Source organism: Streptomyces lasiicapitis (assembly GCF_014646335.1).
In the GTDB taxonomy this organism is placed as follows: domain Bacteria; phylum Actinomycetota; class Actinomycetes; order Streptomycetales; family Streptomycetaceae; genus Streptomyces; species Streptomyces lasiicapitis.
Genome location: NZ_BMNG01000002.1, coordinates 343,976 through 459,318, shown reverse-complemented (window position 1 = coordinate 459,318; position 115,343 = coordinate 343,976). Strand labels below are relative to the sequence as shown.

General features: G+C 71.8%; 95 protein-coding genes, 1 tRNA gene and 1 pseudogene (1 of these 97 cut by a window edge). 28 read left to right on the top strand and 69 right to left on the bottom strand.

The annotated features are described in order from the left end of the window. The first annotated feature begins 92 nt into the window (after positions 1-92). Positions 93-1,670 carry an amidohydrolase family protein gene (locus tag IEY91_RS05375; RefSeq protein ID WP_229696716.1) on the top strand — a complete coding sequence of 526 codons (1,578 nt, stop codon included), beginning with the start codon at positions 93-95 and terminating at the stop codon, positions 1,668-1,670. A 99-nt stretch (positions 1,671-1,769) separates the two neighbouring features. Here IEY91_RS05375 and IEY91_RS05370 read toward each other — a convergent pair whose 3' ends face one another. The 5 genes from IEY91_RS05370 to IEY91_RS05350 form a co-directional block, all read right to left on the bottom strand. After that, complete coding sequence (locus IEY91_RS05370; protein WP_189173053.1) at positions 1,770-2,573, bottom strand: ABC transporter permease; 804 nt, start codon at positions 2,571-2,573, stop codon at positions 1,770-1,772. Then, on the bottom strand, positions 2,570-3,568 hold the full coding sequence (locus IEY91_RS05365) for an ATP-binding cassette domain-containing protein (protein WP_189173052.1): 999 nt from the start codon (positions 3,566-3,568) through the stop codon (positions 2,570-2,572). The genes IEY91_RS05370 and IEY91_RS05365 overlap by 4 nt, the downstream gene beginning before the upstream one ends. 94 nt (positions 3,569-3,662) lie before the next feature. Further along, the gene (locus tag IEY91_RS05360) at positions 3,663-4,511 is read right to left on the bottom strand and encodes a DUF4097 family beta strand repeat-containing protein (protein WP_189173051.1); all 849 of its coding nucleotides are present in this window, start codon (positions 4,509-4,511) and stop codon (positions 3,663-3,665) included. Positions 4,512-4,608: 97 nt separating this feature from the next. Continuing rightward, positions 4,609-5,019, bottom strand: a complete 411-nt coding sequence (locus IEY91_RS05355; RefSeq protein WP_189173050.1) for a hypothetical protein — start codon at positions 5,017-5,019, stop codon at positions 4,609-4,611. Between the two features lie 494 nt (positions 5,020-5,513). Next, positions 5,514-7,772: an MMPL family transporter gene (locus tag IEY91_RS05350; RefSeq protein WP_189173049.1), complete on the bottom strand. Its 2,259-nt coding sequence runs from the start codon at positions 7,770-7,772 to the stop codon at positions 5,514-5,516. Between the two features lie 680 nt (positions 7,773-8,452). Here IEY91_RS05350 and IEY91_RS05345 point away from each other — a divergent pair. Continuing rightward, positions 8,453-8,779: pseudogene (locus tag IEY91_RS05345) on the top strand (hypothetical protein); the annotation flags it as partial. A 438-nt stretch (positions 8,780-9,217) separates the two neighbouring features. Here the strand turns inward: IEY91_RS05345 and IEY91_RS42295 are convergent. From IEY91_RS42295 to argJ, 6 genes are all read right to left on the bottom strand, one after another. Beyond that, complete coding sequence (locus IEY91_RS42295) at positions 9,218-10,507, bottom strand: cytochrome P450 (protein WP_189173048.1); 1,290 nt, start codon at positions 10,505-10,507, stop codon at positions 9,218-9,220. A 300-nt stretch (positions 10,508-10,807) separates the two neighbouring features. Further along, positions 10,808-11,647, bottom strand: a complete 840-nt coding sequence (locus IEY91_RS05335) for a DUF4097 family beta strand repeat-containing protein (RefSeq protein WP_164318213.1) — start codon at positions 11,645-11,647, stop codon at positions 10,808-10,810. Positions 11,648-11,730: 83 nt separating this feature from the next. Then, positions 11,731-12,300, bottom strand: coding sequence for a toxin-antitoxin system HicB family antitoxin (locus IEY91_RS05330; RefSeq protein WP_189173047.1), 570 nt, complete (start codon positions 12,298-12,300; stop codon positions 11,731-11,733). 346 nt (positions 12,301-12,646) lie between these two features. Further along, a complete protein-coding gene (locus IEY91_RS05325; protein ID WP_189173046.1) occupies positions 12,647-13,912 on the bottom strand; it encodes an acetylornithine transaminase in 1,266 nt (421 codons plus the stop codon). 54 nt (positions 13,913-13,966) lie between these two features. Then, positions 13,967-14,878, bottom strand: a complete 912-nt coding sequence (gene argB, locus IEY91_RS05320; protein ID WP_189173045.1) for an acetylglutamate kinase — start codon at positions 14,876-14,878, stop codon at positions 13,967-13,969. Continuing rightward, positions 14,875-16,029, bottom strand: a complete 1,155-nt coding sequence (argJ, locus tag IEY91_RS05315) for a bifunctional glutamate N-acetyltransferase/amino-acid acetyltransferase ArgJ (RefSeq protein WP_189173044.1) — start codon at positions 16,027-16,029, stop codon at positions 14,875-14,877. The genes argB and argJ overlap by 4 nt, the downstream gene beginning before the upstream one ends. A gap of 506 nt (positions 16,030-16,535) precedes the next feature. On the opposite strand from argJ, the gene IEY91_RS05310 reads away from it, so the two are divergent. Then, positions 16,536-16,760 carry an MbtH family protein gene (locus tag IEY91_RS05310; protein ID WP_164318223.1) on the top strand — a complete coding sequence of 75 codons (225 nt, stop codon included), beginning with the start codon at positions 16,536-16,538 and terminating at the stop codon, positions 16,758-16,760. 187 nt (positions 16,761-16,947) lie between these two features. On the opposite strand, the gene IEY91_RS05305 is transcribed toward IEY91_RS05310, so the two are convergent. Then, positions 16,948-18,258, bottom strand: a complete 1,311-nt coding sequence (locus IEY91_RS05305; protein ID WP_189173043.1) for a lysine N(6)-hydroxylase/L-ornithine N(5)-oxygenase family protein — start codon at positions 18,256-18,258, stop codon at positions 16,948-16,950. Positions 18,259-18,651: 393 nt separating this feature from the next. On the opposite strand from IEY91_RS05305, the gene IEY91_RS05300 reads away from it, so the two are divergent. Further along, positions 18,652-19,296: an FMN-binding negative transcriptional regulator gene (locus tag IEY91_RS05300; protein ID WP_164318227.1), complete on the top strand. Its 645-nt coding sequence runs from the start codon at positions 18,652-18,654 to the stop codon at positions 19,294-19,296. Between the two features lie 318 nt (positions 19,297-19,614). Here the strand turns inward: IEY91_RS05300 and IEY91_RS05295 are convergent, their stop codons facing one another. Then, positions 19,615-20,316, bottom strand: coding sequence for an LmbU family transcriptional regulator (locus IEY91_RS05295; RefSeq protein WP_164318229.1), 702 nt, complete (start codon positions 20,314-20,316; stop codon positions 19,615-19,617). 1,321 nt (positions 20,317-21,637) lie between these two features. On the opposite strand from IEY91_RS05295, the gene IEY91_RS05290 reads away from it, so the two are divergent. Then, a complete protein-coding gene (locus IEY91_RS05290) occupies positions 21,638-22,873 on the top strand; it encodes an IS701 family transposase (RefSeq protein WP_444545464.1) in 1,236 nt (411 codons plus the stop codon). Positions 22,874-23,251: 378 nt separating this feature from the next. On the opposite strand, the gene IEY91_RS05285 is transcribed toward IEY91_RS05290, so the two are convergent. Both IEY91_RS05285 and IEY91_RS05280 read right to left on the bottom strand, forming a co-directional pair. After that, entirely contained in the window at positions 23,252-24,091 is an 840-nt protein-coding gene (locus IEY91_RS05285; protein WP_189173041.1) for a DUF4097 family beta strand repeat-containing protein, read from the bottom strand. Positions 24,092-24,210: 119 nt separating this feature from the next. Further along, positions 24,211-24,774, bottom strand: coding sequence for a hypothetical protein (locus IEY91_RS05280; RefSeq protein WP_164318235.1), 564 nt, complete (start codon positions 24,772-24,774; stop codon positions 24,211-24,213). 295 nt (positions 24,775-25,069) lie between these two features. Here IEY91_RS05280 and IEY91_RS05275 point away from each other — a divergent pair, with 295 nt between their 5' ends. The 6 genes from IEY91_RS05275 to IEY91_RS05250 all read left to right on the top strand — a co-directional run bounded on the left by IEY91_RS05275 (position 25,070) and on the right by IEY91_RS05250 (position 34,815). Then, positions 25,070-27,499 (top strand): PQQ-dependent sugar dehydrogenase, encoded by a 2,430-nt coding sequence (locus IEY91_RS05275; RefSeq protein WP_189173040.1) that lies wholly within the window; start codon positions 25,070-25,072, stop codon positions 27,497-27,499. A gap of 1 nt (position 27,500) precedes the next feature. Further along, positions 27,501-28,682 carry a glycoside hydrolase family 99 protein gene (locus IEY91_RS05270; RefSeq protein ID WP_229696714.1) on the top strand — a complete coding sequence of 394 codons (1,182 nt, stop codon included), beginning with the start codon at positions 27,501-27,503 and terminating at the stop codon, positions 28,680-28,682. Continuing rightward, on the top strand, positions 28,679-30,586 hold the full coding sequence (locus tag IEY91_RS05265) for a glycosyl hydrolase family 28-related protein (RefSeq protein ID WP_189173038.1): 1,908 nt from the start codon (positions 28,679-28,681) through the stop codon (positions 30,584-30,586). Before IEY91_RS05270 ends, IEY91_RS05265 begins: the two co-directional genes overlap by 4 nt. Before the next feature lie 104 nt (positions 30,587-30,690). Then, positions 30,691-31,116, top strand: coding sequence for a nuclear transport factor 2 family protein (locus IEY91_RS05260; RefSeq protein WP_164318243.1), 426 nt, complete (start codon positions 30,691-30,693; stop codon positions 31,114-31,116). A gap of 3 nt (positions 31,117-31,119) precedes the next feature. Then, complete coding sequence (locus IEY91_RS05255) at positions 31,120-31,443, top strand: nuclear transport factor 2 family protein (protein WP_189173037.1); 324 nt, start codon at positions 31,120-31,122, stop codon at positions 31,441-31,443. A 78-nt stretch (positions 31,444-31,521) separates the two neighbouring features. Next, positions 31,522-34,815 (top strand): AfsR/SARP family transcriptional regulator, encoded by a 3,294-nt coding sequence (locus tag IEY91_RS05250; protein WP_189173036.1) that lies wholly within the window; start codon positions 31,522-31,524, stop codon positions 34,813-34,815. On the opposite strand, the gene IEY91_RS05245 is transcribed toward IEY91_RS05250, so the two are convergent. From IEY91_RS05245 to IEY91_RS05205, 9 genes are all read right to left on the bottom strand, one after another. Beyond that, positions 34,787-35,104 carry an AzlD domain-containing protein gene (locus tag IEY91_RS05245; protein WP_189173035.1) on the bottom strand — a complete coding sequence of 106 codons (318 nt, stop codon included), beginning with the start codon at positions 35,102-35,104 and terminating at the stop codon, positions 34,787-34,789. The genes IEY91_RS05250 and IEY91_RS05245 overlap by 29 nt on opposite strands. Next, a complete protein-coding gene (locus IEY91_RS05240) occupies positions 35,094-35,834 on the bottom strand; it encodes an AzlC family ABC transporter permease (RefSeq protein WP_164318248.1) in 741 nt (246 codons plus the stop codon). The genes IEY91_RS05245 and IEY91_RS05240 overlap by 11 nt, the downstream gene beginning before the upstream one ends. Further along, complete coding sequence (locus tag IEY91_RS05235; protein ID WP_189173034.1) at positions 35,831-36,772, bottom strand: branched-chain amino acid transaminase; 942 nt, start codon at positions 36,770-36,772, stop codon at positions 35,831-35,833. The genes IEY91_RS05240 and IEY91_RS05235 overlap by 4 nt, the downstream gene beginning before the upstream one ends. Then, positions 36,769-37,203, bottom strand: a complete 435-nt coding sequence (locus tag IEY91_RS05230; RefSeq protein ID WP_189173033.1) for a nuclear transport factor 2 family protein — start codon at positions 37,201-37,203, stop codon at positions 36,769-36,771. The genes IEY91_RS05235 and IEY91_RS05230 overlap by 4 nt, the downstream gene beginning before the upstream one ends. A gap of 51 nt (positions 37,204-37,254) precedes the next feature. Further along, on the bottom strand, positions 37,255-38,529 hold the full coding sequence (locus IEY91_RS05225; RefSeq protein ID WP_189173032.1) for a DUF6421 family protein: 1,275 nt from the start codon (positions 38,527-38,529) through the stop codon (positions 37,255-37,257). Continuing rightward, on the bottom strand, positions 38,526-39,113 hold the full coding sequence (locus IEY91_RS05220; protein ID WP_229696713.1) for a type 2 periplasmic-binding domain-containing protein: 588 nt from the start codon (positions 39,111-39,113) through the stop codon (positions 38,526-38,528). The genes IEY91_RS05225 and IEY91_RS05220 overlap by 4 nt, the downstream gene beginning before the upstream one ends. Positions 39,114-39,402: 289 nt before the next feature. Beyond that, on the bottom strand, positions 39,403-40,734 hold the full coding sequence (locus IEY91_RS05215; protein ID WP_164318258.1) for a M1 family metallopeptidase: 1,332 nt from the start codon (positions 40,732-40,734) through the stop codon (positions 39,403-39,405). 71 nt (positions 40,735-40,805) lie between these two features. After that, the gene (locus tag IEY91_RS05210) at positions 40,806-44,693 is read right to left on the bottom strand and encodes a Pls/PosA family non-ribosomal peptide synthetase (protein WP_189173031.1); all 3,888 of its coding nucleotides are present in this window, start codon (positions 44,691-44,693) and stop codon (positions 40,806-40,808) included. 217 nt (positions 44,694-44,910) lie between these two features. After that, positions 44,911-44,984 (bottom strand) — tRNA-Pro (locus IEY91_RS05205). Positions 44,985-45,111: 127 nt separating this feature from the next. Here IEY91_RS05205 and IEY91_RS05200 point away from each other — a divergent pair. Both IEY91_RS05200 and IEY91_RS05195 read left to right on the top strand, forming a co-directional pair. Further along, entirely contained in the window at positions 45,112-45,807 is a 696-nt protein-coding gene (locus tag IEY91_RS05200) for a thiamine pyrophosphate-binding protein (RefSeq protein WP_189173030.1), read from the top strand. Between the two features lie 63 nt (positions 45,808-45,870). Beyond that, a complete protein-coding gene (locus tag IEY91_RS05195) occupies positions 45,871-46,791 on the top strand; it encodes a transketolase family protein (protein ID WP_189173029.1) in 921 nt (306 codons plus the stop codon). 11 nt (positions 46,792-46,802) lie between these two features. On the opposite strand, the gene IEY91_RS05190 is transcribed toward IEY91_RS05195, so the two are convergent. The 3 genes from IEY91_RS05190 to IEY91_RS05180 all read right to left on the bottom strand — a co-directional run bounded on the left by IEY91_RS05190 (position 46,803) and on the right by IEY91_RS05180 (position 49,731). Further along, on the bottom strand, positions 46,803-48,125 hold the full coding sequence (locus IEY91_RS05190; protein WP_189173028.1) for an MFS transporter: 1,323 nt from the start codon (positions 48,123-48,125) through the stop codon (positions 46,803-46,805). Between the two features lie 184 nt (positions 48,126-48,309). After that, on the bottom strand, positions 48,310-48,666 hold the full coding sequence (locus IEY91_RS05185; protein WP_189173027.1) for an MmcQ/YjbR family DNA-binding protein: 357 nt from the start codon (positions 48,664-48,666) through the stop codon (positions 48,310-48,312). 69 nt (positions 48,667-48,735) lie between these two features. After that, complete coding sequence (locus tag IEY91_RS05180) at positions 48,736-49,731, bottom strand: alpha/beta fold hydrolase (protein ID WP_189173026.1); 996 nt, start codon at positions 49,729-49,731, stop codon at positions 48,736-48,738. Positions 49,732-49,985: 254 nt separating this feature from the next. On the opposite strand from IEY91_RS05180, the gene IEY91_RS05175 reads away from it, so the two are divergent. Together IEY91_RS05175 and IEY91_RS05170 are read left to right on the top strand one after the other, a co-directional pair. Beyond that, entirely contained in the window at positions 49,986-53,450 is a 3,465-nt protein-coding gene (locus tag IEY91_RS05175) for a ThuA domain-containing protein (protein ID WP_189173025.1), read from the top strand. 10 nt (positions 53,451-53,460) lie between these two features. Beyond that, positions 53,461-54,342 (top strand): sugar phosphate isomerase/epimerase family protein, encoded by an 882-nt coding sequence (locus IEY91_RS05170; RefSeq protein ID WP_189173140.1) that lies wholly within the window; start codon positions 53,461-53,463, stop codon positions 54,340-54,342. A gap of 41 nt (positions 54,343-54,383) precedes the next feature. On the opposite strand, the gene IEY91_RS05165 is transcribed toward IEY91_RS05170, so the two are convergent. The 7 genes from IEY91_RS05165 to IEY91_RS05135 all read right to left on the bottom strand — a co-directional run bounded on the left by IEY91_RS05165 (position 54,384) and on the right by IEY91_RS05135 (position 62,281). Beyond that, complete coding sequence (locus tag IEY91_RS05165; RefSeq protein WP_189173024.1) at positions 54,384-55,247, bottom strand: ABC transporter ATP-binding protein; 864 nt, start codon at positions 55,245-55,247, stop codon at positions 54,384-54,386. Further along, positions 55,244-56,281: an ABC transporter substrate-binding protein gene (locus tag IEY91_RS05160; RefSeq protein ID WP_189173023.1), complete on the bottom strand. Its 1,038-nt coding sequence runs from the start codon at positions 56,279-56,281 to the stop codon at positions 55,244-55,246. Before IEY91_RS05160 ends, IEY91_RS05165 begins: the two co-directional genes overlap by 4 nt. Positions 56,282-56,347: 66 nt before the next feature. Then, the gene (locus tag IEY91_RS05155; protein ID WP_229696712.1) at positions 56,348-57,214 is read right to left on the bottom strand and encodes an ABC transporter permease; all 867 of its coding nucleotides are present in this window, start codon (positions 57,212-57,214) and stop codon (positions 56,348-56,350) included. 212 nt (positions 57,215-57,426) lie between these two features. Then, positions 57,427-58,326: a LysR family transcriptional regulator gene (locus tag IEY91_RS05150; RefSeq protein ID WP_189173022.1), complete on the bottom strand. Its 900-nt coding sequence runs from the start codon at positions 58,324-58,326 to the stop codon at positions 57,427-57,429. Between the two features lie 241 nt (positions 58,327-58,567). Next, on the bottom strand, positions 58,568-59,764 hold the full coding sequence (locus IEY91_RS05145; protein WP_189173021.1) for a glycine C-acetyltransferase: 1,197 nt from the start codon (positions 59,762-59,764) through the stop codon (positions 58,568-58,570). Between the two features lie 75 nt (positions 59,765-59,839). Beyond that, positions 59,840-60,868: an L-threonine 3-dehydrogenase gene (tdh, locus tag IEY91_RS05140; protein ID WP_164318275.1), complete on the bottom strand. Its 1,029-nt coding sequence runs from the start codon at positions 60,866-60,868 to the stop codon at positions 59,840-59,842. Between the two features lie 165 nt (positions 60,869-61,033). Beyond that, entirely contained in the window at positions 61,034-62,281 is a 1,248-nt protein-coding gene (locus tag IEY91_RS05135; RefSeq protein ID WP_229696711.1) for a Gfo/Idh/MocA family protein, read from the bottom strand. A gap of 69 nt (positions 62,282-62,350) precedes the next feature. On the opposite strand from IEY91_RS05135, the gene IEY91_RS05130 reads away from it, so the two are divergent. Beyond that, positions 62,351-64,273 carry a DUF2264 domain-containing protein gene (locus tag IEY91_RS05130; protein ID WP_189173020.1) on the top strand — a complete coding sequence of 641 codons (1,923 nt, stop codon included), beginning with the start codon at positions 62,351-62,353 and terminating at the stop codon, positions 64,271-64,273. A 13-nt stretch (positions 64,274-64,286) separates the two neighbouring features. On the opposite strand, the gene IEY91_RS05125 is transcribed toward IEY91_RS05130, so the two are convergent. From IEY91_RS05125 to IEY91_RS05100, 6 genes are all read right to left on the bottom strand, one after another. Continuing rightward, positions 64,287-64,868 (bottom strand): GAF domain-containing protein, encoded by a 582-nt coding sequence (locus tag IEY91_RS05125; protein ID WP_189173019.1) that lies wholly within the window; start codon positions 64,866-64,868, stop codon positions 64,287-64,289. Between the two features lie 33 nt (positions 64,869-64,901). Next, complete coding sequence (locus IEY91_RS05120) at positions 64,902-65,501, bottom strand: GTP-binding protein (protein ID WP_189173018.1); 600 nt, start codon at positions 65,499-65,501, stop codon at positions 64,902-64,904. Further along, positions 65,479-65,850, bottom strand: coding sequence for a DUF742 domain-containing protein (locus IEY91_RS05115; RefSeq protein WP_164318285.1), 372 nt, complete (start codon positions 65,848-65,850; stop codon positions 65,479-65,481). The genes IEY91_RS05120 and IEY91_RS05115 overlap by 23 nt, the downstream gene beginning before the upstream one ends. 2 nt (positions 65,851-65,852) lie before the next feature. After that, positions 65,853-66,287, bottom strand: coding sequence for a roadblock/LC7 domain-containing protein (locus IEY91_RS05110; RefSeq protein WP_189173017.1), 435 nt, complete (start codon positions 66,285-66,287; stop codon positions 65,853-65,855). Between the two features lie 68 nt (positions 66,288-66,355). After that, positions 66,356-68,320 carry a sensor histidine kinase gene (locus IEY91_RS05105; RefSeq protein ID WP_229696710.1) on the bottom strand — a complete coding sequence of 655 codons (1,965 nt, stop codon included), beginning with the start codon at positions 68,318-68,320 and terminating at the stop codon, positions 66,356-66,358. 321 nt (positions 68,321-68,641) lie between these two features. Further along, on the bottom strand, positions 68,642-69,832 hold the full coding sequence (locus IEY91_RS05100) for an MBL fold metallo-hydrolase (RefSeq protein ID WP_189173016.1): 1,191 nt from the start codon (positions 69,830-69,832) through the stop codon (positions 68,642-68,644). Positions 69,833-70,007: 175 nt separating this feature from the next. Between IEY91_RS05100 and IEY91_RS05095 the strand changes: the two genes are divergently transcribed. Further along, positions 70,008-71,267, top strand: coding sequence for a Glu/Leu/Phe/Val dehydrogenase dimerization domain-containing protein (locus IEY91_RS05095; protein ID WP_189173015.1), 1,260 nt, complete (start codon positions 70,008-70,010; stop codon positions 71,265-71,267). A 54-nt stretch (positions 71,268-71,321) separates the two neighbouring features. After that, positions 71,322-71,933 carry a TetR/AcrR family transcriptional regulator gene (locus IEY91_RS05090; protein WP_189173014.1) on the top strand — a complete coding sequence of 204 codons (612 nt, stop codon included), beginning with the start codon at positions 71,322-71,324 and terminating at the stop codon, positions 71,931-71,933. 270 nt (positions 71,934-72,203) lie between these two features. Here the strand turns inward: IEY91_RS05090 and IEY91_RS41585 are convergent, their stop codons facing one another. The 3 genes from IEY91_RS41585 to IEY91_RS05075 form a co-directional block, all read right to left on the bottom strand. Continuing rightward, positions 72,204-73,169, bottom strand: coding sequence for an SIMPL domain-containing protein (locus IEY91_RS41585; protein ID WP_229696709.1), 966 nt, complete (start codon positions 73,167-73,169; stop codon positions 72,204-72,206). Positions 73,170-73,324: 155 nt separating this feature from the next. Then, positions 73,325-74,131 carry an SGNH/GDSL hydrolase family protein gene (locus IEY91_RS05080; RefSeq protein ID WP_189173013.1) on the bottom strand — a complete coding sequence of 269 codons (807 nt, stop codon included), beginning with the start codon at positions 74,129-74,131 and terminating at the stop codon, positions 73,325-73,327. Positions 74,132-74,207: 76 nt separating this feature from the next. Further along, positions 74,208-76,349: an alpha-galactosidase gene (locus tag IEY91_RS05075; protein WP_189173012.1), complete on the bottom strand. Its 2,142-nt coding sequence runs from the start codon at positions 76,347-76,349 to the stop codon at positions 74,208-74,210. Between the two features lie 267 nt (positions 76,350-76,616). On the opposite strand from IEY91_RS05075, the gene IEY91_RS05070 reads away from it, so the two are divergent. Beyond that, positions 76,617-77,414, top strand: coding sequence for a tyrosine-protein phosphatase (locus IEY91_RS05070; protein ID WP_189173011.1), 798 nt, complete (start codon positions 76,617-76,619; stop codon positions 77,412-77,414). A gap of 6 nt (positions 77,415-77,420) precedes the next feature. Here IEY91_RS05070 and IEY91_RS05065 read toward each other — a convergent pair whose 3' ends face one another. The 19 genes from IEY91_RS05065 to IEY91_RS04975 form a co-directional block, all read right to left on the bottom strand. Beyond that, positions 77,421-77,537, bottom strand: a complete 117-nt coding sequence (locus IEY91_RS05065; RefSeq protein WP_164328012.1) for a DUF6126 family protein — start codon at positions 77,535-77,537, stop codon at positions 77,421-77,423. 55 nt (positions 77,538-77,592) lie between these two features. Continuing rightward, positions 77,593-78,225, bottom strand: a complete 633-nt coding sequence (locus IEY91_RS05060) for a helix-turn-helix domain-containing protein (RefSeq protein WP_189173010.1) — start codon at positions 78,223-78,225, stop codon at positions 77,593-77,595. A 59-nt stretch (positions 78,226-78,284) separates the two neighbouring features. Continuing rightward, on the bottom strand, positions 78,285-79,670 hold the full coding sequence (locus IEY91_RS05055; RefSeq protein ID WP_506005008.1) for an aspartate aminotransferase family protein: 1,386 nt from the start codon (positions 79,668-79,670) through the stop codon (positions 78,285-78,287). A 5-nt stretch (positions 79,671-79,675) separates the two neighbouring features. Next, complete coding sequence (dxs, locus tag IEY91_RS05050; protein ID WP_189173008.1) at positions 79,676-81,646, bottom strand: 1-deoxy-D-xylulose-5-phosphate synthase; 1,971 nt, start codon at positions 81,644-81,646, stop codon at positions 79,676-79,678. A 24-nt stretch (positions 81,647-81,670) separates the two neighbouring features. Beyond that, the gene (gene ispG, locus IEY91_RS05045) at positions 81,671-82,837 is read right to left on the bottom strand and encodes a flavodoxin-dependent (E)-4-hydroxy-3-methylbut-2-enyl-diphosphate synthase (protein WP_189173007.1); all 1,167 of its coding nucleotides are present in this window, start codon (positions 82,835-82,837) and stop codon (positions 81,671-81,673) included. Positions 82,838-82,841: 4 nt separating this feature from the next. Beyond that, entirely contained in the window at positions 82,842-83,861 is a 1,020-nt protein-coding gene (hpnH, locus tag IEY91_RS05040) for an adenosyl-hopene transferase HpnH (protein WP_164318305.1), read from the bottom strand. A gap of 5 nt (positions 83,862-83,866) precedes the next feature. Further along, positions 83,867-84,517, bottom strand: coding sequence for a phosphorylase family protein (locus IEY91_RS05035; protein ID WP_189173006.1), 651 nt, complete (start codon positions 84,515-84,517; stop codon positions 83,867-83,869). Then, positions 84,514-86,511: a squalene--hopene cyclase gene (gene shc, locus IEY91_RS05030; RefSeq protein WP_189173005.1), complete on the bottom strand. Its 1,998-nt coding sequence runs from the start codon at positions 86,509-86,511 to the stop codon at positions 84,514-84,516. Before shc ends, IEY91_RS05035 begins: the two co-directional genes overlap by 4 nt. A gap of 105 nt (positions 86,512-86,616) precedes the next feature. Beyond that, entirely contained in the window at positions 86,617-87,741 is a 1,125-nt protein-coding gene (locus tag IEY91_RS05025; RefSeq protein ID WP_164318311.1) for a polyprenyl synthetase family protein, read from the bottom strand. Beyond that, complete coding sequence (hpnE, locus tag IEY91_RS05020) at positions 87,738-89,144, bottom strand: hydroxysqualene dehydroxylase HpnE (protein WP_164318313.1); 1,407 nt, start codon at positions 89,142-89,144, stop codon at positions 87,738-87,740. Before hpnE ends, IEY91_RS05025 begins: the two co-directional genes overlap by 4 nt. Positions 89,145-89,253: 109 nt before the next feature. Continuing rightward, positions 89,254-90,204 carry a presqualene diphosphate synthase HpnD gene (hpnD, locus tag IEY91_RS05015; RefSeq protein ID WP_164318315.1) on the bottom strand — a complete coding sequence of 317 codons (951 nt, stop codon included), beginning with the start codon at positions 90,202-90,204 and terminating at the stop codon, positions 89,254-89,256. Next, complete coding sequence (gene hpnC, locus IEY91_RS05010) at positions 90,201-91,103, bottom strand: squalene synthase HpnC (RefSeq protein WP_189173004.1); 903 nt, start codon at positions 91,101-91,103, stop codon at positions 90,201-90,203. Before hpnC ends, hpnD begins: the two co-directional genes overlap by 4 nt. A gap of 335 nt (positions 91,104-91,438) precedes the next feature. Further along, complete coding sequence (locus IEY91_RS05005; protein ID WP_189173139.1) at positions 91,439-92,215, bottom strand: ABC transporter ATP-binding protein; 777 nt, start codon at positions 92,213-92,215, stop codon at positions 91,439-91,441. A 16-nt stretch (positions 92,216-92,231) separates the two neighbouring features. Continuing rightward, a complete protein-coding gene (locus IEY91_RS05000) occupies positions 92,232-93,161 on the bottom strand; it encodes an ABC transporter permease (protein ID WP_164318319.1) in 930 nt (309 codons plus the stop codon). Between the two features lie 98 nt (positions 93,162-93,259). Beyond that, a complete protein-coding gene (locus tag IEY91_RS04995; protein WP_164328014.1) occupies positions 93,260-94,132 on the bottom strand; it encodes a glycosyltransferase family 2 protein in 873 nt (290 codons plus the stop codon). Positions 94,133-94,167: 35 nt separating this feature from the next. Beyond that, positions 94,168-94,947 carry a CDP-alcohol phosphatidyltransferase family protein gene (locus IEY91_RS04990; protein ID WP_189173003.1) on the bottom strand — a complete coding sequence of 260 codons (780 nt, stop codon included), beginning with the start codon at positions 94,945-94,947 and terminating at the stop codon, positions 94,168-94,170. Further along, complete coding sequence (locus IEY91_RS04985; RefSeq protein ID WP_164318323.1) at positions 94,925-95,989, bottom strand: iron-containing alcohol dehydrogenase family protein; 1,065 nt, start codon at positions 95,987-95,989, stop codon at positions 94,925-94,927. The genes IEY91_RS04990 and IEY91_RS04985 overlap by 23 nt, the downstream gene beginning before the upstream one ends. After that, complete coding sequence (locus IEY91_RS04980; protein WP_164318325.1) at positions 95,977-96,729, bottom strand: phosphocholine cytidylyltransferase family protein; 753 nt, start codon at positions 96,727-96,729, stop codon at positions 95,977-95,979. Before IEY91_RS04980 ends, IEY91_RS04985 begins: the two co-directional genes overlap by 13 nt. Next, the gene (locus IEY91_RS04975) at positions 96,726-98,597 is read right to left on the bottom strand and encodes a DUF5941 domain-containing protein (RefSeq protein WP_189173138.1); all 1,872 of its coding nucleotides are present in this window, start codon (positions 98,595-98,597) and stop codon (positions 96,726-96,728) included. Before IEY91_RS04975 ends, IEY91_RS04980 begins: the two co-directional genes overlap by 4 nt. Before the next feature lie 264 nt (positions 98,598-98,861). On the opposite strand from IEY91_RS04975, the gene galE reads away from it, so the two are divergent. The 4 genes from galE to idi all read left to right on the top strand — a co-directional run bounded on the left by galE (position 98,862) and on the right by idi (position 103,146). Then, on the top strand, positions 98,862-99,842 hold the full coding sequence (gene galE, locus IEY91_RS04970; RefSeq protein ID WP_189173002.1) for a UDP-glucose 4-epimerase GalE: 981 nt from the start codon (positions 98,862-98,864) through the stop codon (positions 99,840-99,842). A 196-nt stretch (positions 99,843-100,038) separates the two neighbouring features. Next, positions 100,039-100,971, top strand: coding sequence for a cation diffusion facilitator family transporter (locus IEY91_RS04965; protein WP_189173001.1), 933 nt, complete (start codon positions 100,039-100,041; stop codon positions 100,969-100,971). A 161-nt stretch (positions 100,972-101,132) separates the two neighbouring features. Next, on the top strand, positions 101,133-102,428 hold the full coding sequence (locus IEY91_RS04960; RefSeq protein ID WP_189173000.1) for a bifunctional class I SAM-dependent methyltransferase/N-acetyltransferase: 1,296 nt from the start codon (positions 101,133-101,135) through the stop codon (positions 102,426-102,428). A gap of 124 nt (positions 102,429-102,552) precedes the next feature. Next, positions 102,553-103,146 carry an isopentenyl-diphosphate Delta-isomerase gene (idi, locus tag IEY91_RS04955; RefSeq protein WP_164318333.1) on the top strand — a complete coding sequence of 198 codons (594 nt, stop codon included), beginning with the start codon at positions 102,553-102,555 and terminating at the stop codon, positions 103,144-103,146. 42 nt (positions 103,147-103,188) lie between these two features. Here the strand turns inward: idi and IEY91_RS04950 are convergent, their stop codons facing one another. Both IEY91_RS04950 and IEY91_RS04945 read right to left on the bottom strand, forming a co-directional pair. Beyond that, entirely contained in the window at positions 103,189-103,707 is a 519-nt protein-coding gene (locus IEY91_RS04950; protein WP_373287888.1) for an ATP-binding protein, read from the bottom strand. 93 nt (positions 103,708-103,800) lie between these two features. After that, the gene (locus IEY91_RS04945; protein ID WP_373287892.1) at positions 103,801-104,529 is read right to left on the bottom strand and encodes an HdeD family acid-resistance protein; all 729 of its coding nucleotides are present in this window, start codon (positions 104,527-104,529) and stop codon (positions 103,801-103,803) included. Positions 104,530-104,613: 84 nt separating this feature from the next. On the opposite strand from IEY91_RS04945, the gene IEY91_RS04940 reads away from it, so the two are divergent. After that, positions 104,614-105,366 carry an enoyl-CoA hydratase/isomerase family protein gene (locus IEY91_RS04940; RefSeq protein WP_189172999.1) on the top strand — a complete coding sequence of 251 codons (753 nt, stop codon included), beginning with the start codon at positions 104,614-104,616 and terminating at the stop codon, positions 105,364-105,366. 11 nt (positions 105,367-105,377) lie between these two features. Here the strand turns inward: IEY91_RS04940 and IEY91_RS04935 are convergent, their stop codons facing one another. Then, the gene (locus IEY91_RS04935; RefSeq protein ID WP_189172998.1) at positions 105,378-106,034 is read right to left on the bottom strand and encodes a DJ-1/PfpI family protein; all 657 of its coding nucleotides are present in this window, start codon (positions 106,032-106,034) and stop codon (positions 105,378-105,380) included. Between the two features lie 84 nt (positions 106,035-106,118). Next, the gene (locus tag IEY91_RS04930) at positions 106,119-107,114 is read right to left on the bottom strand and encodes a GlxA family transcriptional regulator (RefSeq protein WP_189172997.1); all 996 of its coding nucleotides are present in this window, start codon (positions 107,112-107,114) and stop codon (positions 106,119-106,121) included. Between the two features lie 135 nt (positions 107,115-107,249). Between IEY91_RS04930 and IEY91_RS04925 the strand changes: the two genes are divergently transcribed. From IEY91_RS04925 to IEY91_RS04915, 3 genes are all read left to right on the top strand, one after another. Then, entirely contained in the window at positions 107,250-108,149 is a 900-nt protein-coding gene (locus IEY91_RS04925) for an SCO6745 family protein (protein ID WP_189172996.1), read from the top strand. A 120-nt stretch (positions 108,150-108,269) separates the two neighbouring features. Further along, complete coding sequence (locus IEY91_RS04920) at positions 108,270-108,413, top strand: LPFR motif small protein (protein WP_189172995.1); 144 nt, start codon at positions 108,270-108,272, stop codon at positions 108,411-108,413. A gap of 132 nt (positions 108,414-108,545) precedes the next feature. Further along, complete coding sequence (locus IEY91_RS04915; RefSeq protein WP_229696707.1) at positions 108,546-111,044, top strand: Tex family protein; 2,499 nt, start codon at positions 108,546-108,548, stop codon at positions 111,042-111,044. A 166-nt stretch (positions 111,045-111,210) separates the two neighbouring features. On the opposite strand, the gene IEY91_RS04910 is transcribed toward IEY91_RS04915, so the two are convergent. Both IEY91_RS04910 and IEY91_RS04905 read right to left on the bottom strand, forming a co-directional pair. Continuing rightward, positions 111,211-112,854 carry an ABC-F family ATP-binding cassette domain-containing protein gene (locus IEY91_RS04910; RefSeq protein WP_189172993.1) on the bottom strand — a complete coding sequence of 548 codons (1,644 nt, stop codon included), beginning with the start codon at positions 112,852-112,854 and terminating at the stop codon, positions 111,211-111,213. Positions 112,855-112,920: 66 nt separating this feature from the next. Continuing rightward, on the bottom strand, positions 112,921-113,946 hold the full coding sequence (locus tag IEY91_RS04905) for an oxidoreductase (RefSeq protein ID WP_164318347.1): 1,026 nt from the start codon (positions 113,944-113,946) through the stop codon (positions 112,921-112,923). A 66-nt stretch (positions 113,947-114,012) separates the two neighbouring features. Between IEY91_RS04905 and IEY91_RS04900 the strand changes: the two genes are divergently transcribed. Then, a complete protein-coding gene (locus tag IEY91_RS04900) occupies positions 114,013-114,981 on the top strand; it encodes an FAD-dependent oxidoreductase (protein ID WP_189172992.1) in 969 nt (322 codons plus the stop codon). A gap of 94 nt (positions 114,982-115,075) precedes the next feature. On the opposite strand, the gene IEY91_RS04895 is transcribed toward IEY91_RS04900, so the two are convergent. Beyond that, positions 115,076-115,343 carry the final stretch of a BCCT family transporter gene (locus IEY91_RS04895; protein ID WP_373287887.1) on the bottom strand. The gene runs 1,472 nt beyond the window's last position, so the window shows 268 of its 1,740 coding nt (coding positions 1,473-1,740); the start codon falls outside the window, past its right edge; it ends in the stop codon at positions 115,076-115,078.

Here is a 115,343-nt window from a genome sequence, read left to right as displayed (position 1 = left end):
CTTACGACCGGCTGACGCCATGTCGCCGTCATCTGACGGTACATCACGCCGGTTTGCGTCCCATTCACCCCGATGGCGCCTAGCGTGGCCGGGTGACTTCCTACGCCGCGCCACCCGATGACATGCACGACCTGGTACTGCGCGGAGGCCGGGTGCTCGATCCGGAGACCGGGCTCGACGCGCTCGCGGACGTGGCGGTGACGTCCGGCACGATCACCGCTGTCTCCCTCGCCCCAGGAGCCTCTCCGGCCACGGCCCGCTCCCCGGCGGCCACGGCCTCGCCGACGCCCGAGACCTGCACCGATTCCTCACGTCCGCTCACCGGCCACCGGACCCTCGACGTCACGGGTCTGGTCGTCGCCCCGGGCTTCATCGACCTGCACAGCCACTCCCACACCGTGGCCGGGCACCGCCTCCAGGCCCTGGACGGAGTGACCACGGCCCTCGAACTCGAACTGGGCCTCTCCCCCGTGGGCGAGGCCTACCGGCAGGCCGGCGCCGAGGGCCGCCCGCTCAACTACGGCTTCTCCGCGTCCTGGGCGCAGGCCCGCATGGCCGCCGTCGGCGCGCTGCCGCACGGCGGTGGCGCCTCGGCCGCCCTGGCGCACCTGGGCGACCCGGCCTGGCAGCGGGAGGCCGGCCGGCCCCAGGAGCGGGCCCTGCTCGAACTGCTGCGCCGCGACCTCGCCGACGGCGCGCTCGGCGTCGGCCTGATCGTCGGCTACGCCCCGCGGATCCGGCCCGAGGAGTATCTGGCCGTGGCCCGTCTCGCCGCCCTGGCGAGGCTGCCGACCTTCACCCACGCCCGCAGCCTCGTCGAACAGGTCCCCGACATCCCCGTCGACGGCGCGGAGGAGATCGCGCGGGCGGCGGGCGAGACCGGCGTGCACGCCCACTACTGCCATGTGACGTCGACCTCGCGCCGCCACACCGACCGGGTCCTCGCCGTCCTGGACCGGGCCAGGGCCGAGGGCGGACGCGTCTCCACGGAGGCCTATCCCTACGGCGCGGGCATGACCGCGGTGGGCGCCACGTTCCTCGCGCCGGAGTACCTGCCCGCGTCCGGACTCGACGTGGGCGACATCGTCCTCGCGGCCACCGGCGAGCGGGTCCGCGACCACGCGCGCCTGCGCGAACTGCGCGCCACCGACCCCGGCGCGCTCGCCGTCCTGCACTTCCTCGACGAGACCGACGCCGCGGACCAGGCGTTCATCGACCGGGCGCTGCTGCACCCCGCCACGGTGGTCGGCTCCGACGCGATGCCGCTGACCTGGACGGGACCGGCGCCGGACCCCCTCGCCTGGCCGCTGCCGCCGGGCGCCGCGGTCACCCACCCGCGCACCGCGGGCACGTTCTCCAGGATGCTGCGCCGGTACGTACGCGAACTCGGCGCCCTCAGCCTGCTGGAGGCCGTGGGCCGGGCCACCCATCTGCCCGCGCGCGTGCTTGAGTCCGGGGTGCCCGCGCTGCGCCGCAAGGGGCGCGTGCAGGCCGGCTGCGACGCCGACCTCGTCGTCTTCGACCCGGCGGTGGTCGGCGACCGGGCGACGTACGCCGACAGCACCCGGCCGTCGGTGGGGTACGCCCATGTGTTCGTGGGCGGGACGCCGGTGGTGGCGCACGGGGAGCTGGTGCCGGACGCGTTGCCGGGGCGGGCGGTGCGGCGCTGAACCCGCCCTCCGGAGGCGCCGGGTGCCTGTCCCCGCACAAGGGCGAGGGCCTCGGAGTCCGCCGACTCCGAGGCCCTCAGTACTGGGGGTGTGCCCGGTTTACCGCTTGGCGTCCTTGTTGAAGGAGGCCTTGGCCCACAGGTAGCCCAGGACCGACAGGCCGGCCAGCCAGGCCAGGGCGATCCAGGCGTCGTTGCCGATCTCGGTACCCAGCATCAGACCGCGCAGGGTCTCGTTCATCGGGGTGAAGGGCTGATACTCCGCGAACCAGCGGATACCCGCGGGCATCGAGTCCGGCGTGACGACCGCCGAGCCCAGGAAGGGCAGGAACGTCAGCGGCATCGGCGCGTTGGAGGCCGTCTCCACACTGTCGGAACCCAGACCGATCGCCGCCGAGATCCAGGCGAGCGCGAAGGCAAGGAAGACCAGCAGACCGATCGCGGCCAGCCACTCGATCACGCCGGCGTTGGGCCGGAAGCCCACCGCCAGCGCCACACCCACGACCAGGACCAGGCTGATGATGGTCTGCACGACGTTGCCGATCACGTGGCCGACCAGGACCGAGGCCCGCGAGATCGCCATCGTGCGGAAGCGGTTGATGATGCCCTCGGTCATGTCCGAGCACACCGACACCGCCGTGGACACCGCACCCGAGGTGATCGCCATCAACAGGATGCCGGGGGTGACGTAGTTGGTGTAGTCACCGCGGTCACCGCCACCGCCCACCCCGGGAATGCTGATGCCGCCGCCCAGGGCGCCGCCGAAGACGTACACGAACAGCAGCAGCATCAGGATCGGCATCGCGACGACCGAGATCGTCATCGACGGATAACGCTGCGCGTGCTTCAGATTGCGCCGCAGCATCGTCATCGAGTCGCGCACGGCGTACGAGTTGGTGCTCATCGCTGAGTCTCCTTCACAGCGGTCGCGCTGTCCGTAGTAGCGGTCTTGCGGCCCTGACCGGTGAGGGCGAGGAACACGTCATCCAGGTCGGGGGTGTGCACGGTGAGCGCCTCGGCGTGGATGCCGGAGCGCTCCAGGCCGTCCAGGACCTGGCGCAGGGCCGGGATGCTGCCGTCGCTGGGGATCTGCAGCGTGAGGTCCTCGTCGTTGCGCGTGGCCTGGCTGAGGGTGTGCGCGGCCGCGTCGAGGTGGCGGGCGTCGTCGAAGCGCAGCTTGATGTAGCCGCCGGGGATGCGGCGCTTGAGCTCGTCCGCGGTGCCCTCGGCCACGATCTTGCCGCCGTCCAGGACCGCGATGCGGTCGGCCAGCTGGTCGGCCTCCTCCAGATACTGCGTGGTCAGGAAGATCGTGGTGCCGCCCGCGACCAGGTCGCGGATCATCTGCCACATCGTGCGGCGGCTGCGCGGGTCGAGGCCCGTCGTCGGCTCGTCCAGGAAGATGATGCTGGGCTTGCCCACCAGGGTCATCGCCAGGTCGAGCTTGCGGCGCATGCCGCCGGAGAAGTTGGACGCGCTCTTCTGGGCGACGTCCGTGAGCTCGAAGCGCTCCAGGAGCTCGGCCGCGCGGCGCTTGCCCTCGGCCTTGTCGAGGTGCAGCAGGTCGGCTATCAGCTCGAGGTTCTCCTCGGCGGTCAGCAGGCCGTCCACCGCCGCGAACTGCCCGGTGACGCCGATCTCGGAACGCACCGCGTCCGGGTCCTGCTCGAGCGAGTGCCCCGCGACCGTGGCCTGACCCTCGTCCGCGCTGATCAGCGTGGAGAGGATCTGCACCGAGGTGGTCTTGCCGGCGCCGTTCGGGCCGAGCAGCGCGAAGATCGTGCCGGGAGCGACCTGCAGATCGACGCCGTCGAGTACGACCTTCTCGCCGTACGACTTGCGCAGTCCAAGGGCGTTGATCCCCTTGGATGCCCCGGCCGGTTGGGTGGTGGCGGTCATCGTGCCCCTTCTCATTTCCGTTGTGGTGTCAAGGTCGTTCTCTGGTGCTGCGCAGGTCGTTGTCCGTACGCGTACGCGGGTGCCGCGCCCGGTGCTACACGGGCTGAGCGCGGCGGATCACGATGTCGCCGACGCCGGTGCGGGCGCGGACCTGGACGGTCTGCGCCCCCTTGCCGGGGCCGTCGGAGGCGCCGAGAGAGTTGTGGATGGTGCCCGCCTGGGAGTTGACGTCGAGCCAGGCCGCCGTGCCCAGGTGGATGCCGACCTCCAGGTTTCCCGTCTGGGTCTGCAGGTCGACGCGGCCGCCCGCGACCTCCTCGATACGGGTGTCGCCGTTGGCGGACTTGGAGGCGACGCCCGCGTGTGCCCGGCCCACGGAGATGTTCCCGTTGGCCACCTTCAACTGCAGTTCACCGGTGATCCGGTCGACCCAGGTGTTGCCGTTGGAGTTCTTGATCAGGGCAGCGCCGTCGATCTCGCGGATCCGCAACCGGCCGCAGCCGGTGGTGATCTCGGCGAGGCCGTCGATGTACGCCACGGTGACGTCGCCGCGCTCCGTGCGCAGCCGCGCCGGGCCCGTGCGGTCCAGGCGGATGTCGCCGTCCAGGGTCTTGAGCATGCACTCGCCGAGCGTGCCCTCGCCGGTGAAGTCGCCGGTCGCCGCGGAGCCGTTGACACGCGAGCCGCTCGGCAGCCGGATCTCGACGGCCACCGAACCGGAGTCGCTGCGCCGGGCGGAGACCTTGGGCGTGCGGACGGTCAGCCGGCCGGCCGCGAAGTCGACCCTCGTCTCCCGCGCCGCGCGCAGGTCGGCGTCGTTGTCCTCGGAGCGCGGGTGCACCTCGACGACGGTGATGCCGCTGTCGCCCGCGCTGATGTGGGCGACGCCGAGCTCGACACGGATCGTGGCGGTGATCGGTTCGGGGGTGTCAAAAGTAGGCAAGGGGTGTCCCATCCTCATGACTCTGCAGGGCGTCCCCACGGGCGGGACGGCTGATGTCGGCGTCGGGCGGCGGTCGGCCGGTAGCGGTCCGTGGGCGCTAGGTGAACGCCACCGATCCGCGGTTCCCGTCCGGCTCCAGGGCGTCCGAAACCGCCCTCACCAGCCAGGAGTTGAGCGAGACCCCGGCCACCGCGGTGGCCCGCTCGGCCGTGGGCTTGAGCGCGGCCGGGAGCCGGACGTTGATCCGCGAGGTCCTGTGGTCCTCCGGCGCCTCCGTGGCCGCCACCGGCGCCGGGCGCGGCACGGGCACGGCCGTGAGCTCCCCGGGCGCGAGATCCCGGGTGATCTCCCGCGTGGCGTCCGACAACGCGTTCAGCAGGGCGAGCCGGGTCGCCGTCTCCAGCGTCGCGGCCAGGCGCTCGGCGAGCGCCCGTGCCTCCTCGTCGCCCGCCTCGGTGGCGACCGCGAGTTCGTGCCGGAGATTGGCCACGTACGGCGTCAGGTCCATGCTGCCATCATGGCACACACGTGGCGCCACAGCGAGCCACAGTGGCACCACACCCCTTTCCGGGCTCCCCTTGCCTTCCCCCAACGCCCGTCCACGGCGCGTTTTCCCTCTTCAGGCCGACGGTAGTGCGGCGGCACGGTCCGCGACAGGTTTTGGCCCGCAGAGGCAGACCGGGGGCGCGCGGAGCCATTTCGGGGGCGTGTGCGGCCACCGCGGGGGGGCGCCGCCGCATCCGCCCGACCGGTTTCGTCCCGGCGACCAGGACACGCCCCCGGGGAATTTTCCGCCCCGCCCGCACGCTGAAAGCGGGCTCCACCGGCCGGACGATCCGGTGGAGCCCGCTTCAACACCCGCTGGCAGGGCGTACGTTGACGCCTCGCCCGACGGCACGCCACAGGCGGGCCGGCAGCGGCCTCCACGGCCGTGCCGACCCGCCTCGGGTCAGGTTTTCCGCACCAGGTCTGGCGGTGCGCCCCTTCTGGCGCTAGGGCATGTCAGCCGCGGTACTGCGGCTGCGGGTGGCGCTGCTGCGGCGGCACCTGCTCCTTGGCGGCCAGGCGCCGGGACAGCTTCTCGCCCTCGACGTCCATGTTCGGCAGCAGCCAGTCCAGCCACTTCGGCAGCCACCAGGCCGCCTTGCCGAGCAGGGCGAACAGCGCGGGCACGATCGTCATGCGGACGATGAAGGCGTCGAAGAGCACGGCGACGGCGAGACCGAAGCCGATCATCTTCACCAGGTCGTTCTCCTCCATGATGAAGCCGGAGAAGACGCTGATCATGATGATCGCGGCCGCCGTGACCACCCGGCCGCCGTACCGGAAGCCGGTCACGACCGACTCGCGCGGCTCGACACCGTGCACGAACGCCTCGCGCATCCGCGTCACCAGGAACACCTCGTAGTCCATCGCGAGGCCGAACACCACACCGATCATGAAGATCGGCATCGTGCTCATGATCGGGCTCGGCTGATCGACGCCGAAGATGTCCGCGAGCCAGCCCCACTGGAAGACCGCGACGACCGCGCCGAGCGCGGCGGCCACCGAGAGCAGGAAACCGAGCGCGGCCTTCAGCGGCACCAGGATCGAGCGGAAGACCAGCATCAGGAGCAGGAACGCCAGGCCGACGACCGTGCCCAGGTAGGGCAGGAGGGCGTCGTCGAGGGTCTTGGAGAAGTCGATGAACATGGCCGTCTGGCCGGTCAGCAGGATCTCCGGGCCGCTGTCGGCCTTGATGTCCTTCGCCGTCCCCCGCAGGCTCTTGACCAGGTCCTTGGTGGCGTCCTCCGCCGGGCCCGCCTTGGGCACGACGTTCACGATGGCGGTGTCGCCGGCCTTGTTGAGCGTGGCCGGGCCGACCGACTCGACGCCGGCCGTGCGCTCGAACCGCTTGCGGACGTCCTCGGCCTCGGTCTTGGCGTTCTTGTCCTCGATCGTCACCATCAGCGGACCGTTGAAGCCCTTGCCGAAGGACTGCGACATCATGTCGTAGGCCTTGCGCTGGGTGGTGTCGGGCGCCATGGTGCCCTCGCTCGGCAGGCCGAGCTTCATGCTCGCCGCGGGTACGGCGACGGCGCCGAGCCCCACGACCGCGAGGAGCAGCACGGCGACCGGGTGGCGCAGGATGAAGCGCGCCCAGCGGGCACCGAGGTTCGGCTGCTGCTGCTTGAGTGCCCGCGCCTCGGCCTTGCGCTGCTTCTTCTCCGAGAGCGGCTTGCCCTTGTACCGGGCGCGGTCCTTGCGGGCGAGCACCTTGATGGGCGCGAAGCCGAGGAGCGCGGGGACCAGCGTGATGGCGATGAACACGGCGATGGCGACGGTGCCCGCGGCGGCCATGCCCATCTTGGTGAGCATCGGGATGTTCACGACGGCCAGGCCGACGAGGGCGATGATGACGGTGAGTCCGGCGAAGACCACGGCCGTTCCCGCGGTGCCCACGGCCCGTCCCGCGGCGTCGTGGCGCTCTCGGCCCTCGGCGATCTCGGATCGGTAGCGGGAGACGATGAACAGGGCGTAGTCGATGCCGACCGCGAGGCCGATCATCATGGCCAGCGTCGTGGTCGTGGACGAGAGCCCGACGGTGGAGCCGATCGCGGTGATGCCGGAGATGCCGACGCCGACACCGACGAGCGCGGTGAGCAGCGGCATGCCCGCGGCGATCATCGAGCCGAAGGTGAGGATGAGGACGACCGCGGAGACGGCGATGCCGATGGCTTCGGAGGAACCGCCCACGGACTGCTCGATCTTGACGGCGTCACCGCCGGCCTCGGCCTTGAGCCCGCTCTTGCGCGCGTTCTCCAGCGTCTTGTCCAGGGCGTCGTGCGCCTTGTCGTTCACCTTGGTCTGGACGACCTTGTAGGTGGCGGACACATAGACGGTGGACTGGTCCTTGCTGACGGCGGCGCCGCCCCCGGCGTAGGGGTCACCGACGCTCGCGACCTGCGGCGACTTGCGCAGCTCGGCGACGACCTTGTTGACCTTGGCCTTCTCGCCGGCGTCGGTGATGTTCCCGCCGCCCGGTACGCGCAGGACCACACGGGCCGTGGCGCCGTCGGCGCTCGCGTCCGGGAACTTGTCCTCGAGGAGGTCGTACGCCTTCTGCGACTCCGTACCCGGCATCGAGAACGTGTCGGCGGGGGGTGTCGGCGCGGACGAGGCAGCGAAACCCACCCCGCCGAAGATCAGCACCCACAGCAGTGCCATCAAACCGCGTCGCCGGAAGGCGAAACGGCCCAGTTTGTACAGGATGGTAGCCACGGCGAAGGGGACTCCCGTCGGGTAGTCAGGAACAGGGGGACAGTGCGAGAGCCGCCGCGGCGGCTTCGGTGCGCGTCACCGCGGGTCTCGGCGGCCGAGTCGCGGCGACGGCGTGCGGCAGACAGGCGGACAGCAGGCCCGGCCCGGCCCGGGGAGGCCGAGCTCGGCGGGGAGCGAGTGCCGGATGCTCATAGCGCTACGATGGCACCATGATGGCGCCATTGCAAGCCATCGTGGCACACAAGCGGTGCCACATCCTCCTTGCCTCGCATCGCCACAGGTCCCAGCGGTGGCGGCGGGGGCGGTCGGGGGCGCGATCGGATGCCCGTTCGGGCACGCCCGGCGCCAAGGGATGGCACCACGCGCCGGGGCCTCACACCCCCGGAATCGATGCTTCACCAGGTCATCGCGGTCCGTCCGCAGCGCCACCACATTCAAGGCCGGGATGAATTGCAGTCGCTGATCTCGGCGCAAGTTCCGGCCAATGCCCGTTGCAGTCCTTCACTTCCGGAGAAACAGTCCCTTCGCATCGGCGAAGGTGCCTCAGGTGGCAGCCCTTGCGCACAGCGAAGTTCCGGCGTGTGCGAACAGGCGGGTCCCGAGGCGCAGGGATTCGGTCAGCCAGCAGGTCCGAAAGAAGTGGCGCTTGAATGGCGCCATATTTGTGCCATCATGGCGTCATGGACCTCACGCCGTACGTCGACGATTTCCGGCACGAGCTCGCAGTCGCCGCTGACACGGGCGGAGAAGAAGCGCGAGCCCTGGCCCAACGACTCACCGCCCCCCTCGAAACAGCCGCCCGGCTCACGCTGCTCAACGCGCTGTCCGCCGCCATGGGCGAGGTCACCCGCGACCTCGCGCCGGGCTGCTCGGTGGCCGTGCAACTGCGGGGCCTCGACCCCGAGTTCGTCGTGACGTCATCCCCTGCCGCGCGGCCGCGCGAGGCCGCCGAACAACACCGGGCGGAGCGGCCAGGACCGGCGTCCATGGCACCGGTGACCCCGCTGTTCGACGTCGGCCTCCCCAGCGGCCACATCCGCCTCCAGTTCGACGGCGTGAGCGGCCTCGAAGCGGCCACCGCGCTCTTCGACTGCGCGACGCCGGACCACGAGACGCTCGCCCTGCACCTGCCGAGCGACGGCAGCGTGCACGCGCTGCGCGCCGTGCTCGACGCCCTGGACGACGCGGACATCGAGGCCACCGCGCTGACCGTGCACACCTCCGGTCTCGACGACGTCTTCCACTCCCTGATCGGCGTGCCGCAGCCGGACGAGGGCCTCGCCGCCCGCAAGTCGCCGAGGCCGCGCGGACCGCGCAAGTCCCCCAAGACCCCCAGGCCCCCCAAGTCCCGCAAGGGCGACGCCGGGTGAACACCGGGCCGCACGACCGGACGGTCGCACGGCCCGCGCCCACTGTGCGCCGCGCCGGTCAGACCCAGGCGCCGATCACGCCGCCATCCCCGGCCGCCCCGCCGTGAGCAGCGGCAGCGTACGCGGCCCCGTCAGCTCCGGGTTCGCCATCAGGACGGGCGGGTTGTCCGGGTCGGTCCGCAGCTCCGGGTGGCGCTCCAGGAGGATGCCGAGCGCGATGCGCCCTTCGAGCCGCGCCAGCGGCGCCCCCAGGCAGAAGTGGATGCCCCGGCCGAACGCGATATGCGGGTTGGGATCGCGCCCCGGAACGAAGTCGTGCGGTCCGGCGAAGACCCGCTCGTCCCGGTTGGCCGCGCCGGTCCACAGCGCGAGCACCTGCCCCGCCGGCACCCGCTGCCCGCCGAGCTCCACGTCCCTGGTCGTGGCCCGGTAGAAGACCTCGAAGGGCGTCAGCAGGCGCAGCGACTCCTCGATCACGGCGGGCAGCGCCGCCGGGTCCCGCCGCAGCTCCGCCCGCCGCTCCGGGTGGGCGTCCAGGCAGAGCACCGTGTTGCCGAGCAGCATCGTGGTCGTGATGTGCCCGGCGACGAGCAGCAGTTGGGCGAAGTTGCCGAGCGCCGCCTCGCTCAGCCGCTCACCGTCGACCTCGGCCTGCACGAGCCGGGTGAGCAGGTCCTCCCGCGGCTGCCGCCTGCGGTCGTCGGCGTGCACGGCGAAGTACTCGTTCATGCGGCGGACGAGGTCGAACGCGGCGGCGATCTCGTCCCCACCGCCGTCGGTGCCACTCGCGCCCCCACTGCCACCGTCGCCGTCGGCCGTGCCCGCCGAGCCGCCCCGCGCGGTCACCTTCTCGCGCGGAAAGATCTCCTCGCTCCACTGCCGGAACAGCGGCCGGTCGCTCGCGGGGACGCCGAGGAGTTCGGCGATGACGGTCACCGGCAGCGGGTGGGCGAGGTCGTCGACGAGCTCCAGCGTGCCGCGCCCGTCCGCCTGGTCGAGCAGTTCATGGGTGAGGGCGCAGATCCGCGGCGCGAGGCCCGCCACCAGTCTGGGGGTGAAGGCCCGCCCGGCGAGCTGCCGCAGTTGCCGGTGGGCGGGCGGGTCCATCTGCGTGAGCAGACCGCTCTTCTCGTACTCGGGGGCGTCGGGGGCGATGTACGGCACTGTGTCGGACGTGTAGGCGGCGGGGTCGGAGAAGACCTCGACGGCCTCGGGGTAGCCGTAGACGTTCCAGAGTCCGGCCTGCTCGTCGAAGGCGACCGGCCGCTCCGGAGCGATGCCGCGGAGCCAGAAGTGCGCTTCGGGGGCGCCCCATTGGTCGGCGAGGACGGAGAGGGGCACAGGGCGCAGCGACTGGTAAGTCATGATATTTCACCTGTCTCAGGGCGTGCTAGGGCGCACGCGCCGCGGGTCGACGACCGCGCGGTACGAGGAAGTGCGAGGAGGTTGGGGGCGTACGCCTGGATGTGCGGAGGCGTTCAGAGGCGCACGAGGACGTACGGATCCGAGGTGCGCAAAGGCGTACGGAAGGGCGTCGGGCCCACCATCCGGCGGGCCCGCGCGGTCAGCGCGCGGGGGCGTGTGGCCGCCTGATCACGCGCCGGGGACGCGGCGAGGGCGCGGTGTCGGACACCGCGCCCTCGTTGCTCGCTTCAGGCGCCGTGATCAGGCGCGGCGTATGACGACATCGCCGCGGCTGGTGACGGCGTGGATCTCCACGGCCTCTTCGGGCAGCTCGGGGGCGTCGGAGGCGCCGAGGGAGTTGCGTACGTAGCCGACCTTGGTGTGCACGTCGAGCCAGGCGGCGGATCCTTTCCGCACGCCGATCTCGAGTTCGCCGGCGGCGGCGCGCAGTTCTACGCGGCCGCGGGTCACCTCGCCGACGCGGATGTCACCCGTGACGGCGCGCGCGGTGACGTCGTCGTGCACACGGCCGATGCTGATGTCGCCGCGGTTGACGGTGGCGCGCAGCCGGCCGGTGACTTCTTCGATGTCGGAGTCGCCGCTGGAGTTCTTCAGGGTCAGGGCGCCGTCGATCCGGCCGATGCGGATGTCTCCGGAGGCGACGCGGATGTCGGCCTCGCCGACGGCGCTGCCGACGGTGACGTCACCGAACCCGCTGTTGAGCTGGAGTCGTCCGGCTCGCTCCAGGTGGATCCTGCCGTGCCCGGTCTTGAACTCGCACTCCCCCAGCTCGCCCTCGCCGTACATGTCGGCCATGACGGCGTCGCCCGTGAGGCTCGACCCCGCGGGCAGTTCGACCGAGACGTCGACGGAGCCGCCGGAGCCGAAGAGGCTGCGCCTGCGCGGGGCCCTGATGAGCAGCCTGCCCTGGCCGTACTCGACGCGGGTCTGCTCGGCGGCGGAGCGGTCGTTCTGGCTCAGCCCGTTGCTCGGGGTCACCTCGACGACGGTTTCGGTGCCCGTGCCCGCGGTCAGGCGCAGGACGCCAGCGGAGAGCTGCAGGGAGACAGCGATGGGTGCGGGGGTGTCGAAGGTTGGCATGGCTGCCCCGTCCTCGTGGATCTGTCGGGCGTCCCCGCTGGTGGGACGGCGTTGGGAGGGTGACTCATCTGTGCGGGCGGCCGTCAGCCGACCCAGCCGGTGTAGCTCTGGCCCCGGCTGGCGGCGGCCGGGGCGCCGGGCGCCGGAGCGACGGCGTACTCCTCGGGCTCCAGCGCGGCCGATATCGCCCGCACGAGCCAGGCGTTGAGCGAGAGCCCCTCCTGTGCCGCCGCGTGCTCGGCCCGCGTCTTCAGGCCGGAGGGCAGGCGGAGGTTGATCCTGACGGTGGCGCGGTGGTCCTCGCCGGGCGGCGGGGCCGGGGGCGGCACCCGGACCGCGAACGGCTCCGGCGTGTGCCGCCCGGGTCCCGGGCGGCCAGAGCTGCCAGAGCTGCCGGACCAGTCGGCGACCGGGGCCGGCGTCACCACGAACTCGGGGTCGCGGCCGCGCAGCCGTACGTCGACGGAGCCCGGCGCCAGTTCGCCGGTGATCTCGCCCGCCGCGTCCGACAGCGCGCGCAGCAGCGTGAGCCGGGTCGCCGACTCGAGCTGCGCGGTGAGGCGCTCGGCCGTCGCCTGCGCGTCCGCGCCGTCCGCCTGGGCTGCCACGGACAGCTCCCGGCGGAGGTGGTCGACGTACGGCGTGAGATCCATGACGCCACTATGGCATCACGATGGCGCCATTGCAAGCCGAGCTGGCTCAGGGGTGGCGCAGTCCGGCGGGCCGGGCGGCGCCAGTGGATCCCTCCGGAGGGGGTGGGTCAGCCATTCGGCGGCGAGAACCGGCCACGGGTCGACTGTGACGCCCGGCGTGTCGCTGCCCGAGGGAGACCCGAACAGCCCTGCGCAGTCGGGGAGTTCAGAGGCTGCGCCACTCCTCCCCCACGAACACAGACGGCCCGTCCCGCTGCTCGTGCGAAGCGAAGCAGCGGGACGGGCCACAACCGGAAGGCCGCCCACCGGTTGGTGGACGGCCCGTTCGGTCATCGCGCGGTCGGGGTCAGGCGTCGACCTCCTGCCGCACCCGGTCGAGGACACCGGGCAGCGCGCGCAGGAACGCGGCCACCTCGTCCTCGCCGAGGATCAGCGGCGGCGCGAGCCGGATCGTGTCCGGCAGGGCCGCGTTCACCAGGAGGCCCGCGTCCTGGGCCGCCTGCTGCACGCGCGCGGCACACGGCTCGGTGAGCACGATGCCGAGGAGCAGCCCGGCGCCACGGACCCGGTCGACCAGCGGGTGCGCGAGCGCCTCGACGCCCTGCCGCAGCGCCTCGCCCTGCCGCTTGACGTGGTCGAGGAGACCGTCGCCGTGGATCGTGTCCAGCACGGCGAGCGCCGCGGCGCAGGAGACCGGGTTGCCGCCGAAGGTGGTGCCGTGCGCGCCGGGCGACATCAGCTCGGCGGCCGGGCCGAAGGCCAGGGTCGCGCCGATGGGCATGCCGCCGCCGAGGCCCTTGGCGAGGGTGAGGACGTCCGGCTCGATGCCGTGCGCCTGGTGCTCGAACCAGTGGCCGGTGCGGCCGATGCCGGTCTGCACCTCGTCCAGGACGAGCAGCGCGCCGACGGCGCGGGTGATCTCGCGGGCCGCGGCCAGATAGCCGGGGGGCGGTACGACGACGCCGTTCTCGCCCTGGATCGGCTCGATGACGACGATCGCGGTGTCGGTGTCGACGGCCGCGTGCAGCGCCTTGGCGTCGCCGAACGGGACGTGCGTGACGTCACCGGGCAGCGGCTCGAACGCGGCGCGCTTGGCGGGCTGGCCGGTCAGCGCGAGGGAGCCCATGGTGCGGCCGTGGAAGCCGCCCTGGGTGGCGACCATGCGGCGGCGGCCGGTCAGCCGGCCGATCTTGAAGGCCGCCTCGTTGGCCTCCGCCCCGGAGTTGGAGAAGAAGACCCGGCCCGGACGCCCGGTAAGGCGCAGCAGGCGCTCGGCGAGCCGCACCGGCGGCTCGGCGATGAACAGGTTCGACACATGGCCGAGCTGCCCGATCTGCTCGCTGACGGCGCGTACGACGGCGGGGTGCGCGGTGCCCAGCGAGTTGACGGCGATGCCCCCGAGGAAGTCGAGGTACTTCTTGCCGTCCGCGTCCCAGAACGCGGCGCCCTCACCGCGTACCAGCGGCACCCGCGGCGTGCCGTAGTTGTCCATCAAGGACGCCTGCCAGCGCTCGGTGAGCTTGGTGTTCCCGCGCTCCCCCACGGCGTCGTCCGCGTCCCCCGCGGAGCCCGCTGTGTCTGTGGCGCCCGTGGCGTCCGTGTGCTCGCTCATCGCATCCCCTCCCTGGCGGCCGCGCTCATCGCAACCCCTCTTCCACGTCCCCGTTCATCGCAGATCATCCTCGATGTCCGGCATGACCAGCGTGCCGATCTCCTCGCGCGTGAACATCTCGAGCAGCACCGAGTGCTGGACCCGTCCGTCGATGACGCGCGCGCTGCCCACGCCGTTGCGGACCGCGTACAGGCAGCCCGCCATCTTGGGGACCATGCCGTCGGCCAGCTCCGGAAGGATCTTCTCCAGTTCGCTGGCGCTGAGCCTGCTGATGACCTCGTCGCTGTGCGGCCAGTCCGCGTACAGGCCCTCGACGTCGGTGAGGAAGACCAGCGTGTGCGCGTTCAGGGCGCCTGCGATGGCGGCGGCCGCGGTGTCGGCGTTCACGTTGTAGACGTGGTCGTCGTCGACGCTGCGGGCCACCGGCGAGATGACCGGGATACGGCCGTCCGCGAGCAGCGCCTCGACGGCGCCGGGGTTCACCCCGGCGATCTCGCCGACCCGGCCGATGTCGACCTTCTCGCCCTCCTCGTCCTCGGGCCAGTGCTTGGTCGCGGTGATGGTGTCCGCGTCCTCACCGGTGAGGCCGACGGCGAGCGGTCCGTGCTGGTTGATGAGGCCGACGAGCTCGCGCTGCACCTGTCCTGCGAGCACCATCCGGACCACGTTCATGGCCTCGGGCGAGGTGACCCTGAGGCCCGCCTTGAACTCGCTGTCGATGCCGTGCAGTTGGAGGGCGGCGCTGATCTGCGGGCCGCCGCCGTGCACCACGACGGGCTTGAGGCCCGCGTGCCGCAGAAAGACGATGTCGTGGGCGAAGGCCGCCTTCAACTCGTCGTCGATCATGGCGTTGCCGCCGAACTTGATGACGCAGATCTTGCCCTGGTGGCGGTTGAGCCACGGCAGCGCGTCCATCACGGACTGCGCCTTGACCAGTGCGGGATGCTCCTGCGTGCTGATCCTCATGACGAGTACGCGCTGTTCTCGTGGACGTACTCGGACGTCAGGTCGTTGGCCCACAGCGTGGCCGCCTGGCCGCCGGCCGCCAGGTCCGCGGTGATGACGACCTCGCGGCCGCGCATGTCGACCGACTGCCGGTCCGCGCCGATCGCGCCGTCCTTGCAGACCCAGACGCCGTTGATGGCGACGTTCACGCGGTCCGGCTCGAAGGCGGCGGAGGTGGTGCCGATGGCGGAGAGCACCCGGCCCCAGTTGGGGTCCTCGCCGTGGATGGCGCACTTCAGGAGGTTGTTGCGGGCGATGGAGCGCCCGGCCTCCACGGCGTCGTCCTCGGAGGCTGCGTTCACGACGTCGATGCGGATGTCTTTCGAGGCGCCCTCCGCGTCACCGATGAGCTGGCGCGCGAGGTCCTCGCACACGGCGCGGACGGCGTCGGCGAACTCGGCGTACTCCGGGGTCGTGCCGGAGGCGCCGGAGGAGAGCAGCAGCACCGTGTCGTTGGTGGACATGCAGCCGTCGGAGTCGACGCGGTCGAAGGTCACGCGGGTCGCCGCGCGCAGCGCCTTGTCCAGGTCGCCGGCGGGCAGGTCGGCGTCCGTGGTGAGGACGACCAGCATCGTGGCGAGGCCGGGGGCGAGCATGCCCGCGCCCTTGGCCATGCCGCCGACCGTCCAGCCCGCGCCCTCGACGACCGACGTCTTGTGCACGCTGTCCGTCGTCTTGATGGCGATGGCCGCCTTCTCGCCGCCGTCCGTGGAGAGTTCGGCCACGGCGGCCTCGACTCCGGGAAGCAGCTTGTCCATCGGCAGGCGCGTGCCGATCAGGCCCGTGGAGGCCACGGCGACCTCGCCGGAGCGGTGCCCCTCCAGGCTCGCGGCCACCTTCTCGGCGGTGGCCCGGGTGTCCTGGAAGCCCTCCGGTCCCGTGCAGGCGTTGGCGCCGCCGGAGTTGAGGACGACGGCGCTCACCGCGCCCACCCTCAGGACCTGTTCACTCCAGACCACGGGAGCTGCCTTCACTCGATTCGAGGTGAAGACGCCCGCCGCACACCGGCGCGGGCCGTTGTTCACGACCAGTGCCACGTCCGGATTTCCATTGCTCTTTATTCCGGCCGCGACGCCTGCGGCCGAAAAACCTTGTGCTGCCGTGACGCTCATGGCGCTACTACTCCTATAGTGGAAGTTCCCAGTTGCCCGGGAAGGCCGAGGGGGACCACCGACAATGACATGGCCCGAGCCGCCCCATTCCTCGATTCTGACGACAGAGTGCGTCAAGTCGAAAGCCCTCTGCCAGCCCTTTCCTGTTGAACGCCCACATCGCTGATTTGGCAGCTCACCGATGTGCCGCCGGGACCGCCCGATGTGACGGCCCGACAACCCGCAACAAACTACAGGCGATTCGGGCTTTCGGCACCGGGCTGTCCTGTCCACGGGACAGACGGCCACTGTGACCGACTGTTCCGCGGACCTAATGCATGACCGCGGAACGGGAAGCCGGAACCCAACACCCGGAAATCTTCACGGGATTTTGTTGTTCCTGACCAATTGCCGAAGCGTGGCCGGGCCTGGACGCCGGGCCCGAAGTCGGCCGACAATGACCAGGCTGGCGCACCTGTGCCATGCTCGACCGGGCCGCCGGCCGGATTCTTGAAATGGAGTGGACGATGAGCAGCAACCCGTTCGACGACGCGGATGGCCAGTTCTACGTTGTGGTGAACGACGAGGAGCAGCACTCCCTGTGGCCTTCGTTCACCGAGGTCCCCGCCGGCTGGCGGGTGGCGTTCGGCGAGGCCTCCCGCCAGGACTGCCTGGAGTACGTGGAGCAGAACTGGACCGACCTGCGGCCCAAGAGCCTGCGCGACGCGATGGCCGCGGACCAGGCCGCGTGACGCGGGCGCGCCCCTGAGCGCGCCGAAAGGGTGGGCCCCGGTGCTGGAAAGCACCGGGGCCCACCCTTGTTTCCGCCGCGTCCGCCGCGTCCACTGCTGACGCTGCCGCCGCACGCGCGATGCGTACGCGCACAGGCGAACGGCCCGTCAGCGGGGGCTTGACGGGCCGTTCGGTACGGGGGGTGGCTCAGACCTTCTCGCCGGCGCCGCGTCGCTCGACGATCGAGTCGACGATCTCGCCGCTGCGTACGGCGATGTTCGACAGCAGCGACGAGGTCAGGCCGTGCGTGTGCTCGGTGCCGCCCTGGAGGTAGATGCCGCAGGACAGCTCGCCGGAGGTGACGACGCGGTAGTCGCGCTCCACACGGTGGCGGCCCTCCTCGTCTCGCTGGCAGAACTTGTCCAGGTCGCCGAGGAGCGAGGTGGCGTCCAGGGTGCTGTAGCCGGTCGCGAAGACGAGCGCGTCGACGTCCATCTCCTGCTCGCTCTCGCCGTCCAGGAGCGAGTGCAGGACGACACGGGTGTCGCTGCCGGACCGCTTCACTTCCTTGACGCGGGTCAGGTTCAGGAAGTGCAGGCGCTGCTCGCCCGCGACCTCTTCCTCGTAGCTGCGGCGGAACAGCTCACGGATCACGTCGTCGTCGACGACGGAGTAGTTCGTGTTCTTGTGGTAGCGCCAGAAGGCGTCCCGCGTCTTCTCGGTGCCGAAGTAGTAGTGGTCGACCGCGTCGGCGTCGAACACCTGGTTGGCGAAGGGCGTGTCGTCCGCGACGGAGTATCCGTACGAGGGCAGGATCGCGGAGACCTGGGCCTGCGGGAGCATGTCGTGCAGGTACTTGGTGATCTCGGCGGCGCTCTGCCCTGCACCGACGACCGCCACGTTCTTCAGGTCCTCGGGGTTCATCTGGCCGTACTTCGCCAGGAACTCCGAGCTGTGCCAGACGCGCTCGTCGCGCTCCATGCCGTCGGGCATGCGCGGCACGAGGCCGGTGGAGACGGTGATGTTGCGCGCCTTCACCTCGCGGGCGGCGCCGCTGACGGTGTCCTTGACCACGATCACCAGGTGCTGCTCGACGCCGTCGGCGGCCTCGACGAGGCGGACTTCGGTGACCTCCGAGTTGTACGTGACGCGGTCCCTGACACCCGCCTCCGCCCACTCCAGGTACTGGTGGAACTCCTGGCGGGTCGGGAAGAAGTCCTGGTTGTTCACGAACTGCGCGAGGCGGTTCGACTCGTGCAGGTACGAGACGAAGCTGAACCGGGACAGCGGATTGCGGAAGGTGGCGAGGTCCTTCAGGAACGAGATCTGCATCGTCGCCTGCGGCAGCAGCATGTTGCGGTGCCACCCGAACCGCGGCTGTCGCTCGAAGAACGCGGCCCGGACGGGCCGTTCCGAGGTATTGGCCTCGTGTTCCTCCAGAGCGATGGCGAGTGACAGGTTGGACGGGCCGAACCCGATGCCAACGATGTCGTATATCTCGTGTTCACGCGTACCCATAGATAATCTCCCGCTGGTGTAGCTTCGACAGGGACTTCCGCATCCTCGACGAGGTAATTGCGGTTACCCAAGAGGACCTTGGTCGGAAATGCTGCGGTCGGAAATGCTGCCAACTCTGGTCTGACGTGCGGCTGATGGTCTCGAACATCTCGACCGGTGGTCCGGGAGACACGCATTAAGTATTGCGCTGGAGAACACCGCCACGCCAACTTAGAGGGGCCGGACGGACCTTTCAAGAGGACCCGACCGCACGACCTGCCGGGCACCGCTGTCCTGCCGACAGGACAGCCATGCCGCTCGTCCGCATTTTCTGGTTGTGCCTCGCAAAGCGCTGGTAGCGTCGGCGACTTGGCACCATACCGTGAGTGAGATTAACGAAAGGGTGAACTCCGGATGTTCGTTCCGAGCCAGTACCGTCAGCCGGACAGTTCGTGGATGCTGGACCTGATCCACGGCAATCCGTTGGCGCTGTTTGTGAGCAACGGAAGTACCGAAGCGGGGCCGTTCGCCACGCATCTGCCGGTGATTCAGGATCCGGACTGGACCGGTGAATGGTCCGACGACCTCTCCGGCGGCCGGCTGCTCGGTCATATGAACCGGGCGAACCCGCATTGGAAGGCCCTCGAATCGGGCACCATGAATCTCCTGACGTTCACGGGCCCGCACGGTTATGTGTCACCGACGGTGTATCAGACCACGCCGGCCGCGCCGACGTGGAACTTCACCTCGGTGCATGTGCACGGAGTCGTGGAGAAGATCGAGGGGATAGAGAACACGCTGGAGGTCGTGAAGGCCACCGTGCGTGCCTACGAGGGTGCCTTCGGCGCGGGCTGGGACATGTCGGAGTCGCTCGACTACTTCCGCAAGATCGTGCCCGCCGTCGGCGCCTTCCACTTCCGGGTGACCGGCGCCGAGGGCATGTTCAAGCTCAGCCAAGAGCAGCCGGACGAGGTCCAGGAGCGCGTGCAGGAGTCCTTCGGCGGCCGTGAGTGCACGCGGTACCAGGCCGCGGCGCAGCTCATGAGCAAGCTTCCCTGACCCTGCTCGGTACTGACCTCCCCGGTCGGCACCGCACAGTTCCAGCTCCATCAGCATCGCAACGGCCGGTCCGCCGGCCGCCCGACGGACCCTCAACACCCTTCTCGCTCACGGGATTTCGAGGGTCCGGCGGGCGGCCGGCGGCCGCTGCTCGATGTGCGCGCAGGCACGCGCCCACGTGCCGACGCGCAGAACCCGCACCCTTGTGTCCGGATGCGGGCCCTGTGCGTCGAATGTCCGTCCGCCGAGGTCAACTGCCCTGACCTCGGCGGACGTTGTGCATCGAGTGGAACTTTCCGGCGGACCGCTCCGCCAGGATCAGGCGCTGATGCCCGCCTGTTCGCGCTCTGCTTCCTCGTCCTCGACGAGCGCACGCTCGGCAGCGTTGTCGAGGGTCGCGAGCACCCACTGCTCGAAGTCGATGCCGGACTGCTCGGCGGCCTTGTGCCACCACTGGAGCCTGCTGCCGGGGACGGCGAGCCGTCGCATCGTCTCGGGCGTCTGTGTTCCGTCGCGCGCCTCGTCCTCACGGGCGACGCGGATGGCGCTGCGCAGCTGCTTGGTGGTCCACTGCATCTGCTCGGCCCGGTCGAGCCAGAGCTCCTGCTCGTCGATGGGCAGCGAGGCCAGCTCGGCGTGGTGCTGGAAGCTCAGCGCCGCGCGTCGTCGGGTGAAGTCGAACCGCCGGGAGACCCAGGCGTAGTTCCGCAGGGTCTGGTACTGCAGCCCGGCCGCGCGAATCCCGCGCTGATAGCGGTCGGTGTAGTGGTCCTTTCCGTATACCAGCCAGTCCCCGAGCCACCAGGAAGAGGAGTTGACGATTCCGGAAAGCTGGCGTCCAGCCCGCTCCCAGTCCTCGAAGGTGAGACCGGCCGGCATCTGCAGGCCCACCTTCGTCGTCAGCACCTGGCCACGACGCTCGTCCACTCCGGTCCTGCGCTGCCGCGGAACCGCGCTCGCGTTTCTACGGAAGAGCACAACCTTCGAGTCCTCGAGGTCGCTGACCTGGTTCGTCATCATGCCTCCATGTGAATGAACATCGAACGGACGCGGACGCAACGGTCCGCATCCGAACGGGAAAATGCCATGCGGGTATGGCAGCCGTGTCCTGATCCATCACGGATCGGTCGCCTTCGCGCAGCGCGAGGCACAGGCTGTCAATCAATCACAGCCGATCGGCCGGATGAGGGCTCAACCGAGCCACTCGCCGAATCGGGTCGTCAGAGTTCCGTCAACTCACAGCTGGATCCGACGGCGTGGCCACACGCGGGTACGCCGTCGGGCCGCCCTCACCGCTCGAGGGGGCCGCCGGCACAGAGCACAGGCAGGTCCGGCCGTTCGGCGCGGTCCTCAGGACCACGCGGAAGGCATTCAGTCGGCATGTGTGCGGATACGTACATCAACTACTCGCCCCGTTCAACTACTCGCCCCGTTCGCCTCGACCACGACCCCCGCGTCATCGGGACGGCCGACGTGTCCCCCATCGGTACCGATGACCCGGTTTCGCAGTGGTCTCTTCCAAAGGCCTACCCGAGTAGAACCCGGAGCCTGTTGGAGATTCAAGGAAGAGGCCGTCGCTCGTCGCGACTTTTCGAAGTTCGAACAAGATAGCCCAGCATCGCTATCCGTGTCCTGGTGTGACGCAGCTCTCTCCAGGACCGGTTCGGCGGGGGCTTTACCGATCAACTTCCGCCAGCACGGGCAGGAATTGAGCCAACTGTACCGCGAAGCGAAACAGTTGCAGACGAGAAGGGGACGTAGAGAAGACGGGGGGCCTTCGTTGAGCTTGCGGGGCGGCGTTCCGCGGTGAATGGTGATGGTCCGTCACCATTGGCACCTATTAGCCGAATCGCCGGGCCGCTAGGCAACACTAGCATTTTCCATACGGACTTTTAACGCCAATACGAGCCATGATTCCCGCGATGTGGCCGAAGGGCACCCCTGGACAAGTCCCCGGACCTCTATACGGAGTTCGGGTCGAGCCGAGGAGCAGGAGGTGCGGGCGGGGACGAGGGCGGTACCGGAGGGGCGCGAGGGCATCCGTGACGCCCGGGAGGAACCTGCCGGACGCGGGGCCGGAGCGGCTCCGGACGGAGCGATTCCGTGGACAGCTACCCGGAATCTGGAATTCCCGATCCTCCTCGCGGAAGTTTTCCGGCAGTTGGCCGGGTTCCGGAGACACCCGTTCCGGGTCCCACGCCCCGATCCGGCGCGCAATCCCGGTTTGCTGCCGTGGTTGCCACATCAGTCACGCCCGCAGCAAGATGGTGCGACGCGCTCTCGGATCCTAGACTCAACGCTCGGCAACCGCCGCTCAGGGACGTCCGGGAGGGATCGCAGCATGGTTGTGCCCTGCGCATTGCCAACATCGACTCCGGTCAGCGAGGTGCCCGAAACCCATCTCGCGTCGCCTTTCGGTGACTTCACCGACCAGGTCTTCCAGAATCTGCGCCGGGCGGACCAGCGCAGATGGGCGGGGGCCTATCTGGCGGGGCTGCTCATCACTCCCGGCAAGAAGTCCGTGCGCCGCCTCGCCGGCGCCGTGTCGGCGTCGCCCACCGCGGTGCAGTCCCTGCGCCAGTTCGTGAGCCTGAGCCCTTGGGACTGGGACCCCGTCATGCGCGAGCTCACCCGCTGGGCGCAGGGCCACGGCCGGGTCTCGACCTGGGCGATCGGCCGCGCGGTGCTGCCCAAGCGCGGCGACCGGTCCGTGGGCGTGCACCGATACTTCGATCCCTCCTCCGGCCGCACCCTCAACTGCCAGCTGGGCCTGGGCGCGTTCCTGGGCATCGGCGCCCTCCAGGTCCCGGTCGACTGGCGGCTGCTGCTCCCGGCCCCCTGGACCGAGGACACCCAGCTCCGCCGCCGCGCCCGCATACCCGACGAGATCGACCACCGGCCGCTGTGGGCCCAGGCCCTGGACCTGGTCGACACCCTGGAGGCCCGCACCGCGCCCACCTCCGCGCCCGTCGTCGCCGACATGAGCGACGACCCGGACGTGGCCCTCTTCCTGCGCGGACTCAGCCAGCGTGCGCGGGACTTCGTGGTCGCCGTCCCCCAGCATCTGAAGGTGCTGCCCGTCGGCGAGCGCACGCCGGGCGCCCCCGAGCCGGTCAGCGCGCGGACCCACATCTCCTCGGGCAACATCGACTCCGTCCTCGTCACCGCGCCGGACGGGCGCCAGCAGCACACCCAGGTGCGGTCCGTCCTGGTCCGGCTCCCCGGAGCCCGGCCGGGAGCGACGCCCGAATATCCCTACCGTGTATTCACCGAGGTACTGCCGGAAGGCCGCCCGGGAGCGATGTGGCTCACGAGCCTCACTCATCAGCGACTCGACAACGTTGCCTCACTGGCCACCCACCGCACCGGGACCACCACCGCGGTCGCGGGCATGGAACGCCACTTCGGTCTCCTGGACTTCGAGGGCCGTTCTTTTCCCGGCTGGTATCACCACATGACACTCGTTTCCGCGGCGTACACCTATCAGCGGCTCACCCACCGACCTGTTCCCCGGCATATGCCATGCTGCCCGGCACCCTTTCCCCGGAATAGTCAGGGACAACTGCACCTGGTCTGAAGAAATTCTATTGGCCACTACACCCAAAGTAGAGCCGGGACGTGATTCCCGCGCGCGGCGGCTGAATCGAAGATATTGACCAGAAGTCAGGCCGGGCTCCGGCCCGGACTTCAACCCGGGCTCCGCCCCGGGCGCCAACTCGACGCCGTACGGCATCAACTCGGCACCACACAACGGGAGTTGCCAGATGACTTCCGCATCGGCAAAACTGCATTCCTCCGGGTGTCGCCCGCTTGGAATTGCGACGCCGGAAGGGTGCGACCCTGGAGACCGCCGGGGGAGGTCGGTCTCCAGGGCCGCGGGATCGGTACCGATGCGCGGCAGCACATCGGCCCGAAGCTCAGGCCGCCGGGCGCGCGGGGCGCGTCCGGCGGGCGGTCAGGCCCGGTGAACGGCGACGTCGCCGACCGAGGTGCCGGCCCGCACCTCGACCGTCTCGTCGAGGGGCCCGGGTCCTTCGGCCGCCGTCATCAAGTTGTGTACGTTGCCCGCGTGCGACCACACGTCGAGCAGTGCGGCGGTGCCCGCGCCGATGCCGACGTCGAGCCGTCCTGCCGAGGTGCCGAGCACGACCGAGCCGCGCACCACCTCGCCGATCCGGATGTCGCCGTTGGCCGTCCTCGCCGCGACCGCCGTGTGCGCCTTCTCCACGGAGATCGCTCCGTTGGCCGCGTTCAGCCGCAGCTCGCCGGTCACCTCACCGACCCAGCTGTCGCCGTTCAGGTTCCTGATGACGGCGGGGCCCGTCACCTCGCGGATCCGCACCGAGCCCGTCCCGGTCGTGAGGTCGGCCGAGCCCTCGACGCGATCCACGGCGATGTCCCCCACCGCACTGGCCAGGACGAGCGAGCCGGTCCGCGCGAGCCGGATGTCCCCGGCCGACGTCTTGAACCGGCACGCGCCGAGCCGCCCGGTGACCCGGAGCGCCATGATGTCCGCGCTGCCCCGAAGGGTCGAGCCGGACGGCAGTCCGATCGTGACGGTCACGGATCCCACCCGGCCGAAGGGGGCGCGGTGCCGCGGCGCCTTCACCAGGAGCCGGCCGTCCGCGCACTCGACGCGGGTCCGCTCGGCCGCCCTGACGTCCGCGTCCTGCCCCGGATCGCTCGGGCTCACCTCGACGACGGTGTCGGTGCGGGCACCCGCTTCGATACGGGCGTCGCCGATCACGAGGTCGATCGTGACCGAGATCGGTTGTGGTGTCTCAAAAACGGGCATGGCTGACCTCCCTCTGGACCGGCTGGGCGTACCGCTGCGTGCTCATTGTTCCGCTGTCACTTCACCTTGTTCTGCTGTCAGTTCACCCTGTTCTGCTGTCACTTCACCCTGTTCCGCTGTCAGTTCACCCAGCCCGTGTAGCGCTGGGCACCGCCGGGAGCTCCGCGCGGGGTGCGCCGATCCGTGCGGCGGCCGCGGTCGTCGAACTCGAGCATCGCGGAGACGGCGCGGACCAGCCAGGCGTTGACCGAGAGCCGCTCCCGGCCCGCGGCCTCCTCTATGCGGGTCTTGAGATGCTCCGGCGGCCGGAAGTTGATGCGGGATGTCGCACCCTCCTCCCCGTTCACCGTCACTGGCGCCAGTGACACCAGTGATGGCGCCACTCCGTTGTGCCCGTGGTCGAAGTCGTGGTCCACGACGTCGTCGAACGGCTGCTCCGGCGGGGGCAGCGTCACGACGAACGTGGGGTCGAGGCCGCGCAGCCTTATCTCCACCGAGCCCGGGGCCAGGTCGCGGGTGATCTCGTCCGCGGCGGCCGACAGTGCGTCGAGGAGGGTGAGCCGGACGGCGGAAGCGAGCGGCGTGACGAGGCGTTCGGCGAGTTCACGGGTCTCCTCGTCCCCCGACTCCACTGCGACCGACAGCTCCTGGCGCAGGTTGTCGACGTACCGCGTGAGTTCCATGGCGCCATAGTCGCACCACTCTGGCGCCACGCGCAAGCTTTCGAGTGCCACTCTCTCGGGCGGTGGTGCCAGATGCCGCCACCAGAGGGCCGTCGACTGGATCCGGCCACCGCCGCGCCCACCGGGCCCGGAAGTTTCGTTCAGAGCCTTGACGAACTACCGGGGCCCTCGCAGCATGCAAATCAACTCTCCAACCACGCAAGAAACCCACGCATCTTCGCAATATTCAGATCATCGCGCGTCCGGCGCGCGCCTTGCCTGACACACCCCACGCACGTCAGGAAGGAAGAGCCCCATGCCAAGACGCCCCCGTCCAGGGAACAGAGCCCTGCTGGCGCCGGCCCTCGCCGTGGCCGCGGCAGGCCTCGCCCTGCCCGCCCGCGGCGCCCCGCAGGACATACCTCCCGCCGACTACCAGCAGGTCCAACTCGCCCAGGGTCCGGCCGAGTTGGGCGAGGCCATGTCGCTCGCCGTGCTGCCCGACCGGTCCGTCCTGCACACCGCGCGGGACGGCACGATCCGGCTGACCGACAGCGCCGGCAACACCAGGACCGCAGGGAAACTCGACGTCTACACCCACGACGAGGAGGGGCTCCAGGGCATCGCCGCGGACCCGTCCTTCGCCACCAACCGCTACGTGTACGTCTACTACTCACCGAAGCTCGACACCCCGCCGGGCGACGCGCCGGTCAACGGCTCCCCCGCCGACTTCGAGCGCTTCAAGGGCCACCTGAACCTCTCCCGGTTCGTCCTCAAGGCCGACGGCACGCTCGACGCGGCCGGCGAGAAGGTCGTCCTCGAAGTCCCCAACGACCGCGGCCAGTGCTGCCACGTCGGCGGCGACATCGACTTCGACAGCAAGGGCAATCTGCTCCTGACCACCGGCGACGACACCAACCCCTTCGAGTCCCAGGGCTACGCGCCGCTCGACGAACGCGCCGACCGCAATCCCCAGTTCGACGCCCAGCGCACCTCGGCCAACACCGCCGACCTGCGCGGCAAGCTGCTGCGCATCAAGCCGACAGCGGCCGGCGGCTACACCGTCCCCGACGGCAACCTCTTCGCCCCCGGCACGGCCCGCACCCGGCCCGAGATCTACGCCATGGGCTTCCGCAACCCGTTCCGCATGCAGGTCGACCGGGCCACCGACATCGTCTACGTCGGCGACTACGGCCCCGACGCGGGCGCGTCCGCCGCCGACCGCGGCCCGAGCGGCCAGGTCGAGTTCGACCGCGTCACGGGCCCCGGCAACTACGGCTGGCCGTACTGCACGGGCACCAACACCGACGCGGAGACCTACCGCGCGTACACCTTCCCCGGCGGCCCCTCCGGCGACCGCTACGACTGCGCGGGCGGGCCGGTCAACGACTCCCCGCGCAACACCGGCCTCGCCAAGTTGCCCGCGGCGAAGCCGAGTTGGATCCGCTACGGCGGGGACGCGGGCTCGCCGCCCGAGTTCGGGGGCGGCTCCGAGTCGCCGATGGGCGGGCCCGTCTACCGCTTCGACGCCGCGCTCGACTCGAAGGTGAAGTTCCCGAAGTCGCTCGACGGGCGGTTCTTCGCGGGCGAGTACGGCCGCAAGTGGATCAAGGCGATCGAGGTCAAGGGCGACGGCTCCCCCGGCGTCATCGAGAGCTTCCCCTGGACCGGCACCCAGGTCATGGACTCCGCGTTCGGCCCGGACGGCGCGCTGTACGTCCTCGACTACGGCACGGGCAGCGGCAACCAGGCCCTGTACCGCGTCGAGTACCTGGCAGGCAGCAACCGCAGCCCCGTCGCGAAGGCCGCCGCCGACCGCACCTCCGGCCAGACCCCGCTGACCGTCGCCTTCTCCTCCGCGGGCAGCGCCGACCCCGAGGGCGGCGCCCTCACCTACGCCTGGGACTTCGGCGACGGCGCCACCTCCACCTCGGCGAACCCCACGCACACGTACACGGCGAAGGGCACCTTCACGCCGACGCTCAAGGTGACCGACCCCGAAGGCCTGACCGCGACCGCGAGCCTGGTGGTCACCGCGGGCAACACCGCGCCGACCGTGACCCTCGAACAGCCCCAGCACGGCGCCCTGTTCGGCTTCGGCGACAAGGTTCCCTTCGCCGTCAAGGTCAGCGACCCCGAGGACGGCTCCGTCGACTGCTCCAAGGTGAAGGTCACGTACGCGCTCGGGCACGACAGCCACCAGCACGCGATCACGTCGCGGTACGGCTGCACCGGCACCATCGACGTGCCCACCGACGGCGAGCACGACGCCGCCGCCAATCTGTACGGCGTGTTCGACGCCGAGTACACCGACAAGGGCGGCCTGACCACGCACAGCACCCGGACCCTGCAGCCGCGTCACCGCCAGGCCGAGCACTTCGGGGCACAGTCCGGCATCCAGATCGCGGGCCACGGCAACGCCGAGGGCGGCAACACCGTCGGCTTCACCGACGACGGCGACTGGGTCTCCTTCGAGCCGTACGCGCTCGGCAACGCCAAGACCTTCACGGCGCGCGTCGCGTCGGGCGGGGCGGGCGGCACCCTCGAGGTCCGCGCGGGCTCGGCCACCGGCACCCGGCTCGCCGCGCTCACCGTGCCGGTCACGGGCGGCTGGGAGAACTACCAGGACGTGACGGGCACGCTCGGCGGCGCCCCGGCGGGCACCACCACGCTCTTCCTGGTCTTCAAGGGCCCTTCGGGGCAGGGCAACCTCTTCGATGTCGACTCCTTCACGATCGGAACCTGACATGAGCCGACGACACCACTCCGTACGACGGCCGCTGCGGCTGCCCTTGCGTCTGCGGGTCGCGCTCCCCGGCATCACGGCGGCCCTGACCGCGCTCGCCCTCGGCGGCGCACTCACCGTCCCGACGGCACAGGCCGACGCGGCACCCGGGGCGGCACCGCCCCGGGCCGCCGCCCCTTCGGAGAGCGTGCACCTCTTCTACTACCCCTGGTACGGAACGCCCGCCACCAGCGGCGACTGGCGGCACTGGCAGCAGGGCGGGCACACCCCGCCCGAGGACATCGGCGCCGACTTCTACCCCTCGCTCGGCCCCTACGACTCCGGCGACTTCGCGTCGACCGTGGACCAGCACATGCGGTGGATCCAGCGGTCGGGGGCGGGCGTCATCGTCTTCAGCTGGTGGGGCCGGGGCGGCCAGGAGGACCGGCTCGCGCGGGGCGTCCTGGACGCGGCGGCCCGCGCGGGCATCGAGGTCGCCTGGCACATCGAGCCCTACCAGGGCCGCACCCCGGCGTCGGTCGCCGCCGACGTCGCGTACCTCAACTCCCAGTACGGGGCCCATCCGGCGTTCCACCGCTCCTCGGAGCACGGCGGCAAGCCCGCGTTCTACGTCTTCGAGAGCCTGCGCTCCACCGACTGGTCGGCCCTCGACGCGGTGACCGGCGACAACATAGTCCTCGCCCAGACCACCGACACCACCAAGATCGCGCACTTCTCGGGGATGTACACGTACGACGGCATCGCGGGCGCCACCGCCCCCGGCTGGAAGCAGGCCGGGGACTACGCCAAGGCGCACGGTCTGATCTGGTCGCCTTCGGTGGCGCCGGGCTACATCGACGACCGCGCGGTGCCCGGCAACACCACGCCGACGCTCGGCAGGGCGGGCGGGGCCACGTACGACAAGGAGTGGTCGAACGCCCTGGATCCGGCCATCGGGGGCTCGCCGACCTGGGTCTCGGTGACGTCGTTCAACGAGTGGCACGAGGGCAGCACCGTCGAACCGGCCGACGCGAGCCCGCCGCCGGGGCACGGCTACCAGACGTACGAAGGCGCGTACGGAACCTCGGGAGCCGCCTCGGAGACGGCGTATCTCGACCGGACCGCGTACTGGGCCGAGCGCTTCGAGAAGGCCCGTGCCAGGCCCAACAACAGCCCCGACGGCGCAGGAAGGCACACACGATGATCCACAAGCATCTGCGGCGCGCGCTGTTCACCGGCGTCCCCGTCGCCGCGCTGCTCGCCGCGGGCCTGCTGCCCGCCACCGCGACGGCCGCCGACCGGCCCCCGCCCGGTGAGCGGGCGCCGTCGTCCGTGCAGGACGCGAAGGAGGGCCGGGGCGCGGCGCTCCCGTACGTCGAGTACGAGGCGGAGTCCGGGACGTACAAGGGCACTCTCCTGGAGGCCGACGCCAAGCGGACGTTCGGGCACACGAACTTCGGGAGCGAGTCGTCCGGGCGGAAGTCGGTGCGGCTCGACGCGACCGGTGACCATGTGGAGTTCACGTCGACCGCGTCCACGAACTCGATCGTGGTCCGCAACTCCATCCCGGACGCGCCCGGCGGGGGCGGCATCGACGCGACCCTGAGCCTGTACGCCGACGGGAAGTTCGTCCAGAAGCTGGACCTGTCCTCCAGGCACAGCTGGCTGTACGGGAACACCGACGACCCCGAGGGCCTCACCAACACGCCGCGCGGTGACGCGCGGAGGCTGTTCGACGAGTCGCACGCGCTGCTGGCGTCGAGCTATCCGAAGGGCACCAAGTTCCGGCTCCAGCGCGACGGCGGCGACTCCGCGTCGTTCTACGTCGTCGACCTGATCGACCTGGAGCAGGTCGCGCCACCGGCGCAGAAACCGGCCGAATGCACCTCGATCACCGAGTACGGGGCGGTGCCCGACGACGGCAAGGACGACACGAAGGCGCTCCAGGACGCCGTCACCGCCGACCAGAACGGCACCATCGCGTGCGTGTGGATCCCGGCGGGCCGCTGGCGCCAGGAGCAGAAGATCCTCACCGACGACCCGCTGGACCGCGGCCAGTACAACCAGGTCGGCATCCGTGACGTGACCGTCCGCGGCGCCGGGATGTGGCACTCACAGCTCTACACCACGACCGAGCCGCAGCACGCGGGCGGCATCAACCATCCGCACGAGGGCAACTTCGGCTTCGACGTCGACCACAACGTCAAGATCTCCGACATCGCGATCCTCGGCTCGGGCCGCATCCGCGGCGGGGACGGCGGCGCCGAGGGCGGCGTGGGCCTCAACGGCCGGTTCGGCAAGGGCACCGAGATCTCCCGGGTGTGGATCGAGCACGCCAACGTCGGCGTCTGGGTCGGCCGCGACTACGACAACATCCCCGCGCTGTGGGGACCCGGCGACGGCGTCAGGTTCAGCGGCATGCGGGTGCGCGACACGTACGCCGACGGCATCAACTTCACCAACGGGACCCGCAATTCGACGGTCACCGACTCGTCGTTCCGCACCACGGGCGACGACGCGCTCGCCGTGTGGGCCAACCGCTACGTCAAGGACCCGGCCCAGGACATCGGCCACGACAACGCGTTCGTGAACAACACGATCCAGCTGCCGTGGCGGGCCAACGGCATCGCCGTGTACGGCGGTTACGGCAACCGGATCGAGAACAACGCGATCGCCGACACGGCGAACTACCCCGGCATCATGCTGGCCACCGACCACGATCCGCTGCCGTTCTCCGGCCGGACCCTCATCAGCGGCAACGAACTGTTCCGCTGCGGCGGCGCGTTCTGGGGCGAGGCGCAGGAGTTCGGCGCCATCACGCTGTTCGCGGCGGGCCGGGACATCCCCGGTGTCACCATCCAGGACACCGACATCCACGACTCGACGTACGACGGCATCCAGTTCAAGTCGGGCGGCGGCGCCGTACCGGACGTGGCGATCACGGACGTCACGATCGACAGGTCCAACAACGGCTCCGGCATCCTCGCCCACGGCGGGGCGCGGGGCAGCGCGACGCTCTCGCGCGTGACCATCACCGGATCGGCGGAGGGCGACGTCGTGGTCGAGCCGGGATCACAGTTCAGGATCACGGGTGGCCCGGCGGGCTGAGGCCAACTCGTGGCGGGAATGAGCCGACTCGCTTACGCTCGCCGCAACAGGCGCACCACACTGGAACTCCACGACCAAGGGTCGAGCGACGAGGAGTTGGTGAGATGTCCACGCAGTCCCCCGCGGGATCCGCCGAGGCCACCCGGGGTGTGATCGACGCCTATCTGGCCCGGCTCGACGAGCGGGATCTGGACGGGGCGGTGCGGCTGTTCTCGGACGACGCGGAGTGGGTGGCTCCCGGCTCCCCGGCCGTACCGTGGTCGGGGAACCGGACCGGGCAGGCGGGGGTCAAGGAGTTCTTCACCCTGCTCCACGAGTATCTGCGGCCCGAGGAGTTCACCGTCACGCACATCGTCGTCGACGGCGAGCAGGGGGTGATCATCGGGCACCTGAGGGACACCGTGAAGGCCAACGGCAAGCCGCTGACCACGCCCTTCGCCGCGCACCTCACGGTCGTCGGCGGCCAGGTCAAGCGCTACCACCTCTTCGAGGACACCTATGCCCTGCACCGCGCCGCGACCGGCGGCTGACCGATGACGCCCCCCGACGGCATCCCGTCCCACCCGGCGGTACACGCCTTCGTCGAGGCCGTCAACGCCCATGACCCGCAAGCCCTTTGGGCCGTCCTCGCCAAGGACGCCACCGTGATCGACGTGGGAACCGAGCGCGACCTCCACGCGTGGGTGGAAAGGGAACTCCTCACGTCGAACGCGCGCATGGAGGTGGTGCGGGAGTCGTCCGACGGCCTGTCGGTCGGGGCCCGCTTCCACAACGACATCTGGGGCGACATCGACACCGCGTGGGAGTTCTCCGTGTCCGACGGCGTCATCCGCCGCTTCGTCACCGGCCCGGGCTGAGCGTCGGCCGGCCGCCGGAAGGGGAAGAAGGAAGGGCACGGAAGAAGGACACCCAGAGAGGCGGAGAGAGGGAGTGGTGTGAGCCGCACGCCGGGGCCCGAGGTGGAGCAGGCGCCGAAGGAGTCGGTGCGGGTCCGTCTGCTCGGCCCGGTGAGCGTGGAGGTCCGGGGCGCGCACGTCGGCCTCGGGCCGCAGCAGCGCGCCCTCCTCGCCGCCCTGGCGCTGGCCCGCGGCCACCCGGTCAGCACCTCCCGGCTCGCGGAACTCCTGTGGGAGGGCGACGCGCCGGACGGTGCGATCAGCGCGCTGCGTACGCACGTCCTGCATCTGCGCCGCATCCTGGAGCCGGGCCGGCGGGCCACGTCCGGCTTCGAGGTCCTGCTGAGCGCGGGCGCCCGCAGCAACACCAGCTACACCCTGGACGTCACCGGCGAGCAGATCGACGCGCTGCGCTTCGTCCACCTCACCGACCGGGCCCGCAAGGCCGCCGCGGACGGCGCGGCGGCCGCCGTGGTGGCGCTGCTCGACGAGGCCCTCGCCCTGTGGACGGGACCCGCCCTCGAAGGCGTCAGCGACCGCAGCTTCGCCCTGGCCGAGGCCGAGCGCCTCGAAGAGCTGCGTCTCGTGGCCAGGGAGGACCGCCTCGACGCGCTCGTCGAGCTCGGCCGCTACGAGGATTCGGTGGCCGAACTGACCACGCTCGTCAGCGAGTTCCCGCTGCGGGAGCGGCTGCGCGGCCAGCTCATGGTGGCGTTGCACCGCTCGGGCCGTCCCGCGGACGCGCTCGCCGCGTACCGCGACTTCTACCAGCTCCTCGACGACCAGGTCGGCATCGAACCCGGCCGCCGGCTCAAGGAACTCCACCAGAGCCTCCTCGCGGGCGACCCCGGTCTCGTCTCCGGACCCGCCCCCGCGCCCGCTCCCCCGCCCCCTGTCGCCCGCCCTGTACCCCGTCAACTCCCGCCCGACGTCGCCAGTTTCACCGGCCGCGCGGACTATCTGCGCCAGCTCGACACGCTGCTCGCGCAGGCCGAGGCGGGCCCGGGGCAGACGCTGGTGATCTCCTCCGTCTCCGGCATGGCGGGCGTCGGCAAGACCGCGCTCGCCGTGCACTGGATGCACCGGGTCGCCGACCGCTTCCCCGACGGCCAGTTGTACGCCAATCTGCGCGGCCACGACCCGGCGCCGCCGACCACGGCCGACGAGGCCCTCGGGCAGCTCCTGCGGGCCCTCGGCGTCGGCACCGGCCACCTGCCGGAGAGCACGGACGAGAAGGCCGCGCTCTACCGCTCGCTGCTCGCGGGCAAGCGCATGCTGATCCTCCTCGACGACGCGGCGGGCCTTGAACAGGTGCGCCCGCTCCTGCCCGGCTCGCCGACCTGCTTCGTCGTCGTCACCAGCCGCCACGACCTGCGCGGCCTGACCGCGTTCCACGACGCGCATCGGGTGAGTCTGGCCGTCTTCGGCGAGGAGGAGGCCCTCTCCTTGCTCGCCCGCGTCATCGGCGCCGACCGGGTGCGGCACGAGCCGGAGGCCGCCGCCGAGGCGGTCCGGCTGTGCGGGCTGCTGCCGCTGGCCGTGCGGATCGTCGCGGCCCATCTCATCGGCGACCGGCATCCGCCGATCGCGGAGGTGGTGCGCCGGCTGAGCGAGGGCGACCGTCTGCGCGAGCTGGCGCTCGACCAGGAGCAGCACACGGGTGTACGGGGCGTGCTCGCCCTGTCCTACGGCTCCCTGCCCGCCCCGGAGCGGGAACTCCTGCGGCTGCTCGCGCTGGCTCCGGGGCCCGAGCTGTCCGCCCCCGCGGCCGCCGCGCTCGCCGGGGCCGAACTGCCCGCGACAGCCCGGGTCTTGGACCAGTTGGTGGCCCGCAGCCTCCTGGAGACCCACCGGCCCGGACGCTTCCAACTGCACGCCCTGGTGCGCCTGTTCGCGCGCGAGCGGGCCGAGGCGGAGAGCACCGCCGACGACCGCGAGCGCGCCGTGGGCCGCCTGCTCGCCTGGTACCTGACGACCGCCGAGCAGGCCGCCCACCTTCTGTACGGCACCTTCTACTCGTGGTACGCGGCCCTGCCGCCGGAGCCGGACGGCTCCCCCACCTCGCCTCTGGTGTTCGGCGGCACCGTCGACGCGCTGGCCTGGCTGGAGGACGAGCGGCCCGCGCTCCTGGACTGCGCGCGGCACGCCGTGCGGCACGGGCCGCGTCCGTTCGCGTGGAAGTCCGCGCTCGCGCTCCACGGCCACCTGATGGAGCACGGCGGGCGCGCCGACTGGCTGCGGTCCGCGCGGGCCGGGCTGCAGGCGGCCGAAGCCGAACAGGACGGCCACGCGCGGGCGGTGATGCACTGGAGCATGTGCTACGCGCTGTGGGAGCTGGCCCGGCACGACGAGGCGCTGGAGCACAGCGCGCACGCCGAGGTGCTGTTCGCGCGGACGGGGGTGCCCGTGGAGACGGCCGGGGCGGTGCTCGGGCTCGCCGCGTCGCGCCGTGAGCAGGGCGCCCTCGACCAGGCGGCGCGCGACGCCGAACGGGCCCTGGCGCTCTATGTCGAGGGCGGTGAGCCCGCCGGGGAGGCGTGGGCGCTGGCGCTGCTCGGCTTCGCCCGGTTCGACCAGGGCCGCCTGGACACCGCGCACCGGCACTTCACCGACGCCCGGTCCCGCGCCGAGGCCTCGGCCGACCAGCACACCGTCATGCTGTCGCTGTGGGGTCTCGGCACCGTCCAGCACGCCCTCGGCGCGCCGGACGAGGCGCAGCGGCTGCTCTCGCAGGCACTCGCGGCGGACGGCCGCCTGCTGTCGACGTACGCGGCGGAAGGCGCCCTCAACGCCCTCGCGGTGGTGTGCCGGGACGGCGGCGACCCGCGGCTCGCGCTCAAGCACGCCGTCGACGCGCTCGGCGTCACCCATCGCACGCACCGCCGCCTCGTGGAGCCCGACGCCCTCAACACGATCGGCACGGTCCTGCTGGGCCTGGACGACGTGCCCGGCGCCCTCGACCACCACGAACGCGCCCTGGACGTGGCCCGCGCGGCAGGCTGCCGCCGCGCCGAGGCCGAGGCCTGCGTGGGGCTCGCCGCCGCCCACCGGCACCTGGGCGAACACCGCGAGGCCCTGGCCTGCACCCGACGGGCCCTGGCCATCGCCGGCCAGTCCGGCCTCCGCCTGGCCGAGGGCACGGCACGGACCGAGCTGGCCCGGGTACACCTGGCCCTCGGCCAGCACGGCAAGGCGCAGCGGGCCGTCGAGCGAGCGATCCGACTCCTGCGAGCCTGCGGCCACCACCCGGGACTGGACCACGCCTTGGAGGTCGCCGAAGCCGTACGGGACGCGAACGCGGACGTCAGCCCAGCGCCCGTACCCCCGCCGTGACCGCCGCCGCCACCAGGATCACCAGCGGTACGGGCGCCTTCAGCCGCCAGGCGACGAGCGCGCCGGCGAAACCCGCGAGGCGGGCGTCGAACGTCATGCCGTGGGCGCCGGCCGAGCCGACGAGCTGGGTGACGACGAGGACGGCGAGGAGTGCGGGGGTCAGGTACTCCACGAACCGGGGGAACCAGGCGGGGAGTTCACGGTCGCCCATCACCAGGGAACCCGCTCCCTTGATGAGGAAGGTGGTCACCACCAGGGCGCCGACGACGATCCACGGGTCACGGCTCAACGGGCCCTCCGCGTCCGGTGGTGGGCGAGCGGGATCGCCACGTCCAGAGGACGGCGACGACGCAGGCGACGGCGATGGCCGCGTCGGGCACCGCGACGGCGGTGAGGACCGCGGCGCACGCCGCCGCGGTGGCTGCCGCCGTCCGCTTGGGCGCGGTGCCCAGGTGGGGCGCGAGCAGCAGGAAGAACAGCACGGGTGAGACGGCGTCGAGTCCGTACGTGAGGATGTCCACGGCCTTGAACGGGCCGATCGCGCCCAGCAGGGTGCCGAGGACCCAGCCGAGCCACAGCACCACTCCGGAGGACAGCAGCCGCACCCGGTCGAAGCGGCCGTCCGCGTCGCTCGCGATGGCCCAGGACTCCTCGATGACCAGCTGCGACTCGACCGCACGGCGGGCCCGGCCGCCGCGCAGGGCGGGCAGGATGGCGAAGCCCATCACCAGGTAGCGCAGGTTCAGCAGGGTTCCCGCGACGGCCGCCGCGGCCCAGCCGCCGCCGTTGACGATCACCGAGACGGCGGCGAACTGCGACGAGCCGACGAACACCAGGCCGGACATGGAGGTCGCGGCGAGCGCCCCGAACCCCGCACCCTTCGCGAGCACCCCGAAGGAGATGCCGAACGCGAAGATGGCGACGGTGAACGGCACGGCGGCCCTGGCCCCGACGACCCAGGCGTCACGCGGCCCGCCGGGGGGTGCCGGGCGCGCGGGCCCGGAGCCGCGATCGGTCATCCGGGGTCGCCCGCGACCGCCGCTCCGGCCGGGCGCGCCTCCCCGCCCGCCCCGGCCCCGCGCACCGCCTCCGCATACGCCTCCGCCAGCGCCGCGCCCACCTCACCCAGCGGGTACCGCCGGTCGTCCACGGCGGTCACCGGCTGGACCTCGTACGCCGTGCCGGTGAGGAACACCTCGGTGGCGCGGTCGAGTTCGGCGGGGGCGAGGTGGCGTTCGACGACCGTGAGGCCCAGGTCGTGGGCGAGGGCGATGACGGTGCGGCGGGTGATGCCGTCGAGGACGCACTCCGGGGGCGGGGTGTGGAGTGCGCCGTCGAGGACGAGGAAGAGGTTGGCGCCGGTGGCCTCGGCGAGGCGGCCCCGGTGGTCGAGGAGCAGCGCGTCGTCGCAGCCCGCTTCCTCGGCCTCCTGTCCGGCGAGGGACCCGAGGGCGTACCCGGCCGCGGTCTTGGCGGTGACCGGGGCGGTGTCGGGGGCGGGGCGCCGCCAGCGTGAGGTGCGCAGGGTGATGCCGCGCGGCCCGTCGGTGAAGATCCGCGGCCAGGGCCAGGCGGCGACGGCCACGTGCACGGTGTTGTCCGGGGCGACCAGGCGCAGGGTGTCGCTGCCGCGCCAGGCGACGGGCCGGACGTAGCCGTCGGTGAGGCCGGCGCGGGCGACGGTCTCGCAGGTGGCGGCGTCCAACTCGGCGGCCGTCCAGGGGAGTTCGAAGCCCATGCGGCGGGCCGAGGCGACGAGCCGGTCGCTGTGCTCGCGCAGCTTGAAGACGCGGCCGCCGTAGGCCCGTTCGCCCTCGAAGACGCTGCCGCCGTAGTGCAACCCATGGCTGAGGACGTGCAGTTGGGCGGCTCGCCAGGGCACGAAATCGCCGTCGAGCCAGATGACGCCGTCCCGGTCGTCGAGGGGTGCGGCGGGCGCCCGGACCGCACTGGTCATGTGGCGAACCCCCGCTCGGCGTAGGGGTAGCCCTCCAGTTCGTTGGCGTCGACGCTGTCGTCGCGGCGGGACGCGTAGTAGATGCGGACCTCGTCGATCAGTCCTGTGTCGTCGAAGCGGTAGACCTCCGCGCCGCGCAGCACCTTGCCCAGGCGCGGCTTGAAGGCGGTCCACTCGCAGACGGCGGTGCGGGTGTGCTCGTCGGCGTAGACGGCGTCCACCGCCCAGTGCGAGTCGTTGGCCCGTACGTCGGCGCCCCAGCGCTCGACGATGGGGTCGATGCCGTGCACGGGCCCGGACATGCCGTGGGCGAGGTAGTGCACGACCTCCTCGGAGAGGCACCGGGCGAACAGGTCGCGGTCGACTTTGTTGCACGCCTCGAAGTACTGCCGCACCGCGGCGTCCATCGTGGCCCGGTCAAGGCTTCCCATGGCTGCTCGTCCCCTAGTCCGTCAGTCCGTATACGTCTGCATCGCTTCCGGTCACATCTCCGCGGGAGCAAACCGCAGCGGCGGCAAGGAGGCGAGCCGCTCCCGTGCCCCGACGAGCCGCCGCTGGTCGTCGGTGAAGGCGTAGCGATCACCCTCCGCGCCTTCGGGCAGTTGGCCACGTACCAGTTCCTTGGCCGCCGCGCGGTACTCCGCGGACGTGCCGACGGCCGCTTCCATACCCTCGATCGTGGCGATCAACTCCCGCAGCGCGTCGACGACCCGCTCGTGGTCCAGGCGCAGCCCGCCGCCGCGCCCGTCGACGATCGCGCGGCGCGCGCGCAGCCAGGAGTAGAGGAAGACACCGGTGCCCGCGTCGAAGTTGCGTACGGCGTGGGCGTCGAGCGGATACCGGAACATGCGCTCCAGCAGAATCATGGCGATCTGCTCCCCCGCGTACGGCACGACGCGGTCGTCGTGGCAGGCGAGCACGGTCTTGGCGTCGACCTTCAACTCCTCAAGGAGGCCGATGAACCAGTTCATCTTGAGCTTGACGTGCCGGTCGAGCGGCCACTGCCCCTGGTGGTGGAAGTAGTCGTGCAGATATCCCCAGACGGATCGTGCCTGGTAGCACACCTCGGGGTCGAGTCCTGCGGACCCGCGGGGCACGGTGTCGGCGGTGAGCACGGAGCGCGCGGAGGGCAGGGCGTACGTCTCGTGGATGCGGCGGAACTTGCTGAAGAAGAAGATCGCGTAGCCCTGTTCGACCACCTTGTCGTGGGCCGCGACGTTCTCCGGGAAGAAGACGATGCAGTTGCCGCTCGTCAGTCCCGCGCTGCCGGCGAGCAGCACGGTGGCCTGGCAGTTGTTCTTGGGGTGCGGGTAGTGGACGGCGAGGTCGGGCAGCGCGTCGGGTTCCTTGCGGCGTACGAGGAAGAACTCCAGTCGGCGGCCGACCGGCGGGACGCTGTTGGTGGTCTGCACGGGGGCGAGGAACGCGGCCCAGTCGCCGTCGGCGGGCGCGGTGAGGGCGTCGCGGCTGCGGGCGAAGTGCGGCGGGGTTTCGAGTCCGGCGGCGAGCCAGTCGTCGATGTCGGCGGTGAGGGCGTCGGCCTGCGCGGTCCTGCCGTGCCCGGTGAACCACCGGGCGGCCTCGTCCTTGATGGCCAGCAGGGCGCGGTGGTCGTCGGCGCCGGGGGCGGGCACCGTGCCGTCGTCGAGCTGGCGGGTGCGGAAGGCGTCGATCCGCGGCAGCAGACCGCGGCCGAGCCGCGCGGCCTCGTCGAGCAGGTCGTCCTTGAGGCGGTACGGGGCGTGCGCGTCGCTCATGGGCGGGGCTCCCGCACCTGGTGGACGGTGAAGACCATCGGCACCTCGCCGAAGCTGCGGACGACCCGCAGGCCGTGGGCGCGCGCGGCGACGACGGTGGTGACGCACCCGTCGGCGCGGCCGTCCGCGCAGTCGATGGCGGCCTGCGCGTTGCTGGTCACCAACTGCCGTGCGCTCGTGGTCGGTACGAGTCCGGCCGGGGCCGGGTGGGTGGCCACGGTGCGCGGCTCGGCGCGGGCGTCCGGCGGGACGGCGAGCACCATTTCGTGGGTGGGCCACAGGAAGCAGTCCACCATGCGGCAGGTGTGGAGGTTGCCGAAGACGAGGGTGTGCAGCTCGGGGTAGACGGCACAGGCGAGCAGCGCGTGTTCGCCGGTTCTCGGCACGCTCTCCATGGCGCTCTCGAGGGACGTGTGCAGGACGACGTGCCCGTCGTCGGCGCGCCCGCGCCGCCGGAACCACAGGTGGGCCGCGGACTCCAGGTTGGTGCCGGTGGGGCCGAGGGTGTGCAGGTACCGGATCTCGTCGACCGTCGAAGACGGTTCCAGCTCATCGGCCACGTGCGAGAGCGATACGACACTCACTTGTTCCCCCGTCATCATTTCCACTCCCCTTTGAATTTCCCCCGAAATTCTCCGGTTGTGATGGGACGACGCCCGGGCCCGCGCGCCGCTGGTGCAGGTTCGCGTCGGCGATCCTAGGCGGCCGTGCCCCGCCGCGACCAGGGCTTCATTGGCCCTTCGGGCGGATTCCCGCACTCTGGCCAATTCGGCCCGCCCGGTTTTCCGAAATCCCGGCGACAAACCGCATCGGGCCGGGTGAAATTTACGTCGCTTTCATCGACGCGTCCGTGATGCCGCCGTCCGCTTCGCGTCACGCGACGGCGGTGGGCAGCTCCGGCAGCCGCGTCCCGTACAGCCAGGCCTGGAACAGCTCGTCCACCGGGCCGCGGGCGTACCGCTCGACGTGGGCGGTGAACGTCTGCGTGCTGACCACGCCGTGCCGGTGGACCGTGGCCCACTCGCGCAGCATCCGGAAGAACGCGTCGTCGCCGAGTGCGCAGCGCACGGCGTGCACGGCGAGGCCACCGCGTTCGTAGAGCCGGTCGTCGAACATCAGCTTGCGGCCGGGGTCGGCCAGTTTGAGGTCCTGGGGCTGCGTGGCGAGCAATCGGTGGGCGACGGCGGCGAGTTCCTGGGCGGCGCGTCCGCCCGAGCGCTCCGACCAGAGCCACTCCGCGTACTTGGCGAGGCCCTCGTTGAGCCAGATGTGCCGCCAGTCGGCGATGGTGACGCTGTTGCCGAACCACTGGTGGGCGAGTTCGTGCGCCACCAGGCGCTCCGCGCCCCGGGCGCCGTCCACGTGGTTGACGCCGAACAGCGAGAGGCCCTGCGCCTCGACGGGCACGTCGAGTTCCTCGTCGGCGACGACGACGACGTACTCGGCGAAGGGGTAGGGCCCGAAGAGTTCCTCGAAGAGCGCCATCATCTGCGGCTGGCGCGCGAAGTCCCGGGAGAACTCGGCGAGCAGGTGCGCCGGGAAGTGCCCGGTCTGCGGCACCCCGCTGAGCCCCGGGTCGCCGAGGAACGCCGTCTGGTACTTGCCGACGGACAGGCCGACCAGATAGCTGGGGGTGGGCGCGGGCTGTTCGTAGAGCCAGGTGGTGGTGGAGGCCTTGGTGGTGCGGGTGAGCAGCCGGCCGCCGATCACCACCTGGTACGCCGAGGGGGTCGTGATCGAGATCTGGTACGCGGCCTTGTCGGCGGGCCGGTCGTTGCACGGGTACCAGGACGGCGCCCCGACGGGCTGGCTCGCGACCAGCGCGCCGTCGGTGAGCTCCTCCCAGCCGAGCCCGCCCCAGGGGCTGTTGACCGGCCTGGGGTTGCCCGCGTAGTGCACGTCGACGGTGAACGCGGACCCGGCGGGCAGCGCCTTCGCCGGGCGCACCCGCAGCTTGCCGCCGCGGTGCGTGTAGTGCGCGGCGCGGCCGTCGACGCGGACGCGGCCGATGCGGAAGTCGCCGAGGTTCAGCTGGAACTCGGTCAGCGCCGCCCGGCCCGCTATGGCGCTGAGCCGGGCCGCGCCCGCGAGCCGGTTCGGTGCGGGCCGGTAGTCGAGCTCCAGCTCGTAGCGGTGCACCCGGTAGCGGGAGTCACCGTTGCCCGGGAAGTAGGGGTCCGGTGCCGTCTTCTGCTGCCCGCTCAACGCTGGTCCGCTCCCTGCCCTGTGCTCGTACGACGTGACGCGCGCGGCGTCCCGCGACGCGGCCCGCCGCCTCAGGGGCGCCAGGCCTCGATCGGGTTGCCCAGCCAGCGGGTGTCCGCCGGTACCGACTCCCCGGCCATCACGAGGGACGCGGGGCCCAGGGTCGAGCGGGCTCCGATCTCGCTGCCGGGCAGCACGATCCCGCCCGGACCCAGGGTGGCGCCCGCACGGAGGACCACAGTATCCGTCCGCAGGATCCGATCATGGAAGAGGTGCGTCTGCAGGACACTGCCCCGGTTCACGCTGGTCGCGGACTCGAGGGTCACGAGATCGGTCTCCGGCAGCCAGTAGCTCTCGCACCACACGCCCCGGCCGACGCGCGCGCCGAGGCCGCGCAGCCACAGGTTCATGACCGGGGTGCCGGGGACGGCACCACCGAGCCAGGGCACGGCGACCATCTCGACGAAGGTGTCCGCGAGCTCGTTGCGCCACACGAAGCCGCACCACAGCGGGTGCTCGCCGGTGCGGTGGCGGCCGACGAGCAGCCACTTGGCCACGATCGAGACGAGGCAGCCGAGCGCCCCGGCGGCGAGCAGGACCGCCCCGGAAAGGAGCGCGGCGAGCCACAGGCCGTGGTCGGCGGCCGCGGCGAGCAGCGCGACCACGAAGATCACCAGGGCCGTCGAGCAGAACACCGGGACGATCCGGCACGCCTCGACAAGGGCGCGGGCCAGCTTGAGGCGGGCGGGCGGCGCGTAGGTGCGGCTGTCGTCGGACCCTGCCGCCGCGCGCGGCAGCTTGACCGGCGGCAGGCCCAGGTAGGAGCTGCCCTTCTTGGCCTTCTTGGGGGTGGCCGACAACACGCCGACCAGGCCGTCGTCGGGCACGGAACGGCCGGGCGCGGTCATGCCGGAGTTGCCGAGGAAGGCGCGGCGGCCGATCTCGGCGCGGCCGATGCGCACCCAGCCGCCACCGAGTTCGTACGGGGCGGTCAGGGTGTCGTCGGCGAGGAACGCGCCCTCGCCGACCGTGGTCAGGCTGGGCAGCGCGAGCACGGTGGACACCTCGGCGCCGCGTCCGATGCGCATGCCGAGCAGCCGCATCCAGACGGGGGTGACGAGCCCGGCGTACAGCGGGAAGAGCGTCTGCCGTGACAGGTCCATGAGCTGGGTGACGGTCCACGCCTGCCAGCCGATGCGGCTGTGGGTGGGGCGGGTGCCCGCGTGCAGCCCGAGGCTGAGCAGCCGTACGCCGACGAGGATCAGCAGGGCGTAGGCGAGGCCGAACGCCAGGGTCGCGGGGGCGAGGGCGAGCAGCGCGCCGCGTACGGCCTCGCCGAGGGCGGCGTCGGCGGTCACGAAGGCGCGGGCGACGAACAGCGCGGGCACGGCGGCCGCGACCGGAAGCAGGCTGAGGGCGATGCCCGTCATGCCGTACATCGCGCGCCAGTGCACGGCGCGCGGCGGGCGCTGCTTGGGCCAGTCGCGCTTGGCCTTGCCGAGCTTGCCCGCGGGCGATCCGGCCCAGCGCTGGCCGGTCGGGATCTGGCCGCGCACGGCGGAGCCGGGGGCGACCTCGGCGCGCTTGCCGACGCGGGCGCCCGGGAACAGGATGCTGCGGGTGCCGACCACGGCGCCCGCGCCGACCTTGATCGCGCCGATTTCGAGCCGGTCGCCGTCGAGCCAGTGCCCGGACAGGTCCACCTCGGTCTCGACGGCGCAGCCGCGGCCGAGCTTGAGCAGCCCTGTGACCGGCGGCAGCGAGTGCAGGTCGACCTCGGAGCCGACCTTGGCGCCGAGCGCGCGGGCGTACCGCTCCAGCCAGGACCCGGTCAGGGAGGTCGCGCCGCTGTACTCGGCGAGGCGTTCGGCGGTCCACAGGCGCAGGTGCACGGAGCCGCCGCGCGGATAGCTGCCGGGCTGGACGCCGCGAAGGAGCAGCCGGGCGCCGCCCGCCGCGACGGCGAGGCGTCCGGGCGGGCTGTACAGGACGAGGACGCCGGCGGCGATCAGCCACCAGGAGGCGGTCGGAGCCCACGGGTAGGCGCCGAAGTGGTGCAGGACGTTGCCGAGCGCGGCGAGCGCGACCGTCCAGCGCAGCCCGACGAGGGTGAACAGCGGGAGCAGCAGGGCCACTTGAGCGGCCTGGGTCCGCAGGGGCACGGGGGCGATCTCGCGGGTGGCGGCGTCGTCCTGCGCGGACTTCTCCAGGCGGCGGGCCAGCTTGCGCAGGACGGGCCGCTCGTAGATGTCGATGACGGCGGCGCTCGGGTAGCGGGTGCGCAGCCGGGTGGTGAGCTGGGCGGCGGCGAGGCTGCCGCCGCCGATCGCGAAGAAGTCGTCGGACGCGCCGGTCACGGGGATGCCGAGGGTCTCGCTCCACTGCTCGGCGAGCCATGCCTCGGTGCCGTACAGCTGCTCGGCCTTGCCGCCGGTGTCGAGGTCGGGCAGGGGCCAGGGCAGGGCGTTGCGGTCGACCTTGCCGGAGGTGCGGGTGGGCAGGTCCTCGACGGGGGCCAGCAACGGCACGAGCGCGGCGGGCAGTTCGGCGCGCAGCTTCTCGACGGCGGCCGCCTGGTCGAAGCCGTCCTGGGGGACGAGGTAGCCGACAAGCAGCTGGTTGCCGCCGCGTGCGGTGCGGACGGCGGCGGCCGCGCCCGCGACGTTCGGGAGCGCCTGAAGTGCGGCGTCGACCTCACCGAGCTCGATACGCCGCCCGCCGAGCTTGATCTGCTCGTCGGTGCGGCCGAGGAAGATCAGGCCCTCGGGGTCGGCCTTGACGAGGTCGCCGCTGCGGTAGGCACGCGGCCAGCCCATCGACTCCAGGGGCGCGTACTTCTCTGCGTCCTTCTCCGGGTCGAGGTAGCGGGCGAGTCCCGCGCCGCCGATGACGAGCTGACCGCTCTCCCCCATCGGTACGGGCCGGTCCGCCTCGTCGACGACGACCAGCTCCCAGCCGTTCAGCGGCAGCCCGATCCGGATCGGCTCGTCGCCGGTCATCAGGGCGGCGCACGCCACGACCGTCGCCTCCGTCGGGCCGTAGGTGTTCCACACCTCGCGGCCCTCGGTGACCAGGCGCTGGGTGAGCTCGGGCGGGCAGGCCTCACCGCCGAAGATCAGCAGGCGTACGTCGTTGAGGGTCTCGGGCTCCCACAGGGCGGCGAGCGTCGGCACGGTGGAGACCACGGTGATCTCCTGCTCGAGCAGCCAGGGCCCGAGGTCGGCGCCGCTGCGTACCTGCGCGCGCGGTACGGGCACGAGGCAGGCGCCGTGGCGCCAGGCCAGCCACATCTCCTCGCAGGACGCGTCGAACGCGACGGACAGACCCGCCATGACGCGGTCGCCGGGCCCGATGGGCTCCTCCTGGAGGAACAGGGCGGCCTCGGCGTCCACGAACGCCGCGGCGCTGCGGTTGCTCACCGCGACACCCTTGGGCTTACCGGTCGAGCCGGACGTGAAGATGATCCACGCGTCGTCGTCGAGGCCGGGCCGTCCGGCCGGGACGTCGGCGGGCTTGTCGACGGTGAAGGCGTGCCCGGCGCCGATGACGGTCCGCACGCCGGCCTCGCCGAAGACCAGGTCGGCGCGCTCGTCGGGGTCCTCGGCGTCGACCGGGACGTAGGCGGCGCCCGCGGCGATGACGGCGAGGATCGCCACGTACAGCTCGTTGGTGCCGCTCGGCACGCGGACGCCGACGCGGTCGCCGCGGCCGACTCCGGCGGCGTCGAGCCCGCGCCGCAGCTGTTCCACCTCGGCGGCGAGCGCGCGGTACGTCAGCTGGCGCGTGCCGTCGTCGAGGGCGGGTTCGTCGGGGTGTGCCCGCACTGTCGCGTCGAGGATGTCGACCAGGGTGCGCGGTTCGGCGGCGCTTCCCGTGGTGAAGAAGGCCGGCTCCTCGAACTGTTCGCTCATCTCCGCTTCGAGCAGGCTGAGCTCAGCGTTCGCGCGCGTGGCTTCCATCGGGTCCTATCGTCGAAGGCCGCGGATCCCCGGGTGCTCGCCGTGCCACTCCCGGTTTGCCTGGGGTTGTCCGGTACTGGAACCAAACAACCGGCATAGCCTAATCGCTTGTCGTGAACGCGGCGCGGTGGAGTGAGCAAGGCCACCAGGGAGCAGCAACGGAAAAGGCCGCCCCCGCCTTACGGCGAGAACGGCCTCCGACCTGTGCAGAACACGGTCGGGACGACAGGATTTGAACCTGCGACCCCTTGACCCCCAGTCAAGTGCGCTACCAAGCTGCGCCACGTCCCGGTGCCCGCTGACCTGGGGTTTCCCCTGGCCGAACGCGCACCGAAACAATACCGCACTCCGGACCGTGATCGCTCACGCCTTTCGCCCGCTTGACCTCAAGCCAAGTTCAAGTTGCACGCTCGTCGGCATGACGACGACAACGGAGCAGACGTTCACGTACGCGGACCTCCCCCGCCTCATGGGCCTGATGACGGGCGACGAGAAGCACGGTCCCGCGGCCACGTCCACGCTGGACGCGCTGTGGGTGCTCTACGACCGCGTGCTCAGGGTCACACCCGCCCGCGCGGACGATCCGGGCCGCGACCGGTTCCTGCTGTCCAAGGGCCACGGCCCGATGGCGTACTACGCCGTACTCGCGGCCAAGGGCTTCCTCCCCGTCGACTGGCTGGAGGGCTTCGGTTCGTACGCATCGCCGCTCGGGCACCACCCGGACCGCGTCCTGGTCCCGGGCGCCGAGATCGGCAGCGGCTCGCTCGGGCACGGCCTGCCGCTGGCCGTCGGCACCGCCCTCGGCCTGCGGGCGCGCGGCCTCACCGACCCGCGCGTGTGGGTGCTCGTCGGGGACGCCGAGCTGGACGAGGGCAGCAACCACGAGGCGATCGCCTACGCAGGACCGGCCGGCCTCGAACGACTGCACACCCTGGTGATCGACAACGCGTCGGCGTCCTTCGCCCGCCCCGGCGGCATCGCGGCCCGCTTCGAGGCGGCGGGCTGGTCGGCGATCACCGTCGACGGCCGCGATCACGAGGCGCTGTACGCGGCGTACACGGCGCCGCATCCCGGGCGGCCGCACGTGGTGGTGGCGCGGGTCGAGCCCAAGTGAGCGTGACGCCCACCGGCCGAGCCCAGCCCTCTCTCCTGCCCCTCTTGAAAGGACAACCTCCCCATGGACACCATGCGTGACCGTTTCGCCCCCGTGATGGCGCGGCTGCTCGACGAGGATCCGCGCGTCGCCGTCGTGCTCGCCGAGATCGGCAAGGACGCGTTCAAGGAGGTGATGCGGACACATCCTGACCGGGTCATCAATGTCGGCATCAGGGAGCAGTTGCTCGTCGGCGCGGGCGCGGGGCTCGCTTTGGCGGGGCTGCGGCCCGTCGTCCACACCTTCGCGAGCTTCCTGGTGGAGCGGCCCTTCGAGCAGATCAAGCTGGACTTCGGGCATCAGGGCATGGGCGGCGTCCTGGTCAGCGCGGGGGCGTCGTTCGACTGGCCGGAGGGCGGGTTCACGCACATGGCGCCCGGCGACGTCGCGCTCCTGGACACGCTGGACGGCTGGACCGTGCACGTACCCGGCCACCCCGACGAGGCCGAGACGCTGCTGCGGCACGCGGTCGCCGCGGGCGACGACACGGTGTACGTGCGGCTGTCCACGCAGGCCAACGCGGCGCCGATGCCGGTGGACGGCGCGCGCTTCCTGACCGTGCGGGAGGGGCGGGGCGGGGTTGTGGTCGCCGTGGGGCCGGTGCTCGACCAGGTGCTGGCCGCTACGGAGGGGATGGATGTGACGGTGCTGTACGCGACGACTGTGCGGCCGTTCGACGCGGAGGGGCTGCGCCGGGCTGTGGGGGGTGGGGTGGCCGCCGACGTCGTGCTGGTCGAGCCGTACCTTGCCGGCACGTCCACGGCTGCCGCGAACGATGCGCTTGTGGATGTACCGCATCGGGTGCTCGGGCTCGGTGTGGGGCGGGCGGAGCTGCGGCGGTATGGGCGGGTGGATGAGCATGTGCGGGCGCACGGCCTGGACGCGGGGTCGCTGCGCGGGCGGATCGGGGGGTTCTTGCTTCCCCAGCCCCGCCCCTTGCCGTAACGGGCACACATTCAGCCCCTCCGGCGTTTGAGGAGCGGGGGTCTGGGGGCAGAGCCCCCAGTTTCGGGAAGGGGCGGGATTGGGGAGCTCCCGGCAGGCCCAGCCCCCACCCGCACCAACCCCCGTATCGCCCCCACAGACAACAACGCCCCACACACCACAAGCACCATCACACCCCCCATCAGCAACACCCGCTCCGCGCCGAACACGGCAGCCGCAGGCCCCGCCAACGCCTGCCCGACGGGCAGCATGGCCAACGACCCCGCCACGTCGTAGGCGTGAATGCGATTGAGAACGTCGGGCGGCACCTGCGTCTGCACACTGGTCGCCCACATCACCGCCCAGAACGACGTCCCCGCCCCCGCGACCACAGCCCCCACCACCATCAGCCCCACCCCGAGCTGAGCCCCCACAGACGCGGGAAACGCGGCGAAGCCGATGAGGGCGAACGCCCCGGCACGCAGCATCCGCCGGGGCCGAAGCCGCAACGCGATCACACCGCCGATGACGGTGCCCGCACCGAGCGCGGAGTTGACCAGGCCGTACGCCCCCGAGCCGTGCTGTTCGACGACCGTGACAGCGACCAGCGGCGTAGCCGGACCGGTGACCGTGATCATCAGCACGCACCAGATGGCGATGACACCCCACAGCCAGGTACGCGCACGGAACTCCCGCCAGCCGACGGCCAGATCCTTCTTGAAGCCGAGGCTCGCCGCGCGACTGCCGGGAGCGGCGGGCGGCAGCCGGAGCAACAGCAGGCACAGCGCGCTCAGCGCGTACGTACCGGCGTGCGCGGCGAAGACAGCGGCAGGCGAGGCGAGCCCGACGAGCACGCCCGCGACGGCCGGCCCCGCGAGCTGCGCGCCGGACTCGGCGACCCTGATCACGCCGTTGGCCTTCTGCACGTCGGTGGCGAGCCGGGGCACGGTACTGGCGACGCCCGGCTGGAAGATCGCGGCGGCGGCGCCGTTGACCGCGCCGATCACGCAGATCTCCCACAGCACGACGTGGCCGGTGAGGAAGAAGAAGGCGGCGAGGGACTGCGTGACGAGCCGTACGGCGTCGGCGCCGATCATCAGGAGCCGGGTGCTGAACCGGTCGGCGAAGACACCACCGAAGACGACGAGCGACGCGAAGCAGGCCGCGGTCGCGGCCATCGCGAGGCCGACGGCCCCCGCGCCGTACCCGTGCAGCAGCAGTCCGGCGGCGAGCGCGACGGGCAGCATGGTGTCGCCGAGCTTGGCGACGGCCCGCGCCACGAAGAAGAGCCCGAAGTCCCGCGACCAGAGGGAGTCTTCACCACGCCCCGAGCCCCCCGACACCACCCCTGACATACCCGACCCGCCCTCCGCTGAGCGCTGATGGCCGCTGACCCGACGGCACGACGCCGGATCATGCCACGCGATCCAGCCATACTCAGCCCGATTTACGCGCGGCCAGGACGCCGTCCAGGTCACCGCCCCGACCGCCTCCCGGCCCCCGCCGGATCACTCCTGCCGACGCTCCCCGCAACCCCCACTACTCCCCGGCCGGCACCCCCAACTCCGGGTGCGCGTCAAGGAGTCGGGTCGGCGCCGCCTGCCGCCACGAATCGGCGAGGATGTCGGACAGCTCCTCCTGGTCGACGGCCTTGAGCCGCACCCGTACCCAGGCGAAGCCCGCCTCGTGGTCCGCGATCCAGAACTTGTCCGGCTCGGCGAGCACCAGCTCGTCCCGCTCCAGCTTCGGGCAGCGCACGGCGATGGACGTCTCCTCCTCGGGGAGCGTGACGAACATCTTTCCCGCGACGCGGAAGGTCGGCATGGACCAGGCGAGCTTCTCCGTCGTGTCCGGCAGGGCGAGCGCGGTACGGCGTACATCATCGGCGTTGACCATGGCCAGAACCGTAACCAAGCCGACTGACAATCGCCCGCCGGGCCGAGCCGCGGGCACGCCCCGCCCGCCCTACGGAATCCGCGCGTCCAGCCAGCCCACCAAATCCCCCTGCACCTCGTCCCGGTTCGTCTCGTTCAAGATCTCGTGCCGCGCGCCCTCGTAACCCCTCCAGGTCAGGTCCCCCACCCCCGCGTACCGGAAGTCCTCCAGAAGTTCGTACACGAGCGTCATCCCCTGATTGCAGGGGTCCTCCGTGCCGACAGCGACGTGGACGGGCAGGTCGGCGGGGATCCGGGCCAGGTTCCGGGGATCGTTGATCTTGCGGACGGCGCGCACCCAGTCCAGCGAGAGCCCCGCCGAGAACGCGAACCCGCAGCGCTCGTCGGCGACGTACGCGTCCACCTCCGACTCGTCGCGCGACAGCCACTCGAAGCCCGTGCGGTGCGGATACGGGTCGTTGAAGGAGGCGAAGAGCTCCGCGAGGAAGGCGGAGCGGGCCGCGCGGCCGCCCTTGGTGATCTCGTCGCCGAGCCGCGCGAGCGCCCCGTCCGTCTCCGCTCCGGGCAGCGAGCGGAACGTACCGGACAGGATCAGGCCCGCCAGCGAGTCCGGGTACTCCTGGGCGTAGTCCCGGGCGAGCATCGAGCCGAGGCTGTGGCCGAGCAGGACCACCGGCACGTCGGGGTGGAGCGCGCGGACCTGGTCGCCGATGGCCTTGAGGTCGTCGACGATCGCCCGCCAGGCGTCGGCGCCGCTGTCGGGGTCTGAGGGGGCGGAGGGGGCGGAGGGGTCCGTCACGCCGTAGCCGCCCGTGGACTGCGCCGTGGCGCCGTGGCCGCGGTGGTCGGAGGCGACCGCCCCGTACCCGTGCGCGACCAGGTGGCGGGCGAACCGCTCGTAGCGCAGGCCGTGTTCGGCGGCGCCGTGCGCGATCTGCACGACGGCGCGGGGCCTGCTCCCGGCGGGCAGCCAGGTGTACGTGGCGATGGGCACGCCGTCCGGCGCGGTCAGCAGGCCCGCGGTGTACGTGACCGGCGCCCCGTCGGCGTGGTCGTGGTCCGGCATCGGAGCACTCCTCTGCTGTGCGGTGGGACTCGTCTCTCCCGGCACACCCTCCCCCGCGAGGCGACCGTCAACCCCCGTGCCGCCCGTGGCCCCGCCGACCCATTGACCCTCCCCGGAAGCAGAACCTACGCTGAACAACCTTGCGGAGTAAGCGCTTTCCACGGCGATCGGCCCACCGTTCCGCCCACTCCGCCGCACCACCGCGACTCACCGCACACCCGGCTACCGGCAGCCGTCCAAGCCCAGGGAGCGCCATGAGTTCCACGCGAAGTGCCCGCGTGTCCAGACCGTTCACCGTCCTCGTCGCCTTGTTCGCCCTCCTCGTGGGCCTCGGCCTGTCCTCGCCGCCGCGCGCCGAGGCGGCCCCGGCCTTCCGTGTCCTGGTCTTCTCCAAGGTCACGAACTATCCGCACGAGTCCATCCCCGCGGGCATCGAGGCCGTCAAGAAGCTGGGCGCCGAGAACGGCTTCGAGGTGGAGGCGACCGACGACGCGGCGGCCTTCACGGACGCCAACCTCGCCCGTTTCCAGGCGATCGTGTTCAACAACACCAACTCGACGCCGGAGAAGGGCGACCTGCTCGACGCCGCTCAGCGCGCGGCGCTGCAGAAGTACGTCCGCGGGGGCGGCGGCTGGGTGGGTCTGCACGCGGCGTCGGCGAGCGAGCGGGACTGGGGCTGGTACGAGGGGCTCGTCGGCGCGATCTTCGACAAGCACCCGGAGGTGCAGACGGGCCGGGTCAAGGTCCTGGACCAGGCGCATCCGTCCACGAAGGGCCTGCCGGAGCTGTGGGAGCGTACGGAGGAGTGGTACAACTGGCGCGCCAATCCGACCGGGAAGGTGCACACGCTCGCGCAGGTCAAGGTGCGTGACGGCGTCACCGGGCTCGACGAGGGCGTGGACCAGCCGTGGTCGTGGTGCCAGAACTACGACGGCGGCCGGTCCTGGTACACGGCGGGCGGGCACGCGGTGTCGGCCTTCCAGGAGCAGGGGTTCCTGAAGCATCTGCTCGGCGGCATCCAGTGGGCGGCGGGCGCGAAGGCGGGCGACTGCACGGCCACGAAGACGGGCGCGTTCCAGCGGACGCCGCTGGCCACCAGTGATCTCGCCGACCCGTTCGAGCTGGCCATCGCGCCGGACCGGCGGGTGTTCTTCATCCAGCGCACCGGCAAGCTGAAGGTGATCGACCAGGAGACCCTGAAGGTCACCACGGCGCTCGACTTCGCGTACACGCCGGAGATGACGAGCCAGTCCGACGGCCTGCTCGGACTCGCGCTCGACCCGGACTTCAAGGCCAATCACTGGCTGTATCTGCTGCATTCGGACAAGACCGAGAAGCGCATCAACCTGTCGCGGTTCACCGAGGCGGGCGGCAAGGTCGACCCGGCCTCCGAGAAGCGGCTCCTGACGATTCCGACGCTGCGCGGCGAGGGCCGTGCCAATTCGCACATGGCGGGCTCGGTCGCCTTCGACAAGAAGGGCGATCTGTACGTGGCGACGGGCGACAACACCGACCCGTTCGCGTCGGACGGCTTCACGCCCATCGACGAGCGCGAGGGCCGCCGCGCCTGGGACGCGCAGGGCACCGCGGGCAACACCAACGACCTGCGCGGCAAGGTCCTGCGGGTCACGCCGAAGGACGACGGTACGTACGCGATTCCCGAAGGCAACCTCTTCGCGCCCGGCACGGACAGGACGCGCCCCGAGGTGTACGCGATGGGCGTGCGCAACCCGTTCCGGATCACCACGGACCCACTCAGCGGCGCGCTGCTCGTCGCCGACTACGGCCCGGACGCGCGCCAGGCCGTGCCCGACCGGGGCCCGGAGGGAACGGTCGAGTTCAACCGGATCACCAAGGCCGGGAACTACGGCTGGCCGTACTGCACGGGCGCCAACACCCCCTTCAACGACTACGACTTCGCGGCGCAGAAGCCGGGCGCGAAGTTCGACTGCGGCAAGCTCGTCAACGACTCGCCGAACAACACGGGGCTGCGGGACCTGCCGCCCGCGAAGGCCGCCGACGTCTGGTACGCCTACTCCGCCTCCGAGAAGTTTCCCGAACTCGGCACCGGCGGGGGCGGCCCGATGAGCGGCCCGGTGTACGACTACGACGCCGACAACCCGTACAGGACCAAGTTCCCCGAGTACTTCGAGGGCAAGTGGTTCACGTACGAACTGACGCGGCAGTGGTTCAAGGTCTTCTCCACGCAGCAGAAGGACCAGGAGTTCACCGATCCGCGGTTCCCGCCCGCGAAGGCGGGCGAGCTGCAGTCGATCAACGGCGTCTTCGCCGACATGAAGTGGAACCAACCCTTCGACGCCGACTTCGGGCCCGACGGGGCGATGTACGTCATCGACTTCGGGCTCGGCAGCGGCACCGGACGTGGCGGGAGCAACGAGGGCGCGGGCATCTACCGCATCGACTACGTGGCGGACAAGCGGCTGCCGGACGCGCGCGTGAACGCCACGCCCGACAACGGCGGCGCGCCGCTCGACGTGTCGTTCTCCAGCGAGGGCTCGGGCCTTCCCGACGGCAAACCGGTGACGTACGCGTGGGACTTCGACGGGGACGGCACCACCGACTCGACCGAGGCGAACCCCCAGCACACGTACACGAAGAAGGGCCAGTTCACCGCGCGCCTGAAGGTCACCGGGCCGGGCGAGCTGACCGCGCTCGCCGTGCGGGAGGTCACCGTCGGCAACACCCGGCCGACCGTGACGCTGCAACAGCCGCCGGACGGCGGGATGTTCAGCTTCGGGGACACCATTCCGTTCACGGTGAAGGTCACCGACCCCGAGGACCGGAAGATCGACTGCTCCAAGGTCGTCGTGCAGTCCCAGCTCGGCCACGATTCGCATCTGCATCCGCTGGACAACTACACCGGCTGCAAGGGCGAGATCGTCACGGACGCGGGCGACAGTCACGGTCCCGGCCAGAACCTGTACTACGGCATCACCGCCCAGTACACGGACAAGGGGACCCCCGGCGTGCCCGCGCTCACCGGCTCCGACGCGCTGACGCTGCGGACGTCGCTGCGGGAGGCCGAGCACCGCACGGCCACCGGGGGTGCGCACGGCGGTGCGGAGACGGGCAGCCGGCCCGACGCGTCCGGCGGGAAGCGGCTCATCGAGATCGAGCACGGCGACTGGGTCTCCTTCGACCCGGTGCACCTGAAGGGCGTGGACTCGGTGACGGTCGGCGCGGCCTCCGGCGGGCTCGGCGGTGACGTCGAGTTCCGGGCGGGCTCGCCGACGGGCAGGCTCCTGGGCAAGGTGACAGTGCCGAACACCGGCAGCTACAGCAACTTCATCTCCCCCACCACGAAGCTCGCCCGCCACGACGGCACGACGAAGCTGTACGCCGTGTTCACCAATCCGCAGTGGGCCGAGGACAAGCCGGACCTGTTCACCGTGGACTGGCTGCACTTCAACGGTCCCGGCGTGGAGAAGAGCCCGCACGGCCGGGTGACGGTCACGGCCGCCCCTGACAGCGGGGCGCCGCCGCTCGCCGTCCGCCTCACCGGCAAGCCGCAGCTTCCCGCCGGACGCGAAGTCGCCTCGTACCACTGGGACTTCGGCGACAACTCCAAGCCCTCCGCTCCGGAAGGCCCGACCGCGGAACACTCCTACCCGCGCGCGGGCACGTACACGGCGCGGCTGACGGTGACGGACGACAAGGGCGACACGACGACGGGCTCGACCCGGATCACGGTGAAGTGAGGTGGACGAGGTGAACGACGCGGGCACGGTGAACCACAGCACCCGACGGGCCTTTCTCGGTACGTCCCTTGGTCTCGCGGCAGCGGTCGGCACGGGGCTGCCCGCGCGGGCGGCGGAGGAGCGACGGCCTCCGTGCCGACGCATCCCGCGCGGCGGAATCGGCATGCACCTGTACACGATGCGCACCGCCCTCGCGCAGGACTTCGCGGGCACCCTGGAGAAGCTCGCCGCCATGGGGTACGCGACCGTGGGCGTCAGCGGCCGGCACGGCCACACGGCCGACGGCATCCGGCGAATCCTTGACGGCGTCCGGCTCGAGGCGGTCCTGGAGCACGTCGCGTACGACATCCTGCGCGGCCCCGGCCTCGGCCGGGCCCTGGAGGACCTGCACACGCTCGGCGCCTCCTGGCCCGTCGTGCCCAGCCTGCCCGGCGCGCTGCACTCGCCCGCGGGGTTCCGGGAGGCGGCGCGGGAGTTCAACCGCATCGGGCGGGCCTCGCGCGACGCGGGGCTCGGCAGGCTGCTGTTCCACAACCACGGCTCGGACCACGCCGTGGTCGACGGCGAGAACCTGTACGACATCCTCGTCACGGAGACCGACCCGGACCTGGTGGCCTTCGAGCTGGACGTGTACTGGGCCGTCAAGGGCGCCGCGGATCCCGGGAGTTACTTCGTGCGCCACCCCGGGCGGTTCCCGGCCCTCCATGTGAAGGACATGGCCGCGGACGGGGGCTTCGCCGACGTGGGGTCGGGGACGCTGGACTTCGCGGCGATGTTCGACCACGCGCGGGAGGGCGGCGTACGGCAGTGGCTGGTCGAGCACGACAGCCCCACGGACCCGTTCGCGACGGCACGGAACAGCTATCGGTATCTGGCGGCGCTGCGGTACTGAAACACGGTGGGGGGCGGGGGGGAGCCCGCCCCCGCCCCTCCTCAGTCGTGCGCCCCCGCCGCCCCCAGCAGCTCCCGGATCCGTCCCGTCGCCTCGTGGAACTCGGTCGTGGCGAGGGTGGCCGCGTACTCGCGTTCCCTGGGGAGGTGGACGTCGATGAGTTCGGTGATCGTGCCGGGGCGTGGGCTCATGACGACGACGCGGTCGGCGAGGTAGACGGCCTCGGGGATGGAGTGGGTGACCAGGAGGACCGTTGTGTCGGTCTCGCGCCAGATGCGGTGGAGTTCGACGTTCATCTGCTCGCGGGTGAGGGCGTCGAGGGCGCCGAAGGGCTCATCCATGAGGAGGACGGGTGGTTCGTGCAGGAGGGCGCGGCACAGGGCGACGCGCTGTTGCATGCCGCCCGACAGTTCGTGGGGGTAGGCGTCCTCGAAGCCGTCGAGGCCGGTCATGCGGATCAGTTCGTCGGCGCGGGCGCGGGCCGCGGCGGCCGGGAGTCCGCGCATCTCCGCCTGGAGCAGGATGTTGCGGCGGGCCGAGCGCCAGTCGAGGAGGGCGGCGCGCTGGAAGACGTAGCCGATGTCGCGCCGCGGTCCGCGCACCGGCTCGCCGCCGAGCGCCACCTCGCCCGCCGACGGCGCGAGCAGCCCGGCGACGAGCTTGAGCAGCGTGGACTTGCCGCAGCCCGACGGCCCGACGATCGCCACGAACTCGCCGCGCGCCACGTCCAGCGAGACCTCGCTGAGGGCGGTCACGTCCTTCCTCTTGGTACGGAAGCGGACGGCGATGTCGGCCAGGCGGACGGCCGGGGTGGTGGCTGTGGCGGTGGTCCGGTCGGCCCGCGCGCCCGACTTGTTCGGAGCCGTACCCGACTTGTTCAGTGTCGTGTCGTTCACCGTCGTCATCCCTTGACCCCGTTGGTCGCGTCCCAGTAGTCGGCCACCGGCTTCGGACTCTTGACCATGCCCGCCTCCGCGAAGACGTCGATGGTCTGCTTCCAGTCGGCCTCGGTGTTGGCGCCGGGTGCCTTGCCGCGGGTGGCGTCCGTGTGCAGCAGGGTCAGGGTCGTCTTGAACTGCTCGGACAGCACGTTCTGCGGCGGGAGTTGCTCGGACGCGCCGTCCATGGCGGCGACCGCGGGCTTCGGGTTCTTCTCGGCGGCGGCCCAGGACTCGCTCACCGCGGACGCCATGCGCTTGGCCAGGTCGCCGCGCGCGAGGGTCTTGTTGCCCGCGATCAGACCGTTGGAGTAGAAGTTCAGGCCGTGCTCGGAGAAGCGCAGGTACGAGACGTCCTTCTTGGCCTTGTTCTGCATGATCGGGCCCTGGTCGCTCGCGTAGCCGAGGAGGGCGTCCGTCCGCCCTGAGATCACCGCGGCGATCTTGCCCGCCGGGTCGGTGTTCTGGACCTTGACGTCGGACAGCTCCATGCCGTTCTTCTGCAGGAAGATCGGGAAGGTCTTGGTGAGCGCGTCGCCCGCGGTGCCCGCGACGGTCTTGCCCTTGAGGTCGTCGGGCGCCGCGATGTCCTCGGCGCCGAAGAACTGCACGGAGGCGGGCGTCGTCTGGAGGTAGACGCCGAGGCTCTTGACCTTGACGCCCTGGTCGACGCCGGCGAGCACGGCCGGGGTGTCGGCCCAGCCGAAGTCGGTCTGGCCGGCGCCGGTGGCCTGCACGGTCTTCTGCGAGCCCTGTCCGGCGCGTATGTCCAGGTCGATGCCGTGTTTCTCGAAGATCTTCTGCTTCTCGCCGTAGTAGAACGGCGCGTGCTCGCCGTACGGATACCAGTTGAGGGTGAGCGTCACCTTGTCCAGCTTCTTGCCGGAGTCGCTGACGGTCGTCTTGTCGTCGTCGCCGCAGGCCGTCGCGGTGACGGAGACCAGGAGCAGCGGGAGGAGACCGGGGAGGAGTCGACTGCGAAGTGTGCGCGGCGCTTGCATGGGAGCGGCCCTTCTCGCGTGCGTGGGACAGTGCTTGCCTGCGTGGAACGGAAATGGCGCGCGGTGTCAGAGCGTGGTCGTGGCGCCGGTGTCGCGGCGGGACGCGTGCCACGGGAGCAGCAGCTTCTCGGCGATCTCCACGAGTACGAAGAGGACGACACCGATCAGCGACATCACGAGCAGCCCGGCGAACAGCATCGGGGTGTCGAGGTTGCCGTTGGCCTGGAGGATGACGTAGCCGAGGCCCTCGTTCGCGCCCACGAACTCGCCGACGACGGCGCCGGTGACGGCGAGTGTGACGGCGACCTTCAGGCCGGAGAACAGGTGCGGCAGCGAGGCCGGGAAGCGGATCTTCAGGAAGGTCTGCCAGGGCTTGGCGCCCATGGTGGCGGAGAGCTGGAGCATCTCCGGGTCCACGGCCTTGAGCCCGGTCACCATCGAGATCACCACCGGGAAGAAGGCGATGAGGACGGCGATGAGGACCTTCGGGCCGATGCCGAAGCCGAGCCAGACGACGAACAGCGGCGCGATGGCGATCTTCGGTACGACCTGGGCGAACAGCAGGATCGGGTACAGGGTCTTCTCGACGGTCGACGAGTAGACCATCACCACGGCGCTGAGGATGCCGACGCCGACCGCGATGACGAAGCCGAGCAGTGTTTCGTACGTGGTGACCCAGCCGTGGTCCCACAGGTAGCCGGGCTTGTCGACGATCACGTCGAGGGTGGCGCCGGGCGTGGGCAGCAGATACGACTCGACCCAGCCGGCGGCGGCGATCACCCACCAGGCGCCGAAGCACACGACAAGGAGGGCCAGCGGCCGCCAGGCCTTCTCGGCCGCGTCGACGGCCCGCCGGCGCGGGCTCGGCCGCGTGCGCTCGGCGACTCCCGCCGTCTTCCTCGGGGCAGTGGGGGACAGGACGCGCTGACTCACGGTGAACTCCCCGGAACGTCGGCGGACATCGTTCACGTCACGTCGCTCAGAAAGCGCTTTCTCGCAGTGCCGTCACGCTAATGACTCGCCGAGGGCAGGGTCAATACGTGGGAGGGGACCGCTCCGATTCGCAGGTCCGCTCCGGTCCACTCCGAGTCCCTGTGCCGAGACCCGGCCCGGTGCAAGTCCCCGCACCCCGCCCCGAACCCGCCCTATCCGGCTGCATCCCCCAGGGCACCCAGAACCGGTGAAATGAGCGGATGCGCCTCCGCGCCCGTCCGCACCGCGGCGAACACCCGCCGGGTGGGCGCGTTCCCGTCGACGGGCCGGACCACGGCACCGGCCACATCCATGCCCCGCAGCGCGGACCGCGGCACGAGGGCGACTCCGGCGCCCGCCGAGGCGAGCGCCACGACGGCGCGGAAGTCGTCGGAGGTGTGCTCCAGGACCGGCTGGAACCCGGCCTGCTCACAGGCGAGCACGACCACGTCGTGGCAGGGGTTGCCGGGGAAGGGCCCGATCCACGGGTCCTTGGCCAGCTCGGCGAGCGGCACGCGCTCGCTCCCTGCCGCCCGGTGCCCCGCGGGCAGCACCGCGTCGAACGGCTCGGCGTACAGCGACACGCGGGTGAGCCGGGAGTCGTCGGCCCCCGGCGCGCCCCGGTACTCGACGGCCACCGCCACGTCCACCTGCCGGTCGAGGACCATCGGCAGGCTCGCGTCGCCCTCCGCGTCCTGGACCCGTACGCGGATGCCCGGCGCGGTCTCGGCGAGGCGGGTCAGCGCGGGGGCGACGACGAGTCCGATGCCCGTCGCGAACGACGCGAGCGTCACCGTGCCCGCCTCGCCCGAGCTGTACGCGGCCAGCTCGGCCTCCGCGCGCTCCAACTGGGCGAGTACGGCGTTCGTATGGGCCAGCAGGATCTCGCCTGCCGCGGTCAGCCGTACGCCCTTCGCCGAGCGCTCCACGAGTCTGTGGCCCGTCTCCTGCTCCAGGGCTGTGAGCTGCTGGGAGACGGCGGACGGGGTGAGGTAGAGGGCTGCGGCCGCGGCGGTGACGGTGCGGTGGTCCGCCACCGCTCGGAGGATGTGCAGCCGCCGCGCTTCGATCATGCGGCCATTCTCCCACCCACCCGCCCTCACCCCGCTCCGCGGCCCCGGCCCCCACCGCCGCTCATGGGGCTCCGCCCCTCTCCCCCGTTTCGGCCCTCCGGGCCTCGTCCTCAAACGCCGGAGGGGCTGGTTTCAGCCCGTCCGGCGTTTGAGGACGAGGCCGTTCAGGCCGATACGGGGGTCCAGGGGGCGGAGCCCCCTGGTTACGGGAAGGGGTGGGGCTGGGGCGCCCCGCGAGGGCCTACGCCAGCTCCCCCCGCACAGCCACAAACGCGTCCACCGCCCGGTTCACATCCTCCGTGGAGTGCGCGGCCGACAGCTGCACACGAATGCGCGCCTGCCCCTGCGGCACCACGGGGTACGAGAAGCCGATCACGTACACACCCCGCTCGAGGAGCAGCTCGGCCATGCGGCCGGCCACCGCCGCGTCCCCGATCATGACGGGCGCGATCGCGTGGTCACCGGGAAGGACGTCGAAGCCCTCCTCGGTCATCCGGGACCGGAACAGCGCGGTGTTGGCGGCGAGCTGCTCCCGCAGCTCCCCGGCGGACTCAAGCAGGTCGATGACCTTGAGGGAGGCGGCCGCGATCACCGGGGCGAGGGTGTTGGAGAAGAGGTAGGGGCGCGAGCGCTGGCGCAGCAGGGCGACGATCTCGGCGCGGGCGGCGACGTAGCCGCCGGAGGCGCCGCCGAGGGCCTTGCCGAGCGTGCCGGTGATGATGTCGACGCGGTCCATGACGCCGTGCAGCTCGGGCGTACCGCGGCCGCCGGGGCCGACGAAGCCGACGGCGTGCGAGTCGTCGACCATGACCATGGCGTCGTAGCGCTCGGCGAGGTCGCAGATCTCGGCGAGCGGCGCGACGTACCCGTCCATGGAGAAGACGCCGTCGGTGACGACGAGCTTGCGCCGGGCGCCGCCCTCGGTGGCCTCCTTGAGCTGCTTCTCCAGGTCGGCCATGTCCCGGTTGGCGTACCGGAAGCGGCGGGCCTTGGAGAGGCGGATGCCGTCGATGATCGAGGCGTGGTTGAGGGCGTCGGAGATGACCGCGTCCTCAGCGCCGAGGAGGGTCTCGAAGACGCCGCCGTTGGCGTCGAAGCAGGAGGAGTAGAGGATCGTGTCCTCCTGGCCGAGGAAGGAGGACAGGCGCCCCTCCAGCTCCTTGTGCACCTCCTGCGTGCCGCAGATGAAGCGCACGGACGCCATGCCGTAGCCCCAGCGGTCGAGCGCCTCGTGCGCGGCGGCGATCACCTCGGGGTGGTCGGCGAGCCCGAGGTAGTTGTTCGCGCAGAAGTTCAGTACGTCGCCGGGGCGGCCCCCCGCGGTGACGCCCACCGTCGCGGACTGCGGGGTGCCGATGACGCGCTCGGGCTTGTGCAGCCCGGCGGCGCGGATCTCGTCGAGGGTGGCGGCGATGTCGTCGCGTACGGAGTCGAACATCAGGAATCCTTCGGAGTTCGGGGGTTCAGCGGGTGGGCGAAGCCGGGACTCGGGCAGTCCGGAGCTCGGGCGGCCTCACGCGGTCCAGTCGAGGATGACCTTGCCGCCGCGGCCGCTCGCCGCGTCGTCGAAGGCCTCCTGGAAGTCGCGGTACCCGTACCGGCCGGTGATCACGGGCGCGAGGTCGAGGCCGCCTTCGAGCAGCACCGACATGGCGTACCAGGTCTCGAACATCTCGCGGCCGTAGATGCCCTTGATGGTGATCATGGAGGTGACGATCCGCGCCCAGTCGACGGCGAACTCCTCCGCCGGCAGGCCCAGCATGGCGATCTTGCCGCCGTGGGTCATGTTGGCGACCATGTCGCGCATCGCACGCGGATTGCCGGACATCTCCAGGCCGACGTCGAAGCCCTCGCGCAGGCCGAGCTCGCGCTGGCCTTCGGCGATGGTGGACTCGGCGACGTTGAGGGCGAGGCTGACGCCGGCCTTGCGGGCGAGCTGCAGGCGCTCCTCGCTGACGTCGGTGATGACGACGTTGCGGGCGCCCGCGTGCTTGGCGACGGCGGCGGCCATCAGGCCGATCGGGCCCGCCCCTGTGATCAGTACGTCCTCGCCGACCAGCGGGAAGGACAGGGCCGTGTGCACGGCGTTGCCGAACGGGTCGAAGATCGCCGCGACGTCGAGGTCCACCGCCACCCGGTGCACCCACACGTTGGAGGCGGGCAGCGCGACGTACTCCGCGAACGCCCCGTCGCGCCCGACGCCGAGCCCGACCGTGGCGCGGCACAGGTGGCGCCGTCCCGCCTGACAGTTGCGGCACTTGCCGCACACCAGGTGGCCCTCGCCGCTGACGCGGTCCCCGGCCTTGATGTCCACGACGTCGCGGCCGGTCTCGACGACCTCGCCCACGAACTCGTGTCCGACGATCAGTGGCGCCGCGATGGTCTGCTGCGCCCAGCCGTCCCAGGCCCGGATGTGCAGGTCGGTCCCGCAGATCCCGGTGCGCAGCACCTTGATCAGGACGTCTCCGGCGCCGATCACCGGCTCGGGGACGTCCATCAGGCGGAGCCCGGGCTCCGCTTTCTCCTTGACCAGCGCCTTCACGCGAACGGCTCCTGTCGTACCTCTGGGGGTGCGCCGGCGACCCGTACCACTCGCGTACGTCGCGTCCCGGTGGCCCACACCGGTCGCACACCGACGCACAGCAATCTTCCGTACGTCGCGGCGCTGGTCCATCGAGGATTTCTTAAGCGCGGCCGCAGCTTTCCTTCAGACCGCAGGCGGCACCCGCCTGTGACCAGGGCGATCGGCCATCCCACCGGTCCCGTCGGGCCGGCGCACCTGCCCTCGATCGAAGTACGCGACCAGCTCCGGATCGAGCGGCGGCACCTCGCGCGGCGCGCCGCCGTCCCGCAGCGACTCGGTGGCCCGCACCCCGGCCGCGACGGCCATCCGCGCGGCCACCGGCGAGGTGTCGGTGACGCCCCCGTCGCGTACGAAGCGCAGGAACTCGTCGACGAGCAGCGGATCCGCGCCACCGTGACCACCCTCGTCCTGCGTGTCCGGCACCGCGTACTGGGCGTCGCCGTCCGCGCGGTGCGCCGAGCGGCGCGTGTTCCAGACCTTGACGACTCCCCCGGGGCCGTCGCCGAAGTTCTCCAGGCGGCCCGCGTCGCCGATGACGGTGTAGTTGCGCCAGTAGTCGGGCGTGAAGTGGCACTGCTGGTACGCCGCCAACACCCCGTTGTCGAGGCGCATGTTGACCAGGGACACGTCCTCGACGTCGATGACGGGGTTGAGGGCGCGCTGGGTGTGCGGCGGCCAGTGGCCGTCCTCGGTGTACCAGTCGTCGGCCTTGGGTTCACCGGGCGCGCGGCGGTGCGGGTTGGCGCCGTAGACCATGAGGTCGCCGAGCGCCTGCACCCGCCGGGTCCAGCCGCCCGCGAGCCAGTGCAGTACGTCGATGTCGTGGGCGGCCTTCTGCAGCAACAGGCCGGTGGTGTACCGGCGTTCGGCGTGCCAGTCCTTGAAGTACCAGTCGCCGCCGTAGCCGACGAAGTGGCGCACCCAGACCGTCTTGACCTCGCCGATCTCGCCGCGCGCGATGATGTCGCGCATCAGCCGGACCACGGGCATGTGGCGCATGTTGTGCCCGACGTACAGGCGGGTGCCGGTGTCGTACGCGGCGCGCAGGATCTCGTCGCACGTCTCCACGTCGATGGCGAGTGGCTTCTCCACGAACACCGGCCTGCCCGCGCGCAGCGCCTCGCGGGTGACCTCGGCGTGGGTGTGGTCGGGGGTGAGGACGACGACGGCGTCGACGTCCGGGTCCTCGACGACCTTGCGGTGGTCGGCCGATATGCGGGCGCCGGGGAAGGCCGCGGCGGCGTCCGCGCGGGCCATGGGGTCGGGGTCGGCGACCGCGGTGACACGGGAGCCCGCGCCGGGCCGGTGGGCGACGCGCGCGAGGGAGCCGCGCAGCCCGTAGCCGAGGACGCCGAGACGGAGGTCGGTCATGGGGGGGCCTTTCATTGGGCGGAGGTACGAGCGGGTCGGCACAGCGTAGTAATCGCTTACCATCCCGCCATGACCGCACCCCACATGGCGCTCCCGCCCGCCGACCGCGTCCGCTCGCCACTCACCGGTTGGACCCGCGCGCACTGGGAGGCGCTCGCCGACCGGCAGTTGGAGGCGCTCGTCCCGTACGCCACGCCGCGCTTCGCGCAGTACCGGCTGCCGGGGCGCGGGAGTTGGTCGGGGGTGGTGTCGGACGGCCTCGAAGGGTTCGCGCGGTCGTTCCTGCTTGCCGCGTTCCGGATCGCGGGAGCGGGCGGCGACGTGGACCCCGCGCTCATAGAACGCTACGCGGTGGGTCTGACGGCGGGCACGGAGCACGGACACGGCGGGAACGACGGCGAGGCCTGGCCCGAACTCACCGACTGTTCCCAGCAGATGGTGGAGGCGGCGTCCGTCGCGATCGCCCTGCACGAGACGCGGCCGTGGATCTGGGACCGGCTCGACGACCGCGTGCGGGCGCGGGTGGTCGACTGGTTCTCCGGCTTCGTCGGGGCCCGCACGTGGGACAACAACTGGCGCCTGTTCCAAGTGGTTTCGGAGCAGTTCCTCGCCTCCGTGGGCGCTCCGCACAGCCGGTCCGACATCGAGGCGGGCCTGGACCGCATCGAGGACTGGTACCGCGGCGACGGCTGGTACAGCGACGGCGACGGCCGCAACTTCGACTACTACAACGGCTGGGCCATGCACCTGTACCCGCTGCTTTGGGCGCGCATGGCGGGCCCGGACCGGGACGGCGGCCGCGCCGAGGTCTACCGCGAGCGCCTGGCCCAATTCCTCGCCGCCTACCCGCACTTCTTCGGCGCGGACGGCGCGCCCGTGCACCAGGGCCGCTCCCTCACGTACCGCTTCGCGGTGGCCGCGCCCGTGTGGATGGGCGCCCTCGCGGACTGCTCGCCGCTCGCGCCGGGCCTGACCCGGCGGCTCGCCTCGGGCACGGCCCGGCACTTCGTGGAGCGGGGCGTCCCGGACGAGCGCGGGCTGCTTCCGCTCGGCTGGTACGGCACGCATCTGCCGTCGACGCAGGCGTACTCGGGACCGGCGTCGCCGTACTGGGCCAGCAAGGGCTTCCTCGGCCTGCTGCTTCCCGCCGACCACCCGGTGTGGACGGACCGCGAACTCCCGCTCCCCGTCGAGGAGTCCGACCAGTACACGGCGCTCCCCCGCCCCGGCTGGCTGCTGCACGGCACCCGCCACGACGGCATCGTCCGCCTCGTCAACCACGGCAGCGACCACAACTCACTGGACGACACCGGGGGTTCGGCCACCGACGACCCGCACTACGCCAAGTTCGCCTACTCCTCGGCGACGGCCCCCGAGACCGCCCCGCGCGCCTGGGAGCGCGCCGTGGACGGCCACCTGGCGCTGCTCGCCCCGGACGGCACCGCCTCGCGCCGCCGCCGTATCCACCCGCTGACCTGCACGGACCACATGGCGTCGTCCCGCCACGACGCGTGCTTCCCCGGCACCGATGACACGTATCCGATCCTCACCACCAGCGCGTTGTACGGCCCCTGGGAGATTCGCGTGCACCGGGTCCGGGCACCGGCCGGCGCGACGGTCCGGGAGGGCGGGTACGCGGTCGCGGACCAGGCACCGCCGCACGTCGAGTGCGGTCCTGGCTGGGCCCTGGCCCGCACGGAGGCGGGGCTGACGAGCGCGGTGGTGGGGCTGCACGGCTGGGCCGAGGAAGAGGGCGTGGCGGGCGCGGCGCAGGTGGCCCGCGAGGTCGAGACGAACGCGTACGGTCCGCACTCGGCCACGCCGTACCTCCTGGCACGCGACCACCCGGGCGGCGGCAGCGTCCACGTCACCCTGGTCGTGCTCACGCGCGACGACGTACGGCCGTGGGCCCTGAAGGAGGCGATCGGCTGCGCCGTGCACGGCGACGCGGTGCGGATCACGTTCCCCGACGGCGAAACACTCACCCTATGAGCGACAGGCGCCGTCACAGCGGGACGGCCAGGTCCCCGTCGTCCTCGCGGCGCTGGACGCGTTCGGCCAGCTCGGCCGCCATCGACTTGATGGTGTCGAGCCCGGCGCGCCCCCACGGCCGGGGCCGGACGTCGGCGACGCACACCGTGCCGAGCACGAAGCCCGCGCGGTCGGCGAGCGGGGCGCCCAGGTAGGACCGGATCCCGATCTCGTCGACGACCGGGTTGCCCGCGAACCGCGGGTAGTCGCACACGTCCTCAAGGACCAGCGCCTTGCCGCGCACCACCACGTGCGGGCAGTAGCCGCGCTCGCGCGCCATGTGCCGGCCGACGGCGCCGGGCGGCGGCTCCACCCCGGCGTCCGCCGGTTCCGCGATCTCGGGCGCGTGCAGCCCGGCGAAGAACTGCCGTTCCCCGTCGATGAAGTTGACCATCGCGTACGGCGCGTCCATGACCCGCGCGAGCCGGTCCGCGAACGCGTCGAGGCCGGGCTCGGACCGCTCCCCGAGGCCCAGCTCCCGCAGCCGTCGCGCGCGTGCCGGGGCCTCCTTGTCGACCGGGGTCAGCAGCAGCCGGCCGGTCGCTTCGTACGTCATCGGCGTACTCCCGTCATCGGCGTGCTCCAGGGTTCATGTGGTGCGGGCTCCGTGGGTGGACGCGGCGGGCGCGTGGGCGAGCAGATGGCGTACGAGGGTGAGGAGGGTCTGGATGCCGGAGCTGGAGATGCGGGCGTCGCACCGCACGACCGGCACCTGCGGGTCCAGGTCGATGGCTGCGCGCACCTCGTCGGGCTCGTAGCGGTAGGCGCCGTCGAACTCGTTGATGGCGACGATGAATCCCATGCCTCGCTGCTCGAAGAAGTCGACGGCGGCGAAGCAGTCCTCCAGGCGCCGGGTGTCGGCGAGGATCACCGCGCCAAGCGCCCCCTCGGACAGTTCGTCCCACATGAACCAGAACCGCTCCTGCCCGGGTGTACCGAAGAGGTAGAGCACGTGTTCCGGGTCGAGGGTGATGCGGCCGAAGTCCATGGCGACGGTCGTCGTGGTCTTGTTCTCCACGCCGGACAGGTCGTCGGTGGCCTCGCTGACTGTCGTGAGCAACTCCTCCGTGCTCAGCGGGGCGATCTCGCTGACCGCGCCCACGAAGGTCGTCTTGCCGACCCCGAACCCGCCCGCGACGAGGATTTTCAGCGCGGTGGGGAAGGGGTCAGAGCTGTCGTCGTAGTCCATCGAGCACTGCCTCCAACAGGGACCGGTCAGTTGGGTTGTGGTAGAAGTCCGGGGCTCTCGTGGTGATCGCCCCGCAGTCGACGAGGTCGGACAGGATCACCTTGGTGACCACCGCGGGCAGCTTGAGCTGGGCGGCGATCTCGGCGACGGACGTGGGGGTCTCGCACATGCCGAGGGCGAGCTCGTGCTCGGGGCCCAGATAGCCGGCCGGGACGGTTCCGGTCGCCCGCACCTGGGACAGCAGGTCGAGCTGTGCCGTCGGTCTGGTGCGCCCGTCGCTGACCGTGTAGGGGCGGATGAGCCGCCCCGCGGCGTCGTCGAGCCATGGCCCGTCGTGCGGGGCCCCCACGCTCAGTGCCTCATCGACGCGGGCTCGACGGCGGGCTGACGGGGCGCTGTGACCAGGTAGGGACGCACGCTCTTCACGAGCATCGCCATCTCGTACCCGAGCACCGCGGCGTCCGCGTCGCGCCCGGCGAGCACGGCCAGACAGGTGCCCGAGCCCGCCGTGGACACGAAGAGCAGCTTGGAGTCGAGCTCCACGACCACCTGGCGCACGTCCCCGCCGTCGCCGAAGCGGACGCCCGCGCTCCGCCCCAGCGAATAGAGCCCCGACGCCAGCGCCGCCATGTGGTCGGCGCTGTCGGGGTCGAGGCCATGGACCGACTTCACGAGTCCGTCGCACGAGAGCAGGACGGCGCTGTGGGTGTGCGGCACGCGCTGCACGAGGCCGCTCATCAGCCAGTCGAGATCGGATACCTGGCCGGTCGGCGCATCGCTCGCCATGGTGGATCGACTCCTTGAAGTACGGGGTTCGTGTCCGAAGTGCTCGGGGTCCGCCGGGGCGGACGGGGTCAGCCGCCCTGATCGGCACGGCCCGCGCCGTCGCCGGGTCCGTGGCTCGCGCCGGCTTCGTGGTCGTGCGGGGCGTCCCGGGCCTCGGCGGCCTGGGCGAGCCCGATGCCGCGCTGGAAGGCGGCCATCAGGCCCGGGTCGTGGCCGACGTGCTCGTCGTCCGCGCGGGGGGCGCGGGCGTCGCGCAACTGGGGCGCGAGGTGTTCCTGGGCGCGCCGCCGGGGCAGCTGCGGTCTGCCGACGCGGCCGCGTACGGCGCCGTTGCGGGGCACCGGCGGGGTCGCGGTGTGTTCGGCGGTGCTCTGCCGGTCCTCGGGGCGGATGCCGGGCAGGGCTTCGGCGGGGGTGGGGCGGTCGCCGCGGGGGCCGCGGACGGGGAGGCGGACGGTGGGGTCGGCGGGGTCGGTCGAGGCCTCGGGGGCCTGGACGCCGTTGCGGGGGGCGTGCGGCTGCGGCGGGTAGGGGGCGGTGGCGGCCTGGGCGCCGGTGGCGGGGTACGAGGCCGACGTACCGGCGCGTGGCTGCGAGCCAGGCGTACCGACTGCGGGATACGAAGCCGACGTACCGGCGCCGGACGGCGAGCCCGACGCACCGCCCCCGGGCAGCGACGCCCCGGCCCCGCCCTGTGGACCCACCCCACGGCGCGAGGCGGTCGCCGCGCCCGACGTGGCACGCCGCGGCCCCGGCACCATCCCGCTCGCGCCGCCGCCCCCGCCCTTGCCGCCGCCGCGGGCCCCGGACATCGCGTCGTCCTGCTCCGCGCCGAGGAGCCCCTGCGGCACGATCAGGACGGCCTGCACACCGCCGTAGATGTTGGTCTGCAGGCGGACCGCGATGCCGTGCCTGCGGGCGAGCGCGGAGACGACGAAGAGTCCGATGCGCCCGTCCTGGAGCAGGCTGGCGACGTTCACCTGGTCGGGGTCGGCGAGGAGTTGGTTCATGCGGCTCTGCTCGGGGAGCGGCATGCCGAGGCCGCGGTCCTCGACCTCGATGGCGAGCCCGGCGGTCACCAGGTTGGCGCGCAGCAGGACTTGGGTGTGCGGGGCGGAGAACACCGTGGCGTTCTCGACGAGTTCGGCGAGCAGGTGGATGACGTCGGCGACGGCGTGCCCGCGCAGGGTGCCGTCGATCGGCGGCACCAGCTTGACCCGCGAGTACTGCTCGACCTCCGCGATCGAGGAGCGCAGCACCTCCGTCATGGTGACCGGCCTGCTCCACTGGCGCCGGGACATGGCGCCGCCGAGCACGGCGAGGTTCTCCGCGTGCCGCCGGATGCGGGTGGCGAGATGGTCGATGTGGAAGAGGCCCTTGAGGAGTTCGGGGTCCTCGACGGTGTTCTCCAGGTCGTCGAGGAGCGAGATCTCGCGGTGTACGAGGGACTGGAGCCGCCGGGCCAGATTGACGAAGACCTCGACCTTCTGCTCGCTGCCCGCCTGGCTGGAGAGCTGCGAAGCCTGCACGACGGCGGTGACGGCGCCGTCGTGCGCCCGGGACAGCTCCTCGGCGAGCAGCCCGAACTCGTCGCCCGCGGCGGGGGGCCGCACGGCCTGCCGGCCGGGCGCGGCCGGTACGTCGCCACGGCGCAGTTGTTCGACGAGTTCGCGCAGGTCGGCCTGGCCGCGCGCGGTGGCGCGGCGCAGCGCGCCGACCCGTTCGCGCAGGGACCGCGCGGCCCGGTCGGCGGCGACCGCGGCAATCACCACGCAGACCAGGCCCAGGGCCGCGGCGGCGGCGAGGACGGCGAGCAGGGGCAGCCGGGGCCGGGCCCCGGCCTCCCTGATCAGGAAGAGGACGGCCGCGCTGCCGCACAGGCCGACCGCGACGGCGGGCAGCACGGCGATGCGCAGGAGTTGGGGGCGTATGCGCGCCTCGGGCAGCGGCGGGGCCGCGCGGCTCCCGGACCTGCCGTGCCGACCGCCCTCACGGCGGTCTGCGCGTGCTGCCGGTGCGCGAAGGTGAGACATCAGCGTCCTCGGTACGTTGCGACGGACGCCGCGGCGGTCTGCCGCGGCATCTCGTCGATGGCATCGCGATGCCGGCCGGCAGGCCGTGATGTGATCCCTGCGTCGCCCGACGGCCACACACGGTAGTCGTCAACGCTTCATGTGCGGTGGGCAGTTGACAAACTCCGGTGGGCAGCGTCCCGCTCTGGTATGACGCGTCGTACACCTGGGCGAAAAGACTCGTACGGCCGAGCGAGGCGGGGCTCGGACACCGGTTGCGACGGAGGGCGCGCGCCCTCCCGTCCTCCCCCGCGGCGCCCCCTCCACTCCGCTCTCTGCCCCTCAGCCCACTTCCGCGACCTCGTGCCCCGGCGTGTTCGGCGTGGGCTTGCGTCCGCAGGCGCGCTTGCCGTCAGCGGGGCCGGCCTCGGGCACCCCGGCGATCGCGCGCCACCACGGCGCGTCGGGCACCGTCTCGGACGACGGCTCGAAGGGTTCGCCGGGGATGGGCAGGGCGACGGCCGCGCCCTCGGCGTGGGCGGCGGCGAGCGTGCCCTCGCCGGGCTCTGACCACGGGTGCGGGGCGAGGTTGAACGTGCCCCAGTGGATGGGGAGCAGCACGCCGTGCGGCCGCCCGCCCTGGAGGTCCAGGTGGGCGCGCATGCCCTCGTCGGGACGCATGTGGATGTCCGGCCAGAACTCGGAATACGCGCCGATCTGGATCATCGTGGCGTCGAACGGGCCGTGCTGGGCTCCGATGTCCTTGAACCCGGGGAAGTACCCGGTGTCGCCGCTGTGGAAGACGCGGTGCTCGGGGCCGCGCACGCTCCAGGACGCCCACAGCGTGTGCTGCTCGTTGCGCAGGCCGCGCCCGCAGAAGTGCCGCGCGGGCGTCGCGGTCAGGGTCAGGCCGCCCACGTCCGTGGACTCGTGCCAGTCCAGCTCGCGCAGCCGGTCCGCGGGCACGCCCCAGCGCTCCAGGTGCGCGCCGACGCCGAGCGGCACCACGAACACCGTGTCCGTGCCCGCGAGCGCCTTGATGCTGGGCAGGTCGAGGTGGTCGTAGTGGTCGTGCGAGATGACGACCGCGTCGACCGGGCCCAGCGCCGCGAGGGGCACCGGCGCCGGGTGCAGCCGCTTCGGGCCGACGAAGGAGAACGGCGAGCAGCGCTCGCCCCACACGGGATCGAAGAGCACCCGGCGCCCGTCGATCTCGACGAGCACGCTGGAGTGCCCCATCCAGGTGAGCCGCAGGCCGCTCGCCGGGGGCTTGGCGAGGTCCGCCAGGGTCGTCGCGTGCACCGGGATCAGGCCGGACGGGGTGCGGCGGGCCCGCTCCTCCTTGCGGAAGTAGATCTTCGCGAATTCGAGGGCGGACCCGGAAGGTCTGGTCCGCGCGCCCATGGGGTTCTGGAACGAGCCGTTCGCGAAGTGCGGCGAGCTGCGGATGCGCGCGAGCCGCTCGCCCGCGGGGTCCGCTCCGAAGGCGGGCGGTCGCAGCGAACGGAGCCGGGGGCTCGAGAACCGGGACACGGCACCTCCAGAAACAGGATTGCTCAGGCTCCCCCATTATGTGCGCCACTTCCGACAGCGGCTGTCGGAAGTGGCGACAGCCACTGTCGGGAACGGCACAGGCGGACGTCGACACAGCCGCCCGTGATGTACTGCTACTGACTGACCAGTCAGTAGACCCGGCAGGAGCCGCCCGATGCCCACGCCCCCGTCCATGCCTCCGTCCATGCCTCCGTCCACGCCCTTCATGTCCCTCACCTGGACCGATCACGTCACCGGCCGCCGCGGCTTCCTCGTCGTGGACCGGCTGGTGCGCGGGGTGTGCAGCGGGGGCCTGCGGATGCGGCCGGGCTGCACCCTGGAGGAGGTCGCGGGCCTGGCACGCGGGATGACGATGAAGGAGGCCCTGCACTACGACCCGCGGGCCCGCTACGTCCCCCTCGGCGGCGCCAAGGGCGGCATCGACTGCGATCCGCGGGACCCGGCGGCGTACGAGGTCCTTGTGCGCTACCTGCGTGCGATGCGCCCCTACATAGCGGACTCCTGGACCACCGGCGAGGACCTGGGCCTGACCCAGGAACTCGTCGACCGGGCCACCGCCGAGGCGGGGCTCACCTCCTGCGTGCAGGCTGTCTACCCGCTCCTCGACGACGAGGCGGCGGCGCGACGGCGCCTCGCGGACGCCTTCGCGGTCGAGGTCGACGGCATCGGTCTCGACGCGCTGGTCGGCGGCTGCGGCGTCGCGGAGTCCGTGCTGACCGCGCTCGACGCCGCGGGCATGGCCCCCGGGCAGGCGCGCGTGGCCGTGCAGGGCCTCGGCACCATGGGCGGCGCGACCGCCCGCTTCCTGGCGCGCGCGGGCCTCACGGTCGTGGCCGTCGCCGACATCAAGGGCACCGTGGCCAACCCGGACGGCCTGGACGTGGAGGCGCTGCTCGCCGCCCGTGACGCGTACGGCACCGTCGACCGCGCCGTCCTGCGCCCCGGCGACCGCGAACTGGCGGACGAAGCCTGGCTGTCGGCCGACGCGGAGGTCCTGGTGCCCGCCGCCGTTTCGTACGCCGTCCGCCCCGACAACCAGGCCCGGATCACGGCCCGTTGGATCGCGGAGGCCGCCAACATGCCGGTGCTCGCGGACGCGGAGCGGCTCCTCACGGCACGCGGGGTGACCGTCCTGCCGGACGTGGTCGTGAACTCCGCGACCAACGCGTGGTGGTGGTGGACGCTGTTCGGCGACATCGGGGACGCGCCCGACCTGGCCGACGAGGCGTTCACGCACACGCGCCGTGCGATGCGCGCCCTGGTCGGCGAGGTCCTCGCGCGGGCGCGGCGGGACGGCAGCACACCGCGGGCCGCCGCCCACGCCCTGGCCGCCGACCGCCTCCCGGAGATCACCGAACGCTTCGGCTGGTACGCGCCGGGGGTGCGCGCGACGGCCCTGCCGTGCCACACATAGGACCTGCATGCCACGCATAGGCCCTGCGTGACGCGCGTAGGTAGGGTGCACGGCGTGACAAGAGTGCGGTTGAGCGTGGCGGAGCGGCGGGTGGAACTGCTGACGGCCACCGTCGAGCAGATCGAGGCGCGCGGTGTGGCGGCCGTGCGTATCGCGGACGTCGCGGCCTCGCTCGGGGTGAGCAACGCGCTTGTCCTGTACCACTTCTCGACCAAGGACGAGCTGGTGGCCGCCGCGTTCGCGCACGCCGCCGAGGGCGATCTGGCGCACCTGCACAAGCTCCTCGGCCGCCGTACGTCGGCGGTGCGCAGGCTGCGGGCGGCGGTGCGCTGGTACGCGCCGACGGGCCCGGCCAAGGGGTGGCGCCTCTGGATCGAGGGCTGGGCGTCGGCCCTGCGCGAGCCCGCGCTGCGCTCGGTCACCCGCGACCTGGACCGCCGCTGGAAGCAGGCCCTCTCCGAGGTCATCGCGGAGGGTGTGGCCGCGGGCGAGTTCCGCTGCCCCGACCCCGAGGTCGCCGCCCTACGCCTCACCGCCCTCCTCGACGGCCTGGCCGTCCAGATGACGGCCTACCCCGGCGCGGTGTCCCGGGCCCGCACCCGCGCCTGGGCAGACGAGGCCCTGTCCCGCGAACTGGGCCTGACCCCGGCCGACTTGAACCCCTGACCCTGCCCGGTGACCCCCCAGGGGGCTCCGCCCCCGGACCCCCGAATCGGCCTGAACGGCCTCGTCCTCAAACGCCGGACGGGCTATGTCCCACCCACCCGCCCCAACTTTCCCTACGCACGTAGTCGGCACATCAGCCAGCCCATTTCAGCCCCTCCGGCGCTTGAGGACGAGCCGCGAAGCGGCGACAGCGGGGTCCAGGGGCGGCAGCCCCTGGTTTCGGAGAAGGGGCGGGACTGGGGCGCCCCCCGCGAGGGCCCACCCCACCCCTCACCGCAACTCATAAACCGCCACAACCGAAACCTTGTCCTCGATCTCCCCAGCAGCCACCGGCACCCCGTCCTGCTTCGCGAAAGCAGCCGGAGAAACCGTCAACGGCCGCGGATCGGCGGCCTCGGCCTCGCTGAGGGAAACGAGGCGGCCGAGCTCGCGCCCCGTCAGGCCGGCGTAGTGCTCGGCCTTGGAGCGAGCGTCCTCGTGCGCGGCCTGGCGGGCCTTGGCGCGCAGGGGCCGGGCGTCGGCGAGGTCGAAGGTGACGCCGTTGATGCGGGCGGCGTCCCCGGCGGCGTCCGACGCTGCCTTGATCACCCGCCCCGTCCGGTGCAGCTCACGCACCTTCACGCTGAAGCTCTGCGCGGCCCGGTACCCGGTCAGCTTGGCGGCCCCGCTGCCCTCCTCGTACACGGCGGAAAGCTCCAGGCTGTCGGTGCGCACGTCGCGCTCGGCGACCCCCTGCCGGCGCAGCGCGTCGAGCAGCGCCTCGGCGGCGGCGTGCTGCGCGGCGAGCGCCTTCTCGGCCGTCGGCGCGGTGACCTCCACGGCGACACCGACCACGGCGAGGTCGGGCGCGGCACTCGCGGACCCCGTGCCGGTGACGGTCACGGTCGAGGGCGCGGGAGCAGGGGCGGCCGGGGCCGGGGCGGCGGCCGGAGCGAGCACCCCCGGGACGGGCGCCTCGTCGGCGGCGACGGGCGCGGCAAGCGCCCCGGTCGTCCCGAGCGCGGCGAGCACGGCGACGGCCGCGCTGAGCACACGCAGCGAGGTACGCGGCCGCACGGCGACGGCCCCAGCGAGGCCACGCAAGGAGGTACGCGGACGCACGGCAACGGCCGAGGCAAGGGCACGCAGCGAGGCACGCGGACGTACGGAGGAGCCCGCGAGCGGACGGCGAAGGAACGCGGCCGCAGGCATGCGGTGGTCCCCGGTACGGGCGGGCGGGCGCGGAGTCGAGGGCATGGGCGGGAGCCTTCCGGTGTGGCGGTCTTCCGCCCCGGCGGGGACGGCTGGCCGACATCCCAGCACCCGCGCCCCCGCGCGGAGCTCCGCCACTCCCGCCCTGTCACCTCACCGGTCCAGCGGGCCCCACCACCGAGTGAGCCGCCGCGACGGCTTCACGTCAACGGCATCAAGTCGGGCCGTTTGGCCGCCACATGATCACCGGACGACTCGCCGCGCAGCCGCCGCCCGATCCACGGCACCAGATGCTCGCGCGCCCAGTGGATGTCGTCGCGCCGCTCCTCAAGGGTGCCGCGCGGCGGCCGCGGCGGCCACGCCTGCTCCGGGTCCGCGGGCACCTCGATCCCGAGCACCTGCCCCGCCCGCAGCGCCACCCGCGTGTGCCCCTCGGGCGACAGGTGGAGCCGGTCGGTGTCCCAGGCCCGCCGATCCTGGACGGACTTCAGCGACCACAGGTCGAGCACGGGGCAGCCATAGCGGTCGGCGACCGCGCGGACATGGCCGTTGTACGTGGCGATCTTGCCGCGCAGGTGCTTCAGGAGCGGCACGCGCCGGGTGTCGAAGCCGGTGGTGACGACGACCGTGCCGACGGCGGAGGCCAGCTCGGCGACGGCCCGCTCGAAGCGCTCGGCGACCTCGTCGGGGTCGGTGCCGGGCCGGATGATGTCGTTGCCGCCCGCGGCGAACGTCACCAGGTCGGGCGCGAGCTCCTTGGCCCGAGGCACCTGGTCGGCGACGATCTGGTCGAGGAGCTTGCCGCGCACGGCGAGGTTGGCGTACCGGAAGGAGTGCTCGGGCACCCGGTCGTCGAGGAGGACGGCGAGCCGGTCGGCCCAGCCGACGAACGTACCGTCGGGTCCCGGATCCCCCACCCCTTCGGTGAAGCTGTCGCCGACCGCTGCGTAGGAGGTGAACGTGTCCGTAGATGTGCTTTTGATGAAGTGTGTCGACTCTGCTGTCACGTCGTCATCTTTCCTGCCGACAAGTGACCTACGCCATCGTAATAAGGGGTTGACGCGGGGTGAGATAAGCCACCGGTCAAGATTGCGCCAACCCGGAATACGCCTCGGTGATGTCGGCGGCGTCCGCGATCCGCCGGAGCCGGAACACGGCGGCGTCCAGATCGCCCCGCAGCCCGGTGCGCAGCCCGTGATGCAGCAGGACCGCGCCGCGGTGCTCCTCCCCCGTCTCACGGCACGCGTAGACCCCCGCCGGGTCGAGCCCCCGCAGCCGCACCGGCGCCGGTTCCTGCCCGTACGCCTGCGCGGGCAGCCAGGCGAGAACGACGGCGTCGTCCCCGAGGACGTACTGCACCGCGCAGAGCCCCCCGTCCGGATCCCGCAGCCGGTACAGCTCACCGAGCTGCACGACGGGCCGGATCTCCTTGTACAGCTCCACCCAGCCGCGCGCCTCGGCGAGCTCGTCGTCGCTCCACCGCGTCAGGTCGCCGCCGACGCCCAGCACCCCGGCCAGCGCGCTGACGAAGCGGAAGCGCAGCGAGCTGACCCGGTCGTTGAGCTGCGTGTTGGGGCTGTCGGTGACCCAGGCCGCCATCACGCGCGCGGGATGGATCTGGCTGAATCCGTGCTGGATGGCGAGCCGGTCGAGGGGGTCGGTGTTGTCGGACGTCCAGACCTGGTCGGTACGGGCGAGGACGCCGAGGTCGATCCGGCCGCCACCGCCCGAGCACGACTCGAAGGCCACGCCCGGATGCGCGGCCCGGAGCCGGTCCACCAGGTCGTAGAAGGCGTGCACATGGCCGTCCCACAGCCGCTGCGGGTAGGGCTCACCGGGCCAGCCCGGGTCGGAGAAGCAGCGGTTGAAGTCCCACTTCACGTAGTCGACGGGCGCGCTGGAGAGGAGGGCGTCGAGCTGCTCCCACAGGTAGTTCTGTACGTCGGGACGGGCGAGGTTGAGGACGAGCTGGTTGCGGAACTCGGTGCGGGCACGGCCGGGGTGGTGCTGCACCCAGTCGGGGTGCGCGCGGTACAGGTCGCTGTCGGCGTTGACCATCTCCGGCTCGACCCAGATCCCGAACCGCATGCCCAGGGCGTGCACTTCGTCGGCGAGCGGCTTGAGCCCGCCGGGGAAGCGGTCGGGATTGGGCGTCCAGTCACCGAGCCCGGCCCGGTCGGACACGCGCGCGCCGAACCACGCGTCGTCGACGACGAACAGCTCCACGCCGAGCGCCGCGGCCCGCCCGGCGAGCGCCCGCTGCTGCTCCTCGGAGATGTCGAACCCGGTGGCCTCCCAGGAGTTGTAGAGCACCGGCCGCACCTCGTCCGCGTCCGGGATCACATGCGCGCGCTGGTACGCGTGCCAGGCACGGCTCGCCCCGCCGAAGCCGCCGTCGCTCCACAGCCCCGCGAAGACCGGCGTGGCGGTCGCCGTGCCGGGCGGGAGCAGCGTCTGCCCGGAGTCGTCGTGCCCGCTGCCGCCGGTGATCTGCACGGCACCGTCCGGGAGTTGGTGCACGGAGATCCGCCACGACCCGGACCACGCGAGCGCGCAGCTGTAGACCTCGCCTCGCTCCTCGGTGGCGCCGTCCGCGTCGAGTGCCACCCAGGGCAGATGCTGATGCCCGGTGTGCCCGCGCCTGCTGCCGATGACCCTTTCCCCGTACGTGAGTTGCGACCGTACGAGCCGGGACTCCGCCGCCCAGCGCCCGTGCAACTGTGAGAGCCGCCAGCGTTCACGCAGGGGCAGGGTCCAGGTCGCGGAGTCGACGCGCAGGACCTCCAACTCCGGTGATCCTTCGGGTGCTTGGTTGATGAGGACGGCGCACCGCTCGACGACGTCACCACGCATCCGGTACGACAGCGTGACCTGGAGGCCGTGCACGGCGTCGGTGAAGTGCAGCTGGAGTTCGTCGTCGTCGCCCTCGGCCCACCGCAGGAACCGCCACTCCGTCCCGCGCACCCCGCCGCCGCGCACCGAAAGGGCGGGCCGCGTGAACCGCGGTCCGCCCTCGACCGGATACTCCTCGCGGCCGTCGAGCCACGACTCGAAGGGCCGCTCCGGGGGCGTCGGCGCCGCCGCGAGGGCCTCGGCGTCGGCCAGGGCGATCCGCGGGCCCCAGTGCAGGTGCAGCAGCTCGTCGCGGTCCGTGAGCCGAAGCGCATAGCTACTGGTGGGCCCCGAGAGCAGCCACGTACGACCGTCAGCGCCGATTTCGATCATCGAACCCCCAGAGCTCCACAGATACGGAAACGGATCTCAACAGACACGCGCGCGTACGCACATCTTCGAGCCCGAACGTCCACCGGGGCAACGCCCGCGCACCTCCCGCGTACGCCACCCTGGCGCGCCCCCACACGCGCCTCCGGGCACCCCCGCACCAGGACTGATTGCCTCAGGAACCCGTGTCGTATCGTCGAAGGCGCAACCACCTGCGGGCCGTGCGCCCGCGAGGTCGCGCGAAGCCGCCCCCGAGCATGAGGAGACCCCGTGACGCAGCAGGTCCCGTCGACCGAGCCCGAGCTGGCCGGCGTGCGCAACTTCCGTGACGTGGGCGGACTGCCGACGGTGGACGGCCGCCGGGTGCGCCACGGCGTGCTCTTCCGCAGCGGTCACCTCGCGCACGCCACGGCCGCCGACGCGGCGTTCCTCGCCTCGCTGGGCCTGCACACGGTCTTCGACTTCCGCAACGCCGCGGACCAGCGCCTGGAGGGCCCGGACGTGGAGCTGCCGGGGGTGCGCAACATGAACCTGCCGCTGACCGACCCGGCCGACGGCGCCGAGTTCTGGAAGATGGTCCGCGACGGCGACCTGGACCAGCTCCGCTCGGTCCTGTCCGACGGCAGGGCCGCGGGCCGGATGTCGGCGTCGTACCGGACGATCATCAAGGAGCGCACGGCCGAGCACAGCCGGGTCCTGCACGCCCTCGCTGAGGACAGCGTGCCCGCGCTCATGCACTGCGCGGCCGGCAAGGACCGCGCGGGCCTGTCCATAGCGGTGTCGCTGCTCGCGGTCGGCGTGGAGCGCGAGGCGATCGAGGCGGACTACCTGGAGTCGAACGCCGCCCACCGCCGCTACAAGGTGCACCGCAGCAGCACCTCGCCGGACGCGATGTCCCCCGAGGTCATGGAGCTGCTGAGCCCGCTGTTCGACGCCCGCGCCGAGTATCTGGCGGCGGCCTTCGAGACCATCGAGCTGACCTGGGGCGACACCGAGACGTATCTGGCGCGGGGCCTCGGCGTCACGCCGCAGACGCGGGAGCGGCTGCGCGAGCGGCTCCTCGACTGAGCCGACCTACTGGTTCTTGCCCCCGAGCACGAACAGCAGATAGACGAAGAACGCGAACACATGGCCCACGGCCACGTAGATGATCAGCCGGACCCACAGGGCGCGCGGGAACTTGTCCTGCATGACCATGCGGCGCTCGGGCCGCGCAGCGGGCTCGGACTGCGCGTGCTGCGGCTGCTCAGATTCCGTCATGTCGGTCTCCCTGGGTGATGCCGCCGAGGCACAGCGCGGTGGCGGGGCTCTGCAGCAAGGTGTGGACGAAGAGGAAGTCGGCGCCGCCGTGGTCCGCGGCGGCGATCCGGTGCGGGGTCAGCGAGTCGAAGTGCGCGCTGTCGCCCGGCGCGAGGATGTGCGCGGTGTCGCCGAGCCGCAGCCGCAGCCGCCCCTTGAGGACGTACAGCCACTCCTCGCCGGGATGCACCCGCACGATGTCGCCCTGCGCCCCGTGCGGGACGTGCACGCGCAGCGCCTGCATGCCGCGGCCGGGCGCGCCCGCCTGCCAGTACGTCCAGCCGCCCGCCGCGGTGGGCTCCATGTCCGGGGCGCGGACGATCGCGTCCCGGTCCGTGGGCGTCTCGCCGAGCAGCTCGGAGACCGTCGTACCGTAGGTGCGCGCGAGCGCGAGCAGCATCGGCAGGGACGGCTGGCGCCGGCCGGTCTCCAGGCGGGACAGGTGCGCGGGCGAGAGGCCTGCCGCGCGGGCCGCGGCCTCCAGGGTCAGGGCGGCGCGGCGGCGCAGCTCACGGAGCTGGGGCGCGACGGCGGGCAGCGCGTCGGCCGCCTCACCGTCGTCCGGGGTGGCAGGGCTCATACCGTCGATTGAGCCAGAGCCTTACCCGAGAGGCAATTTTGTTGCCCCAGAGGCAAAACTTACCGATTCGCCACCGCCTGCTTCACCAGCGTCTTGCCGAAGTCCCACATCAGCCCGCCCCCGCTGTGCGCGTCGTCCATGACGGCCGTGAAGGCCTCCACGAACCGGTCGACGTCCTTCTCCCCCACGGTGAGCGGCGGGATCAGCTTGATGACCTCCAGGTGATCGCCGGAGACCTGCGTGAGGATGCGGTGCTTCTGAAGCAGGGGTACGACGACCATCTGCGCGAACAAGCCCTTGCGCGCGGCCTGCAGCATCGTCCAACGGCTGCGCAGCTTCAGGGACTTGGGCCTGCCGAACTCGATGCCGACCATGAGCCCGCGCCCGCGCACCTCGCTCAGCAGCTCGTAGCGGTCGACGAGCGCGGCGAGCCGTGACTTCAGCAGCTCGCCGGTCACGCGCGCGTTGTCGACGACCTTCTCGTCCCGCATCACGGCGAGGACGGCGAGCCCGGCCGCCATGGCCTGCGCGTTGGACCCGAAGCTCGCCGAGTGCACGAGGACGCGGTCCATGGACGAGTAGACCTTCTTGAAGATCCAGTCCTTGCCGAGGGTCGCGCCGACGGGCACATACCCGCCGGACAGCGCCTTGGCCACGCACACCAGGTCGGGCTCGACGCCCTCCTCGTGCTGGTAGGCGTAGAACTCGCCGGTCCTGCCGAGCCCCGTCTGCACCTCGTCGGCGATCAGCAACGCCTTGTGCTGGTGCAGGAGTTCCTGGGCGGCGCGCAGATATCCGGGCGGCGTCTCGTGCACGCCCTTGCCCTGGATGGGCTCGACGATCAGCGCGGCGACGTCACCCTTCTTCAACTCCTTGCGCAGGGCGTCCAGATCACCGAGCGGGACCGCCGTGTCCGGAAGCAGCGGCGCGAAGCCGTCCCGGAATCCGTCCTCGCCGTTGACGGAGAGCGATCCGGTGGTCAGCCCGTGGAAGGCGTGCGCGCAGTAGAGCACGCGCGGCTTCCCGGTGGCGTACCGCGCGAACTTCAGGGCCGTCTCCACCGCCTCGGTGCCGCTGTTGCCGAAGAACACCCGGTCCAAGTGCGGGCTGTGGGTGAGGAGTTGCTCCGCGAGCAGCCCGGGAAGAGGCTGGCAGTCGAAGCGGGTGAGGTCGGCGAGCGAGGCGTCGAGGACGTCGTGCAGCGCCTTGCGTACGACGGGGTGGTGGCGGCCGAGGCCCATCACGCCGAAGCCGGCGAGCATGTCCAGGTAGTCGTTGCCGTCGGCGTCCCAGAAGTACGCGCCCTCGGCCCGCTCGTAGACCTTGTCGAAGCCGATGGTGTGCAGCATGCGCGGCAGTTGGTGGTTGAGGTGCCGCGTGTGCAGTTCGTACCGCTCGCCGCCGCGCTCGGCGAGCAGTCTGCCGAGGTCGAACTCCTTGCTCATGCTGGTCATGCCCAGTTCTCCTCGCCGGCCACACCGGCCTTCTCCTTGCCGGGGGGACCGGCCTGCTCCTGTACGTCCACGCCGGACGCGGCCTTGCGTGCGATGGTCGCGCTGATGCTCCCGGCGATCTCGACAGGGGTGAGCCCCAGGTCCGCGAGCACCTCGCCGCGCTTGGCGTGCGCGAGGAACTGGTCGGGGATGCCGAACCGCCGTACGGGAACGTCCACTTCGGCCTCCCCCAGCGCCAGCGCGACCGCCGAACCCACCCCGGCGGCCTTGCTGTTGTCCTCGACGACCGCGACGAGCCGGTGCCGTGCCGCGAGCGGGGGCAGCGCCGCGTCGACCGGCTTGACCCAGCGCGGGTCGACCACGGTGCAGCGGATGCCGCGCTCGGCGAGGAGGTCGGCGGCCTGCAGACAGACCGGCGCCATCACGCCGACCGCGACGAGCAGCACGTCCGCCTCCGGGCCCCCACGGCCTTCGTGGTCCTGGCGCAGCACGTCCATCGCGCCCACGCGGTCCACGGCCGGGACGGCGGGGCCCACCGACTCCTTCGGGAACCGCAGCAGCGTAGGCGCGTCGTCGACGGTGACGGCCTCGCGCAGTTGCGCCCGGAGCTGGTCGGCGTCGCGCGGCGCGGCGATGCGCAGGCCCGGCACCACCTGGAGGATCGACATGTCCCACATGCCGTTGTGCGAGGCCCCGTCGGGCCCGGTGACCCCCGCCCGGTCGAGCACGAACGTCACCCCGCACTGGTGCAGCGCGACGTCCATCAGGAGCTGGTCGAAGGCCCGGTTGAGGAAGGTGGCGTAGACGGCCACGACGGGATGGAGCCCGCCGGTGGCGAGCCCGGCGGCCGACACCGCGGCGTGCTGCTCGGCGATGCCGACGTCCCACACGCGGTCGGGGAAGGCCTCCGCGAACTTGGTGAGGCCGACCGGGTGCAGCATGGCCGCCGTGAGCGCCACGACGTCCTCGCGCTCGGCGCCGATGCGGACGATCTCGTCGCCGAACACCGAGGTCCAGGAAGGCCCGTTGGACGGCGCGAGGGGCTCGCAGGTCAGCGGGTCCATGACGCCGACGGTGTGGAAGCGGTCCGCCTCGTCGGCGAGCGCGGGCTCGTAGCCGCGGCCCTTCTCGGTGAGGCAGTGCACGAGCACGGGCCCGTGGAAGCGTTTCGCGCGCCGCAGCGCCGACTCGACGGCCTTGGTGTCGTGCCCGTCGATCGGGCCGACGTACTTCAGCCCCAGGTCCTCGAACATCCCCTGGGGCGCGAAGGCGTCCTTGAAGCCCTTCTTCGCGCCGTGCAGCGACTCGTACAGCGTCCGTCCGACAACGGGGGTGCGCTGGAGGAAGTCCTTGCCCCAGGCGAGCACCTGCTCGTAGCTGTCGGTGGTGCGCAGGGTGGCCAGGTGGTTGGCGAGCCCGCCGATGGTGGGGGCGTACGAACGCTCGTTGTCGTTGACGACGATGATCAGCGGCTGGTCCTTCGCGGCCGCGATGTTGTTCAGCGCCTCCCACGCCATGCCGCCGGTGAGCGCCCCGTCGCCGATGACGGCGACGACGTGCCCGCGCTCGCCGAGCACGTCACGGGCCTTGGCGAGGCCGTCCGCCCAGCCGAGCGCCGTCGACGCGTGGCTGTTCTCGACGATGTCGTGCGCGGACTCCTCGCGCGAGGGGTAGCCGGACAGGCCCCCCTTGCCGCGCAGCTTCGAGAAGTCCTGACGCCCTGTCAGCAGCTTGTGCACGTAGCTCTGGTGGCCGGTGTCCCACACGATGCGGTCGGTGGGTGACTCGAAGACCCGGTGCAGGGCGATGGTGAGCTCCACCACGCCCAGATTGGGCCCGAGATGACCGCCGGTCCTGGCGACCGCGTGCACCAGGAACTCCCGTATCTCCTCTGCCAGTTCACCCAGCTCGGCCTCGGTCAGCGCCTTCAGGTCGCGCGGCCCCCGGATCGTCTCCAGAATGGTCATGCTCGGGCCCCCTTACTGGTTTGTTCAGCTCACTGATACGTCGGGCACCCCGGACGGGACGCCTGCGGCCTCCATCTGTGCGGCGATCTTCATCGCCTCCTCGATCAGGGTCTCCACGATCTTCGACTCCGGGACGGTCTTGATGACCTCGCCCTTCACGAAGATCTGCCCCTTGCCGTTGCCGGACGCGACACCCAGATCGGCCTCACGCGCCTCACCGGGGCCGTTCACCACACAGCCCATGACGGCCACGCGCAGCGGGACCTCCATGCCCTCAAGCCCCGCCGTCACCTCATCGGCCAGCTTGTACACGTCCACCTGCGCCCGCCCGCACGACGGACACGACACGATCTCCAGACGGCGCTGGCGCAGGTTCAGCGACTCCAGGATCTGAATGCCGACCTTGACCTCCTCCGCCGGAGGCGCCGACAGCGAGACCCGGATCGTGTCGCCGATGCCCTCACTCAGCAGCGCACCGAAAGCCACCGCCGACTTGATCGTGCCCTGGAACGCCGGACCGGCCTCCGTCACACCCAAGTGCAGCGGGTAATCACTCGCGGCGGCCAGCTGCCGGTAGGCGTTGACCATCACCACCGGATCGTTGTGCTTCACCGAGATCTTGATGTCCCGGAAACCGTGCTCCTCGAAGAGCGACGCCTCCCACAGCGCCGACTCCACCAGCGCCTCCGGCGTCGCCTTGCCGTACTTCTTCAGCAGGCGCGCGTCCAGGGAGCCCGCGTTGACGCCGATGCGGATCGGGGTGCCCGAGTCGCCCGCGGCCCGCGCGATCTCCTTGACCTTGTCGTCGAACTGCTTGATGTTCCCCGGATTCACACGCACCGCCGCGCACCCGGCGTCGATCGCCGCGAACACGTACTTCGGCTGGAAGTGAATATCCGCGATCACCGGAATCTGCGACTTCCGCGCGATCACCGCAAGCGCATCCGCGTCATCCTGCGTCGGACACGCCACCCGCACGATCTGGCACCCCGACGCCGTCAGCTCCGCGATCTGCTGCAACGTCGCCCCGATGTCCGACGTACGCGTCGTCGTCATCGACTGCACCGACACCGGCGCATCCCCGCCGACAGCCACCGGTCCGACCTCGATGCGCCGCGAGACGCGGCGCCCGGCGATCGGCCGGACCGGCAGCTCCGGGAGGCCCAGGGCGACGGGCACTCCTGGGGTCATGACGTCACCGGTTCCCGTTGACGGTCTCACGCATGGCCCGCAGGGACTCCTTGAGGGAGCCCATGGTGGCGAGCACGGCCGTCGGCTCGTAGCCGCAGTGCGCCATGCAGTTGGCGCACCGGTCGTCCTTGCCGCGGCCGTACTTGGACCAGTCTGTCTCCTCGATCAGCTCGCGGTACGTGGGCACGTAACCGTCGCTCATCAGATAGCAGGGGCGCTGCCAGCCGAAGAGCGAGTAGTTGGGGATGGCCCACGCCGTGCACTGGAAGTCGACCTTGCCCTCGAGGAAGTCGAGGAACAGCGGCGAGTGGTTCAGCCGCCAGCGCCGCCGGTTGCCGCCCGCGAAGGCCTTCTTGAACAGCTCGCGGGTCTGCTCGACGCCGAGGAAGTGCTCCTGGTCGGGCGCCTTCTCGTACGCGTAGGCGGGCGACAGCATCATCTCGTCGACCTTCAGCTCGTCATTGAGGAAGTTCAGCACCTCGATGATCGTCTGCGGGGTGTCCGTGTTGAAGAAGGTGGAGTTGGTGGTGACCCGGAAGCCGCGCCGCTTGGCCTCCTTGATGGCCGCGACCGCCTCGTCGAACACGCCCTCCTTCGCCACGGACTCGTCGTGGCGCTCCCGCATCCCGTCGATGTGCACGGCGAACGCGAAGTACGGCGAGGGCTTGAACTTCTCCATCTTCTTGCGCATCAGCATGGCGTTGGTGCAGAGGAAGACGTACTTCTTCTTCGCCACCAACTGCCGCACGATCTCATCGATCTGAGGGTGCATCAGCGGTTCGCCGCCGGCGATCGACACCATCGGCGCACCGGACTCGAGCACGGCGCCGACGGCCTGCGCCACCGGCATCCGCTGCTTGAGCACACCGGCCGGGTGCTGGATCTTGCCGCAGCCCTCACACTTCAAATTGCACGCGAAAAGCGGCTCCAACTCGACGATCAGCGGGAACTTGTCCCGCTTGCGGAGCTTCTGTTCCATCAAGTACGTCGCGACCTTGATGGACTGACGCAGCGGCATGGCCATCTGGCTCACCTCCGGGGGAGCAGCGAAGAACGGTGCCATTCGAAGAAAGCGGGAAGCACGGCACGGAGAACGCGGAAGGCCGATATTCCACCGCGCACCGTGCCGATTCGTACGAGTTCGTGCTGTGGGGCGTCCACGACCACCCGGACGGCGGCAACCGGCCGGGCCCCGGCCGCGAGGGCGCCGCGCAGCGTGACGGCGGACTCCATGTCCACCGCGATCGCGCCGGTGGCGAGCAGCTCGCCCCGTTCGTGACCGCGGACGACGTGATCGGAGCCCGTGAGCGGCCCGGTGTGCACGGTGCGGCGGGGCACGGCCCGCACCAGCTCCTCGACCAGGAGGTCGGTGCCGACGCAGGGCGTGCGGCCGCCGTCGTGACGGGTCTCCTCGGCGACGACCAGATCGCCGGGGTGCATGCCGGGGGCGAGGCCCGCGCAGAAGCCGGTGGCCACGACGGCCGCGTCGCGCAGGGGCGGCCGGCCGAGCGCCTTGGTGACGGCGCGCTCGGCGGCCTTGGGGCCCATGCCGGTCCGCAGGACGGTCAGGGGGCCGCGCGCGCCGCCCCGGTCGCCGGTGCGCAGAGCGAGGTGCTCGATGCCGAGCGCACAGGCGACGAGGAGCGGTGCGGGGCCCTGACCGGCCGGGGATCGGGTCATCGGCTCCCCTTGCCGGAGACGCCGGCGAGCGGCTCCCCGTTGACGTACCGACCGAGCGCGGTCAGCGGGAAGACCTGCCGGTAGAGGTGGTAGTTGATGGAGAAGTCCCAGGGGAAGCCGGTGCCGGTGAAGTACGGCTCGTCCCAGGAGCCGTCCGCGCGCTGTGCCTCGGCGAGCCACTCGACGCCGCGCTCCACCGCCTTGGAGTCCCGCTCACCGGCCGCGAGCAGCCCGATCAGCGCCCAGGCGGTCTGCGAGGCCGTGGACGCGCCGTGCCCGATCCAGCGCTCCTCGCGGTAGGAGCGCAGGTCCTCGCCCCAGCCGCCGTCGTCGTTCTGCACCGACTCCAGCCAGGTCACCGCGCGCCGGATCGCCGGGTGCGACCCGGGCATCCCGACGGCGGTCAGGGCGGGCAGCACCGATCCTGTGCCGTAGATGTAGTTGACGCCCCAGCGGCCGAACCAGGCGCCGTTCGCCTCCTGGTCGGCGAGCAGCCACTCGATGCCGCGCCGGGTGCGCGGGTCGTGCGACTTGCCCTCGTACGCCAGCATCTCCACGACGTGCGCGGTGACGTCGGCGGACGGCGGGTCGATGACCTCGCCGAAGTCGCAGAAGGGGAGGCGGTTGGGGAAGGCGCTGGTGTTGTCCACGTCGAAGGCGGCCCAGGCGCCGTTCTTCGACTGCATGCCGAGGTTCCAGCGCACGCCGCGCTCGATGGCGTTCTCCATCCGCGGCTTGTCCGGATGGGCTACGCGGCGCAGCGCGAGGACGACCTCGGCGGTGTCGTCGATGTCGGGGTAGTTGTCGTTGTGGAACTCGAAGGCCCAGCCGCCCGGGGTGAGGCCGGGCCTGCGTACGGACCAGTCGCCGGGCCGTACGATCTGCTCGCCCAGCATCCAGTCCGCGGCCTTGACGAGCTGCGGGTGGTCGGCGGGCACACCGGCGTCCGCGAGGGCGATCGTCGCCAGGCAGGTGTCCCAGACGGGCGACTGACAGGCCTCGATCATCCGCGCGCCGTCCTCGCGCCACACGGCGAACCGGTCGAGGGACTCCAGGCCGGTCTTCAGGACCGGGTGGTCGAGGTCGTAGCCGAGCAGATGCAGCGCGATGATCGAGTACACGGCGGGCGGCTGGATGCCGCCCCAGCAGCCGTCGTTCTCCTGCCGTTCGATGATCCAGCGCGCGGCGCTGTTCATCGCCGCCTTGCGCACACCGCGCGGCGCGAGCTTGTGGTAAAGGTGCAGCGCCTTGTCCAGGCGCTGGAAGACGCCGTCCCAACTGGCCACCGGGGCAAGGGGTTTGGCGGGGTTGGGTACGCGCGCGTCGGTGTGCAGCTCGTCCAGCGGGAAGGGCGCGGGACGCACCGGGCGCTTGGCGGAGACAATGGTGAGGGGCACGATCGTCTGCCGCGCCCAGCAGCCGAAGTCATAGATGTTGAGCGGAAACCACTTGGGGAAGTAAATGAGCTCGGGCGGCAGCTCGGGCAGGTCGTCCCACTTCCACCAGCCGAAGAGGGCGAGCCAGATCCTGGTGAAGACGCGCGCCGACGCGATGCCGCCCTGCTCCCGGATCCAGGCGGACGCCGTGGCCATGTGCGGATCGTCGGGGGCGTCACCGGCGAGCCTGAGCGCGACGTACGCCTCGATGGTGGCGGAGAGTTCGCCGGGCCCGCCGAAGAAGGTGGCCCAGGTGCCGTCGTCGCGCTGCTGGCCGCGGATGAAGAGCCCGGCGGCCCGGGTCGTCGACTCGTCCTGGATGCCCAGGAACTGACGGAGCAGCAGATCCTCGGCGTCCATGGTCACATTGGTTTCCAGGTCGCCCTTCCACCATCCCTGGGCGTCCTGGCCGGCAAGAAGGAAATCGGTGGAGCGTTGTATGGCGCGCGTGGCGGCGTCGAGCGGCGCGGCCGCCGCGGGCGCGCTGTGGTTCGTTCCGGTGGCCGAGGCGGCCCGGGGCGTCGCCGCTCCGGTGCTTCCGTCGGTCGTCGCTGTCATGGCTTCCCCTTCTACGCAGTGCTTCTTCTCTGCTGGGTCCGCCGTCGGCCGGGGCCCTGGAGGGACACCGGCCGGCGACTGCGAGTCAGTTCGCGCCGATAGTGATCATCTCTTTCGTACGACGACGAAGTCGGCGAGCGCGGTGAGCTGCGCCCGCACCTGGTCCGGCATCTGGACCCCGTCCAGGGCCTCGATGGCGACGGCGTGCTGCCGCCGCGCCTCCTCGGCGGTCCACTCGCGGCCGCCCGCCTCCTCGATCAGGGCGGCGCGCGCGGCGAACTCCTCCTCGGAGAAGCTGTCGAAGTCATTGCTCTTGGCGTCGGCGGCGAGCAGCTCGCCGAGCCGCTCGGAGGCCGGGCCGCCCGCGGCGAGCGCGGCGACGACGGGCAGGGACTTCTTGCGCTGGCGCAGATCGCTCCACGTCTGCTTGCCGGTGGCCTCCGGGTCGCCCCAGATGCCGAGCAGGTCGTCGACGGCCTGGAAGGCGAGGCCGAGGTGGTAGCCGTACTTCTCCAGCGTGTCGGCGGTGGCGTCGTCGGCGCCGCCGAGGACCGCGCCGATGGAGCAGGCACAGGCAAGGAGCGCGCCCGTCTTGTTGCCCTCCATCTCCAGGCACTCCTCGACGGTGACCCGCTCGCGGTGCTCGTAGGAGATGTCCTGCGCCTGGCCGTCGATGAGGGCGCGGGTCGCGGTGGTCAGGCGGCGCGTCGCGCGGCCCGCCTCTACGGTGCCGAGTTCGAGCAGGATCTCGTTGGCGAGGGCGAACAGCGCGTCGCCGACGAGGATGGCCTGCGCGGGGCCGTGCACCTTCCACACCGTGTCGCGGTGGCGGCGCTGCTCGTCGCCGTCCATCAGGTCGTCGTGCAGGAGCGAGAAGTTGTGCACCAGCTCGACGGCGACCGCGCCGGGCACGCCGGTCTCCGGGGTCGCGCCCGCGGCCTCCGCGGACAGCAGGGCGAGCGCCGGGCGCACGGCCTTGCCGCCGTCGCCGACGGAGGGGTTGCCCGCGGCGTCGATCCAGCCGAAGTGGTAGGCGGCGACGGTGTCCATGGGCGGCGCGAGGCGGTCCACCGCGGACCGCAGCACCGGGGTGGCCAGTGTCCGGCCGCGCTCAAGGAGCGCAGTCACGTCCACGGCGGCCGGTTCGGCCGAGGGCACAGTCGGCACGGTCTCTCCTCTGATTCCGGTGCGGGGTTCATGGGGCTGGGGCCCCAGCAGGTCGAGCGTCACGCCGCCTCCTCGAAGAGATGGTCATGAGGGCGGTCGAGTGCGGTCAGCGCGGCGCGGGCCGCCGTGATTCCGCTGCGTACAGCGCCTTCCATCGTCGCGGGCCAGCCGGTGGCGGTCCACGCGCCGGCCAGGTAGAGCCCGGACTCGTTGGTGCGCGCGCCCGGCCGCAGGCGGCCGACGCCCGGGGTCGGCGCGAAGGTCGCCGTGCGCTCCCGGGTCACGAAGAAGTCGAGGACCCGTGCGCCGTGCGCGGCGGGCAGCAGGCGCTCGAGCTCCGGCAGATAGCGCTCTCTGAGCGCCGCCACGGGAGCGTCGATCTCGTCCTGGGCCGCCGACTGCGACAGCGCCAGATACTGGCCCTGCGCGAGGCCCGAGGCCTCCGTCCGGTCGAACACCCACTGCACCGGCGTGCCGAGCGCGGCGAAGAAGGGCTTCTTGAGCACCTTCCTGTCGTACACGACGTGGATGTTCAGGATCGGCGCGGTGTCGATGCCGAGCAGCCGGTCGGGCTCGTCGAGGGCGCCGTCCGGGAGCAGGTCGTGGGTCTCGGCCTGGGCGACGGCGAGCACCACGGTGTCCGCCTCGATGGTCTCGCCGGGAACCTCGACGCGCCAATTCCCGTTCTTACTACGAGAGATGGAGGTGACACGTGTTCGCAGTTCGGTACGCACGCCCGCCGAGTCGAGCGCCTTGCGGGCCAGACCGTCATGGATGTCACCGAGGGGCACCCGCGCCCAGCCGATGTCGGCGGCGCCCGGTTCGGAGAGCAGCCCGGTCTTGAACACCATCGCGGCGAGGCCCAGCGAGGCATCGCCCGCGACGGCGTTGAGGGTGGCGACGCCGACGAGGTCCCACAGCGCCTCGATCGCGCGCTTGGACTGACCGTGGGCCGCAAGCCAGCTGCCGAAGTCCTGGTTGTCGAGCGCCGGGTCGGCCGGGTCGAGTCCCTTGAGGGCGAGCGCCGCGCGGCCCACGTTGGCGCGCTCGGCGAGCGACAGATGCGGGTAGGTGGCGAGGCTCGCGGCCAGATGCAGCGGCACGGGCAGCGCGGTGCGGCGCAGCCGTCCGAGCCGGTGCCGGTCGGCATCGAGGACGGGTACGTCGAGACGTTCCTGCAGCGGCGCCAGGTGCGCGCCCTCGACGCGGTCGAGGAACCACTTGTAGGCGGTGCAGCAGCGCAGGTAGACGTGCTGGCCGTTGTCGACGGTCAGTTCGCCGCGCTGGAAGGAGAAGGCGAGTCCGCCGAGCCGCGGGCGGCCTTCGAGCAGCGTGACGTCCAGGCCCGCGTCGGCGAGGGCGAGGGCCGAGGTGACGCCGGCCAGACCGCCTCCCACGACGACGGCCGACGCGCGTTTTCCGGGGCCGTCGGCGCCCCCTTCGGGCTGCGTGTCGTCCTGCCTCATGCGGCCTCCCTTTCGGCAGTTGCAGTCTGGGACGCCAAGGTCATGCGGAGGGTTGCCCGCCACTTGGGGCGACGCGCCGGGCCTGCGCCTGCTTCGCCGTGAATGCGCATCACGTACGCCTCCTGACGGTGCCGCGGGAGACGCTGCGCGCGTCGAGGCCGGACAGGCCGCGCACGGCGACGTACGCCTTCTCGCGCCCCGGCAGCGAAACGCGGCCCCGAAGGACCGCTTCCGGCTCCCGCTCGATGCGGTCGAGCAGGCGGCGGTAGATCCCCGCCATCGCCGCGACGCAGGCGCCGCTGCGCCGGTCCAGCATGGGGAGCAGGCGGTAGCCCTCGGCGAACAGGGCCCGCGCGCGCCGGACTTCGAAGTGGACGAGGCCCGCGAAGTCCGAACCGGCCGGCGGCTCGGGGCGCGAAAACCCGGCGGAGCAGCCGAACTTGGCGAGATCATCGGCGGGGAGATAGGTGCGCCCTTCCAGGGCGTCCTCGCGAACGTCCCGGAGAATATTGGTGAGTTGGAGCGCGAGGCCGAGCGTGTCGGCATACTCCGGCGCGCGCTCCGCGTGCAGCGCCCCCGGCTCCGTGCCGAACACACCGAGAGAGAGCCGCCCGATCGCGCCGGCCACGCAGCGGCAGTAGACCTTCAGGTCCTCCCAGCTCTCGTACGTCTCACCGCGCACGTCCATCAGGACGCCGTCGATCAGCTCGTCGAGCCCGCCGAGCGGGATGGCGAAGTGCCCGGCGGCGTGGCTGAGCGCCACGGCCACGGGGTCGGTGTCGTCCTCCTCCACCGCGCCGTCGCGGACGCGGGTGAGCAGGGCCCGGGTCTCGTCGAGCCGCACCCCCTTCACGTCCGGCGCCAGGGTGCCGTCGCCGATGTCGTCCACGCGCCGAGAGAACGCGTAGAGCGCGGACATCGCCCGCCGCTTGGGCGTCGGCAGCAACCTGATGCCGTACGCGAAATTGCGTGCCTGCTGGCCGGTCACGGTCTCGCAATAGCTGTATGCGGCGAGTACCGGCGCGGACACGCGAGGTTCTGACTCCACGGTCCGGCTCACCCCTCTCCTCGCAGAACCGCTCCCACCTCGCGCAGCAAACGCGGCTTCGTGGGCTTCGGCGGCCTTGGTAGTACGTCGTATCCGGCGGCGGCGATCGCGGCGACCGTCGCCCTCCCCCCTGCGACGAACCCGGCAAGCAGCAGCTTCAGCCTGCCGTGGACGCTACCCACCAGGGGGGTGCCTTCATTCAGGAGGCGATGGGCGCGTTCCGCTTCATATGCAACCAGTGCGCGCACCGAAGCGCCTGCCGTGGGTACGGCCAGATCCCGCTCCTGGACATGAAACCGCTTCATGTCCCGCGCGGGCAGATAGACACGATCGCGTTCCAGGTCCTCGCGGACGTCCTGGAGGTGCTCCACGATCTGCAGCGCGGTGCACACCGAGTCCGAGAGCCGGACGCGCTCGGGCGTCGCGGTGCCGGTGATGGCGAGGACCAGGCGGCCGACGGGGTTGGCGGACAGCTCGCAGTAGGCCACGAGGTCTTCGTAGCTCTCGTACCGCTTGACGAGCTGGTCCTGGCGGTTCGCCGCGATCAGGGCGAGGAAGGGCTCGGGCGTCAGGTCCCGGCGGCGCACGGTGGGCACCAGGGCCCGCAGCAGCGGGTGGCCGGGCTCCTGGCCCGCGGCGAAGACCTTGTTCAGGTCGGCCTCGAAGGCGTCGAGCAGGGCGAGCGGGTCACCGGCGGCCGCCGGGTCCGCGCCGAGATAGCGGGCGTGGGCGGAGCCGCGGTCGAGGTCGGAGTCACCGATGTCGTCGACCAGGCGGGCGTAGCCGTACACGGCCATGAGGTCCTCGCGCCAGGCACGCGGGAGGAAGAACGGGGCCACGGGAAAGTTCTCGTCCGCGGCTTTGTCGAGGACGGCGGACGCATCGCGGAGCCGGAGATCGTCCGTAGCCATTGCCGTCACATCTCCCGTTCTACACTGCCGACCCAATACATCCTATTTCGGACACGCCGCCCGGACCCCCCGCGACCGGCCGCGCCCGGCGCCACGGTGCCGCGCGATATCGCCCCACTTGCCGCGAATCAGCACCGGTACAGCTTACGTTGTACAACGCGGGCCGAGACGTCGGGGTGTTCCGCGCATCACAAGAACGCACCGATTGGCTTCAATCTTCCCCGAACTCCCGTGACTTGAGAGTCGGGTGTTGTCCGAAAACGGGTCAGGGCCCCGCCTGGACGTCCCGGCGGGGCCCTGCTCCGTTCGGCCGACCCGAAGGTACGGCCATCCGGCTACTTACCGGTGAACTTCTCGTACTCCTTGATGACCTCGTCGGTCGGGCCGTCCATCCGCAGCTCGCCGCGCTCCAGCCAGAGCACGCGGTCGCAGGTGTCACGAATCGACTTGTTGTTGTGGCTGACCAGGAAGACCGTGCCCGCCTCCTTGCGCAGCTCGCGGATGCGGGCCTCGGAGCGCTTCTGGAACTTGCGGTCACCGGTGGCGAGCGCCTCGTCGATCATGAGGACGTCGTGGTCCTTGGCCGCCGCGATGGAGAACCGCAGGCGGGCGGCCATGCCGGAGGAGTAGGTGCGCATCGGCAGGGTGATGAAGTCGCCCTTCTCGTTGATGCCCGAGAAGTCGACGATCCCCTGGTAGCGCTCCCTGATCTGCTCGCGGCTCATGCCCATCGCGAGCCCGCCGAGTATGACGTTGCGCTCGCCGGTGAGGTCGTTCATGAGGGCCGCGTTCACGCCGAGCAGCGAGGGCTGGCCGTCGGTGAAGACCTTGCCCTTCTCCGCCGGGAGCAGGCCGGCGATGGCCCGCAGCAGGGTGGACTTGCCGGAGCCGTTCGAGCCGATGAGGCCGATGGCCTCGCCGCGGTAGGCGGTGAAGCTGACCCCGCGCACGGCGTGCACCTTGCGGACGCCGCGCTCCTCGCCGCGCCTGATGATGCGGCTCAGCGCGGAGGTGGCGCTGCCCTTGCCCGTCTTGGCGCCGTTGACGCGGTAGACGATGTGCAGTTCGTCGGCGATGACGGTGGGGATGTGCGCCTTGCCCAAGCCGACCATCTGGTCGTTGTTGTCCTCAGCCACGGCCGTAGCGCTCCTCAGCCTTCCAGAAGTACACGAAGCCGCCCGCCGCGACGAGCAGGGCCCAGCCGGCCGCGACCAGCCAGACGTGCGGGGGCAGGTTCTCCGAGCCATAGCCGTCGATGAGCGCGAAGCGCATCAGGTCCATGTAGATGGCGGCCGGGTTCCACTGCAGGATGTCCCCGATCCACGCCGGGTGCTCCTTGAGCATCACCGGGATGGAGAACATGACGCCCGATGCGTACATCCAGGTGCGCATCACGAACGGCATGAGCTGCGCCAGGTCCGGGGTCTTGCTGCCGAGGCGGGCCATGATCAGCGCGAGCCCGGTGTTGAAGAGGAACTGCAGCGCGAGGACGGGCAGGATCAGCAGCCAGGACAGACGCGGATAGCTGCCGAAGCCGACCGCCACGACGAACAGCACGATCATCGAGAACAGCAGCTGCTGGAGCTGCTGCAGCGAGAACGAGATGGGCAGCGAGGCCCGCGGGAAGTGCAGGGCGCGCACCAGGCCCAGGTTCCCCGAGATCGCCCGCACGCCCGCCATCACCGAGCTCTGCGTGAAGGTGAAGACGAAGACACCGGTCACGAGGAAGGGGATGTACACCTCCCGCTCCATGCCCCGGTCGGCCTTGAGGATCAGGCCGAAGATGAGGAAGTAGACGAGCGCGTTGAGCAGCGGTGTCGCCACCTGCCAGAGCTGGCCGAGCTTGGCCTGGCTGTACTGGGCGGTGAGCTTCGCCTGGGAGAAGGCGAGGATGAAGTGGCGCCGTCCCCAGAGCTGGTGGACGTACTCGAAAAGACCGGGACGGGCGCCGCTGACGGACAGGCCGTACTTGGCCGCCAGCTCTGCGGGGGACAGCCCGTCGTCGGGCGACGGTGGCGCGGTCACCGCGACTCCACCGTCCTGCGTTGTCTCACTCACGAAGGGAAACTTTCGTCTTCAGATGCGCGGCCGGTCGGGCGTAGGCGTGGGGGGCCAGGGACCGGAATACGGCCCGAATGTTCTCAGATCCGAGCTTGTCAGATGACGGGAGGGCGGCCCAGTCGGGTCAGGCGCCACACCGTACGCCACTTCATGGGGCGCCGGGGTCCGCACGGGCTGGTCCAGCCCTCGCGGAAGCCGCCGAACCAGGCCTTCAGGGCGGGCCGCGAGGGACGCCGGGCGAGGGTCAGCAGGAGCCACACGCCGAGGTACACCGGCACGAGCACGGCGGGCAGGTTGCGGCGGGCCAGCCAGACGCGGTTGCGGGCCACCATGCGGTGGTAGACCGCGTGCCGCGAGGGGGCCGTGGTGGGGTGGAAGAGCACCATGTCGGCGCGGTAGTCGATCATCCAGCCCGCGTCCAGGGCGCGCCAGGCGAGGTCGGTCTCCTCGTGCGCGTAGAAGAACGCGTCGGGCAGCCCGCCGACCTCCTTGAGGACGGCGGTGCGCACGGCGTTGGCGCCGCCGAGGAAGGTCGTCACGCGCGAGGAGCGCATCGGGTCGGAGGCGCGCAGTCGCGGTACGTGGCGGCGCTGGGTGACGCCGGTGTCCGGGTCGGCGATGCGGAAGGAGACGATCCCGAGGTCCGGGGCGGCCGCGAAGGCGTCGCGGCACAGTTCGGCGGTGTCGGTGTGGGCGAGCAGTCCGTCGTCGTCGAGGAAGAGCAGGATGTCGACGTCGGTGCCGCCGGGGCCGAAGGCCTCGATGCCCACGTTGCGTCCGCCGGGGATGCCCAGGTTCTCGGGCAGTTCTATGGTGCGCACCCCGTCGGGCACGTCCGGTACGGGGGCGCCGTTGCCGACGACGACCACCTCGATCCGGTCGCCGTCCTGCTTGGCGACCGAGTCGAGGAGGGCGCGCAGCTCCTGCGGCCGGTTGCCCATGGTGATGACGACCGCGCCGACCTTCAGGGGCTGCCCCTGCTGGCTCTGCTGTGCCGGGGTGTTCACTTCAGCCTGCTCGAGGCGAGGATGGACACGAGGTGCAGCAGGGTCTGCAGGACCGCGATGCCGGCGAGGACGGCGACACCGAGGCGGGAGAAGAACAGGTCTCCCCGGATCTGGTCCACGACGGCGATGACCAGGATCAGCAGGGACGCCTCGATGCCGAGGATCAGGCGGTGGAACTTCAGCGCGGCGGCGGCCTTGCGGGCCAGGGCCACGCCGGACGTGCGCGGCTCGGACGCCGACTCCTGCACCGGCGCCATGCCCTGCTGGTGCCGGGCGACGGCGACGAGGTCGGTCTCCGCCTTGATCAGGATGGCGCCGAGGGCGGCCAGGGTGCCGAGGAAGGCCCACAGCCAGTCGATCCGGCCCGAGCCCCACAGGTCGGCGGCGCGCAGGCCGAAGCCGACGAGGACCGCGGCGTCGCACAGGTAGGCGCCGACGCGGTCCAGGTACACCCCGGACATCGAGTACTGCTTGCGCCAGCGGGCGATCTCGCCGTCGACGCAGTCGAGCAGCAGATAGAGCTGGACCGCGACGACGCCGAGCACGGCGCCCCAGATCCCCGGGACCAGCAGGGCCGGGGCGGCCAGGACGCCCGCGACGGTCATCAGATAGGTGAGCTGGTTGGGCGTGATCCTGGTGTTCACCAGGTAGCGGTCGCAGCGCAGCGAGATCTCTCGCATGTACAGGCGTCCCGCCCAGTGCTCACCGCTGCGGCGGTCCTTCACCCCCGCGGGGTGAACGACGGGCCGGAGTTCAGCTACCGATGGCCTTGGCATAGTCGGCGTATGCGTCCTTGATCTGGTCGTGGTTCAGATTGAGGTGCTCGAGGATCGTGTAGCGGCCCGGCCGGGTCTGCGGCGCGTACTCCACGACCTGGACGAACTCGTCCACGGTGAAGCCGATCTCCTCCGGCAGGACGGGCAGACCGTGGCGGCGCAGCACCTCGGCCATGAACGCCGACTCCTCGCGGGCACCGCGCAGGTGCATCGCGAAGGCCGCGCCGAGGCCGCACTGCTCGCCGTGGCTGGCCGCACGCTTCGGGAACAGCAGGTCGAAGGCGTGGTTGATCTCGTGGCAGGCGCCGGACGCCGGGCGGGAGTCGCCCGAGACGGACATGGCGATGCCGGTGAGGACCAGGCCCTCGGCGAGCACCTGGAGGAAGCCGTCGTCGCCGACGCCGCCGGGGTGGCGCAGGACCGCCTCGCCGGCCTGGCGGGCCATCGCGGCGGCGAGGCCGTCGATGTCCTCGCCGCGCTCGCGGGCGGCGAGCTCCCAGTCCCGGATCGCGGAGATGTTGGACAGGGCGTCGCCGATGCCGGAGCGCACGAAGCGGACCGGGGCCTCGCGGATGACGTCGAGGTCGATGACGACGGCGATCGGGGTCGGCACGCCGTACGAGCCGCGGCCCGCGTCGTTGTCGAGGGTCGCGACGGGCGAGCACAGGCCGTCGTGCGACAGGTTCGTCGCGACGGCGACCAGCGGCAGGCCGACGCGCGCCGCGGCGAACTTGGCGCAGTCGATGATCTTGCCGCCGCCGAGGCCCACGACCGCGTCGTAGCGGCCCTTCTTCATGGCGTCGGCGAGCTTGATGGCGTCGTCGAGGGTGCCGCCGCCGACCTCGAACCACTCCGCGTTCGGCAGCGAGGGCTCGAGCCGAGTGCGCAGCACCGTGCCGGAGCCGCCGCTGATGGCGACGGCCAGTTTGCCGGTCGCCGAGCAGATCCGCTGGTCGGCGAGGACGCTCGCCAGGTCGTTGAGCGCCCCCGCCCGGATGTCGACGACGACCGGCGAGGGGATGAGCCTCGTCAGTACTGGCACGCGATTTCACGCCCCTTGGCGAGGTCGTCGTGGTTGTCGATCTCGACCCACTTGACGTCGCCGATCGGCGCCACGTCGACCTTGAAGCCGCGGTTGACGAGCTCCTGGTAGCCGTCCTCGTAGTAGAGGTCGGGGTCGCGCTCGAAGGTGGTCTTCAGCGCGTCGGCGAGCTCCTCGGCCGCCTCGCCCTCGATGAGGGTGACGCCGATGTACTCACCGGTGGCCGTCGCCGGGTCCATCAGCTTGGTGATCTTCTGGACGCCCTTCTCGGGGTCCACGATGACCTTCATCTCCTCGTCGGCGAGGTTCTTCACCGTGTCGAGGGCGAGGATGATCTTCTTGCCGTCGCCGCGGGCGGCGAGCAGCGTCTTCTCGACGGAGACCGGGTGCACGGTGTCACCGTTGGCGAGGATCACCGAGTGCTTGATCGAGTCGCGGCCGCACCACAGGGAGTAGGCGTTGTTCCACTCCTCGGCCTTGTCGTTGTCGATCAGGGTCAGCTTGAGGTTGTACTTCGCCTCGAGCGCGGCCTTGCGCTCGTAGACGGCCTCCTTGCGGTACCCGACGATGATCGCGACCTCGGTCAGGCCGATCTCGGCGAAGTTGCCGAGGGTGAGGTCGAGCACGGTGAGGCTGTCCTCGTTGCCCTCGGGTCCGACCGGCACCAGGGCCTTGGGCAGGGTGTCGGTGTAAGGGCGCAGACGCCGTCCGGCGCCGGCAGCCAGCACGAGGCCGATCATGCGGGTTCTCCTTCATCGTGTACGGCGGGTGCGCCACGCTTGTGAGCGGTCACCCAGAAGCGGATGCTCTCGACGAGCACCACGAGTGCCACGGCCACGGCGAGAGCCGTGAGCGCGACGGTGAAATCTGTGTCGTGCAGTACGGCGGCGGCCAGCGCGACCGCCAGGGTCCTGCCTTCTTGGCCGCCGATCGCCCGCACCAGCCAGCGCGGGGGCGCGCCGGTGCCGCCCTTGATGCGGTACACCGTGTCGTAGTGATGGTAGGCGACCGCGGCCACCAGGCCGAAAGCTGCGGGCAGCGCACCGTTCACGTCGGCTTTGGCGGCCAGTACCAGCACGGTGCCGTATTCGGCGACGCGGAAGAACGGTGGAACCAGCCAGTCCAGGGCGCCCTTGAGCGGCCGGGAGAGCGCGAGGCCCGAGGTGATGACGTAGATCACGGCGGCGACGACCACCCACGGGCTGCCGTACGACGTGAAGGCGGCCACGGCGACGACCGCGGCGCCGCCCAGGAAGGCGAGGACGGGGGCGGGCAGCGGCCCGCCGCGCCGAAGGGCGGCGAAGGCGGAGGCCAGCGGGCCGTTGTCGGCGAGGTCGGCGAGCGCCCCGGCGGCCCGGTCGGTGCGGGTGGCCTTGCGGGTCAGCGAGCGCAGCACGCGCCCTGCCGTGGTGTAGCAGGCCGCGAGGGCGCAGCCGACGATCAGGACGACCAGGGTGACACGGGGGGTGCTGACGGCGGTGAGCACGGCGATCAGCGCCCACCGCTCACCGATGGGCAGCACGATCATGCGGCGCAGCCAGACCGTCCAGCCGACGCTGTCGAGCTTGTCGGAGAGGGCGGCCGTGGGGCTGGTGTTGCCGGTCGCGTCGTGGTTCGCCTCGTTGAAGGAGAAGTCGACGACGTGCCGGCAGGTCTGCAGCACCATGGCGCCGAGCGCGAGCGCCCATACGTCATCCCCGCCGCGGGCGGCGCCGAGCGCGAGGCCCGCGTAGTACGCGTACTCCTTGGCGCGGTCGAAGGTCGCGTCGAGCCAGGCGCCGAGCGTGGAGTACTGGAGCGAGTAGCGGGCGAGCTGGCCGTCCGTGCAGTCCAGGACGAAGGAGAAGAGGAGCAGCAGTCCTGCGGCGACGAAGCCGCCGCGGGTGCCGGTGGCCGCGCAGCCCGCCGCGATCAGGGCGGTGAGCAGCGAGGCCGTGGTGACCTGGTTCGGGGTGAGGCCTCGGCGCGCGCACCAGCGGGCGAGGTAGCGCGAGTACGGGCTGATGCAGTACGTGGTGAAGAAGCCGTCGCGGGCCTTCACCGCGCCGCGCAGGCGTACGGCCTCGTCGTCGACGGCGGCCACGGCCTGGCGCGCGGTGTTGCGGGCCTCCGGGTCGCTCGGCACGGCGGCGACGAGGGTGCCGAGCTCGGGGCGGTGCACGTCGACACCGGCGGCTTCGAGGGCGGCGGCGATGCGGTCGGGCACGGCCTGGTCGTGGGCGCCGGCCAGGGACGGCTCGGCCCGCTCGGACTGCTGGGGGGCGAGCGCCACGGAGGCGCCGCCACCGTCGGCCGTGGCTCCAACTGCCGTACGCAGTACGGTGGTCAGCTCGCCGCGCGCCCCGGCCTGCGCCGTCACGGCGCCGGGCACCGCGGACACGGGGAAGCGGGGGTCGGTGAGGCCGAGCCGCAGCGCGTGCACGTGGCCGACGAAGCGGGTGTCGACGACGGCGACGCGCTCGCCCGCGGGCAGGTCACGCAGCAGGGCGTCGAGGTCTTCGGGGGCCGCCGCTTCGGGGGCGGTCCGCACGTCGAAGCCGAGGGACCGCAGATCGCCTTCGAGCGGCGAACCGGGCACCGGCCGGCCGGTGAGGATGGCGGTCGACAGACGAACTCACTCCTTGATTCCCGGCGCGGCTCGCGCGGGCACGTGCGTGACGGGGGCGCCCTGGCAGCGAGGCGGCCGGGCGGCGTGTCGGCTGAGGCTATCGGATTAATGGAAGCGGGCGTTCACCGCCCGTTCACGCCCCGATCAACGCGGTCCGGTTGCGCCGCGGCCTCTCTGATCGCCACGATCATCATGGTCGAAAGCGGCCCGCGGCCACAAACCGTGGGGTCCACAACCGCCCAAGCCCGCCTAAGGTGGACTGCCATGACATGGCTGATCACAGGTGGAGCGGGATATATCGGGGCGCATGCGGCGCGGGCGATGGCCGGCTCCGGTGAGCGGGTGGTCGTCCTGGACGACGTCTCCTCGGGGATGCCCGAGCGGCTGCCCGCGGACATTCCTCTTATACGGGGTACTTCGCTCGACGGGGAGTTCGTGCGGCGGGTGCTCGCCGAGCACGCGGTCACGGGGGTGGTGCATCTCGCGGCCCGCAAGCAGGTCGGCGAGTCCGTGGAGCAGCCGCTGCGTTACTACCGGGAGAACATCGGAGGCCTCACCACGCTCCTGGAGGCGGTCGTGGACGCGGGCGTCGGACGGTTCGTCTTCTCGTCCTCGGCCGCGGTGTACGGCAACCCGCCGGATGTCGACCTGGTGCCCGAGGACACGCCCTGCGCGCCCGTGAGCCCGTACGGCGAGACGAAGCTGGCCGGCGAGTGGCTGGTGCGGGCGACGGGCCGGGCGCACGGCATCACCACGACGTCGCTGCGCTACTTCAACGTGGCGGGCGCCGCGAGCCCCGAGCTGGCCGACACCGGGGTCTACAACGTGATCCCGATGGTCTTCGACCGCCTCACGCGCGGCGAGGCGCCGCGCGTCTTCGGCACCGACCACCCCACGCCGGACGGCACCTGCGTGCGCGACTACATCCATGTCAGCGACCTCGCCGAGGCCCACCTCGCCGCCGCCCGCAGGACCGCCGGATCCGGCACCGATCTGACGGTGAACATCGGCCGCGGCGAGGGTGTTTCCGTACGCGAACTTCTCGACGTGATCGCGGAGGTCACCGGCGACCACCGCGCCCCGGTCGTCGAGCCGCGCCGTGCGGGTGACGCGCCGCGCGCCGTGGCGGACGCCCGCCTGGCCGCCAAGGAGCTGGGCTTCACCTCCCGGCGGGGAGTGCGCGAGATGGTGGAGTCCGCCTGGGCGGGCTGGTGCCTGCACCACCCCGAGGCCCGCCGCGACTAAGCCCCCTCAGCAGCCGTACCGGCTCTGACCTGCGGAACGTTTCCGCAGGTCAGAGCATATGACAACGGTTCTCAAGAGCGTGTTGCAGATACCCCCCACCCGTAGTTCACTGTGATCGTGGGCACGGGCGTCGGACACGCATTTCGCCGACCTGTGACGCCCACGGACGCGCATCGACGACACGGAGGACCGCAGCATGGGGGCTGGACACGACCACGGCCACGCGCCGCCCGCCCAGGGCACGGCCACGGCGGCCTACAAGGGGCGGCTGCGCATCGCGCTGTGCATCACGATCACCGTCATGGTGGTGGAGATCGTCGGCGGTCTCGTCGCGGATTCGCTCGCGCTGATCGCGGATGCGACGCATATGGCGACGGACGCGCTCGGTCTCGGCATGGCGCTGCTCGCGATCCACTTCGCGAACCGCCCGCCGAGCGAGAACCGCACCTTCGGCTACGCCCGCGCCGAGATCCTGGCGGCGCTCGCCAACTGTCTGCTGCTTTTCGGCGTCGGCGGATACGTTCTGTACGAGGCGATCCAGCGGTTCGTCACGCCCGCCGAGACCGAGGGCGGCCTCACGATCATCTTCGGCGTGATCGGTCTGGTCGCGAATCTCATCTCGCTGTCGCTGCTGATGCGCGGCCAGAAGGACAGCCTGAACGTGCGCGGCGCCTTCCTGGAGGTCCTCGCGGACGCGCTCGGCTCGGTGGCGGTGCTCGTCTCGGCCACGGTCATCCTGCTCAGCGGCTGGCAGGCGGCCGACCCCATCGCCTCGATCGTCATCGGCCTCATGATCGTCCCGCGTACCTGGAAGCTCCTGCGCGAGACGCTGAACGTCCTGCTCGAATCGGCGCCCAAGGGCGTCGACATGGCCGAGGTCCGCGCCCACATGCTGGCCCTGCCCGGCGTGGAGGACGTCCACGACCTGCACGCCTGGACGATCACATCGGGGATGCCGGTCCTCTCCGCGCACGTCGTCGTCAGCTCCGAGACGCTGACCGCCATCGGTCACGAGAAGGTGCTGCACGACCTCCAGGGCTGCCTGGGCGGCCACTTCGACGTCCAGCACTGCACGTTCCAGCTGGAGCCGAGCGGCCACGCGGAGCACGAGCCGAGGCTCTGCCACTGAGGTAGACTGATCAGCGATCTTTGAGGACACATATGTGGGAGGTGGGTTGATGACTGTCGCGGCTGACGCTGCCATGCGTAGCGACACGTGCGTCCCCACGTCCCGGGCCCACGGCTGACCTTTCATACGGCCGGGCCCTCCCACTCAAAGGGTTTCCTCCGTTGACTCAGCACTCTGAGACTCAGCACTCCGAAAACGCGATCTCCGACGCCTTCTTCTCCCTCCACCACGGCCTGCCGCGGCAGGGTCCCGGCTCGGACTCCACCACCCGCGCGCTGCTCGCCCTCGCCGGCGAGCTGCCCGCACGTCCGCGCGTGCTCGACCTGGGCTGCGGCCCCGGCCGGTCCGCGCTGCTCCTCGCCGCCGAGGCAGGCGCCGAGGTCACGGCCGTCGATCTGCACGAGCCGTTCCTGGCCGAACTGCGCGCGGAGGCGCACGCCCGCGGGCTCGCCGACTCCGTGCGCACCGTCCGCGCCGACATGGGGGAACTCCCCTACGCGGACGGCTCGTTCGACCTGATCTGGGCCGAGAGCTCGGTCTACAGCATCGGCTTCGACACCGCCCTCGACGCCTGGCGGCGGCTGCTCGCGCCCGGCGGGACGCTCGTCGTCACCGAGTGCGAGTGGACCACCGACACCCCGTCCGACGAGGCCCGCACCTTCTGGGACGCGCACTACCCGCTGCGCGCCCCCGAGGACAACACGCGCGCGGCACTCGCCGCCGGGTACGCGGTGCTCGGCACGGTGTCCCAGCCGGAGTCCGACTGGGACGAGTACTACGGCCCGCTCGGCGCCCGCGCGGACGCGGCCGACCCCGGGGCCCCCGGCATGGCCGAGGCCCTGGCCTCGACGCGCGCGGAGCTCGCCATGCGCCGTGAGCACGCGGCCGAGTACGGCTATCGGGGCTACGCCCTGCGCCCGGCGGGCGACGGCTGGCGCACCCGGCCCGAGGCGGCGTCCGGCGCCGACCGCGCGGCCGTGCACGCCGTGAACGCCGCCGCGTTCCCGACCGTCGCGGAGGCCGACCTCGTGGACGCCCTCCGCGAGGACCCCGGGGCCTGGCTCGACGGGTTCTCGTACGTCGCCGAGACGGCGGCGGGCGAGATCGCGGCGCACGCCCTGATCACCCGCTGTCACGTGGACGGCGCCCCGGCCCTGTGCCTGGCGCCCGTCGCGGTGCTACCGGCGCATCAGGGAACGGGCGCCGGTTCGGCCGTCGTGCGCGCCGTGCTGCACGCCGCACGCGCGCGGGGCGAGCAACTGGTCCTCGTGCTCGGGCACCCGGACTACTATCCGCGGTTCGGTTTCACCCCGGCCTCGGCCTACGGGATCCGGCCAAGTTTCGAGGTGCCGGACGAGGCCATGCAGGCCCTCGCCCTGACGGGGCCGTCCGGAGCCGACGGTTCCGGGCCACTGCCGCGGGGCACGATCACGTACCCGGCGGCCTTCGGGGTCTGATCCCCACGGCATCCGCGTGTCCCGTCCCCGGCGTCGGGGACGGGACATGCGGGGCCACCGGAGTGCCGGGAGTACTGGTGTCGTACGGCAGACTTGAGACCCGAGACCGAAGCGAAGGATGGGTATGCCGATCACACCTGCCACCGCGGCGAACAGCTCGTCGAACGGCACCGGAGAGACAATCTTGCTGGAACTCGTGGACGAGGACGGCAGGACGATCGGTACGGCGGAGAAGCTCGCCGCCCATCAGGCCCCCGGGCAGTTGCACCGGGCGTTCTCCGTCTTCCTCTTCGACGAGCAGGGCCGGCTGCTGATCCAGCAGCGGGCGCTGGGGAAGTACCACTCCCCCGGCGTCTGGTCCAACACCTGCTGCGGCCACCCGTATCCGGGCGAGGCGCCGTTCGCGGCCGCCGCCCGGCGCACGTTCGAGGAGCTCGGCGTCTCGCCGTCGCTGCTCGCCGAGGCGGGCACCGTGCGCTACAACCACCCGGACCCGGATTCGGGCCTGGTGGAGCAGGAGTTCAATCACCTCTTCGTGGGGATGGTGCAGGCCGAGCTGCGCCCGGACCCCAGCGAGGTGGGCGACACGGCGTTCGTCACGGCCGATGAGCTGGCGGAGCGGCACGCGAAGGGGCCGTTCTCGGCGTGGTTCATGACGGTCCTGGACGCGGCGCGGCCCGCGGTCAAGGAGCTGACGGGGCCGGGCGCGGGCTGGTAGTCCGGGCCTTCCCGGCTCCCCCGGCCTTCGGTCCGGTGGGGCTCAGACGCCGTTCGGCTTCAGGGGCAGGGCCGCCCAGATGACCTTGCCCCCGCTCGCCGTGTGCTCGACGTCGCAGGCGCCGCCCGCCTCGCGGGTGATCTCCCGGACCAGGAGCAGGCCGCGGCCGCCCGTCTGGCCGTAGTCGGCCACCAGGGCCGTCGGGCGGTAGGGGTGGTTGTCCTCCACGGAGACCCGCACCCACTCGGCGCCGACCGCGACCTCCACGGCGAGCATCGGCGACAGCAGCGCCGCGTGCCGCACCGCGTTGGTGACGAGCTCGGAGACGATAAGCAGCAGCCCCTGCACCAGTTCGTCGGGCGCCGGCACGCCCTGGCGGGCGAGCAGGTCGCGCACCGCGTGCCGTGCCTGGGGCACGGAGGCGTCGACGGCCGGGGCCGTGAACCGCCACACGCCTTCGTACGGCACGTGCCCCCCTCCCCCGGGGAGCGGGCCCGGCTGCTGCCCTCTCCCGTCGTTCCCCATTGCCCGGTCCCCGCCCTCGCGCTCGATTGTCACCACACGTCGAGTGTTGGGAACGCACTGGTCCGTACCGCGCTACTGACCAGAAGTCAGCGACTATCGACGGGAATTGATCGCGCCCGCATGACGCCGTCAGTTGCGCGACTGCTCCTGCCCTTCTTGTTCTGCCTTCAATGGTTCTTCAGGTTGTACGGCTTCGGGGTCCCGTGCGCCGTCGGGCGTGACCATGCTGATGAGGCGGCGGCCGCCGATCGCCGTCGCGAGCAGGCCGAGCCCGTCGAAGAGCAGCGCGAGCGAGAAGAACGTACCGATGACGTACTGGCTGCTGCTCGGCCACGAGCCGAGGACGAGCACGGCGAGGAGCACGCCGAAGGCGCCCTGAAGCAGCGTCACGGCCATCTGCGGGCCGCGCACCACCAGGCTGCCGACGAGCCGGAACACCCCGCCGGTGAGGAAGAGCAGCGCCGCGAACATCGTCAGCGCCTCCGCGGCCACGTCCGGCCTGCGGATCACGACGACGCCCGCCGCCAGGTTCAGCGCGGCCACCACCACGCCGAGCCAGAAGAAGTTCGAGCCGCGCGACTGCACCGCGTGCAGCAGCGCGACGATGCCGCCCACCAGGAGCAGCCAGCCGAACAGCAGCATCGAGGTGAGGGTGGCGAAGCCCGCGTACACGATGCCGACGAGTCCGCCGACGGCGAGGATCGCGCCGAGCAGGGCGAGCCAGCCGAGACTGCGGTGGAGCCTGGCTCCCTGGTCCGCGGCGTCGTTCCCTTGGCCTGCCTGGTCCGTGCCCGTCCCCTGGCCGTCGGGGCCGGGGCCGTCGGGGCCTGCCTGCTTGCGTCTGCCGCCCATCCGCATCGCGCCCATCGGAGGCCTCCGTCCGCCGTTCGAAGCCGCCCCTTCTTGATCGTACGTTCGCGGGGTGCGGATAGCATCCGGCGCATGGAGCCGCAGCTGAGGCACGCCGTCGCCGACGGCGTCGCCACCGTCGTCATCGACCATCAGGCCAAGCGCAACGCCATGACGGCGGACATGTGGCGCGCGCTGCCGCCGCTGCTCGCGGCGCTCGCCGCCGACCCGGGTGTGCGGACGCTGGTCCTGACCGGCGCCGGGGACACGTTCTGCGCGGGCGCCGACATCTCGTCCCTGCGGGCCGAGCCCGGCCGCCCCCAGGAGCTCGCGGTGCGGGCCGAGGAGGCGCTTGCGGCGTTCCCCAAGCCGACGCTCGCGGCGATCCGCGGGTACTGCGTGGGCGGCGGCTGCCAGTTGGCGGCGGCCTGCGATCTGCGGTTCGCCGACGAGGGCGCGGCGTTCGCGGTCACTCCGGCGAAGCTGGGCATTGTCTATCCGGCGTCGACGACACGGCGGTTGGTGTCGCTCGTCGGCCCCTCGACTGCCAAGTACCTGCTGTTCTCCGGCGAGTCGATCGACGCGGCGCGGGCGCTGCGGACCGGGCTCGTGGACGAGGTGCTGCCCGCCGGTGAACTGGACGCGCGCGTCAAGGAGTTCACGCGCGTCCTGGCCTCGCGCTCGCTGCTCACGCAGGCAGCGGCGAAGGAGTTCGCGGGGCCCGGGGAAGGCCGGGAGGCCCACTGGGCCGAGCAGATGCGCGAGAGCGGCGACACCGCCGAGGGTGTCGCCGCCTTCCTGGAGCGCAGGCAGCCGCGGTTCGCGTGGACGCCGCCGCGGGGGTAGGTGCCCTCCGGTTACGCCTTCGCCCCCTCCTGCTCCTCGTCGTTGAAGCGGCTGCGGTCACGGAACATGCTCACGATGTGGGCAGGCGCCTTCTCCGGCGATCCGGCGTCGTAGGGCGGCTGGGGGTCGTACTCGATCATCAACTGGACGGTCTGCGCGCGCTCGTCGCCCGCGATCCTGCCGACCAGGGCGAGGCCCATGTCGATGCCCGCCGACACCCCGGCCGCCGTCACGTACTTGCCGTCGAAGACCACGCGCTGCCCCGTGGAGCGCGTGCCGAGCCGCTCCAGTTCCTCCAGGGCCAGCCAGTGCGAGGTCGCCGAGCGGTCCTTGAGGAGTCCGGCGGCGGCGAGGGCCAGGGAGCCCGTGCACACGGAGGTCGTCCAGGTGCTGGTGGTGTCGGCGGTGCGCAGCCAGCCGAGCAGCGATTCGTTCTCCATCTGGTCGCTCTGCCCGGGGCCTCCGGGGACCACCACGATGTCCGGGTGCGGCACCTCGGCGAAGGTCTTGTCGGCGACGAGGCCGAGCCGGCCGCTGTCGTCGCGCACGGTTCCGGCGCGCTCGGCGACGAAGACGACCTCGGCGTCCGGGATGCCGCTCAGTGTCTGGTACGGGCCGATGGCGTCCAGGACGGTGAAGCGTTCGTACAGGGCGATGGCGATCTGCATGCGGGCTCCTCGAAGGTGGGCCTGAGGGTCGACGGTGGGTCTTGAGTGGGTGGTCAGTGGGTGGTCCGGGTGGTCAGTGAGTGGTCAGTGGGTCGTGAGTGCGCCGCGGAAGCGGCGGCGGTACTCCGCCGGTGCCGTGCCGAGCGCCTTGACGAAGGCGCGGCGCATGGCCTCCGGGGTGCCGTAGCCGCAGGCGCGCGAGACCTGCTCGACGCCGTCGGCGGTGTCCTCCAGAAGCCTGCGCGCGTGCTCGACCCGGACGCGCTCGACGTACTTGCCCGGCGTCGTGCCGGTCTCCGCCTGGAAGGCGCGCGCGAAGTGCCGGGGGGAGAGCCGGGCGCGCTCGGCGAGCGCGTCCACGCTGAGGTCGCCGCCGGGGTGTTCGGTGATCCACTGCTGGACCTCGCGCAGCGGCTCCCGCCGGGCGGTCTGCACCGACAACTGGGCGCTGAACTGCGCCTGGTTGCCCGGCCGTCGCAGGAACACCACGAGGTAGCGGGCCACGGTCAGCGCGGTGTCCCGGCCCAGGTCCTCCTCGACCAGGGCGAGCGCGAGGTCGATGCCCGCCGTCACGCCCGCCGAGGTCGCGACATGGCCGTCGCGTACGTAGATGGGGTCCGGGTCCACGTCGATGTCCGGGTGGTTCCTGGCGAGGGTGTCGCAGTACGCCCAGTGGGTCGTCGCACGGCGCCCGTCGAGCAGGCCCGCGGCGGCAAGGAGCATGGCGCCGGTGCAGACCGAGACCAGGCGCCGGGCGCGCGGCGCGTGGGCGCGGAGCCAGGCGATCAGTTCGGCGTGCTCGTCGCGGGTGCCGGCGCCGCCCGGGACGAGGAGGGTGTGCGGGGCGCCCACGGCGGAGCCGTCAGTCGATGCCGTCAGCTCGGTCAGCGACACGTCCGGCACCAGTGTGAGCCCGCTGGACGTCCGGACGGGGGCGCCGTGCAGGGACGCGGTGCGCACCCGGTACGGCGCCTCGGGGCCATGGACGTGGCTCGCCCCTGTGAAGACCTCCAGAGGGCCGGTGACGTCGAGGCTCTGGACGCCGTCGAAGAGGACGACGAGGACGGTTCGCTGCTCCATGCACTCGATTCTTGGGGTGGGGGCGGGGTGGCCGCAATGACGGGCTCCCCACTATTCCTGCCATGATCGGCGTGCGGCGTGGGGTGGGTGGTTCGCCAGATTGCCCTTCACGTCATACCGACCAGTCGGTAACGTATGGGCATGACCTCTTCGACGACCGCCGCGCCGACCGGCACACCCCTGCCCCCGCGCGCGGGACGGCGCTGCTACAGCGTGCTCAACGCCATCCACACCCCGCACTATTTCTCCCCCGACGCGGGCCGTGAGCTGGCCGAGCTCGGCATCACGCACCCCAAGGCCGTCAACTTCGCCATCCGGGCGGCGGCGATGGGGGCCGTGGGCGCGGGCACGGTGACGGCCGCGTTCTACAACTACAAGCCGGAGGTCGTCGCCCGGTTCGTGCCCGACGTATGGCGCACCGCGTCCCCCGAGGACGTGCTTGCCGCCCGGCTGCGCGCCGTCGACTCCACCCTGCGGCGGCTCCTCGGGGACGAGGCACTGGCGTCGCCGGAGATGGCGGAGGCGGCCCGGCTCGCCCTGGAGGCCGCGGAGGCGTGCTCGCCGAGCGGGCGTCCGCTGTACGCGGCGCACGCCGCCCTGCCCGTGCCCGACGAGCCGCACCTGGCGTACTGGCACGCGGCGACGCTGCTGCGCGAGCACCGGGGCGACGGCCACCTCGCCGCACTCCTGGACGCCGAACTCGACGCCGTGGAGGCCCTGGTGAGCCACACCGCCACGGGCAAGAGCATGACCCCGAAGTGGAACCTGAACACCCGCGGCTGGACCCAGGAGGACTGGGACGCGGCCGTCGAGCGGCTGCGCGGGCGCGGACTCGTGGACGGCACCGGCGAGTTGACGGAGGCGGGCGTCGCGCTGCGCAAGCAGATCGAGGAGCGGACCGACCGCCTGGACCGGGCGCCCTACGAGCACCTCGGCACGGCCGGTGTGGAGCGGCTCACGGAGTTGGGCACCGTCTTCGCGGGTGCGGTGGTGCAGGCGGGCGCGTTCCCCGGGGACCTGCTCGGCAAGGGCTGAGCTTCTCGGGCGGCTCCCGAAGCATGTGCCCCGGACCCCGGGGTACTCGCCCGTCCCGCGGCCTCGAACCACTCCTCCGTGAAACGTGAAAGGGGGCCGGGGAGACGAAGGGAGAACCTCGTGTTCCGTGCGATCGCAGATGTGCTGCGCCAGATCGCTGGGGCCATCGCCACCGTGGTCACCCTGCCGTTCCGGGCGCTGGCCCGGCTGTTCGGCGGAGCGTCACGTTCCGGACGCCGGTCGGGCCGCGGCCGCCGGGTCTGACCGCGCGACCGGCCGGGTCCGGCTGTCCCATGGGCCGGGTCCGGCCGCACCACCGCCGGGTCTGACTGCCTCACTGTCGGTGCCACCTGCCACAATTGCCGGGCAACCTCAGTGAGAAGGCGGTACCGGAACGTGACGACCACCCCAGCGTCCATCGAAAGCAGGATCGCCGAGGAGCTCGGCGTGCGGGAGCGGCAGGTGAAGGCCGCCGTGGACCTGCTCGACGGCGGGTCGACGGTGCCCTTCATCGCGCGCTACCGCAAGGAAGCCACCGAGATGCTCGACGACGCGCAGCTGCGCACGCTCGAGGAGCGGCTGCGCTATCTGCGGGAGCTCGAGGAGCGGCGGAGCGCCATCCTCGACTCCGTGCGCGAGCAGGGCAAGCTCACCGACGAGCTGGAGGCCCGCATCCGCGAGGCCGACACCAAGGCCCGCCTCGAAGACATCTATCTGCCCTTCAAGCCGAAGCGGCGCACGAAGGCGCAGATCGCCCGCGAGGCCGGGCTCGAACCGCTGGCCGAGGGGCTGCTGTCGGACCCCACGGTGGAGCCGCTCGCGGCCGCCGCCGCGTTCGTCGACGCCGACAAGGGCGTCGCCGAACCGCAGGCCGCGCTCGACGGCGCCCGTGCCATTCTCACCGAGCGCTTCTCCGAGGACGCCGACCTCATCGGTGAGCTGCGCGAGCGCATGTGGGTGCGCGGGCGGCTCGCCGCGAAGGTGCGCGACGGCAAGGAGGAGGCGGGCGCCAAGTTCGCCGACTACTTCGACTTCGCCGAGCCGTTCACCGACCTGCCCTCGCACCGCATCCTCGCTATGCTGCGCGGCGAGAAGGAGGACGTGCTCGACCTGGTCCTCGAGCCGGAGGAGCCGAGCGATCCGGCCGCCCCGGTCGTCCCCACAGTTCCGTCTGCGTATGAAGGCTCCATCGCCCAGCGCTTCGGGGTCGCCGATCGCGGGCGTCCCGCCGACAAGTGGCTGGGCGACACGGTCCGTTGGGCCTGGCGGACCCGGATCCTGGTGCACCTCGGCATCGACCTGCGGCTTCGGCTGCGTACGGCCGCGGAGGACGAGGCGGTGCGGGTGTTCGCCGCGAACCTGCGCGACCTGCTGCTCGCCGCCCCCGCGGGCACGCGCGCGACGCTCGGCCTCGACCCCGGTTTCCGTACGGGCGTGAAGGTCGCCGTCGTGGACGCCACCGGCAAGGTCGTGGCGACGGACACGATCCACCCGCACGTCCCGGCGAACAAGTGGGACCAGTCCCTTGCCACCCTCGCGAAGCTCGCCAAGGAGCACGACGTCGACCTGGTCGCGATCGGCAACGGCACGGCGTCCCGCGAGACCGACAAGCTCGCCGGTGAACTGATCACCAAGCACCCGGAGTTGAAGCTCACCAAGGTGATGGTGTCCGAGGCGGGCGCGTCGGTGTACTCGGCGTCGGCGTTCGCCTCGCAAGAGCTGCCCGAACTCGACGTGTCGCTGCGCGGCGCCGTGTCCATCGCACGGCGCCTCCAGGACCCGCTCGCCGAGCTGGTGAAGATCGACCCGAAGTCCATCGGCGTGGGGCAGTACCAGCACGACCTGTCGGAGGTGAAGCTCTCCCGCTCCCTCGACGCGGTCGTGGAGGACTGTGTGAACGGCGTCGGCGTGGACGTGAACACGGCGTCCGCCCCGCTGCTCGCCCGGGTGTCCGGCATCGGCTCCGGCCTCGCCGAGAACATCGTGGCGCACCGTGACGCGAACGGCCCGTTCAAGAGCCGCAAGGGCCTCAAGGACGTGCCCCGCCTCGGCCCGAAGGCGTACGAACAGTGCGCGGGCTTCCTGCGCATCCGCGACGGCGACGACCCGCTGGACGCGTCCAGCGTGCACCCCGAGGCGTATCCCGTGGTGCGGCGCATGGCGGGCACCGCGGGCGGTGACGTCGGCGCGCTGGTCGGCAACACGGCGACGCTGCGCGCCCTGAAGCCCGCCGAGTTCGTGGACAACGTGTTCGGTCTTCCGACCGTCACCGACATCCTCAAGGAGCTGGAGAAGCCGGGCCGCGACCCGCGCCCGGCCTTCAAGACGGCGACCTTCATGGACGGCGTCGAGAAGATCTCCGACCTCGCCTCCGGGATGGTCCTCGAAGGCGTCGTCACGAACGTCGCCGCGTTCGGCGCGTTCGTGGACATCGGCGTCCACCAGGACGGCCTCGTCCACGTGTCGGCCATGTCCAAGACCTTCGTCAAGGACCCGCGCGACGTGGTCAAGCCGGGCGACATCGTCAAGGTGAAGGTCCTCGACGTGGACGTACCGCGCAAGCGGATCTCCCTGACGCTCAGGCTCGACGACGAGGCGTCCCAGGACTCGGCCGCGGGCGGCGGAGCCGGCGGCGCCCGCAGGGAGCGCGGCGGACGTCCGCCGCAGCAGCGCAGGGAGCAGGGTCAGGGTCAGGGTCGGGGCGGCCAGGGTCAGGGGCAGGGCCGGGGCGGCCAAGGCCAGGGTCAGGGCCGCGGTGGCCAGGCCCGAGGACAGGGCCAGGGCCAGGGCGGCGGCAGGCCCCAGCGCCAGCAGCGGCAGGGCCCGCCGCCGGCGAACGACGCGATGGCGGAGGCGCTGCGCCGGGCCGGTCTGGTGGACCCGAAGCGGCGCTGACGCGGCGAGGGTGACGGGCACGGGGGCTGTGGCCTGGGGCTACGGCCCCCGTGCATGTCGGCGGACGGCCCGCAGGCGCGCCGGGCGGCTCCCGTCACCCCAAGCCCGCGGAACTCCCGGGGACGGTGTGACCACGGAGGTCACGGCGACGGTTCCTCCGGTCAGGTCAACGCGACGGTTCCGTCACCCTGCCCCCAGCCACCTCCAAGCGGCGCGTGACGCTCACCGCGTCGAGCATGCGGCGGTCGTGGGTGACCAGGAGGAGTGTGCCTGTGTAGGAGTCCAGGGCCGATTCGAGTTGTTCGATGGCGGGGAGGTCGAGGTGGTTGGTCGGCTCGTCGAGGACCAGGAGGTTCACGCCTCGGCCCTGGAGCAGGGCCAGGGCGGCGCGGGTGCGTTCGCCCGGTGACAGGGTCACGGCGGACCGCAGGACGTGGTCGGCCTTGAGGCCGAACTTGGCGAGCAGCGTGCGGACTTCGGCGGGGTCGGTGTCCGGCACGGCCGCGCGGAACGCGTCGAACAGCGACTCCGCGCCGTGGAACAGGGCGCGGGCCTGGTCGACCTCGCCCACGACGACGCCCGAGCCGAGCGCCGCGTGCCCCTCGTCCACCGGGACGCGGCCGAGCAGCGCGGCGAGCAGGGTCGACTTGCCCGAGCCGTTGGCGCCGGTGATGGCGACGCGGTCGGCCCAGTCGAGCTGGAGGTCGACCGGCCCGAGCGCGAACGTCCCGCGGCGGACGACCGCGCCGCGCAGGGTGGCCACGACCGTGCCGGAGCGCGGTGCCGTCGCGATCTCCATGCGCAGCTGCCACTCCTTGCGGGGCTCCTCGACGACGTCGAGGCGCTCGATCATCCGCTGGGTCTGGCGCGCCTTCGCGGCCTGCTTCTCGCTGGCCTCGCTGCGGAACTTGCGGCCGAGCTTGTCGCTGTCGGTGGCCTTGCGGCGGGCGTTCTTCACGCCCTTGTCCATCCAGGACCGCTGCATCTGGGCGCGGTCCTGGAGGGCGGAGCGCTTGTCGGCGTACTCCTCGTACTCGTCACGGGCGTGCCTGCGCGAGACCTCGCGCTCCTCCAGATACGCCTCGTACCCACCGCCGTAGAGGTTGATCTGCTGCTGCGCCAGGTCGAGTTCGAGGACCTTGGTGACCGTGCGGGCCAGGAACTCGCGGTCGTGGCTCACCACGACGGTGCCCGCGCGCAGTCCGCGTACGAAGGCCTCCAGGCGCTCCAGGCCCGCCAGGTCCAGGTCGTTGGTGGGCTCGTCGAGCAGGAACACGTCGTAGCGGGACAGCAGCAGCGAGGCGAGGCCCGCGCGGGCGGCCTGGCCGCCGGAGAGCGCCGTCATCGGGTGGTCGAGGCCCACGTCGAGGCCGAGCGAGTCGGCGACCTCCTCGGCGCGTTCGTCGAGGTCGGCGCCGCCGAGGGCGAGCCACCGCTCCAGGCTGTGGGCGTACGCGTCGTCGGCGCCGGGCGCGCCCTCGACCAGCATCTCGGTCGCCTCGTCCATGGCGGTCTGCGCGGCGGCGACGCCGGTGCGGCGGGCCAGGAAGGCGTGGATCGTCTCGCCGGGGCGGCGCTCGGGCTCCTGGGGCAGGTGGCCGACCGACGCCGACGGGGGCGACAGGCTGAGGGCGCCGGACTCCGGGGTGTCCAGGCCCGCGAGGAGGCGCAGGAGGGTGGACTTCCCGGCGCCGTTGGCGCCGACGAGGCCGATGACGTCGCCGGGGGCGACGACGAGGTCAAGGCCCTCGAAGAGGGTGCGGTCGCCGTGGCCGGCGGCGAGGTGCTTCGCGACAAGTGTGGCGTTCATCAGGTGCATGAGCCTAATGCGGCGCCCGCCCGCCACAGGACCAGGGCCGCCACGGGCCGCCCGCGCTCAGGGCGACCCGGGCGACGACACAAGGACGCTGTCCGGCGTCCGCGCCACCACGAACTGGGACTTGCCCGGCAGGGCGACCCGGTGCTCACCGGGTTCGAGGACCGCGTCGAGGACCTCGTGGACACGGGTGCGCAGCAGCCGGTCGACGCGGTAGGCGGTGAGCCGCACCCGGCAGGTCGAGGTGACCTCGGTGACCACCGCGTCACCGGAGAGCACCAGCCGCGTGAGGCGCCGCTGCGCCCGCGGGCTGCGGTCGAGGGCGTACTCGATCTGGGCGACGAGCAGCGGAACGATGGGCGCGAGCCCGTCGACGTACGCCACCTCGACCCCCGCCCCCTCGAAGGCGGCCCGCACCGCGTCCCGGGTCCGCTCCGGCACCGCGCGCCCGAACGCCACGGCGCCGTACGTCCGCAGCTCCTCCTCCGGCACCCCGGCCGCGTCCGCCGCGATCTCCGCGCCGATGCCGATGGTCCGCAGCGCCGCCGCGAGCTTGGCGAGCAGCGCCACCCGCGCCCCGATGAGCAGCACGCGCCGCCGCCCGGAGTCGGGCCCGACCCCTTCGAGCAGCCGCCCGAGCTCCTCGCGGTACTCGCCGCCGCGGAAGCGGAAGGGACCTATGCCGCGGTAGCCGTTCAGCTCCAGGTCGGCGTGGTCGGAGGTCTGCCAGGCGAAGTCCCGCCAGACATAGTCCTCGCCCTCGTCGCCGACACGGTCGATGACGGCCGTGACGGCCCCGCACTCCAGGCCCTCGCACTCGGGACAGCCGTAGATCACATACCGCCCGTCGTGCAGCGGGGCCTCGGCTTCGAGCAGGAGCCTGCGCACATGGGTGGTGAAGATCGCCGGCGGGATGTCGGAGGCGAGCGGGGACACGGCGTCGAGGTCGGCGAGCTGGAACAGCAGCGGGCGGCCGTTCACGATGAAGTCGACGAAGTCACGGTGCACTTGGTAGTCACCGTTGGCGAGAACTCCACCGGCGCGCATCGCCGGTGCCAGGCCGAAGGTCGCGTATTCGGCAGACATGCTGTGAGTATCCCCACCCGGTGGCGGGTCTGCGCACGGCATGACGCATTCCGCTACGTTTCCGGGATGGGTGGGAGCCGCAGGACCGATGTGATCGTCGTGGGCGGTGGGGTCGTCGGACTCACCACCGCCGTGGTGCTCGCGGAGCGCGGCCGCCGCGTCCGCGTCTGGACGCGGGACCCGGCCGGGCGCACGACCTCGGCCGTTGCGGGCGGCCTGTGGTGGCCCTATCGCATCGAACCCGAGGCGCTGGTGGGCGAGTGGTCGCTCGCGTCCCTCGCGGTGTACGAGGAGTTGGCGGCGGAAGCGGAACACACGGGCGTACGCATGGTCGAGGGCGTACACGCCGACACCGTGCTGGACGGGCTCGGGCCCTGGGCGGCGCGGGTGCCGGGGCTGCGCGCGGCGACCGGCGCGGAGTACGCGGGGGTCGGGCTGTGGGCGCGGCTGCCGCTGATCGACATGCCGGCGCATCTGGCGTGGCTGCGCCGGCGGCTGCTCGCGGCGGGCGGGACGGTCGAGCGGCGGACGGCGCGCGGCTTCGACGAGGCGTTCGGCGAGGCGCCGGCCGTCGTCAACTGCGCGGGCCTGGGCGCCCGGGATCTCGTGCCGGACAGCGCTGTGCGCCCCGTGCGGGGGCAGCTGGTGCTGGTGGAGAACCCGGGGATCCGTACGTGGTTCACGGCCGCGGACTCCGCGTCGGCGACGACGACGTACTTCATGCCGCAGCCGGGGCGGCTCGTCCTCGGGGGCACGGCGGACGACGGCGACTGGTCGCTCGATCCGGATCCGGCGGTGGCGGCGGCGATCGTGGAGCGGTGCGCGCGGGTGCGTCCGGAGATAGCGACGGCGCGGGTGCTCGGGCACCTGGTGGGGCTGCGGCCCGCCCGCCCGGCGGTGCGCCTGGAGCGCGAACCGCGGGACGGCGGGCGGACGCTGGTGCACAACTACGGTCACGGCGGGGCCGGGGTGACCGTGGCGTGGGGCTGTGCGCGGGCGGCGGCGCGGCTCGTAGAGGAGCCCGCCGCCGCCTGACACACGTGCGCCCGTGACGGGCGGTCGGAGCACCACCGGCCGTGGCGCTCCGGGGTACCGGCCATGGCCCGGGGGCCCTGGCCGGTACCGGATCTCAGCGGGCCGGGTCGGGGCGCGGTTCGGCGCCCGTGTCCGCGTCGCCGTCCGCGTCGCCGTTCTCGGACGGGCCGATCTGGAGCTCGAACTCGCCCACGCCGTACTGCTCGTGACCGGCGATGACGGCCTTCTCGACGGCTTCCGTGCCGTGTTCGCCGCGCACGATGAGCGGGTCGTGGCGCAGGTCCCGCATCAGCGCCACACACATCCCGATCATCACGAGGGTGAATGGCGCCGCGACAAGAATCGTCAGATTCTGCAAGCCC

Coding starts and splice junctions, on each gene's coding strand:
- IEY91_RS05355 (WP_189173050.1), bottom strand. CDS start 5,019: ATGGACCTGACGCCGTACGTGGCCAATCTCCGGCACGAACTCGCGGTC.
- IEY91_RS05185 (WP_189173027.1), bottom strand. CDS start 48,666: ATGGTCAACGCCGATGATGTACGCCGTACCGCGCTCGCCCTGCCGGAC.
- IEY91_RS05240 (WP_164318248.1), bottom strand. CDS start 35,834: ATGACCGATCGCGGCTCCGGGCCCGCGCGCCCGGCACCCCCCGGCGGG.
- IEY91_RS05075 (WP_189173012.1), bottom strand. CDS start 76,349: ATGATCGAAATCGGCGCTGACGGTCGTACGTGGCTGCTCTCGGGGCCC.
- hpnE (WP_164318313.1), bottom strand. CDS start 89,144: ATGAGGCAGGACGACACGCAGCCCGAAGGGGGCGCCGACGGCCCCGGA.
- IEY91_RS05190 (WP_189173028.1), bottom strand. CDS start 48,125: ATGTCAGGGGTGGTGTCGGGGGGCTCGGGGCGTGGTGAAGACTCCCTC.
- IEY91_RS05280 (WP_164318235.1), bottom strand. CDS start 24,774: ATGGAACTCACGCGGTACGTCGACAACCTGCGCCAGGAGCTGTCGGTC.
- IEY91_RS05285 (WP_189173041.1), bottom strand. CDS start 24,091: ATGCCCGTTTTTGAGACACCACAACCGATCTCGGTCACGATCGACCTC.
- IEY91_RS05200 (WP_189173030.1), top strand. CDS start 45,112: ATGACGACGACAACGGAGCAGACGTTCACGTACGCGGACCTCCCCCGC.
- IEY91_RS04945 (WP_373287892.1), bottom strand. CDS start 104,529: ATGCGGATGGGCGGCAGACGCAAGCAGGCAGGCCCCGACGGCCCCGGC.
- IEY91_RS04940 (WP_189172999.1), top strand. CDS start 104,614: ATGGAGCCGCAGCTGAGGCACGCCGTCGCCGACGGCGTCGCCACCGTC.
- IEY91_RS05105 (WP_229696710.1), bottom strand. CDS start 68,320: ATGTCTCACCTTCGCGCACCGGCAGCACGCGCAGACCGCCGTGAGGGC.
- IEY91_RS05035 (WP_189173006.1), bottom strand. CDS start 84,517: ATGACCCGATCCCCGGCCGGTCAGGGCCCCGCACCGCTCCTCGTCGCC.
- IEY91_RS05365 (WP_189173052.1), bottom strand. CDS start 3,568: ATGACCGCCACCACCCAACCGGCCGGGGCATCCAAGGGGATCAACGCC.
- IEY91_RS05275 (WP_189173040.1), top strand. CDS start 25,070: ATGCCAAGACGCCCCCGTCCAGGGAACAGAGCCCTGCTGGCGCCGGCC.
- idi (WP_164318333.1), top strand. CDS start 102,553: ATGCCGATCACACCTGCCACCGCGGCGAACAGCTCGTCGAACGGCACC.
- dxs (WP_189173008.1), bottom strand. CDS start 81,646: ATGACCATTCTGGAGACGATCCGGGGGCCGCGCGACCTGAAGGCGCTG.
- IEY91_RS04980 (WP_164318325.1), bottom strand. CDS start 96,729: ATGATCGGCCTCGTGCTGGCTGCCGGCGCCGGACGGCGTCTGCGCCCT.
- IEY91_RS05175 (WP_189173025.1), top strand. CDS start 49,986: ATGAGTTCCACGCGAAGTGCCCGCGTGTCCAGACCGTTCACCGTCCTC.
- IEY91_RS05160 (WP_189173023.1), bottom strand. CDS start 56,281: ATGCAAGCGCCGCGCACACTTCGCAGTCGACTCCTCCCCGGTCTCCTC.
- IEY91_RS05310 (WP_164318223.1), top strand. CDS start 16,536: ATGAGCAGCAACCCGTTCGACGACGCGGATGGCCAGTTCTACGTTGTG.
- IEY91_RS04900 (WP_189172992.1), top strand. CDS start 114,013: ATGGGTGGGAGCCGCAGGACCGATGTGATCGTCGTGGGCGGTGGGGTC.
- IEY91_RS05300 (WP_164318227.1), top strand. CDS start 18,652: ATGTTCGTTCCGAGCCAGTACCGTCAGCCGGACAGTTCGTGGATGCTG.
- IEY91_RS05330 (WP_189173047.1), bottom strand. CDS start 12,300: ATGGATCTCACGCCGTACGTCGACCACCTCCGCCGGGAGCTGTCCGTG.
- hpnH (WP_164318305.1), bottom strand. CDS start 83,861: ATGGCCATGCCGCTGCGTCAGTCCATCAAGGTCGCGACGTACTTGATG.
- IEY91_RS05265 (WP_189173038.1), top strand. CDS start 28,679: ATGATCCACAAGCATCTGCGGCGCGCGCTGTTCACCGGCGTCCCCGTC.
- IEY91_RS05055 (WP_506005008.1), bottom strand. CDS start 79,670: ATGAGCAAGGAGTTCGACCTCGGCAGACTGCTCGCCGAGCGCGGCGGC.
- IEY91_RS04990 (WP_189173003.1), bottom strand. CDS start 94,947: ATGCCAAGGCCATCGGTAGCTGAACTCCGGCCCGTCGTTCACCCCGCG.
- IEY91_RS05110 (WP_189173017.1), bottom strand. CDS start 66,287: ATGGCGAGCGATGCGCCGACCGGCCAGGTATCCGATCTCGACTGGCTG.
- IEY91_RS05210 (WP_189173031.1), bottom strand. CDS start 44,693: ATGGAAGCCACGCGCGCGAACGCTGAGCTCAGCCTGCTCGAAGCGGAG.
- IEY91_RS05370 (WP_189173053.1), bottom strand. CDS start 2,573: ATGAGCACCAACTCGTACGCCGTGCGCGACTCGATGACGATGCTGCGG.
- IEY91_RS42295 (WP_189173048.1), bottom strand. CDS start 10,507: ATGACTTACCAGTCGCTGCGCCCTGTGCCCCTCTCCGTCCTCGCCGAC.
- IEY91_RS05225 (WP_189173032.1), bottom strand. CDS start 38,529: ATGAGCGACGCGCACGCCCCGTACCGCCTCAAGGACGACCTGCTCGAC.
- IEY91_RS04925 (WP_189172996.1), top strand. CDS start 107,250: ATGGGCATGACCTCTTCGACGACCGCCGCGCCGACCGGCACACCCCTG.
- argB (WP_189173045.1), bottom strand. CDS start 14,878: ATGAGGATCAGCACGCAGGAGCATCCCGCACTGGTCAAGGCGCAGTCC.
- IEY91_RS05230 (WP_189173033.1), bottom strand. CDS start 37,203: ATGGGAAGCCTTGACCGGGCCACGATGGACGCCGCGGTGCGGCAGTAC.
- IEY91_RS04935 (WP_189172998.1), bottom strand. CDS start 106,034: ATGCAGATCGCCATCGCCCTGTACGAACGCTTCACCGTCCTGGACGCC.
- IEY91_RS05290 (WP_444545464.1), top strand. CDS start 21,638: ATGGTTGTGCCCTGCGCATTGCCAACATCGACTCCGGTCAGCGAGGTG.
- IEY91_RS05130 (WP_189173020.1), top strand. CDS start 62,351: ATGACCGCACCCCACATGGCGCTCCCGCCCGCCGACCGCGTCCGCTCG.
- ispG (WP_189173007.1), bottom strand. CDS start 82,837: ATGACCCCAGGAGTGCCCGTCGCCCTGGGCCTCCCGGAGCTGCCGGTC.
- IEY91_RS05145 (WP_189173021.1), bottom strand. CDS start 59,764: ATGTTCGACTCCGTACGCGACGACATCGCCGCCACCCTCGACGAGATC.
- IEY91_RS05260 (WP_164318243.1), top strand. CDS start 30,691: ATGTCCACGCAGTCCCCCGCGGGATCCGCCGAGGCCACCCGGGGTGTG.
- argJ (WP_189173044.1), bottom strand. CDS start 16,029: ATGAGCGTCACGGCAGCACAAGGTTTTTCGGCCGCAGGCGTCGCGGCC.
- IEY91_RS05095 (WP_189173015.1), top strand. CDS start 70,008: ATGCCCACGCCCCCGTCCATGCCTCCGTCCATGCCTCCGTCCACGCCC.
- IEY91_RS05120 (WP_189173018.1), bottom strand. CDS start 65,501: ATGGACTACGACGACAGCTCTGACCCCTTCCCCACCGCGCTGAAAATC.
- IEY91_RS05180 (WP_189173026.1), bottom strand. CDS start 49,731: ATGCCGGACCACGACCACGCCGACGGGGCGCCGGTCACGTACACCGCG.
- IEY91_RS04905 (WP_164318347.1), bottom strand. CDS start 113,946: ATGTCTGCCGAATACGCGACCTTCGGCCTGGCACCGGCGATGCGCGCC.
- IEY91_RS04965 (WP_189173001.1), top strand. CDS start 100,039: ATGGGGGCTGGACACGACCACGGCCACGCGCCGCCCGCCCAGGGCACG.
- galE (WP_189173002.1), top strand. CDS start 98,862: ATGACATGGCTGATCACAGGTGGAGCGGGATATATCGGGGCGCATGCG.
- IEY91_RS41585 (WP_229696709.1), bottom strand. CDS start 73,169: ATGCCCTCGACTCCGCGCCCGCCCGCCCGTACCGGGGACCACCGCATG.
- IEY91_RS05325 (WP_189173046.1), bottom strand. CDS start 13,912: ATGAGCGAGCACACGGACGCCACGGGCGCCACAGACACAGCGGGCTCC.
- IEY91_RS05235 (WP_189173034.1), bottom strand. CDS start 36,772: ATGACCAGTGCGGTCCGGGCGCCCGCCGCACCCCTCGACGACCGGGAC.
- hpnC (WP_189173004.1), bottom strand. CDS start 91,103: ATGGCTACGGACGATCTCCGGCTCCGCGATGCGTCCGCCGTCCTCGAC.
- IEY91_RS05165 (WP_189173024.1), bottom strand. CDS start 55,247: ATGACGACGGTGAACGACACGACACTGAACAAGTCGGGTACGGCTCCG.
- IEY91_RS05335 (WP_164318213.1), bottom strand. CDS start 11,647: ATGCCAACCTTCGACACCCCCGCACCCATCGCTGTCTCCCTGCAGCTC.
- IEY91_RS05005 (WP_189173139.1), bottom strand. CDS start 92,215: ATGGTCGGCTTGGGCAAGGCGCACATCCCCACCGTCATCGCCGACGAA.
- shc (WP_189173005.1), bottom strand. CDS start 86,511: ATGACAGCGACGACCGACGGAAGCACCGGAGCGGCGACGCCCCGGGCC.
- IEY91_RS05305 (WP_189173043.1), bottom strand. CDS start 18,258: ATGGGTACGCGTGAACACGAGATATACGACATCGTTGGCATCGGGTTC.
- IEY91_RS05195 (WP_189173029.1), top strand. CDS start 45,871: ATGGACACCATGCGTGACCGTTTCGCCCCCGTGATGGCGCGGCTGCTC.
- IEY91_RS05150 (WP_189173022.1), bottom strand. CDS start 58,326: ATGATCGAAGCGCGGCGGCTGCACATCCTCCGAGCGGTGGCGGACCAC.
- IEY91_RS05135 (WP_229696711.1), bottom strand. CDS start 62,281: ATGACCGACCTCCGTCTCGGCGTCCTCGGCTACGGGCTGCGCGGCTCC.
- IEY91_RS05255 (WP_189173037.1), top strand. CDS start 31,120: ATGACGCCCCCCGACGGCATCCCGTCCCACCCGGCGGTACACGCCTTC.
- IEY91_RS05065 (WP_164328012.1), bottom strand. CDS start 77,537: ATGCAGGACAAGTTCCCGCGCGCCCTGTGGGTCCGGCTGATCATCTAC.
- IEY91_RS05125 (WP_189173019.1), bottom strand. CDS start 64,868: ATGACGTACGAAGCGACCGGCCGGCTGCTGCTGACCCCGGTCGACAAG.
- IEY91_RS05060 (WP_189173010.1), bottom strand. CDS start 78,225: ATGAGCCCTGCCACCCCGGACGACGGTGAGGCGGCCGACGCGCTGCCC.
- IEY91_RS05270 (WP_229696714.1), top strand. CDS start 27,501: ATGAGCCGACGACACCACTCCGTACGACGGCCGCTGCGGCTGCCCTTG.
- IEY91_RS04930 (WP_189172997.1), bottom strand. CDS start 107,114: ATGGAGCAGCGAACCGTCCTCGTCGTCCTCTTCGACGGCGTCCAGAGC.
- IEY91_RS04910 (WP_189172993.1), bottom strand. CDS start 112,854: ATGAACGCCACACTTGTCGCGAAGCACCTCGCCGCCGGCCACGGCGAC.
- IEY91_RS05295 (WP_164318229.1), bottom strand. CDS start 20,316: ATGATGACGAACCAGGTCAGCGACCTCGAGGACTCGAAGGTTGTGCTC.